118 protein-coding genes and 1 tRNA gene (2 of these 119 only partly in view) are annotated in these 112,243 nt (G+C 59.5%); 72 read left to right on the top strand and 47 right to left on the bottom strand.

Going from position 1 to position 112,243, the window contains the following annotated elements; genetic code table 11:
- The 5 genes from QA648_RS10070 to lgt all read right to left on the bottom strand — a co-directional run.
- Positions 1 to 652, bottom strand: partial view of a hypothetical protein gene (locus QA648_RS10070; RefSeq protein WP_283046627.1) — the 5' portion only. Its footprint begins 245 nt before the window's first position; only the first 652 of its 897 coding nucleotides appear in the window; it begins with the start codon at positions 650 to 652; its stop codon lies off the left edge, out of view.
- A gap of 55 nt (positions 653 to 707) precedes the next feature.
- Positions 708 to 1,859 carry a Xaa-Pro peptidase family protein gene (locus QA648_RS10065; protein WP_104823734.1) on the bottom strand — a complete coding sequence of 384 codons (1,152 nt, stop codon included), beginning with the start codon at positions 1,857 to 1,859 and terminating at the stop codon, positions 708 to 710.
- A gap of 1 nt (position 1,860) precedes the next feature.
- Positions 1,861 to 2,658, bottom strand: a complete 798-nt coding sequence (pgeF, locus tag QA648_RS10060; protein WP_283051291.1) for a peptidoglycan editing factor PgeF — start codon at positions 2,656 to 2,658, stop codon at positions 1,861 to 1,863.
- 110 nt (positions 2,659 to 2,768) lie between these two features.
- Positions 2,769 to 3,866: a class I SAM-dependent methyltransferase gene (locus QA648_RS10055; RefSeq protein ID WP_283046626.1), complete on the bottom strand. Its 1,098-nt coding sequence runs from the start codon at positions 3,864 to 3,866 to the stop codon at positions 2,769 to 2,771.
- 78 nt (positions 3,867 to 3,944) lie between these two features.
- Positions 3,945 to 4,832, bottom strand: coding sequence for a prolipoprotein diacylglyceryl transferase (gene lgt, locus QA648_RS10050; protein ID WP_104823732.1), 888 nt, complete (start codon positions 4,830 to 4,832; stop codon positions 3,945 to 3,947).
- A 264-nt stretch (positions 4,833 to 5,096) separates the two neighbouring features.
- Between lgt and QA648_RS10045 the strand changes: the two genes are divergently transcribed.
- The 4 genes from QA648_RS10045 (at position 5,097) to QA648_RS10030 (ending at position 7,452) form a co-directional block, all read left to right on the top strand.
- Complete coding sequence (locus tag QA648_RS10045; RefSeq protein WP_104825153.1) at positions 5,097 to 5,357, top strand: accessory factor UbiK family protein; 261 nt, start codon at positions 5,097 to 5,099, stop codon at positions 5,355 to 5,357.
- A gap of 391 nt (positions 5,358 to 5,748) precedes the next feature.
- Positions 5,749 to 6,249 (top strand): YbjN domain-containing protein, encoded by a 501-nt coding sequence (locus QA648_RS10040; RefSeq protein WP_104823731.1) that lies wholly within the window; start codon positions 5,749 to 5,751, stop codon positions 6,247 to 6,249.
- A gap of 1 nt (position 6,250) precedes the next feature.
- Complete coding sequence (gene proC, locus QA648_RS10035; protein ID WP_283046621.1) at positions 6,251 to 7,090, top strand: pyrroline-5-carboxylate reductase; 840 nt, start codon at positions 6,251 to 6,253, stop codon at positions 7,088 to 7,090.
- 20 nt (positions 7,091 to 7,110) lie between these two features.
- Positions 7,111 to 7,452, top strand: coding sequence for a tRNA-binding protein (locus tag QA648_RS10030; RefSeq protein ID WP_283046619.1), 342 nt, complete (start codon positions 7,111 to 7,113; stop codon positions 7,450 to 7,452).
- 35 nt (positions 7,453 to 7,487) lie between these two features.
- On the opposite strand, the gene QA648_RS10025 is transcribed toward QA648_RS10030, so the two are convergent.
- From QA648_RS10025 to QA648_RS10010, 4 genes are all read right to left on the bottom strand, one after another.
- On the bottom strand, positions 7,488 to 8,069 hold the full coding sequence (locus QA648_RS10025) for a DUF1349 domain-containing protein (RefSeq protein ID WP_283046618.1): 582 nt from the start codon (positions 8,067 to 8,069) through the stop codon (positions 7,488 to 7,490).
- Between the two features lie 21 nt (positions 8,070 to 8,090).
- Entirely contained in the window at positions 8,091 to 9,470 is a 1,380-nt protein-coding gene (locus QA648_RS10020; protein ID WP_283046617.1) for an ATP-binding protein, read from the bottom strand.
- 25 nt (positions 9,471 to 9,495) lie between these two features.
- Entirely contained in the window at positions 9,496 to 10,197 is a 702-nt protein-coding gene (locus QA648_RS10015) for a response regulator (protein WP_104823727.1), read from the bottom strand.
- Between the two features lie 89 nt (positions 10,198 to 10,286).
- On the bottom strand, positions 10,287 to 10,763 hold the full coding sequence (locus tag QA648_RS10010) for a MarR family transcriptional regulator (RefSeq protein ID WP_104823726.1): 477 nt from the start codon (positions 10,761 to 10,763) through the stop codon (positions 10,287 to 10,289).
- A 257-nt stretch (positions 10,764 to 11,020) separates the two neighbouring features.
- Here QA648_RS10010 and QA648_RS10005 point away from each other — a divergent pair, with 257 nt between their 5' ends.
- Entirely contained in the window at positions 11,021 to 11,911 is an 891-nt protein-coding gene (locus QA648_RS10005; protein ID WP_104823725.1) for a branched-chain amino acid aminotransferase, read from the top strand.
- 72 nt (positions 11,912 to 11,983) lie between these two features.
- Here the strand turns inward: QA648_RS10005 and QA648_RS10000 are convergent, their stop codons facing one another.
- Positions 11,984 to 12,244: a hypothetical protein gene (locus QA648_RS10000; RefSeq protein ID WP_104823724.1), complete on the bottom strand. Its 261-nt coding sequence runs from the start codon at positions 12,242 to 12,244 to the stop codon at positions 11,984 to 11,986.
- 247 nt (positions 12,245 to 12,491) lie between these two features.
- Positions 12,492 to 13,109, bottom strand: coding sequence for a DUF1236 domain-containing protein (locus QA648_RS09995; RefSeq protein WP_283046613.1), 618 nt, complete (start codon positions 13,107 to 13,109; stop codon positions 12,492 to 12,494).
- A 174-nt stretch (positions 13,110 to 13,283) separates the two neighbouring features.
- On the opposite strand from QA648_RS09995, the gene QA648_RS09990 reads away from it, so the two are divergent.
- Complete coding sequence (locus QA648_RS09990) at positions 13,284 to 13,922, top strand: MBL fold metallo-hydrolase (protein WP_104825152.1); 639 nt, start codon at positions 13,284 to 13,286, stop codon at positions 13,920 to 13,922.
- A gap of 63 nt (positions 13,923 to 13,985) precedes the next feature.
- Here the strand turns inward: QA648_RS09990 and QA648_RS09985 are convergent, their stop codons facing one another.
- From QA648_RS09985 to QA648_RS09960, 6 genes are all read right to left on the bottom strand, one after another.
- A complete protein-coding gene (locus tag QA648_RS09985) occupies positions 13,986 to 14,417 on the bottom strand; it encodes a BA14K family protein (protein WP_104823722.1) in 432 nt (143 codons plus the stop codon).
- Between the two features lie 146 nt (positions 14,418 to 14,563).
- On the bottom strand, positions 14,564 to 14,779 hold the full coding sequence (locus QA648_RS09980) for a cold-shock protein (protein ID WP_004116423.1): 216 nt from the start codon (positions 14,777 to 14,779) through the stop codon (positions 14,564 to 14,566).
- Positions 14,780 to 15,278: 499 nt separating this feature from the next.
- Entirely contained in the window at positions 15,279 to 16,169 is an 891-nt protein-coding gene (locus QA648_RS09975) for a DMT family transporter (RefSeq protein WP_283046582.1), read from the bottom strand.
- 94 nt (positions 16,170 to 16,263) lie between these two features.
- A complete protein-coding gene (locus QA648_RS09970) occupies positions 16,264 to 17,355 on the bottom strand; it encodes a PQQ-dependent sugar dehydrogenase (RefSeq protein WP_283051290.1) in 1,092 nt (363 codons plus the stop codon).
- Positions 17,356 to 17,478: 123 nt separating this feature from the next.
- On the bottom strand, positions 17,479 to 18,156 hold the full coding sequence (locus QA648_RS09965; RefSeq protein WP_283046580.1) for a class GN sortase: 678 nt from the start codon (positions 18,154 to 18,156) through the stop codon (positions 17,479 to 17,481).
- A gap of 1 nt (position 18,157) precedes the next feature.
- Positions 18,158 to 20,560 (bottom strand): marine proteobacterial sortase target protein, encoded by a 2,403-nt coding sequence (locus tag QA648_RS09960; RefSeq protein WP_283046578.1) that lies wholly within the window; start codon positions 20,558 to 20,560, stop codon positions 18,158 to 18,160.
- A 457-nt stretch (positions 20,561 to 21,017) separates the two neighbouring features.
- Between QA648_RS09960 and QA648_RS09955 the strand changes: the two genes are divergently transcribed.
- Entirely contained in the window at positions 21,018 to 22,220 is a 1,203-nt protein-coding gene (locus QA648_RS09955) for a pyridoxal phosphate-dependent aminotransferase (protein WP_283046576.1), read from the top strand.
- A 139-nt stretch (positions 22,221 to 22,359) separates the two neighbouring features.
- Here QA648_RS09955 and QA648_RS09950 read toward each other — a convergent pair whose 3' ends face one another.
- The gene (locus QA648_RS09950; RefSeq protein WP_283046574.1) at positions 22,360 to 23,457 is read right to left on the bottom strand and encodes a calcium:proton antiporter; all 1,098 of its coding nucleotides are present in this window, start codon (positions 23,455 to 23,457) and stop codon (positions 22,360 to 22,362) included.
- Between the two features lie 231 nt (positions 23,458 to 23,688).
- Here QA648_RS09950 and QA648_RS09945 point away from each other — a divergent pair, with 231 nt between their 5' ends.
- On the top strand, positions 23,689 to 23,970 hold the full coding sequence (locus tag QA648_RS09945) for a DUF2188 domain-containing protein (RefSeq protein WP_104823716.1): 282 nt from the start codon (positions 23,689 to 23,691) through the stop codon (positions 23,968 to 23,970).
- A gap of 71 nt (positions 23,971 to 24,041) precedes the next feature.
- On the opposite strand, the gene QA648_RS09940 is transcribed toward QA648_RS09945, so the two are convergent.
- Positions 24,042 to 24,953 (bottom strand): LysR family transcriptional regulator, encoded by a 912-nt coding sequence (locus QA648_RS09940; RefSeq protein WP_283046571.1) that lies wholly within the window; start codon positions 24,951 to 24,953, stop codon positions 24,042 to 24,044.
- Between the two features lie 91 nt (positions 24,954 to 25,044).
- On the opposite strand from QA648_RS09940, the gene QA648_RS09935 reads away from it, so the two are divergent.
- Positions 25,045 to 26,019: an NAD-dependent epimerase/dehydratase family protein gene (locus tag QA648_RS09935; RefSeq protein ID WP_283046569.1), complete on the top strand. Its 975-nt coding sequence runs from the start codon at positions 25,045 to 25,047 to the stop codon at positions 26,017 to 26,019.
- 9 nt (positions 26,020 to 26,028) lie between these two features.
- Here QA648_RS09935 and QA648_RS09930 read toward each other — a convergent pair whose 3' ends face one another.
- The 4 genes from QA648_RS09930 to QA648_RS09915 all read right to left on the bottom strand — a co-directional run bounded on the left by QA648_RS09930 (position 26,029) and on the right by QA648_RS09915 (position 29,530).
- The gene (locus QA648_RS09930; protein WP_283046567.1) at positions 26,029 to 26,829 is read right to left on the bottom strand and encodes an aminoglycoside phosphotransferase family protein; all 801 of its coding nucleotides are present in this window, start codon (positions 26,827 to 26,829) and stop codon (positions 26,029 to 26,031) included.
- Between the two features lie 80 nt (positions 26,830 to 26,909).
- A complete protein-coding gene (locus QA648_RS09925; RefSeq protein WP_283046565.1) occupies positions 26,910 to 28,022 on the bottom strand; it encodes an alkene reductase in 1,113 nt (370 codons plus the stop codon).
- 46 nt (positions 28,023 to 28,068) lie between these two features.
- Positions 28,069 to 29,235 (bottom strand): MFS transporter, encoded by a 1,167-nt coding sequence (locus QA648_RS09920; RefSeq protein ID WP_283046563.1) that lies wholly within the window; start codon positions 29,233 to 29,235, stop codon positions 28,069 to 28,071.
- Position 29,236: 1 nt separating this feature from the next.
- Positions 29,237 to 29,530 (bottom strand): metalloregulator ArsR/SmtB family transcription factor, encoded by a 294-nt coding sequence (locus tag QA648_RS09915; protein ID WP_104823710.1) that lies wholly within the window; start codon positions 29,528 to 29,530, stop codon positions 29,237 to 29,239.
- 63 nt (positions 29,531 to 29,593) lie between these two features.
- Between QA648_RS09915 and QA648_RS09910 the strand changes: the two genes are divergently transcribed.
- Entirely contained in the window at positions 29,594 to 29,893 is a 300-nt protein-coding gene (locus tag QA648_RS09910; RefSeq protein WP_283046560.1) for a hypothetical protein, read from the top strand.
- A gap of 200 nt (positions 29,894 to 30,093) precedes the next feature.
- Here the strand turns inward: QA648_RS09910 and QA648_RS09905 are convergent, their stop codons facing one another.
- Both QA648_RS09905 and trxB read right to left on the bottom strand, forming a co-directional pair.
- Positions 30,094 to 30,990, bottom strand: a complete 897-nt coding sequence (locus tag QA648_RS09905) for a LysR family transcriptional regulator VtlR (RefSeq protein ID WP_104823709.1) — start codon at positions 30,988 to 30,990, stop codon at positions 30,094 to 30,096.
- Positions 30,991 to 31,013: 23 nt separating this feature from the next.
- Positions 31,014 to 31,988: a thioredoxin-disulfide reductase gene (gene trxB / locus QA648_RS09900; RefSeq protein WP_283046558.1), complete on the bottom strand. Its 975-nt coding sequence runs from the start codon at positions 31,986 to 31,988 to the stop codon at positions 31,014 to 31,016.
- Between the two features lie 241 nt (positions 31,989 to 32,229).
- On the opposite strand from trxB, the gene QA648_RS09895 reads away from it, so the two are divergent.
- The 3 genes from QA648_RS09895 to QA648_RS09885 are packed head-to-tail and all read left to right on the top strand — an operon-like array spanning position 32,230 to position 34,542.
- The gene (locus tag QA648_RS09895) at positions 32,230 to 32,697 is read left to right on the top strand and encodes an Lrp/AsnC family transcriptional regulator (protein WP_104823707.1); all 468 of its coding nucleotides are present in this window, start codon (positions 32,230 to 32,232) and stop codon (positions 32,695 to 32,697) included.
- 3 nt (positions 32,698 to 32,700) lie between these two features.
- A complete protein-coding gene (locus QA648_RS09890; protein WP_283046555.1) occupies positions 32,701 to 33,609 on the top strand; it encodes a glycosyl transferase in 909 nt (302 codons plus the stop codon).
- A gap of 18 nt (positions 33,610 to 33,627) precedes the next feature.
- A complete protein-coding gene (locus QA648_RS09885; protein WP_283046553.1) occupies positions 33,628 to 34,542 on the top strand; it encodes a glycosyltransferase family 92 protein in 915 nt (304 codons plus the stop codon).
- Between the two features lie 9 nt (positions 34,543 to 34,551).
- Here QA648_RS09885 and QA648_RS09880 read toward each other — a convergent pair whose 3' ends face one another.
- From QA648_RS09880 to QA648_RS09860, 5 genes are all read right to left on the bottom strand, one after another.
- Positions 34,552 to 35,631 carry a glycosyltransferase family 4 protein gene (locus QA648_RS09880; RefSeq protein WP_283046551.1) on the bottom strand — a complete coding sequence of 360 codons (1,080 nt, stop codon included), beginning with the start codon at positions 35,629 to 35,631 and terminating at the stop codon, positions 34,552 to 34,554.
- 6 nt (positions 35,632 to 35,637) lie between these two features.
- Positions 35,638 to 36,114 (bottom strand): transcription elongation factor GreA, encoded by a 477-nt coding sequence (greA, locus tag QA648_RS09875; protein ID WP_028751624.1) that lies wholly within the window; start codon positions 36,112 to 36,114, stop codon positions 35,638 to 35,640.
- Positions 36,115 to 36,531: 417 nt separating this feature from the next.
- Complete coding sequence (gene carB, locus QA648_RS09870; protein ID WP_104823703.1) at positions 36,532 to 40,017, bottom strand: carbamoyl-phosphate synthase large subunit; 3,486 nt, start codon at positions 40,015 to 40,017, stop codon at positions 36,532 to 36,534.
- 234 nt (positions 40,018 to 40,251) lie between these two features.
- Positions 40,252 to 41,421, bottom strand: coding sequence for a glutathionylspermidine synthase family protein (locus QA648_RS09865; protein ID WP_283046547.1), 1,170 nt, complete (start codon positions 41,419 to 41,421; stop codon positions 40,252 to 40,254).
- Positions 41,422 to 41,433: 12 nt separating this feature from the next.
- Positions 41,434 to 42,024, bottom strand: a complete 591-nt coding sequence (locus QA648_RS09860) for a DUF1190 domain-containing protein (protein WP_283046545.1) — start codon at positions 42,022 to 42,024, stop codon at positions 41,434 to 41,436.
- A 346-nt stretch (positions 42,025 to 42,370) separates the two neighbouring features.
- Between QA648_RS09860 and QA648_RS09855 the strand changes: the two genes are divergently transcribed.
- Positions 42,371 to 43,291: a neutral zinc metallopeptidase gene (locus QA648_RS09855; protein ID WP_283046543.1), complete on the top strand. Its 921-nt coding sequence runs from the start codon at positions 42,371 to 42,373 to the stop codon at positions 43,289 to 43,291.
- A gap of 42 nt (positions 43,292 to 43,333) precedes the next feature.
- Here the strand turns inward: QA648_RS09855 and QA648_RS09850 are convergent, their stop codons facing one another.
- Positions 43,334 to 44,326 (bottom strand): aldo/keto reductase, encoded by a 993-nt coding sequence (locus QA648_RS09850; protein ID WP_283046541.1) that lies wholly within the window; start codon positions 44,324 to 44,326, stop codon positions 43,334 to 43,336.
- A 115-nt stretch (positions 44,327 to 44,441) separates the two neighbouring features.
- On the opposite strand from QA648_RS09850, the gene QA648_RS09845 reads away from it, so the two are divergent.
- The 4 genes from QA648_RS09845 (at position 44,442) to QA648_RS09830 (ending at position 48,986) form a co-directional block, all read left to right on the top strand.
- Complete coding sequence (locus QA648_RS09845; RefSeq protein WP_283046539.1) at positions 44,442 to 45,353, top strand: LysR family transcriptional regulator; 912 nt, start codon at positions 44,442 to 44,444, stop codon at positions 45,351 to 45,353.
- Between the two features lie 164 nt (positions 45,354 to 45,517).
- The gene (locus tag QA648_RS09840; RefSeq protein WP_283046538.1) at positions 45,518 to 46,774 is read left to right on the top strand and encodes a TCR/Tet family MFS transporter; all 1,257 of its coding nucleotides are present in this window, start codon (positions 45,518 to 45,520) and stop codon (positions 46,772 to 46,774) included.
- Positions 46,775 to 46,919: 145 nt separating this feature from the next.
- A complete protein-coding gene (locus QA648_RS09835) occupies positions 46,920 to 48,317 on the top strand; it encodes an MATE family efflux transporter (RefSeq protein ID WP_283046537.1) in 1,398 nt (465 codons plus the stop codon).
- Between the two features lie 96 nt (positions 48,318 to 48,413).
- Entirely contained in the window at positions 48,414 to 48,986 is a 573-nt protein-coding gene (locus QA648_RS09830) for an EVE domain-containing protein (RefSeq protein ID WP_104823695.1), read from the top strand.
- Between the two features lie 102 nt (positions 48,987 to 49,088).
- Here QA648_RS09830 and carA read toward each other — a convergent pair whose 3' ends face one another.
- Positions 49,089 to 50,297 (bottom strand): glutamine-hydrolyzing carbamoyl-phosphate synthase small subunit, encoded by a 1,209-nt coding sequence (carA, locus tag QA648_RS09825; RefSeq protein WP_283046535.1) that lies wholly within the window; start codon positions 50,295 to 50,297, stop codon positions 49,089 to 49,091.
- Between the two features lie 307 nt (positions 50,298 to 50,604).
- On the opposite strand from carA, the gene QA648_RS09820 reads away from it, so the two are divergent.
- Complete coding sequence (locus QA648_RS09820) at positions 50,605 to 51,057, top strand: GatB/YqeY domain-containing protein (RefSeq protein WP_283046533.1); 453 nt, start codon at positions 50,605 to 50,607, stop codon at positions 51,055 to 51,057.
- Here the strand turns inward: QA648_RS09820 and QA648_RS09815 are convergent.
- Both QA648_RS09815 and QA648_RS09810 read right to left on the bottom strand, forming a co-directional pair.
- On the bottom strand, positions 51,038 to 51,856 hold the full coding sequence (locus QA648_RS09815) for a hypothetical protein (protein WP_283046531.1): 819 nt from the start codon (positions 51,854 to 51,856) through the stop codon (positions 51,038 to 51,040). The genes QA648_RS09820 and QA648_RS09815 overlap by 20 nt on opposite strands.
- A gap of 347 nt (positions 51,857 to 52,203) precedes the next feature.
- On the bottom strand, positions 52,204 to 52,446 hold the full coding sequence (locus QA648_RS09810) for a hypothetical protein (RefSeq protein WP_283046530.1): 243 nt from the start codon (positions 52,444 to 52,446) through the stop codon (positions 52,204 to 52,206).
- A 572-nt stretch (positions 52,447 to 53,018) separates the two neighbouring features.
- On the opposite strand from QA648_RS09810, the gene dnaG reads away from it, so the two are divergent.
- Together dnaG and recQ are read left to right on the top strand one after the other, a co-directional pair.
- A complete protein-coding gene (gene dnaG / locus QA648_RS09805) occupies positions 53,019 to 55,010 on the top strand; it encodes a DNA primase (protein ID WP_283046528.1) in 1,992 nt (663 codons plus the stop codon).
- Between the two features lie 7 nt (positions 55,011 to 55,017).
- A complete protein-coding gene (recQ, locus tag QA648_RS09800) occupies positions 55,018 to 56,898 on the top strand; it encodes a DNA helicase RecQ (protein ID WP_283046527.1) in 1,881 nt (626 codons plus the stop codon).
- A gap of 20 nt (positions 56,899 to 56,918) precedes the next feature.
- Here the strand turns inward: recQ and QA648_RS09795 are convergent, their stop codons facing one another.
- Positions 56,919 to 57,689, bottom strand: a complete 771-nt coding sequence (locus QA648_RS09795) for an SDR family oxidoreductase (protein ID WP_283046525.1) — start codon at positions 57,687 to 57,689, stop codon at positions 56,919 to 56,921.
- Between the two features lie 221 nt (positions 57,690 to 57,910).
- Between QA648_RS09795 and QA648_RS09790 the strand changes: the two genes are divergently transcribed.
- From QA648_RS09790 to QA648_RS09740, 11 genes are all read left to right on the top strand, one after another.
- Positions 57,911 to 59,098, top strand: coding sequence for a glycine C-acetyltransferase (locus tag QA648_RS09790; RefSeq protein WP_283046523.1), 1,188 nt, complete (start codon positions 57,911 to 57,913; stop codon positions 59,096 to 59,098).
- Positions 59,099 to 59,119: 21 nt separating this feature from the next.
- Positions 59,120 to 60,157: an L-threonine 3-dehydrogenase gene (gene tdh, locus QA648_RS09785; RefSeq protein WP_283046521.1), complete on the top strand. Its 1,038-nt coding sequence runs from the start codon at positions 59,120 to 59,122 to the stop codon at positions 60,155 to 60,157.
- Positions 60,158 to 60,603: 446 nt separating this feature from the next.
- Positions 60,604 to 62,667 carry an RNA polymerase sigma factor RpoD gene (gene rpoD / locus QA648_RS09780; RefSeq protein WP_104823686.1) on the top strand — a complete coding sequence of 688 codons (2,064 nt, stop codon included), beginning with the start codon at positions 60,604 to 60,606 and terminating at the stop codon, positions 62,665 to 62,667.
- Between the two features lie 372 nt (positions 62,668 to 63,039).
- The gene (locus QA648_RS09775; protein WP_283046518.1) at positions 63,040 to 64,683 is read left to right on the top strand and encodes a DUF930 domain-containing protein; all 1,644 of its coding nucleotides are present in this window, start codon (positions 63,040 to 63,042) and stop codon (positions 64,681 to 64,683) included.
- Positions 64,684 to 64,806: 123 nt separating this feature from the next.
- Positions 64,807 to 65,790 (top strand): DMT family transporter, encoded by a 984-nt coding sequence (locus QA648_RS09770; protein WP_283051183.1) that lies wholly within the window; start codon positions 64,807 to 64,809, stop codon positions 65,788 to 65,790.
- 256 nt (positions 65,791 to 66,046) lie between these two features.
- Positions 66,047 to 66,340 (top strand): GYD domain-containing protein, encoded by a 294-nt coding sequence (locus QA648_RS09765; RefSeq protein WP_104823683.1) that lies wholly within the window; start codon positions 66,047 to 66,049, stop codon positions 66,338 to 66,340.
- A gap of 167 nt (positions 66,341 to 66,507) precedes the next feature.
- The gene (locus QA648_RS09760; protein WP_283051181.1) at positions 66,508 to 67,164 is read left to right on the top strand and encodes a glutathione S-transferase family protein; all 657 of its coding nucleotides are present in this window, start codon (positions 66,508 to 66,510) and stop codon (positions 67,162 to 67,164) included.
- Positions 67,161 to 67,970 (top strand): AraC family transcriptional regulator, encoded by an 810-nt coding sequence (locus tag QA648_RS09755; protein WP_283051179.1) that lies wholly within the window; start codon positions 67,161 to 67,163, stop codon positions 67,968 to 67,970. Before QA648_RS09760 ends, QA648_RS09755 begins: the two co-directional genes overlap by 4 nt.
- 84 nt (positions 67,971 to 68,054) lie before the next feature.
- Entirely contained in the window at positions 68,055 to 68,747 is a 693-nt protein-coding gene (locus tag QA648_RS09750) for a phenylalanine--tRNA ligase beta subunit-related protein (RefSeq protein ID WP_283051178.1), read from the top strand.
- A 144-nt stretch (positions 68,748 to 68,891) separates the two neighbouring features.
- Positions 68,892 to 70,121: an MFS transporter gene (locus QA648_RS09745; protein WP_283051177.1), complete on the top strand. Its 1,230-nt coding sequence runs from the start codon at positions 68,892 to 68,894 to the stop codon at positions 70,119 to 70,121.
- Between the two features lie 343 nt (positions 70,122 to 70,464).
- Entirely contained in the window at positions 70,465 to 71,391 is a 927-nt protein-coding gene (locus tag QA648_RS09740) for a LysR substrate-binding domain-containing protein (RefSeq protein ID WP_283051176.1), read from the top strand.
- A 12-nt stretch (positions 71,392 to 71,403) separates the two neighbouring features.
- Here QA648_RS09740 and QA648_RS09735 read toward each other — a convergent pair whose 3' ends face one another.
- The gene (locus QA648_RS09735; RefSeq protein ID WP_283051175.1) at positions 71,404 to 71,796 is read right to left on the bottom strand and encodes a GNAT family N-acetyltransferase; all 393 of its coding nucleotides are present in this window, start codon (positions 71,794 to 71,796) and stop codon (positions 71,404 to 71,406) included.
- A 180-nt stretch (positions 71,797 to 71,976) separates the two neighbouring features.
- On the opposite strand from QA648_RS09735, the gene QA648_RS09730 reads away from it, so the two are divergent.
- The 4 genes from QA648_RS09730 (at position 71,977) to QA648_RS09715 (ending at position 73,929) form a co-directional block, all read left to right on the top strand.
- A complete protein-coding gene (locus QA648_RS09730) occupies positions 71,977 to 72,330 on the top strand; it encodes a DUF1428 family protein (RefSeq protein WP_104823676.1) in 354 nt (117 codons plus the stop codon).
- Between the two features lie 87 nt (positions 72,331 to 72,417).
- Complete coding sequence (locus QA648_RS09725; protein WP_283051173.1) at positions 72,418 to 72,855, top strand: secondary thiamine-phosphate synthase enzyme YjbQ; 438 nt, start codon at positions 72,418 to 72,420, stop codon at positions 72,853 to 72,855.
- A 165-nt stretch (positions 72,856 to 73,020) separates the two neighbouring features.
- Positions 73,021 to 73,326, top strand: a complete 306-nt coding sequence (locus QA648_RS09720) for a hypothetical protein (RefSeq protein ID WP_283051172.1) — start codon at positions 73,021 to 73,023, stop codon at positions 73,324 to 73,326.
- 264 nt (positions 73,327 to 73,590) lie between these two features.
- On the top strand, positions 73,591 to 73,929 hold the full coding sequence (locus tag QA648_RS09715; RefSeq protein WP_283051171.1) for a hypothetical protein: 339 nt from the start codon (positions 73,591 to 73,593) through the stop codon (positions 73,927 to 73,929).
- 127 nt (positions 73,930 to 74,056) lie between these two features.
- Here QA648_RS09715 and QA648_RS09710 read toward each other — a convergent pair whose 3' ends face one another.
- Positions 74,057 to 74,797, bottom strand: coding sequence for an SIMPL domain-containing protein (locus QA648_RS09710; protein ID WP_283051170.1), 741 nt, complete (start codon positions 74,795 to 74,797; stop codon positions 74,057 to 74,059).
- A 165-nt stretch (positions 74,798 to 74,962) separates the two neighbouring features.
- On the opposite strand from QA648_RS09710, the gene QA648_RS09705 reads away from it, so the two are divergent.
- Positions 74,963 to 75,038: transfer RNA gene (locus QA648_RS09705), tRNA-Ile, on the top strand.
- 383 nt (positions 75,039 to 75,421) lie between these two features.
- Here the strand turns inward: QA648_RS09705 and QA648_RS09700 are convergent.
- The 3 genes from QA648_RS09700 to QA648_RS09690 all read right to left on the bottom strand — a co-directional run bounded on the left by QA648_RS09700 (position 75,422) and on the right by QA648_RS09690 (position 77,760).
- Positions 75,422 to 76,327 carry an MBL fold metallo-hydrolase gene (locus QA648_RS09700; RefSeq protein WP_283051169.1) on the bottom strand — a complete coding sequence of 302 codons (906 nt, stop codon included), beginning with the start codon at positions 76,325 to 76,327 and terminating at the stop codon, positions 75,422 to 75,424.
- A gap of 128 nt (positions 76,328 to 76,455) precedes the next feature.
- Complete coding sequence (locus tag QA648_RS09695; protein WP_283051167.1) at positions 76,456 to 77,064, bottom strand: NAD(P)-dependent oxidoreductase; 609 nt, start codon at positions 77,062 to 77,064, stop codon at positions 76,456 to 76,458.
- A gap of 27 nt (positions 77,065 to 77,091) precedes the next feature.
- Positions 77,092 to 77,760 carry a DsbA family protein gene (locus QA648_RS09690; RefSeq protein ID WP_283051165.1) on the bottom strand — a complete coding sequence of 223 codons (669 nt, stop codon included), beginning with the start codon at positions 77,758 to 77,760 and terminating at the stop codon, positions 77,092 to 77,094.
- A 94-nt stretch (positions 77,761 to 77,854) separates the two neighbouring features.
- Between QA648_RS09690 and QA648_RS09685 the strand changes: the two genes are divergently transcribed.
- From QA648_RS09685 to QA648_RS09660, 5 genes are all read left to right on the top strand, one after another.
- Complete coding sequence (locus QA648_RS09685) at positions 77,855 to 78,763, top strand: LysR family transcriptional regulator (RefSeq protein ID WP_283051162.1); 909 nt, start codon at positions 77,855 to 77,857, stop codon at positions 78,761 to 78,763.
- 851 nt (positions 78,764 to 79,614) lie between these two features.
- Positions 79,615 to 81,222 (top strand): alpha/beta hydrolase, encoded by a 1,608-nt coding sequence (locus QA648_RS09675; protein WP_283051160.1) that lies wholly within the window; start codon positions 79,615 to 79,617, stop codon positions 81,220 to 81,222.
- Between the two features lie 178 nt (positions 81,223 to 81,400).
- Positions 81,401 to 82,240 (top strand): alpha/beta hydrolase, encoded by an 840-nt coding sequence (locus QA648_RS09670; protein ID WP_283051159.1) that lies wholly within the window; start codon positions 81,401 to 81,403, stop codon positions 82,238 to 82,240.
- Positions 82,241 to 82,324: 84 nt separating this feature from the next.
- Complete coding sequence (locus QA648_RS09665) at positions 82,325 to 82,723, top strand: hypothetical protein (protein ID WP_104823664.1); 399 nt, start codon at positions 82,325 to 82,327, stop codon at positions 82,721 to 82,723.
- A 212-nt stretch (positions 82,724 to 82,935) separates the two neighbouring features.
- Complete coding sequence (locus QA648_RS09660; protein ID WP_283051157.1) at positions 82,936 to 83,406, top strand: MEKHLA domain-containing protein; 471 nt, start codon at positions 82,936 to 82,938, stop codon at positions 83,404 to 83,406.
- An 18-nt stretch (positions 83,407 to 83,424) separates the two neighbouring features.
- Here QA648_RS09660 and QA648_RS09655 read toward each other — a convergent pair whose 3' ends face one another.
- From QA648_RS09655 to QA648_RS09645, 3 genes are all read right to left on the bottom strand, one after another.
- A complete protein-coding gene (locus QA648_RS09655; protein WP_283051155.1) occupies positions 83,425 to 83,841 on the bottom strand; it encodes a hypothetical protein in 417 nt (138 codons plus the stop codon).
- Positions 83,841 to 84,173 (bottom strand): hypothetical protein, encoded by a 333-nt coding sequence (locus QA648_RS09650; RefSeq protein ID WP_245463856.1) that lies wholly within the window; start codon positions 84,171 to 84,173, stop codon positions 83,841 to 83,843. The genes QA648_RS09655 and QA648_RS09650 overlap by 1 nt, the downstream gene beginning before the upstream one ends.
- A gap of 290 nt (positions 84,174 to 84,463) precedes the next feature.
- The gene (locus QA648_RS09645; RefSeq protein WP_283051153.1) at positions 84,464 to 85,255 is read right to left on the bottom strand and encodes a LexA family transcriptional regulator; all 792 of its coding nucleotides are present in this window, start codon (positions 85,253 to 85,255) and stop codon (positions 84,464 to 84,466) included.
- 159 nt (positions 85,256 to 85,414) lie between these two features.
- On the opposite strand from QA648_RS09645, the gene QA648_RS37015 reads away from it, so the two are divergent.
- The 5 genes from QA648_RS37015 to QA648_RS09625 all read left to right on the top strand — a co-directional run bounded on the left by QA648_RS37015 (position 85,415) and on the right by QA648_RS09625 (position 87,360).
- Positions 85,415 to 85,621: a hypothetical protein gene (locus tag QA648_RS37015; RefSeq protein ID WP_104823659.1), complete on the top strand. Its 207-nt coding sequence runs from the start codon at positions 85,415 to 85,417 to the stop codon at positions 85,619 to 85,621.
- Positions 85,618 to 85,866: a hypothetical protein gene (locus QA648_RS09640; RefSeq protein ID WP_104823658.1), complete on the top strand. Its 249-nt coding sequence runs from the start codon at positions 85,618 to 85,620 to the stop codon at positions 85,864 to 85,866. The genes QA648_RS37015 and QA648_RS09640 overlap by 4 nt, the downstream gene beginning before the upstream one ends.
- Positions 85,867 to 85,954: 88 nt before the next feature.
- On the top strand, positions 85,955 to 86,245 hold the full coding sequence (locus tag QA648_RS09635; protein ID WP_104823657.1) for a hypothetical protein: 291 nt from the start codon (positions 85,955 to 85,957) through the stop codon (positions 86,243 to 86,245).
- A gap of 52 nt (positions 86,246 to 86,297) precedes the next feature.
- Positions 86,298 to 86,720 carry a hypothetical protein gene (locus QA648_RS09630; RefSeq protein WP_245463854.1) on the top strand — a complete coding sequence of 141 codons (423 nt, stop codon included), beginning with the start codon at positions 86,298 to 86,300 and terminating at the stop codon, positions 86,718 to 86,720.
- Positions 86,695 to 87,360, top strand: a complete 666-nt coding sequence (locus QA648_RS09625; RefSeq protein ID WP_283051151.1) for a DUF6362 family protein — start codon at positions 86,695 to 86,697, stop codon at positions 87,358 to 87,360. The genes QA648_RS09630 and QA648_RS09625 overlap by 26 nt, the downstream gene beginning before the upstream one ends.
- 54 nt (positions 87,361 to 87,414) lie before the next feature.
- Here the strand turns inward: QA648_RS09625 and QA648_RS09620 are convergent, their stop codons facing one another.
- Positions 87,415 to 88,104, bottom strand: a complete 690-nt coding sequence (locus QA648_RS09620; protein WP_283051289.1) for a 50S ribosomal protein L11 methyltransferase — start codon at positions 88,102 to 88,104, stop codon at positions 87,415 to 87,417.
- A gap of 150 nt (positions 88,105 to 88,254) precedes the next feature.
- Positions 88,255 to 88,455, bottom strand: coding sequence for a hypothetical protein (locus QA648_RS09615; protein WP_158704478.1), 201 nt, complete (start codon positions 88,453 to 88,455; stop codon positions 88,255 to 88,257).
- On the opposite strand from QA648_RS09615, the gene QA648_RS09610 reads away from it, so the two are divergent.
- From QA648_RS09610 to QA648_RS09545, 14 genes are all read left to right on the top strand, one after another.
- Positions 88,454 to 88,801 (top strand): hypothetical protein, encoded by a 348-nt coding sequence (locus tag QA648_RS09610; RefSeq protein WP_104823654.1) that lies wholly within the window; start codon positions 88,454 to 88,456, stop codon positions 88,799 to 88,801. The two genes, QA648_RS09615 and QA648_RS09610, sit on opposite strands and share 2 nt — an antisense overlap.
- Positions 88,758 to 90,242, top strand: coding sequence for a phage terminase large subunit (gene terL / locus QA648_RS09605; protein ID WP_199773477.1), 1,485 nt, complete (start codon positions 88,758 to 88,760; stop codon positions 90,240 to 90,242). The genes QA648_RS09610 and terL overlap by 44 nt, the downstream gene beginning before the upstream one ends.
- 50 nt (positions 90,243 to 90,292) lie before the next feature.
- Positions 90,293 to 91,699, top strand: coding sequence for a phage portal protein (locus QA648_RS09600; RefSeq protein WP_283051149.1), 1,407 nt, complete (start codon positions 90,293 to 90,295; stop codon positions 91,697 to 91,699).
- Between the two features lie 49 nt (positions 91,700 to 91,748).
- Positions 91,749 to 92,864 carry a DUF2213 domain-containing protein gene (locus QA648_RS09595; RefSeq protein WP_283051147.1) on the top strand — a complete coding sequence of 372 codons (1,116 nt, stop codon included), beginning with the start codon at positions 91,749 to 91,751 and terminating at the stop codon, positions 92,862 to 92,864.
- A 27-nt stretch (positions 92,865 to 92,891) separates the two neighbouring features.
- Positions 92,892 to 93,362 (top strand): DUF2190 family protein, encoded by a 471-nt coding sequence (locus tag QA648_RS09590; protein WP_104823651.1) that lies wholly within the window; start codon positions 92,892 to 92,894, stop codon positions 93,360 to 93,362.
- Between the two features lie 3 nt (positions 93,363 to 93,365).
- Positions 93,366 to 94,334 (top strand): DUF2184 domain-containing protein, encoded by a 969-nt coding sequence (locus QA648_RS09585; protein WP_283051145.1) that lies wholly within the window; start codon positions 93,366 to 93,368, stop codon positions 94,332 to 94,334.
- 71 nt (positions 94,335 to 94,405) lie between these two features.
- Entirely contained in the window at positions 94,406 to 94,903 is a 498-nt protein-coding gene (locus tag QA648_RS09580) for a DnaT-like ssDNA-binding protein (RefSeq protein WP_283051143.1), read from the top strand.
- On the top strand, positions 94,903 to 95,259 hold the full coding sequence (locus tag QA648_RS09575) for a hypothetical protein (protein WP_283051142.1): 357 nt from the start codon (positions 94,903 to 94,905) through the stop codon (positions 95,257 to 95,259). The genes QA648_RS09580 and QA648_RS09575 overlap by 1 nt, the downstream gene beginning before the upstream one ends.
- Positions 95,256 to 95,468 (top strand): hypothetical protein, encoded by a 213-nt coding sequence (locus tag QA648_RS09570; protein WP_104823647.1) that lies wholly within the window; start codon positions 95,256 to 95,258, stop codon positions 95,466 to 95,468. Before QA648_RS09575 ends, QA648_RS09570 begins: the two co-directional genes overlap by 4 nt.
- 39 nt (positions 95,469 to 95,507) lie before the next feature.
- Positions 95,508 to 95,918 (top strand): HK97 gp10 family phage protein, encoded by a 411-nt coding sequence (locus tag QA648_RS09565; RefSeq protein WP_283051139.1) that lies wholly within the window; start codon positions 95,508 to 95,510, stop codon positions 95,916 to 95,918.
- A 38-nt stretch (positions 95,919 to 95,956) separates the two neighbouring features.
- Complete coding sequence (locus tag QA648_RS09560) at positions 95,957 to 96,388, top strand: phage tail terminator-like protein (protein WP_283051138.1); 432 nt, start codon at positions 95,957 to 95,959, stop codon at positions 96,386 to 96,388.
- A gap of 3 nt (positions 96,389 to 96,391) precedes the next feature.
- Positions 96,392 to 96,877, top strand: a complete 486-nt coding sequence (locus QA648_RS09555) for a hypothetical protein (RefSeq protein WP_104823644.1) — start codon at positions 96,392 to 96,394, stop codon at positions 96,875 to 96,877.
- 83 nt (positions 96,878 to 96,960) lie between these two features.
- Positions 96,961 to 97,362 carry a hypothetical protein gene (locus QA648_RS09550; RefSeq protein WP_104823643.1) on the top strand — a complete coding sequence of 134 codons (402 nt, stop codon included), beginning with the start codon at positions 96,961 to 96,963 and terminating at the stop codon, positions 97,360 to 97,362.
- 23 nt (positions 97,363 to 97,385) lie between these two features.
- The gene (locus QA648_RS09545) at positions 97,386 to 97,691 is read left to right on the top strand and encodes a hypothetical protein (protein ID WP_104823642.1); all 306 of its coding nucleotides are present in this window, start codon (positions 97,386 to 97,388) and stop codon (positions 97,689 to 97,691) included.
- Between the two features lie 19 nt (positions 97,692 to 97,710).
- On the opposite strand, the gene QA648_RS09540 is transcribed toward QA648_RS09545, so the two are convergent.
- Both QA648_RS09540 and QA648_RS09535 read right to left on the bottom strand, forming a co-directional pair.
- Positions 97,711 to 98,517, bottom strand: coding sequence for a hypothetical protein (locus QA648_RS09540; protein WP_104823641.1), 807 nt, complete (start codon positions 98,515 to 98,517; stop codon positions 97,711 to 97,713).
- A gap of 154 nt (positions 98,518 to 98,671) precedes the next feature.
- The gene (locus tag QA648_RS09535; protein WP_158704477.1) at positions 98,672 to 99,088 is read right to left on the bottom strand and encodes a hypothetical protein; all 417 of its coding nucleotides are present in this window, start codon (positions 99,086 to 99,088) and stop codon (positions 98,672 to 98,674) included.
- Between the two features lie 84 nt (positions 99,089 to 99,172).
- Between QA648_RS09535 and QA648_RS09530 the strand changes: the two genes are divergently transcribed.
- The 11 genes from QA648_RS09530 to QA648_RS09480 form a co-directional block, all read left to right on the top strand.
- A complete protein-coding gene (locus QA648_RS09530; protein ID WP_283051135.1) occupies positions 99,173 to 101,818 on the top strand; it encodes a phage tail length tape measure family protein in 2,646 nt (881 codons plus the stop codon).
- Positions 101,818 to 102,462 carry a hypothetical protein gene (locus QA648_RS09525; protein WP_283051133.1) on the top strand — a complete coding sequence of 215 codons (645 nt, stop codon included), beginning with the start codon at positions 101,818 to 101,820 and terminating at the stop codon, positions 102,460 to 102,462. The genes QA648_RS09530 and QA648_RS09525 overlap by 1 nt, the downstream gene beginning before the upstream one ends.
- Before the next feature lie 3 nt (positions 102,463 to 102,465).
- Positions 102,466 to 103,089 (top strand): hypothetical protein, encoded by a 624-nt coding sequence (locus QA648_RS09520; protein WP_104823634.1) that lies wholly within the window; start codon positions 102,466 to 102,468, stop codon positions 103,087 to 103,089.
- Positions 103,086 to 103,511 (top strand): hypothetical protein, encoded by a 426-nt coding sequence (locus QA648_RS09515; RefSeq protein WP_283051132.1) that lies wholly within the window; start codon positions 103,086 to 103,088, stop codon positions 103,509 to 103,511. The genes QA648_RS09520 and QA648_RS09515 overlap by 4 nt, the downstream gene beginning before the upstream one ends.
- A gap of 106 nt (positions 103,512 to 103,617) precedes the next feature.
- Positions 103,618 to 109,641: a phage tail protein gene (locus tag QA648_RS09510; protein WP_283051131.1), complete on the top strand. Its 6,024-nt coding sequence runs from the start codon at positions 103,618 to 103,620 to the stop codon at positions 109,639 to 109,641.
- Between the two features lie 4 nt (positions 109,642 to 109,645).
- Positions 109,646 to 110,077: a hypothetical protein gene (locus QA648_RS09505; protein ID WP_283051130.1), complete on the top strand. Its 432-nt coding sequence runs from the start codon at positions 109,646 to 109,648 to the stop codon at positions 110,075 to 110,077.
- Entirely contained in the window at positions 110,067 to 110,486 is a 420-nt protein-coding gene (locus QA648_RS09500) for a hypothetical protein (protein ID WP_283051129.1), read from the top strand. Before QA648_RS09505 ends, QA648_RS09500 begins: the two co-directional genes overlap by 11 nt.
- Before the next feature lie 19 nt (positions 110,487 to 110,505).
- Positions 110,506 to 111,159, top strand: a complete 654-nt coding sequence (locus QA648_RS09495) for a DUF4376 domain-containing protein (RefSeq protein ID WP_283051128.1) — start codon at positions 110,506 to 110,508, stop codon at positions 111,157 to 111,159.
- A gap of 12 nt (positions 111,160 to 111,171) precedes the next feature.
- Entirely contained in the window at positions 111,172 to 111,387 is a 216-nt protein-coding gene (locus QA648_RS09490; RefSeq protein WP_283051126.1) for a hypothetical protein, read from the top strand.
- A gap of 156 nt (positions 111,388 to 111,543) precedes the next feature.
- Complete coding sequence (locus QA648_RS09485) at positions 111,544 to 112,176, top strand: hypothetical protein (protein ID WP_283051124.1); 633 nt, start codon at positions 111,544 to 111,546, stop codon at positions 112,174 to 112,176.
- Positions 112,177 to 112,237: 61 nt separating this feature from the next.
- Positions 112,238 to 112,243: the 5' end (the start) of a cell wall anchor protein gene (locus QA648_RS09480; protein ID WP_283051122.1), read on the top strand. It continues 312 nt past the right edge of the window; only the first 6 of its 318 coding nucleotides appear in the window; it begins with the start codon at positions 112,238 to 112,240; the stop codon falls past the right edge of the window.

Below are 112,243 nucleotides of genomic sequence, written 5' to 3'. Positions count from 1 at the left end.
AATCGCTGGAGCTCTTGATCGTCAGGCCGAGCGCGCGGGCCTCGGCCCCGAGCTGGCGCGACAGCGGTGTAACGGCCTGAACCGGCGCGCCAATGATCGGCAGGAAGCGGACGCTGTTTCTGTCCGTCGCCGCGGCCGGGGGAAGGGAGGCTTGCTGTTGTTGCTGTTGTTCAGGCTGCTGCTGATCATCCTGCGGGTCTTCAGCCGCTTGTTGCCGCTGCGGCTGCGGTTGTGGATCGTCGGAGAGGCGGCGATCGGCCTCGCGCTGCTCGTCGGCGTCCGAAGCCTGCGAATCCTGTGACTGGATGGAGGCGGTCCGCGAGCCGTCGAGCGGGCGGGAGGCATAGGGATTGCGACCGCCACTTCTTAGCGCGGCCGCCTGATCGTCGAGCGAGCCACCACCGCCATAGTTTTGCGACTGATATGCCTGCTGCTGATAGCCCTGCCGCTGGTAGCTATAGCTGTCCTGCGCGGTCTCATAATTCTGCTGGCGTTGCGGCGCGGCTGCCATGCGCTCGACGTCGCGTTGGGTGACGGGGCTGGAGCCGGCATCGCCGATGCTTTCGGGCGGGGTCAGGGCATCCGTCGTGTTGCAGGCGGCGAGCGCGAAGCAGAAGCCAACGGAAACAAACGTTGTCCTGACCAGTCCCATTTGCGCGATCCCTTCCTTAGACGGTCACCCCGTTCAGGATCGCTATTTTACGCCGCTAACGGTTAAGAAATTCGAGCTGGTGACGCGACAAAGATTTTGGAGCCTGAGAGGTCGTCAGATAGGTCTGGCCGAGCGTCATCGCGGTGCCGGTGTCGGAGTCCATGATGATCATGTGCACGAAGAGCGACATGCCTTCTTCGATCTCCTGCGGATTGCCGATATGAAACATCTGATGCTCCATCCAAGAGGGCGAGAAGCGGGCGCCGAGCGAGTAGCCGCAGGCGTTCAGCCGGTGTCGGGCAAGGCCGCGCTCGTCCATGATCTTGGCATGCATATCGAAGACGTCGCCGAAGGTGTGCCCGGGCTTCAGCACGGTTTCGATCGCCTGGATGGTCTCGAGGCACGCATTGTAGAGTTCGCGGTGGCGGTGAGTCGGATCGCCGATGACGACCGTACGCATCATGGCGGCGTGGTAATGCGCATAGGTGCCGGCCCATTCGAGGGTCAATTGGTCGTTGGCATCCAGCTTGCGGCGGCCAGCCTTGTAGCGGCAAAGCAGGGCCTCGGCGCCGGAGCCGATGATGAACTCATTGGCGGGATAATCGCCGCCGCCGGAAAAGATCGCGCCCTGCATGGCGGCAAGGATGTCAGCTTCGTCGGCACCGGGCTTGATCAGGGCAAGTGCTGCGTCCAGCGCATCGTCGGCAAGCGCAGCGGCGCGCTCGACATAGGCGATTTCCGTCGGACTTTTGACGAGGCGCAGACGACTGACGAGATAGGAAGCGTCGATGATCTGGCCGAAGGTGGCTATCTGGTTGTCGAGCAGGCGCGCGACGCGGCCGGTCATGCCATGGGTATCGTATTCCACGCCGATACGGGCGCCGAGGAGATCGAGCTCCACCAGCAATTCCTTGAGATCGAGAGTCGGATCGGCGTTCACGCGGTCGACCCAGATGCGGATGTCGGAGATGACCGATGTGAGCTGCGCCTGGCGAAGATCGGCCGAGCGGGTGAGCAGCACCATCGTACCATCAGCCTTGACCACCAGCGTCTGGAAGAAGCAGTAGCCGAAGGTGTCGTAACCCGTCAGCCAGAACATGCTCTCTTGCGCGAAGAGCAGCATGGCGTCGATCTTCTCTTCCTGCATTTTCGCGAGAAGGCGGGCACGGCGGGCGTCGAATTCACTGCGTTCGAAATGCAGGGCCATTTTAGAACGTCTCCTCGATGGCAATAGCGGAAATCTGTCGACCGTAATCCGATTCCTTCGCATGCGTGGTGCGGCGATAGGAGAAGAAGCGGTCGGGATCGGGATAGGTGCAGAGATTGAGGTTTTCGGCGGTCACGCCGGCCTTGCGCAGGCGGTCGATCGTCAGACCCGGCAGGTCGAACATCGCGTGACCGGCCTGCTCGGACGGAATGAAGTATTTGGCATAGCCCGGGTCGTAGGTAACGAAACGATCCACGAATTCCGGGCCGACTTCGTAGCTTGCCTGGCTGATCGAGGGGCCGAGGCAGGCGGTGATCAGCCCCCGCTTGGCGCCGAGCGCGACCATGGCTTCGATGGTGTTTTCCAGAACGCCGGTCAGTGCGCCCTTCCAGCCGGCATGGGCAGCTCCAATCACCCGGTTTTCAGGATCAGCGAAGAGGATTGGGCCGCAATCGGCGGCGAGCACGCCGAGCACGATCCCTGGCGTCGCCGTCACCATGGCATCGGCTTGCGGGCGCGTGCCGTCGTAGTTTGCGTCGACGGCGATCACGTCGGGCGAATGGATCTGATGAACGGTCGCGAGCCGTTCCAGCGGCAGGCCGAACCAGGCAGCGACGCGACGGCGATTTTCCTGGACATGCTCCCGATTGTCGTTGGAGCCGAGGCCGACATTCAATCCGCGATAAAGGCCCTCAGAAACGCCGCCGTCACGGGTGAAATAGCCGTGGCGGATGCCGGCGCTCTTGGCGGCGCTCAGCAGCGTGCTTTCGATCGGAGTCGGCAATGCGGCGTCCTTGATATGTTCTTTCGTGCTGGAAATAACGCTTCCGTGGCGAAGCGGTTCGATTTGAGCGGGATGTTGGCCCAGCGATGCGCGTTCTGTCAATCCGCAGAGATCACTAGCGTTGATCAGCGGACTGGACGAAAGGGCAAAAGATCGATCGCCGGACTGGAGACGGCCAGTACCTTGAAAAGCTCGCCCATCTTGCCTTCGCCGGCGCCGGCGAGCCGTTCCACGGCGGTACGGATATTGTCTTGCGTCGCGGCATCGTGGTCGCGGCCAAGCGCCGCAGCCCGCTCCAAAAGCCCAAGGCCGATGAGAAAATCACCCTGATGGCAGCATCCATTGATATGCAGGCCGGAAGCAAGAGCGGTTTCGGCCAGATGTTGGAAATCGACATGGCTGGTGAGGTCCGCTTCGCCGGGATGATCCAGCGGCGGGTCGTATTCATGCATGCGCACGGCCTGCAGCGTATCGCCAAAGCCTGTCGCCATATGGCCGTAATCGATGGCGAGCGCCGTACCGCCATGGGCAGCGAGCCGGTCGCAGATCGTCGTCATCACCGCTTGGCGGGCAGGGGCGATTTCGAAGATCGTGCCGACCGGCGGAAGCGGCCCGGTGGGAAGAAGCGCAGGGTCGAGGCTTGCGACGCCGGCGGTGAAAGTCAGCTCGTCATTAACGTCGAGCCCGACCGTGCGCTCACGAAAACCGTTGGCGGTGCGGATGAACTGGCGAATGGGGATGGCGTCGAACAGTTCGTTCGCGGCAAGAAGGGTGAAGCCGGCCGGCACCTCGTCGAAGTCCGAATGCCAGGAAACCTTGTCACCGTGAGTGTCGAGCGTCTGGCGCTGAAAACCCTGCAGCCGCTCGCTGGTTTCGACCAGATGCACGCTCATCGCATCGAAGAGCGGCGGCGCAAGCTTGGCGATGACGCGCAGCATGTCGGCCATCATCGTGCCGCGGCCAGGGCCAATTTCGACGAGGCGGACATTAGCCGGCGTGCCGTGGCGCTGCCAGGCGTGCACCATGAAGACGCCGATCATCTCGCCGAAGAGCTGGCTGACCTCGGGTGCCGTGACGAAATCGCCGATGCGGCCGAAGGGCTCGCGCGTCTTATAGTAGCCGTGCTGCGGGTCAGCGAGGCAAAGCGAGAAATAGTCGGTGATGCTGACCGGTCCGTTGGCACGGATAATGGCCTTGATTTTTTCCCCGAGCGCGGTCGTCATCGTTTGGTCTCGCAAAAGCATGGTCCCGAAAAATATGAAGCGGCTTTCGGGCGGATCATGCGACATTAAACCCAGAGTTCAAGCCGTCTGCCTGGCTGCAACGTGGCGGGCGCGGATAACGGCCCACAGGCCGATCGCGACCATTGGCAGGGAGAGCACCATGCCCATGGTCAGCCAGTTCGTGCCAAGCAGATAGCCGAGCTGCTCATCAGGCTGGCGGAAGAATTCGACGAAAATGCGCGAGAAGGCGTAACCGATGACGAAGACGCCGCTGACGGTGCCGGGCTTCTTCAGCGCCAACACCCAGCGCGTGAGGATGAAGAGGACGGTGAAGAGCACGATGCCCTCGATGCCGGCTTCATAGAGCTGGCTGGGGTGGCGCGGATCAGGGCCGGCAGGGCAGACGCCCTGGTGAGCGGCTATGATATGCGGGCTGCAGAAAACCATCGCCCAGGGCACATCGGTGGTCCGGCCCCAGAGCTCGCCGTTGATGAAATTGGCGATACGGCCGAAGAAAAGACCGATCGGGGCAACGGCGGCGACGATATCGAACAGGCTCCAAACCGGAATCTTGTTGCGATTGGCAAACAAAATCATGGCGATGGTCGTGCCAATCAATCCACCGTGGAAAGACATGCCGCCATTCCAGACCTCGATGGCGCGGATCGGATTGGCGAGCACCGGATCGAGGTCGTAGAACAGGATATAGCCGATGCGTCCGCCGAGCACGATGCCGAAGGCGACCCACAGGATGAAGTCGTCCAGATGCGCACGCGTCATCGGCGCTGTGTCGTTCAGCCAGAGCTTGCCATTGTCGACCAGTCGTCTCGCATAAAACCAGCCGAGCAGGATGCCAGCGACATAGGCGAGGCCGTACCAGTGGATCGACAGCGGCCCGAGCGAAAAGGCGATCGGATCGATATCCGGAAACGGCAGGATGGCGGCGAGGTAGGCGGATGTCAGCAAGATTGTCGGGTCCGTTAGAGCATGATTCCCAAAGCTATGACGCAGCTATTGGATAAGAGCATGCTAAATCCAATGTGCGCGGAACATGGCGTTCGCTACTGAAACGGTCAAGTCGATTATTCGTGTGTCCCGCACCACGGCACCGGTTGTCCCGCTCTATCTCAATTTGCTTGCATCGAACCCTCGGAAATCTTACCTCAGATCTATCTGGCCCCATCTATGATGCCGTCCATTTTCGGGGCCGACGGCCGTAAGGAGATCACTATGAGCACTGGACCGAACCGTATCTTGGATGAATTCGCCAAGCTGATGACCGATGCCGCCGGTGCTGCCCAGGGCGTGCGCCGCGAGATCGAAACGGCGTTCAATGCCCAGGCCGAGCGTTGGCTGAACAGCCTGGATATCGTCAAGCGCGAGGAGTTCGAAGCCGTTCGCGAAATGGCAATCAAGGCGCGCGACGAAAACGAAGCGCTGCTTGCAAGAATCGAAGCGCTGGAAGCGCGTCTTTCCTCCGAAGGCAAGTAATCGCAATTAATTTTGCGAGAAATCGGCGCGGCACGCGTCTGCCGCGCATTTTTCCTCTAAAATTTTCGACAGTTTTTCCACCTGTGGACACTGGCAAAAAAGCCAATCGTCAGAGTCAGTTATGACTCCCTTCTGAATAGACATCGGAAGAGCTGTCCACAGCGCCCTTCGCCAAAATCTCCGATGAGGGGCTGGCATGCCGGGCATGCCGTTATACACTGATTTTAAATGATGATTCGAAACGGACTTGGTAAGCTCCGGGCAGGGTGGATGCGTTAGTCTGGCGGCCGTTCAACATCATCCCGAGTATGTTTCCGGAGTAAAACTGTTTGCGTTTTTTCAGTGTTCGAGCACGGGGAAGCTGCATTCATTCCGGTCAAGAAGGTGCTGCATGAGCCTTATGGAAATGGAAGTCGAACGACAGTCGAATCCGGTCGATATGATCGAGTTCGTGGCCGCCAATAATGACTGGTCGTTCGAGCGGTCCGGCGAGGATGAAATTGCCATGACCGTCGAAGGCCGGTGGACCGATTATCATGTCTCCTTCTCCTGGATGGAGGAGTTCGAGGCGCTGCACATTGCCTGCGCTTTCGACATCAAAGTTCCCGATCCGCGCGTCAACGAGGTCATCAAGCTGCTGTCCTGCATCAACGGCCAGGTGCTGATGGGACATTTCGATCTCTGGCGGCAGGAGGATATCGTGATCTTCCGGCAGTCGCTGCTGCTTTCCGGCGGCGCCGAGCCGACCAACCGGCAGGTGGAAGTGTTGCTGTCCAATGCTCTTGACACCTGCGAAGCTTACTATCAGGCTTTCCAATTTGTAGTGTGGTCCGGCCTTGACGCAAACCGCGCCATGGAAGCCGTGCTTTTCGAAACCGTGGGCGAAGCCTGATATGGCAACTGAGGCATCATCGAGCGCTTTCGCATCCTCCGATCCGATCATCCTGATCGGGGCCGGCAACATGGGCGGCGCTCTGTTGACGGGTTGGCTGAAGAACGGCGTGCCGGGTTCCTCGGTGACCGTCGTGGATCCCAAGCCGTCCGAGGCGATGCTGAAGTTGATCGCCGATGCCGGTGCGAGCCATGTTACCAGCGTTCCCGCAGGTGTGACCGCCAGCGTTCTCTTCATCGCCGTCAAGCCGCAGGTCATGGAAGATGTATTGCCGCCGTTCAAGGCGTCGATCGGGCCGAATACGGTGGTAGTGTCGATTGCTGCCGGTAAGACATTGGCTTTTCTTGAAAATCATCTCGGTGAAGCGGCGATGGTGCGCGCAATGCCGAACACGCCGGCCATGGTCGGCCGCGGCGTTACCGGTGCGTTTGCCAATGCCAAAGTCGGCGAGCGCCAGCGCCAGTTGGTGCAAAATCTCTTGAAGGTGTCCGGTCCGGTCGAGTGGGTGCCAGCGGAGGCCGATATCGATTCGGTAACGGCCGTTTCCGGCAGCGGACCGGCTTATGTCTTTTATCTCGTCGAGTGCATGGCGGAGGCGGGCCGGAAGCTCGGCCTGCAGGCGGACCTCGCCATGCGTCTCGCACGGGAAACTGTCGCGGGGGCTGGTGAATTGTTGCATCAGTCCCCCGATGACGCTTCGCGACTGCGTCAGAACGTGACGTCTCCCGGCGGAACGACTGCCGCAGCCCTTGCCGTTCTGATGGCGGAAGATGGCATGCAGCCTCTGTTCGACGAGGCGCTCGAGGCCGCGCGTAAGCGCGCCCAGGAACTGGCCGGTTAAATTTTCCAGAGGGCGTGCCTATGGCGGAAGAGATCACCTATGGCGATTTCGAGCGGGTGGATATCCGTGTCGGGACGATCATCGAGGCGGAGCCTTTTCCAGAAGCACGCAAGCCGGCCTTCAAACTGAAGATCGATTTCGGACCGGAGATCGGCATCAAGCGCTCCTCGGCGCAGATCACCGTGCATTACACGCCGGAATCCCTCATCGGCCGCCAGGTCCTCGGCGTTGTCAACTTTCCGCCGCGCCAGATCGGTCCCGTCCGCTCCGAAGTGCTGACCCTTGGCTTTGAGGACGAAGCCGGCGCGATCGTGCTTGCGGCCGTGACCCAGCCGGTGCCGAATGGCAGGAAGATGATGTGATCTTACCTTCTCTCCGCTGGGGAGAAGGTCTTACGTTAATGAATATCCCGCGACACCGGCTCCGATACAATGAAATCCAGAAACTCGGCTTCGAAACCATCGCGTTGCGGTGAGCAGAAGACGGGGCCGATGGCGACGTCTTCCAGCGTAGGGTCGAACCAGGCGAGGCGGGCCATGCGCCACTCGTTCATCTTGTCGGTGCGGTATTGAACGAAAAGCGCGTCGCCGTTGCGCGTCACCCGCGCCGACATGGCACCGAACTCATGATCGAGCCGGAAGGCAGACCAATCGGAATTGCCGTCGGTGACCACAACGCTGAAATGCTTGGCGCCCTCGGTATATTCGATCCCGCATTTCATCCAGTGCATGTCGTCATGGCGGACCATGAGGCCGGCCTGGTCGTAGAGTTCGCGATAGTGGCCGATGAAAGTGATCTCGGCGGTGAAGTCGCCATGCCAATGTCGACCGAGGAAATGGCCGTCGTCGCGGTGGAAGCCGTAATAGGTTCCCTGCCAGAAATCGGTCTTATCGCCGGAGCGGACGATGAGCCGGCCGTTATTCATTTCCCAGGCCGGCGGCAGATTGAGCCAATGCATGTCGTTGATGTCGATCGGCATGCAATGTCCTTTCTTAGGTCCTCAAGCTGGAATGCGGATGGTGGCGCGCAGGCCACCCAACGGGCTGTCGCCGAGCGTGACATTGCCGCCGTGGCTGCGAGCGATATCGCGGGCAATGGCAAGGCCGAGGCCGGTGCCGGAATTGTCGAGATTGCGCGCCTCGTCCAGCCGGAAGAACGGCTTGAACACATCCTCTCGCGCATTGACGGGAATGCCGGGGCCGTCGTCGTCGAAATTAATCGTCAGCCATTTGGGGCTGTGCTTAGCTTCGATACGTAGCGTGTATGCATAGCGGCGCGCATTGGAGGCGAGGTTTGTCACCAGCCGTGTGAAGGCATTCGGACGGACGGAGATTTCATTGTCGCCATCGATGGAAAAGCTCATGGATTTGCCGTGCAGCGAGAAGTCCTGTTCGACCTTGTCGAGGATATCGCTGAGCCGCAGCTTGCCGACATCCTCTTCCGCCTCGCCCCGGGCGAAGGCCATATAGCCTTCCAGCATGCTCTGCATGTCCTCGACGTCCTCGCTGAGGCCGACAAGATCGGGATTGTCGCCGACAAGGGCGAGTTGCAGTTTGAAGCGCGTGAGCACGGTGCGCAGGTCATGGCTGACGCCGGACAGCATCGCCGTGCGCTGTTCGATCTGCCGTTCGATGCGCTCGCGCATCAGGATGAAGGCGAGACCGGCGCGGCGCACTTCGTCGGCGCCGCGCGGCGAATAGTTCTCCAGCCGCTGGCCCTTGCCGAAACTCTCGGCGGCCTGCGTCAGCGCCAGGATCGGCCGGATCTGGCCGCGCAGGAACAAGACGGCAATGCCGATCAGCACCAGCGATGTGCCGACCATCCAAAGAATGAAGATATGTGTATTCGAGGCGTAGGTCTGGCTCCGCTTGGCAAAGACGCGCAGCACCTTGTCCGGCAGTTTGATGCGGATTTCGACGAGGCTCGAATTGCCGACCGTGTCGACCCAGTAGGGGAGATTGATCTGGTCGCGGATTTCGTCGCTCAAGATGCCATCGAGAATCGAAAAGAACGGCTTCTCGCGCGGCGGCGGCAGTTCGCCGCCCGGCTCGATGGAGATGGCGAGGTCGAGCTTTTGCCGGGCCATCTGCGCGACCTGGGAATAGTCGGCATCCTGCGGATAGGTTTGGATGATGTCGATGACGGCGGCGATGTCGCGGGTGGTGGCCATCGACAGGCGTTGCGTCACCATCTGCCAGTGGCGCTCCATGAAGACGATGGTGACGACCGCCTGCAGGATGATCATGGGCAGGATGAAGATCAGCAGCGTACGCGCATAAAGGCCGGTCGGCAGTCGTCGCCGCCACCAGCGCGAAAGCCAGCGCATGCCATTGGAGGGCATGTGCTCCTGATCGCGTCTGATCGAGTCGAATGTCACCATCGCCGCTGATCCCAGGGAATTGAAATTAATCTATGCTCAGCCGATAGCCGATGCCGCGCACCGTCTGCAGCCAGATGGGGTTGGCCGGATCGTCCTCGATCTTGCGGCGCAGGCGGTTGATCTGCACATCTATGGTGCGCTCGCCGACTTCGGCGTCGCTGCCGATCAGTTCGTGGCGGGGAATCGTGTCGCCGGCGCGCTTGGCAAAAAGCAGCATGATTTCCTGCTCCCGATCGGTCAGGCGGATGAGCTCGGAGGCCTTCTTCAGCTCCTTGCGGGTCAGCGAGAAGGTATAGGGGCCGAACATTACCTGTTCGATCTTCGGCGCGTCCGCCGGCGCGTTGCGGCGCAGGATATTGTTGATGCGCAGCACGAGTTCGCGCGGATCGAAAGGCTTCGGCAGATAGTCGTCGGCGCCGGCTTCCAGTCCGGCGATCCGGGCTTCGGACTCGGCAAGGGCGGTGAGCATGATGATCGGAATGCTCTTGATGGCGCGCAGGCTTGCCGTCAGCGAGATTCCGGATTCGCCGGGCATCATCACGTCCATGATGATCAGGTCGAAATCGAGCCCTTCGAGCTTACGGCGGGCCTCTGCGCCATCGGCGGCGGCCGTCACCCGGAATCCCTTTTCCATGAGATAACGGTTGAGAAGGGCGCGGATACGCGTGTCGTCATCCACGACCAGGAGGTGCGCTGCATCGTCCGAAATTGCTGTTTTTGTTGTCATTCAATCCGTCTCGATTTTGTTCTATCCGTTTGATTGAGATGGTCTTGTCCAAAACCCCGCTTTGCGGCTCTTCGGTTCGAGACCATGACTCAGTCCTGCATTCCCCTCAGGAACCTTTTGACGCTTTCGCGCGTCGCATCGGACGCGCCTTCGAATGCCCGTTCAATACGGCGCGATTGCGGCTCGGCCAGCGCCAGTGCCAAATCGCGGCCGGCTTGTGTCGGATAGAGCTTGCGCTGCCGACGATCCTCAGGTCCGGCCACCTGATGAATATACCCTGAATCGATCAATTGTTTGAGAACCCGCGCCAAACTCTGTTTGGTGATCTTCAATGTTTCCAACAGGTCCGCAACCGTCATGCCGGGTTCGCGGTTAACGAAATGGACGACGCGGTGATGGGCGCGACCGAATCCGCTCTTGTCCAGAATCTGGTCGGGATCGGACACGAAGTCCCGATAGGCAAAGAAAAGCAGCTCGATAATCTCGAAATCGATGATCCCCGCATTCTCCATCGGCGTCGCCAGCAGCTCCGGTTTTACTGCTTTTGGGCTCGTCAGTCGTGGCACCTTGGCATTTCCTTTCCTATTTTGGGGCAATCGGGAAACTTACGCAAAAATATGTCAGCTTTATTGACGTATTTTTGCGCCGCTGCTAGTTTTCGCCGATCTTGCGCCGCCCGGACGGATATGGCCATATTTGGAAACTAAGCCCGGCTGCGCAAAACTCCAACACGTCTCATATTTTCCCCACTTCCATCGTGGATAATGCGTAATGGGGACAACAATCAACAGTCATGGCGTCCGGGCGCCGGAGGAGAAGCAAGATGGCATCGGTTCCTTTTGATCAACTGGATGGGGAGATCTGGTTCAACGGCGCATTCGTGCCCTGGAAGGACGCTAAGATTCATGTGCTGACCCATGGTCTGCATTATGCGAGCGCAGTTTTCGAAGGCGAGCGCGCCTATGGCGGCCGGGTCTTCAAGCTGACGGAGCACAATCAGCGTCTTCACAAGTCCGCCGACATTCTCGGTTTCAAAATTCCCTATAGCGTCGCCGAGCTGGATGCGGCGACAATCGAACTGTTGAAACGCCAGGGCTTTTCCGAGGCCTATGTGCGGCCGATCGCCTGGCGCGGCAGCGAGATGATGGGCGTGTCCGCCCAGAACAACCGCATCAATGTCGCGATCGCGATCTGGCAGTGGGGCAGCTATTTCAATCCGGCCGAAAAGCTGAAGGGTATCCGCCTCGACATCGCCGAGTATCGCCGCCCCGATCCGAAGACAGCACCTTGCGCTTCCAAGGCCGCCGGCCTCTACATGATCTGCACCATCTCCAAACATGCGGCCGAAGCCAAGGGTTATGCCGACGCGATGATGCTCGATTACCGCGGCCAAGTGGCGGAAGCGACGGGCGCCAATATCTTCTTCGTCAAGGACGGTGTAATCCATACGCCGACGCCGGATTGCTTCCTGAACGGCATTACGCGCCAGACGGTGATCGAACTTGCCAAACGTCGTGGATTGCAGGTTATCGAAAGGGCGATCATGCCGGAAGAATTGCCTGATTTCAGCGAATGTTTCCTGACAGGCTCGGCAGCGGAAGTGACGCCGGTCTCGGAAATCGGCCCCTATCGCTTCACGCCGGCATCGATCAGCGAAACGCTGATGAACGATTATATGAAGGAAGTGTATCCGACTGCGGCTGCCGCCGCATAAGACCTCAGAATAGCCCATAAAAGCCGGGCGGGGTTGGTCCCTCCCGGCTCTTATTCTATCCGACACCTCGTCTTATTTCCGGCCGAGAACCGCGCCGACGATCGCCGAGAGCACGCCACCGGCGATCAGCGCGGAGATGCCCTGCGCGATAATGCCCGTCAGCGCTTCGCTGCCGATCAGGTTGAGGATGAGGCCGCCGCCCAGACCGCCGACGGCGCCGGCAATCGTCCTAGCGACGAGATTGATCCCTTCTTGCTTCAGGGCGGCGCTGGCCGCGTTACCGCCGATTGCGCCGGCGATCAGTTGTGTGATGATTGGCCCCAGACTTTCCATGATTACCTTCTCCCCCTTGTCCCGGAAGCCCTTTCCGGAATGCCCTCTGCCACATCCCTGCTCATGCCCCGGGGAGTGGCGGTAATCCTAGTCGATATTAGGAATACATCATGTATCGGCCGGTGAAAACAGGAAGGCAACTCATACGGGAGAATTCTGCAATAATCGGTGGGAAAGTCCGCGCAAAAAGAGCGGCGGCCCTTTGGCCGCCGGCGATTTTGAGGAATTGTCGCTTAGCGGCCGCGAATCATTGATACACGTAGACGATGCGGCGGGTATTCGGATCGACCAGCACTGGCTGGCGGTTCACTTCCACGTAGCTGTATTGATAATCCGGGATACGGTGGATGACGACGCTTTGCGGCAAGGTGGCGCCGACCACGACGTTGCCGCGCAGGCGCACGGTGTTGACCCGGTTCTGGGTAATGTAGGTGCGGACTTCCGCCGGCGGGGCGACGGCATCGACCTCACTGACCGGGCCGATCAGCTCGTCGTCCGGTGAGGGGGAAACACTGCCCGTCGTCGCCTGATCAGTTTCGGTATAGGTAATCGTCGGTACGCCGAGCTGACTGTAGTGCTCCTCTACGACCACCGGATTGCCGTTCTGCTCAACGCTCAGGGCCTCGGCGTCCACCCAGCCGCGCATGCCATTGACATCGATGCGGCACCAGCTACTGCCTTGGATGCAGCCGTCGAGGGTCGCTTCAGAGCCGCGGGTTGCCATGCCGACACTCGGGTACTGCGGACCAGGGCCGGTGCGGACGTTGAGATCGGTCGCAGTTGTCGCCGACATCTGCGCTTGCGCGAACCAGGCACTGCCCAGGAGCACAAGGCCCGTCAGCAGCAAGTTTCTCTTTGCGAACATTGGTTTTCTCCTCTGCTTTGGCAGCCTACCTGTGCAAACGCTCGCAGGGGCGGAGGGTTCCGCTGCGCTGTTTTGCAGTCTCGGCATTTTCCGGGGAGGAGGGGCTGTTTTGCCCGGTGTTTGGGATTATATCGGCGGGATATGCATTCAACAGACGAGGCGCTTCCCATGGGCATGCTCCAGGCCGGCATCATTCCGGTGACACCCTTCGAACAGAACTGCACCATCTTGTTCGATCCGGAAACGAAGGAGGGAGTCGTGGTGGATCCCGGCGGTGACGTCGATGTTATCCTGCAGACGGTGCGCGAAAATGGCATCGTGCTGAAGGCGATCTGGCTGACGCATGGTCACATCGACCACGCCGGCGGCGCCGACGAACTTCGGGAAGCGCTGGGTCTGGAGGTCATCGGCCCGCATGAGGATGATCGCCCGCTGCTGCAGGATATCGAGGCGAAGAGCAAGATGTTCAACATCGAGGGCGTTCGCAACGTCGTGCCGGATCGTTTCCTGAAGGACGGTGACAAGGTTTCCTTCGGCGAACATGAGTTTGAGGTCTTCCATTGTCCCGGCCATGCCCCGGGCCATGTCATCTATTTCAACAGAACGCAGAAATTCGCCCATGTCGGCGACGTGCTGTTTCACGGCTCGATCGGCCGTACCGACTTGCCGGGCGGCAATCACCAGCAGCTCTTGGAGTCGATCCGCGACAAAGTGTTTCCGCTGGGTGACGATGTTGGCTTCATCTGCGGCCATGGCCCCGGCGGCCAGATCGGCGAAGAGCGGCGCACCAATCCCTTCCTGCGGGGGCTTTGACGCCAAAACAAAAGCGCCGCTCGATGGCGGCGCTTCCTTTCGAGACATCAGCTTGCACAGGGATTAATTGGCTGTGCAGAAATGGCGCATGCCGTCATAGCCGAGATAGGTACCGCTGCGGCCGTCGAAGCTGCTGTAGCGGTCGTAGCAATAACGCATCCATTGGGACGACCAGGGGCGCAGGCCGACGGGCTGCGGTGCGTAATAGCCGACATCACGCTCGACATAGACGCGGCGCGGTGGCGCGCGATAGTAATAGGGCGCGGGCGCCGCATAGTCGGGATCGACGTAGACCGGATCAGGTTCGACATAACGTGGTTGGCTGGCAATTGCGGAGCCGACGATGAGGCCGGTGGCGAGGCCTGCCGCGCCAATTGCCCAACCTTCCCCATTGTGGTGATGCCAACGGTCATCGGCCGAAGCGGTAGACATGGATGTCAGCGTCAGGGCCGCAGCCATGGCGGACATAAGGAGAGATTTGCCGAGCATGTTCATGAGTCTGTCCTCTAAGGGGAACCGGAAGACCGTAATTCCCAATCTTTATGGAGGACACACTAGACACGGCAAGCTGAATGCAGACTGAATGATAAAACCCGGCATCACTGCCGGGCTTCAACTCGAATGACAGCCGTAAGGCGCTCTCAGCCGGCAATCTGAAGATTGACAGCCTTCGGTCCCTTGCCGCGGCGATCCGGTTCCGTGTCGAAGCTTACCTTCTGGTTTTCTGACAGTCCTGCCAGACCAGAAGCCTGTACTGCGGAAATGTGCACAAAGATGTCCGCGCCACCCTTGTCCGGTTTAATGAAACCGAAGCCCTTATCGGTATTGAAAAACTTTACAGTGCCAGTCTCGGCCATGCCTCAGGTCCTTTTCTCTCTGCCCACCATCCACACGGGCAGCATTGCTGTATTGCCCTTGCGGGCGCTTGCAGGCAGTTCTCGCAATTTGAAGGAAAAGGTCCCCTATACCTCGGCGTGGTTTCGAAGCGAATTCGCGCATCGTTTCTCAACCAAGCTGACCGGAATAATTTAGCGTTTCCGGCGCGCAACTTTATTAAGGACTTCCCATGCTCTAAAAATGCCCGAACAGCGCTGAGAGTGCTGTGTTTATCGGGAATTGGCAAGCAAAAGTTTTTTAACGTGTTCCGGAGAGCACACTGCCGTAATGCAAGTGTGTTAGCGCGAATCGCAAATTTTCCCACGCCGACAACTAGTTTCTAAGGTTTTTGTATCGTTTGCGATATAATTTTGGCGAAATTTTCCCAAATGATATAGCCAAAATCCATCTTTCGGATCATTCGAAAAAAATTCATTAAGGCCGGCGTAGAACAGCCATAACGCGTATTTTCAACAATTTTCACGCTGCGATGCTACGCCGCCGGACGAGTTCCGGCACCAACTCCACCGCAAGCATGGCGATGAACATCAGGGTGCAGCCGGCATAGCCCAGGGGGCCCATGGTTTCACCGAGCAGCAGGCTGCCCAGCGAGGCGCCGAACAGAGCCTCGGAGGAGAGGAAGATCGCAGCCTGGGGCGCGGTTGTATAACGCTGGCCGATAACCTGAAGCACGAAGGCAAGACCGGACGAGAAGATGCCGACATAGAGGATTTCGCCCAGTGCTGCTTGGATGGCGGCGAAGCTGATCGGCTCGGCAATCACGGCGACCGCAAGGGCTGCGATCGCGGTAACCGCAAATTGCATGGCGGAGATTCCGAGCGGGCGGCCGGTTTCGCTGACGGAGGAGCCGGCGAGGGTGATCTGCGCTGCCCAGAAGAGGGCGCAGATGACGGTCAGGAAATCGCCGACCGTCAGCCGTGAAAAGGAGCCGCCGGACAACAGATATATCCCGCCGAGCGCTGTCAGCGCCGCCGGCCAGACGATCCAATGCGGCGGCCGGCGCAGGAAGACGACGGCGATCAGCGGCACGAAAACGACGTAGAGGCCGGTGATGAAGCTGGAATTGGTGACGGTCGTCGTCAAAAGCCCGATCTGCTGCGTTGCCGCTCCGCCGAAGAGCGCAACGCCGATGAGGAAGAAGGAAAGCCAGTTCCGGCGCGTCAGCGGTTTTTTGGCCTTGCGGTTTTCCATCCAGACAAAGGGCAGGACAACGATGGTGGCAACGGCGAAGCGCAGGCCGATGAACCAGAACGGCCCGATGGCTTTCATCGCCGTCGACTGCGCGACGAAGCCGCCGCCCCAGATGGCGGCAGCCAACAACAACACCAAATTCGCCTGTATGCGAGTCATCTGCATCCTACGGGAGGGGGAGGAAAGGGGAGACCGACCGTTAGCAGTTGCTTTTCCTCAGGGCAAGCGCGAAGGCCATTAGCGGCGGCCTGCATTATTCCGCGGCCCTGGAAACACGCAGCAACGCGCCATCGTCTTCGTCCGTCGTGAGCAACAGCGCTCCGTCCGGCGCGACCACGACATCGCGCAACCGACCGAATTCTCCATCGAACATGCGCTCGCGTTCGGTCACCTTGCCGCTATCGTTGCGATCGAGGCGCGATAACAGCTCGAATTTCAGCGCGGCGACGAGGAAATCGCCTTTCCATTCCGGGAACATTTTGCCGCGGTAAACGGCGATGGCGCCGGGCGCGATCGACGGGTCCCAATAGAAAAGCGGCTGTTCCATGCCTTTCTTTGCCGTACCGACGCCGATCTTGGTGCCGGTATAGTTGCGTCCATAGGAGATGACCGGCCAGCCATAATTCTTGCCCGCCTCCGGTGTGTTGATTTCATCGCCGCCTCTGGCGCCGTGTTCAGCCGTATAGAGCTTGCCGTCAGCAGCGTCGAAGGTAATGCCTTCGGGATTGCGATGCCCCTTGGACCAGATTTCCGGCAGGGCCTTTGCGCCATCCTTGAACGGATTGTCGGCGGGAATGCTGCCGTCAGTCCCGATATGGATGATCGAACCGGCATCGTCTTGGAAATCCTGGGCTCGGCCCTGTTCACCGCGGTCGCCGAGGCTGACGAACAGGCTGCCATCCTTAGCGACCGCAATACGCGAGCCATATTGGATGCTGCCGCGCGACATCTTGTTCATCACGAAAATGCGTTTCACGTCGGTCAGGCGCCGTTCGCCCGGCGATAAGACCGCGCGGAAGACTGCCGTGCCGCTGCCGCCACCGGCGGCGATGGAAGCGGTGAAATAGATGGTACGGTTGCCGGCGAATTTTGGATCGAGGGCGACGTCAAGCAAGCCGCCTTGGCCGCGGGCATAGACATCCGGCACGCCGGCGATCGGAGCCGACGTCTTGCCATCACGGATGACGCGCATCCGGCCCGGTCGCTCCGTCACGAGGTAGGCGCCATCCGGCAGCACTTCGACGGCCCAAGGATGGTCGAGGCCGCTCGCGATCGTCTCGATCTTGACCTTGACCTTCTGCGTGCCGATCGTCCTGACCGGATCGGCAAGGGCGGCGTTCGCCATCAGCAGCGCGGAAGCCGCAAGGACAGTGCAATATCCCGTTCTGTGAAGGCGCTTCAATCCGTCTCCTCCCTTCGATGAACTGTTTATGCAACGTGGGACGAGCGGATTGCTGTTCAAGGCGCGTTACGGCGAGGGTAACGTCTTTGTGTCCAGTAAAGCCGTTTGTTTGGCGGTGTCCACTAACTCGGCATCAAGGATATAACGCAGCGGCCCGCGCGTGACGGCGCCGAATGGCCAGCAGGTGGCGAGTGCCAGGTGACGACCGGGCGTGGCGGGATCGATGCCGTTCCGGTCCCATGGTGCGACACGGCCCTGACCGGCCCGGAAGGTGAGTACCCTACCGTCGCGGCGGGTGACTTCGATCAGATCGCCCGGTTTGATATCCTTCAGCCAGCGGAAATGTGTATCGCGATGGGCGGCAATGACGGCGGTGCCTTCTTCGCCCGGCTGTGGCGTATTCGTCAGCCAGCCAGGCCCGAAAGCTAGCGCTTGGCCGCTGGCGCCGGCAAGCACGATCGCTTCCGCCCCGATCCGGGGCGCGCGGACCTCGGCCTCGGTGGTGAAATCCGCCCAGGGCCACGGCTTTGCATCCTCGCCACGAAGCTCGGCGGCGAAGGCGCGTTTCAGCAGGATCTGCGCAAGCTCGGCCTTGGCTTTCATATAGAGGCCGTTGCCGAGGAAGGTCAGGCCTGTCACGGCAAGGGCGGCGATGCAGGCGAGGGCGAGCTTTTCGAGGCGTGTAAATGCCTTCTTCCCGAGGGGAGAAGAAGGGGAAAATGCAGTGCTTTCCCCTCCCATCATATCACCATCCAAAGACGCGGCGGCGCAGCAGCATCAGCCCCGCCGCGATCGCCGCGAAAACGAGCAAGGTCAGGCCGATCAGGATGTTCCGCTCGGCCGGTGTCGCGGTTTGCGGCAGGTTGACACTCGATGTGGCCTGGCGGGCGATCATGCCGGCGGTTGCGGGTGTCGGCGCGGCGGCAATCTGGCTTGCCAGCGCGGACTGTCGCCTTGCTGAGCCGTTCTTGGGAAGCATGGCGCCGTTAATATCGGCCTGATCTGCTTCAGCCTGTTCATCGGTCGTGCCGATCGGCTCGACCGAGGCCTTGCGTTCGCCGCTGGGCGCAGTGACCGGAGCTTCGCCTTCGCCGAAGACCTTGTCGAAATCCCAGCCGGCGGGCAAGTTGAGCGGCAGCTTGGCGGAACCAAGCGGCTGGTCGGTGGGGCGGGAGGGCGTGACGTCGACGGCGACCAAGCTGGTGACGCGTGAGACGAGGTGGTGGGCGAGTGCCACCGCTTCGACCTGCTTGTCCAGCGCTCCTTGATCCTGAATCTCATAGGCGCGAGCCTCGATATCGTCGATCTTGCGGCGCGCCCAAAGCTGCGAAATGCCTTTGCCTTCGGCGGCATTGGCGATGTCCATTTCGACGCGCCAGGGCTGGGCGCCGGTCTTGCCTGATATCTGCAGCTTGCCGTTCGGCTGTGCGTCGGAGAGCTCGGCTGTCAGCACCACCGGTTCACCGGTATAGAGGTCGGGCATCGGATTGGGTGTGATATCGTCAGCCTTGGCATTGTCGAAGCTGGCGGCAATGTCGGTCATCGCCGGATTTTCGAGCTTGGTGAACAATGCGCCCATGCGCTCGGCCACCTGATCCTGCGAACCGATTGCGGTATAGGTGCCGCGACCGACTTCGGCGGCCTTGGTCATGAAGTAGGTGTTCGGTGCGGAGCCGATGCCGACGGTGAAGACGCGGGCTTCGGCGCGGTTCTGGCTGATCTCCTGAAAGAGTTGCTGCTCGTTGCCGATCGCGCCGTCGGTCAGAAAGACGACCTGGCGGAGCGCGCCGCTGGCGATCGGTCCCTGATTGCGGAGTGCATCCGACAAGGCCGGGAGCATTTCCGTGCCACCAGCGGCAGTCAGTCCATTGACATAGGCGATCGCCTTTTCCCGGTTATCCGGTGTGGCGGCGACGAGACCGTGGAAATAGTCGGTCATCGTGTCGTCGAAGCGGATGACATTGAAGCGGTCGCCGGGTTGCAGCTTGGAGATCGCAAGCGCCAGGCTGGCGCGGGCTTGTTCGATCGACTGGCCGGACATGGAGCCGGAATTGTCGATGACGAAAACCACCTCGCGTTTCGGCTGCTCCGTCGTCGCATCCGGCGCCGTCGGGGGCGTGACGAAGGCGAGCAGATAGGTCTTGCCGTCCTTCATTTCCCGGAAGAGGCCGGCGCTCGGCGTCTTGCCTGGAGCCGCCTTCCAGCTCAGCTCGAAATCGCGATCGGCAGGCACGGAGTCGCCTTTCAGCGAAATCGCACGGTTCTGTTCGCCGTTCTCAGTGATATTGATCTCGTGGAAGGTGGACTTTACCTCGCCGAGCGGGAAGCCGGCCTTGAGGTTAACGGTCAGCGATACCGGATTGATCTTGGCATTTTCACGCGGATCGAGAACTGGAGCTTCGATCTTCTCTCTGTTCGGCACCGGGTCCTGCGGCACGGCAAAGCCGGTGCCATTGTTGAACTCGACGCTCTGAACGATCGGCTGCGGGTTATAGCGCGGCGCGACGACCATCGGGAAGCGCAGCGAGAATTCGCCGGACGACTGATGGACGCTCTGTTGGTACTCGATCTGCATGACGACGGTTTCGCCGGGGCCGATATTGGCAACCTGATTGGTGAAGATGTTCGGCCGCTGCTGTTCGAGCAGGGCCGTCTTCTTGCCCTGGGCTTTGGCATCCTCATAAATCTGCCGGGCCTCCTGGCGCGGCTTGATCTGGCCTTCGATGAAGCGGTCGCCGATCTGCATGCGCAGCGTGTCGACGGCTGCATTGTCCGGCAGTGGGAAAACATAGGTGCCTTCGACCCAGCCCTTGCTCGGGTTCTGGAACCGCTGCGTAACCTTGACGCGGGAAACCGGGCCGGTGACGTCGATTTCGACATCCGTCTTCAGGCGCGGTGCCTCGACATAATAGCCAGGCTCCTTGGATGGGAAGAGCAGCGAGCCGCTGTTGATGTCGTTCGGGCGAACGAGGCCGGCGAGTTGCCGGCCGGATTGGCCGGCCTGGTCGGCGATTTCGGCGCGTGCGGTGGTGATGAGACTCAGCATCACGACCGTCAATGCGGCCAATGTTGTTATTGCGATCGAGAAGGAAGAGATGAGATTGCGCGCCCTAAGGCGCTCGGTTGTGCATTCGTCACCCAGAAACATGGCTACCCCCTGCGTTACTGGTTCCGATTGCACGATAAAAGTGTGAGAGGTGGGCTCCTTCAGGACCGAATTGCGGCGCCGTAAAGCATTTGTTAAGGCTAATTTGTGGCAATCAAGATGTATGACGATCTGTATGATTTTCGTGAAGAATTTCCGATGACTTGAGAGCTTGAATCAACCGCTTCACAAAATGATTCAACCGCCGGGCAGAGCGTTCGCATCTGTCCGCCTTTCATTCGCTCCATTCAGCCGGAGCGTGTGGGTGAGCTTCGTTTCGGAAAATGGCGGGCGTATGGCAGCCCAACGATGACGTGTGGCGCGCCGTCTACGGCTTTCGAAATAACGTCACTGTGACGCCTTTGTGCTTGAAACAGCGGGCTACATTCGACATAGAGCTTAGCGCAGAAATCTGGTCCACAGGCTTTCTGCCCACTTCAACCGATTAGGACCGATCATCATGGCCTTTCTTGCCGACGCTCTTTCCCGTGTAAAGCCTTCTGCCACCATCGCCGTTTCCCAAAAAGCGCGCGAGCTGAAAGCAAAAGGCCGCGACGTGATCGGCCTCGGCGCCGGCGAGCCGGATTTTGATACGCCGGACAATATCAAGAAAGCCGCCATCGACGCGATCAACCGCGGCGAGACGAAGTACACGCCGGTCTCCGGCATCCCCGAGCTGCGCAAGGCGATCGCCGCCAAGTTCAAGCGCGAGAACAATCTCGACTATACCTGGGAGCAGACGATCGTCGGCACCGGCGGCAAGCAGATCCTGTTCAACGCCTTCATGGCGACGCTGAACGCCGGCGATGAGGTCATCATCCCGACGCCTTACTGGGTATCCTACCCGGAAATGGTGGCGCTTTGCGGCGGCACTCCGGTTTTCGTCGCAACGACGCAGGCGAACAACTTCAAGCTTCAGCCTGCCGACCTTGAGAAGGCGATCACGCCGAAGACCAAGTGGTTCATGTTCAACTCACCGTCCAACCCGTCGGGTGCTGCCTATACGCATGCCGAGCTGAAGGCGCTGACGGACGTGCTGGTCAAGCATCCGCATGTCTGGATTCTGACCGACGACATGTATGAGCACCTGACCTATGGCGAGTTCAAGTTCGCCACGCCGGTCGAGGTCGAACCCAGCCTCTACGACCGCACGCTGACGATGAACGGCGTCTCGAAGGCCTATGCGATGACCGGCTGGCGTATCGGCTATGCTGCAGGCCCGCTGCAGCTCATCAAGGCGATGGACATGATCCAGGGTCAGCAGACCTCGGGTGCGACCTCGATTGCGCAGTGGGCTGCCGTCGAAGCGCTGAACGGTCCGCAGGACTTCATTCCGCGCAACAAGAAGATCTTCGAAGGCCGCCGCGATCTCGTCGTGTCGATGCTGAACCAGGCGAAGGGCATTTCGTGCCCGGTTCCGGAAGGCGCCTTCTACGTCTATCCGTCCTGCGCCGGCCTGATCGGCAAGACCTCGCCGACCGGCAAGGTCATGGAAACCGATGAAGACTTCGTCTCGGAACTCCTGGAATCGGAAGGCGTAGCCGTCGTCCACGGTTCGGCCTTCGGCCTCGGCCCGAACTTCCGCATTTCCTACGCGACTTCGGAAGACCTTCTCGAAGAAGCTTGCCGCCGCATCCAGCGCTTCTGCGCGGCCTGCAAGTAAGCAGTCGAAGATAAGTCAAATGAAAGCCCGCCAAAGATGGCGGGCTTTTTACGTTCAGGCCGATGGCTCGGGTTCATCAACTGATTCAAGCGCTTCGCAATTTGAGTCCGCCCGTCGGTGCAAGTCATTGAAATCATAGTCAAAGCCCCAATCCCGTCAGCATGATGAAGGTGGCGAAGAGGATGAAGTGGGTCATCCCTTCAATGGCATTGGTCTCGCCGTCGTTGAGATTGATCGCGGCGGCAATCAAGGTGATCATGATCATCACGGTCTGTACCGGCGACATGGCCATGATGAAGGGCTGGCCGGTATAGAGCGCGATCGCCTCCATGACCGGCACGGTCAGGATGACAGTCGAGAGCGAGGCGCCCATGGCGATGTTGATAGTCGCCTGCATGCGGTTTCGTAGTGCCGCGCGCAGTGCGGTCAGGATTTCGGGGGCGGCGGAAATGGCGGCGACCACAATGGCGGCAATCGCCGGCGGCGCGCCACTATCCCTTAGACCGACATCCATGAAAGCTGACATGAACTCGGCAAGCCCGCCGATCAGCACGACGCCGATCAGGATCGTGACGATGGAGGTCGCGGTGGCATCTTCGCCATGATGATCCTCCTGCGCGCCATGTTTCTTCTCGGCGCGCGGATAGCTGTAGCTGAAGAAATAGCTGTGCTGACCGACCTGCATGCGCAGGAAGAGGCCGTAAAGCGCGATCATCGCCACGATGGTGAAGGCGGAGTAGTAGTGCCATTTCACATCGGGGATGAACTCCGGGACGATCATCGAAATGCCCATGGCCGTTAGGATCATGACACCGTAAGTCTTGCCGGAATCGTCGTTATAGGGCTGCTCGCCGTGCTTCAGGCCGCCGATCAGCGCCGCAAGGCCAAGGATGCCGTTGATGTCGAGCATGACGGCGGAATAGATCGTATCGCGCACCAGCGTCGGCGAGCTTTCGCCGCCCATCAGGATTGCCAGCATGATCACTTCGACGGCGACGGCCGACAGCGTCAGGATCATCGTGCCATAAGGATCGCCGACTTTCGTCGCCAGAATCTCGGCGTGGTGGGCAACGCGCATCGAGACAAGTACGATGGTTGCAATCAATGCGACGGCGGCCAACAGGGATGCGACCCGCCCCATTTCTAGCAACGTATGCTCACCGAGATAGGCGATTACAGCGATTGCAAACGCGATGATCAGGAACTTTTCCTGCTTCAGCCAGCTCGATATTGCCAAGTCCTCACCTTTCGCACGGATTCACTTTCTCAGTCTAAATCAATGATTTCGCACATCAAGCATGCGCGGAGATGACAAGATTTGCAGTCCGCGCCGTTTAATGGAATACTATCTCGATCGGTCTGCCCAACCCAATATCGCGGCATCCTTGCAAATCGTCTCAGATGGACCGCGGTCCTGCCGGGTAGTACTCGGATCCGAAGGTCTTGGCAGATGAGAAGGAGGCTGTGAATGGTCAAGGTCACTTACGAAATTGTGCCACATGATGGAGGATGGGCATATCGTTTCGGCGACGTCTATTCCGAGGCATTTCCGACTCATTCCGAAGCAGTGGAGGCGGCCAGGATCGTGGCGGCCGAGCAGCAGGTCGGCGGCGATTCGGCCGAGATCAGTTGGCAGGACGAGCGTGGAAAATGGCACGAAGAATATACCGATGGCGGCGACCGACCGGAAACAGAGGTTGTCGACGGTAAGGTCCGTTTCCCGCCTGTCGATACGGCTCCCGGCGCCTAAACGTTATGGCCTGCGTGAAGCTGCCGGCCAATCGGGATCACACAGCACGAGTTCAACCGGATTGCTCGTCGTCATGATCTTTTCTGCTCTGTGTCGGTTTTGATGTAGTCCAGCAATCCGCTCACCAGTGCATCGAACGTCACGCGGCAGCGCGGTGACGTCTTCAGATTCTCATGCATGGCGACCCAGGTGTCGAGCGGTAACTCGATTTCGGGCAGCAGCCGGACAAGATCCTCATCCCTTTTCGCAAGCGGCATTTGGTAGAAGCTGATGCCGATGCCAGCGCGCAACGCGTTGTGCAGAGCGATGCTGTTATCCGACTTGAAGGCAAAAGAGATGCCGTCCAGCATGGGATAGCGCTTCAACATCGTGCGGATGTAAGCGGTCTGTCGGTCGAAGCCGATCAGCTTGTGATGGCGCAACTCACCGATGCTTTTGGGCTCGCCGTATAGCTCCAGATAATTGCGATGGGCGAACAAGCCGAGGGAGATGGTGCCGATACGGCGGGCCAACAGGGCATCCTGCGTGGGCGCGACCATGCGCACCGCGATATCCGCTTCTCGCAGCAACAAGTCCTCCACCGCATCCGAGGCGGAGAGTTCGATGACAAGATCGGGATGCGCGGCCTGCAGCCCAGCCAGGATCGGCGGCAATACTTCCACGCCGATGACCTCGCTGGCACTGATGCGCACGGTGCCGCTGACCCTATCGTGTGCACCGGAGGCGACGCGGAGTAGGGCGGCGGTCGTGCTGGCCAACGTTTCCGCATAGGGTCGGAGGGCGAGGGCAGCGTCCGTCGGAAGAAGGCCTTGTTGCGAGCGCGTGAAAAGCTCGGCGCCGACGGTTTCTTCCAGCGCGTCGATATGACGGCCGATGGTCGGCTGGGTCAGACCGAGATCCCGGGCGGCAGCCGAAAGCGAGCCGTGGCGGAGTACGGCGAGGAAGGTGCGATAGAAATCCCAGCTTGGTTCCGATGTCGTCATATATTCTTGTATATCATATCCAGATTTTTCGGCAATTTCGTTTATCGAAGTTGCGCGGCATAGTCACACCATCAAATCGATGGAGATGACGATGACCGAGCAGATGAACAATGGAAAGACGGCTCTGATATTGGGTGCCACTGGCGGCATCGGCGGCGCCGTTGCCCGCGGCCTTGCCGCCCGCGGCTGGCGCATCCGGGCGCTGAACCGCGACGCAGCCGAGGCCGCGCGCCGCGAGCCCGGCTTCGATTGGGTGCAAGGCGATGCGATGCAGGCGAGCGATGTGTTGAAGGCGGCGACGGGTGTCGAGCTGATCGTGCATGCCGTCAACCCGCCCGGCTATCGCAATTGGGGGCAACTGGTCCTGCCGATGCTCGACAGCACGATCGCAGCGGCGAAGGCAGTCGGCGCGCGGATCGTCCTGCCGGGCACGGTCTACAATTTTGGGCCGGATGTCCTTCCCGATGTGACCGAGGACAGCCCGCAGCATCCGCAGACACGCAAGGGTGCGATCCGCGTCGAAATGGAGCGGCGGCTGAAGGTCGCGGCGGAGGCCGGCACGCCGGTCATCATTCTCCGCGCCGGGGATTTCTTCGGTGGGCATGGCACCAATAGCTGGTTCTCGCAGGGCATTGTCAAACCCGGCAAACCAGTGACATCGGTGACCAACCCGGGAAGGGCGGGCATCGGCCATCAATGGGCCTATCTGCCCGATGTCGCGGAAACGATGATCCGCCTGATCGAGAGAGGCGATGCGCTTCCGGCCTTCGCTGTCTATCACATGCGCGGCCATTGGGATGGTGACGGCCGGCAGATGATCGGCTCGGTCGAGCGGGCAGTCGGACATAAAGTGAAAGCGAAATCCTTTCCTTGGTGGATACTGCCGCTTGCCGCTCCTTTCGTGCCGCTGATGAAGGAGTTGCGTGAAATGCGCTATCTCTGGAAAGTGCCGCTGCAGATGAGGAATGACAGGCTGCTGGCTGTGCTCGGCGAGGAGCCGCATACTCCGATCGACGAGGCGGTGAAGACGAGCCTCATGGCACTCGGCTGTCTGCCGGCACGATGAAGAGTCCTGTCAGGTCTGGAGTTCGGCCAACGCTATCCTGGCGACGGTAAAATCCGACTCGGCATTCCTGCGATCGCCGTCGCTGAGGAACCAGGTGGCGGAGAGGCCGGCATAGGCGACGATCCATTGCAGCATCCGCTTCGGTTCCAGTCTTGCTTCGGTACAGACGATCGGCAATTGCCGCTGCAGGCGACCGGGAGCGGTGACGATGGGGAGTTCCGGATTGCAGAAGGTATTGGCGAAATCGTAACCGCGTTCGCCATGAACACGCTTCGGGTCGATGGCGAGCCAGCCGCGAGGACCGAAATCCATGATATTCTCGTGGTGGATGTCGCCGTGCAGCACGGTGAGATCGCGTTGATCGGCAAGCAGGTGACGGGCAATCTCGGCGCAGGTGGCAAGAAGACCGCCATGGGCACGGGCCGCCGGCTCCAACTCGCGGAACCAGAGATCCAGCGGCACCAGATCCGGCAACGGCGTCGCGCGTGGTGCGTGGAGCTTTGCCGCCGTGCGGCAGATGATCCGGCTTGCTTCGTCATCACCGCCTTCCATTGCCATCGTCAGCAGCGAGCCCGGTCCGGTCGACCGTTCCAAAAGCGCAGCGTCGCTGTCGTGTTCACAGACATGCGCGGCGCCGTCGCCGTCCCACCAGCGCAGGACCTGGCTGCCGAGCTTCTCGTCAATATCGAGGGCGACCTTCAGCATGGCGGGCAGGCCGCGCCAGAGGACCGGCAGGAGATTGCTGGAACGGGTGATGATCGCGTCGCCATCCGGCGTGAGCGACCAACGGTTGAGATAGGGATCAAACATACGGGTACTCTAACGGCTGTCGCCAAAAAGAAAATCCCGCCTCGCAGCGGGATTTTCCGTCATGATCGGAGCGGCGGAAGTTAAGCCACTTCGTCCAGCGTCGGGTAGTCGGCGTAGCCGTTTGCGCCGCCGCCATAGAGCGTTGCCTGGTTCAGCGCGGTGAGGGAGGCGTTTTCCTTCAGCCGGCGAACGAGGTCCGGGTTGGAGATGAACGGCTTGCCGAAGGCAACGACGTCGGCCTTGCCGCTTTCGACCGCTTCGATCGCCATGTCGCGATTGTAGCCGTTGTTGAGCATCCAGGCAGACTTGCCGCCTGCAGCCTTATAGGCAGCGTGCAGCGCGTCATAGTCGAAGGGCAGGAAGTCGCGCGCGCCGCCGGTCTGGCCTTCGACGATGTGGACATAGGCGAGACCATATTTCGCCAGACCTTCGACGACGTAGGTAAAGAGGGCCTGCGGGTGAGGATCGCTGGAATCGCCCGACGGCGTTACCGGCGAGACGCGGATCGCAGTGCGTCCGGCGCCGACTTCCTTGGTCACGGCATCCACGACTTCGAAGAGGAAACGGGCGCGGTTTTCGATCGAGCCGCCATACTGGTCGGTACGATCGTTCACATCGGCGCGCAGGAACTGGTCGATGAGATAGCCGTTGGCGCCGTGGATTTCGACACCGTCAAAACCGGCTTCGATCGCGGCGCGGGCGGCCTTGCGATAATCCTCGATGATTCCCGGAATTTCCGAGGTCTCAAGGGCGCGGGGTTCGGAGACATCGGTAAATCCGCCGCTACCGTCGCTGTTGACCAGATAGGTCTTGGCATTGTTGGCGCGCTTGGAGGTGGAGGAGACGGGCTTGCCGCCGTTCGGCTGCAGCGTGGTATGGGAGATACGGCCGACGTGCCACATCTGCACGACGATCTTGCCGCCGTTTGCATGCACGGCGTCGGTCACTTTCTTCCAGCCGTCGAGGGCTTCCCGGGTGTAGAGACCGGGCACGTCGGCATAACCCTGGCCCTGATGGGTGATGGCGGTCGCTTCGGTGATGATGAGGCCGGCCGTGGCGCGCTGGGCGTAGTATTTGACGTTCAAATCGTTCGGCACCGCATTCGGAGAACGATTGCGCGTCAGCGGCGCCATGACGATGCGGTTGGCGAGGGAGATATCGCCAAGCTTAGTCGGTTCAAAGAGTTTGGCCATGGGAGGTCCTTTCTTGTTGTCCGGGGTGAAGTGTTGAAAGAAAAGCTTAGGAGGAGGCGGGTGCGGCGCTCTTCGCTCTGACCGTCGCGAAGGTCAGCGCCACGGTGGCAAGGCCGAGGAGGGCCATGGCGGCACCGGCGAGCGGCACGTGCGACAGCGAGAAGCCGGTATCGATGACGACGCCACCGACCCAAGCCCCGAGTGCGTTGCCGGTATTGAAGGCGCCGATATTGATGGTCGACACCAGGTTCGGCGCATCCTTGCCGAAACCGACGACGTTGATCTGCAGCGCCGGCACTGCGGCGAAGTTTGCCGCAGCCCAGAGGAAGAGGGTGATCTCGGCTGGGACGAAGGAATGGCTGGTGATGCTGAATATGGCCGAGGTCAGCGCGATTGCCGCGAAGGTGCTGGCAAGCGTGGTGCCCAGACGCCAGTCCGCGAGCTTGCCGCCGATGAGATTGCCGATGGTCAGGCCGATGCCCATCCATAGCAGCGTCAAAGATACCCATCGCGGCGAAACGCCGGTGATTTGGCGCAGCAGCGGCGCAATATACGTGAACAGGGTGAACATGGCTGCGGCGAAAAACACCGTTGTCAGCAGCGACAGCCATAGGCCGAGACCGCGTAGCGCCAAGAGTTCGCGGGCAAGACTGTCCTGGCGGACTTCTTCTCCTTTTGGCAGGACAAGCACCAGGCCGATAAGCGAGGCGACGCCCAGCAGGGTGATTATCCAGAAGGGCGCATGCCAGCCGAAAGCGTGGCCTAACGCGGTACCGAGCGGCACACCGAGCACATTGGCAAGCGTCAGACCGGTGAACATCAATGCGAGGGCGCGAGCCTTGCGGTCCTCGGTGACGAGGCTTGCGGCAACAACCGAACCGATGCCGAAGAAGGCACCATGGCAAAGCGCGGTAACGATGCGGGCGATCATCAGGACCCAATAGCCGGGTGCGATGGCACAGAGCAGGTTGCCGAGGATGAAGAAGCCCATCAACATGATCAACGTTGAGCGGCGGCGCAGATGCGCCGTGGCGATGGCCATGATCGGCGCACCGATCGCCACCGCCAGCGCATAGCCGGTCACCAGCCAGCCGGCTTGCGGGATGCTGATGGATAGATCAGTGGAAACTTCGGGCAGCAGGCCCATGATGACGAATTCAGTCGTTCCGATGGCAAAGGAGCTCAACGCCAGGACAAGGAGGGCGAGCGGCATCTCAAAGTTCCTTCTGAAGAGTGGCAAGGAATTCGGCGATGGTTTCTTCGTTGCGCTTATAAAAAATCCACTGGCCGAGGCGCTTGGTGGTCACCAAGCCAGCGCGATGCAATGTGCCGAGATGGGCGGAAACGGTGGATTGCGATAGGCCGCAGCGCTCGAACTGGCTGGCGCAGACACCCAGCTCCAGCGGATGTTCCTGGGTCGGAAAATGGGCGTGCGGATCTTTGAGCTGATTGAGGATTTCGAGCCTGGCGGGATGGGCCAAGGCCTTTAGTATCTCAGTTCTATCCATGACGTCACCGGCTTAATATCGAAAATTAACGATTCATGTATCGTCGATTTTCGATATATCAAGATGCGGCGCAGCAAATTATTTTATGCAATGCGCTTCGTGGGCATGCTTAGAATTTGGGCAAAAAAAGAGGGCCACCGGAATAACCAGGGCCCTATAGGTGTGAAGGTCAAAAACCTCCAGAGGGGAACAGCTGCTGCGGTGGAACTGGGAGGAAAAGCCACCATGTGCATCAGCTATGTGCGGTATGATGCTAATTTGTGCAGTGCGCAATGCTTTTTTGTGCATGGCAGTTATGCGTTTGCGGCCTCTGCTGAAAAAGGGCAAAAAAAAGGGCCACCGGTAACAACCAGGGCCCTATAGGTATGAAGGTTAAAAACCTCCAGAGGGGAACAGCCAATGCGGTGGAACTGGGAGGAAAAGCCACCATATGCATCAGCTATGTGCGATATGGTAGTTAATTGGGCAGGCTTCAACTCTGTTTTGTGCATATCAGCCATGCGTCATACGCGTGACAGATATATTACGGCAAAAAACATTTGTAGCACAGAGTCTTAGCTCAACTAAAAGTTCCAGTTCCGTGCCTTGGCGACGATGAAATCCCGAAAAACCTTGAGCTTGGCGGCGTTTTTCATTTCGTCGGGATAGCAGAAATAGGTGTCGAAGGACGGTACGTCGGCATTGATCGCAAGCTGAATAAGGCCCGGATCGCGGCCGACGATGTAGTCCGGTAGTACGGCGATACCGATACCGAGCAGGCAGGCGCGCTTGATCGACGTCTGGCTGTTGATCTGCAGATGCGGAACACGCTTGTTGTCCGACGAGCGGCCGGCAATCTCCAGCCAGTTCACATCGAGAAGGTAGTTCGGCGCCGGTTCGCCGAAGCTGATGATGCGATGCTCGTCCAGAGCCTCCACCGACTGCGGTTCGCCATAGCGGTTGATGTAGGAGGGGGCGGCGTAGACATGCATATGGACGGTGAAGAGCTTGCGCTGGATCAAGTCCGATTGCTGCGGCTGGCGCAGTCGGATGGCGCAGTCCGCATGGCGCATGTTCACGTCCAGCTCCTCATTGTCGAGGATGAGCTGGATCGACATGTCGGGATAAAGCTGCAGGAATTCCTGGATCTTGTCGGTCAGCCAGCCCTGGCCGAGGCCGACGGTCGTCGTCACGCGCAGCTTGCCGCTCGGCTTATCGGTCGTCTCGGTCAATTGCATCTTGACCGTTTCGAGCTTCAAGAGAACGTCATGCGCGGTGCGATACAGCAATTCGCCCTGTTCGGTCAGGATCAGGCCGCGGGCGTGGCGGTGGAACAGCTTAATGCCGACGTCCTGCTCGAGCGCGCTGACCTGGCGGCTGATGGCGGATTGGGACAGATGCAATTTATCCGCCGCGTGCGTGAACGAGCCCGCTTCGGCAGCCGCGTGAAAGATACGCAGCTTGTCCCAATCCAATGGCATGCCGTTTCCCCTCATCGGCTGCATCACTCCGCAGCTACGGCGACGGGCATATGCCCGGTCAAGTAGCGTTCCGCCTCAAGCGCCGCCATGCAGCCCATCCCTGCTGCCGTGATCGCCTGTCGGAACGTATCGTCGGTCACATCACCGGCGGCATAGATGCCTTCGACGTTGGTCGCAGTCGAATCGGGTGCAGTCCAGAGATAGCCATTGTCCTTGAGCTTCAATTTGCCCTTGAAGAGTTCCGTTGCCGGTGCGTGGCCGATGGCGACAAACACGCCGTCGATCGTCACGTCGGTGACGACGCCCGTGCGGGTGTCGCGCAGGCGCGCGCCGGAAACCGACGGCGGCATCGGCGGCTTGGCCGGCGTGCCGGTGATTTCGGCAACCTCGGTATTCCAGAGGACCTTGACGTTCTCCTTGGCGAACAGGCGCTCCTGCAGGATCTTTTCGGCGCGGAACGAATCGCGGCGATGCACGACGGTGACCGACTTGGCGATATTGGAGAGATAGAGCGCTTCCTCGACGGCGCTGTTGCCGCCGCCGACCACGATCACATCCTTATTACGATAGAAGAAGCCGTCGCAGGTAGCGCAGGCGGAAACGCCAAAGCCCTGGAAATGCTGTTCGCTCTCGATGCCCAGCCATTTGGCCTTGGCGCCGGTCGCGATGATCAGCGTGTCGGCGGTCCAGACCTGACCGCTGTCGGTGCGCGCGACAAAGGGGCGCTTGGTGGTATCGACTTCGGTGACGAGATCGTTGACGATTTCCGCGCCGACATGCTGGGCCTGCAGCAGCATCTGCTCCATCAGCCACGGGCCCTGGATCGGATCGGCGAAGCCCGGATAGTTTTCGACATCCGTGGTGATCATAAGCTGGCCGCCCTGTTCGAGGCCAGCGATCAGAACCGGCTTCAGCATGGCGCGCGCGGCATAAACGGCGGCCGTATAGCCGGCGGGGCCGGAACCGATGATGAGCACCTTGGTATGGCGGGCAGGCATGTGTAGTCCTTTCAATCTAAGCGCTTCGGGAAGCCGCGGCTTCAAACGGGCAAAAGCAGGCGATTTCACGATCCGCCGCCTCATTTATGATTGTCGCATGCATTTATTCAAGGGCAGCCTTGCATTACTAACAGAGCAAATCTGCTTTGTGTAAGATTCGGTCACGCGCGGGAAACTTTCTTGCGTATTTTCGCGCTTTATATAGAAGCTGCCGGTTGGGAATTAAAGAAAGGCAAGAAAAGTGCTGCGGGCTGAACTCGACGCCATCGATATCAAGATCTTGCGGGAACTCCAGCGCGACGGGCGCATGACCAATGTCGAACTCGCCGATCGTGTCGGCATCTCCGCGCCGCCCTGTCTGCGCCGGGTGCGCAAGCTGGAGGAGGCCGGCGTCATCGAGGGCTACCATGCGATGCTGAACAGCCCGAAGCTCGGCTTCGATCTCGTCGCCTTCTGCATGGTCGGTCTCAAGCATCAGTCGGAGGCCAATCTCAAAGCTTTTGCGGCTGTGACAGCGGAGTGGCCGCTCGTACGCCAGGCATGGATGGTTTCCGGCGACAGCGATTTTCTGCTGCATTGCGTCGCCGAAAACCTCACCCGGTTCCAGGATTTCGTCATCGAGGTGCTGACGGCGAACGAGCATGTCGACACGGTACGCACCATGCTGACCATCCGGCAGGTGAAGAAACTCGGGCTGGTGGAGCTCTAGGACATGGCGGACCGCCCCTGGCACCGATCGTTGATTAAGACGGGTGCGCGCCTGTTGCTCGGCGGTTCGCGCGCCCATGCGCAGGACTGGTTTCCAGGGCTCAACATCGTGCGGGCAAACGGGGTAGGCGAGGTCTATTACCAACGTGCCAAGGTCGCGGCCCTTTCTCCCATCGACCGGCTGCGCGAACAGTCCGGCCAAATCATCCATATCGTCGGCTCCGGCCCATCGATCCGCGACTGCGATCTGGCCGGGCTTGAGAAGGGCAGCGCGATCCTGCTGAACGGCGCTATCGGGTTGATCGGCGAGCAGATTGCCGCGCCGCTTGCCATCGCCGTGGAGGACGAGCGCTTCGTCTGGCGGCATTCCGAGATGATGCGGCGCAGGATCAAGTCCGATACGATTTGCCTGTTTTCGGTCGCGGTGCTGCGGGCGATCTCGGAACTCGACAGCCGTTGGCTGGCGGATAAGACGGTCATCCTGATCGACGATATCCGCAAGCCTTACGGCGCCCGCCGCCGCTCCATCGATGACATCAGAAGGCTCGATTTCGTGCGCCTCAACGCAACGGGCTCCGCCGGCTTTTCCTTCGCGCCGGATCGCGGTGTTTTCCAGGGTGGCTCGGTCGCGGTATCGGCGCTGCAGTTCGCGCTTTATTGCTCGCCCAGAACGATCGGCTTTCTCGGTATCGATATTTCCAATGCCGGTGAGCCCCGGTTTTATGAGACCAGCGACGAGACTGCCTTTTCCGGCATTGCCCAGGCTGAAGACCGCATTCTTGAGCACTTTGTTCTGGCAAAGGAAATCGCGTCGGAGCGAGGCGTGACGTTTGTCAATTATTCGCCGGTTTCGGCGCTATTGAAGCATGGGTTTGGTTACGATGCGCGGTTTGCCGCGGTATCGACGATCTGAGTTGCGGGGAACGGACGCATGGGTTGGTTGAAGCCCAAGATATCGGATGCGAAGCGGCTTACAATCGATCCGCCGAAGCCGCAGGCGGGCCGACACGGCATCGCGATTGCCGTTTGCGTCAAGGATGAGGCGCGCTATATCGAGGAATGGATACGCTTCCACCAAGCTGTCGGCATTCGTCACTTCTATATCTATGACAATGGCTCGACGGACGAGACCCTCGCTATTCTACGTGGCCTCCTCGATGCCGACACGCTGACGATCATCCCTTGGATCGGACGTATGACCGATGCAACCACGGGGGCGCCCCTGAACGGTCAGGTCATCGTCTTCGCCCACGCCATCCTCAATTTCGGCGGCGCATATCGCTGGATGGCCTTCATCGATGTCGACGAATTCCTGTTGCCGAAGGAAGGGCGAACGGTCGAGGAGGCGCTAGCGGCAGTCGGCGATTTTCCAAATGTCTCGTTGCCATGGCATATGTTCGCGACGAGCGGTCACGAGAAGCGGCCCGACGGTCCGCTGGCGCTGAACTACACGATGCGCGGTGCCGATCCGATGACGAGCAAGGAAAATGTTAGTAATTTCAAATGCATCGTTGACCCCTGCGAGGTGACGGAAGTCACGGTGCATCAGTTTCAGACGCGATCATTCGGTGATCTGACGGCGAACGATGCCGGAAAACGTTTCACGCGCCGCGCACGGAAGTCGCCGGATTTCTATTCGAACCAGTTTCTACAACTCAATCACTACTACACCAAATCCCGTGAAGAGCTGATAGCCAAGCTGGCGCGCGGATGGACCTACGATGCCTCGCCGACCAAGTACCGGGACAAGGTCTTGTCGATCGTCAAAAGCATTGAGGAAGATCTGGTCGAGGACCGGGCGATGATCGATTTCGTCGAGCGCAACCGCATCGATCTCGGCCGATAGGCCCTCGTTTCAGCGGGCGCCGCCGAGCAGTTGCCGATAGATGTCGCCGATCGCTGTCGCTTCCTTTTCCAAGGCGAACTCGCTACGTACGTGACGCACTGCGTTTTCCCCTTGGCTGAGCGTTTCTTCGGGATTGGCGAGATAGAAGTCGATCGCTTTCGTCAGCGCTTCGCCATCGCCGGCGGGTACGATCGCGCCGGTTTCTCCGGGTACGATCAATTCGGCATAAGCGCCCGCGTCGGAGGCGACGACGGCGGTGCGTGAGGCCATGGCCTCAAGCGGCGTCAAGCCGAAGCCTTCATTGCGGGAAGGGGCGACATAGAGTGTCGCTCGGCGGTACCAGGGCCTGATATCGTCGACTTCACCGAGGAAGCGGATGCGATCGGTGAGGCCGGCCGCGGCCACCATCTTCACCAATTCGTCGCCGAAGCCTCGATGTTCCGCAGTTACCCGGCCACAGACAACGGCGGTCCAGTCCGGATAGCGCGGCAGAAGCTCGATCATCGCCTTGACGAAGAGATCCGTCCCCTTCTGGTGGCGAACGCGGCCGAAGCAGCCGATCAGATAGGTGCCGGGCAGGCCGGTGGAGGCCATGCGATCATGCGGCACTTCCGGCGGATGAAACATCTTCAGATCGATGCCGTGCTGGATGACCGTGTGCGGCACCTGCAGAAAACTGCCGGAGCGCGCGCTGGTGGCGATCACGGCGTCCATGCGGCGGATCAGCCAGCGCGTGTAGGCAGTGTGCCGGCGCTGAGCTGCCGAGGTGAAGACCAGCTTCAGCGGCATGCGCAGCACGGAGCGCAACAACAGCCCGACCAGCATCTCGTTGTTGCGACGGGCATGCCAGACACGAACACGGTGGCGGCGCGGCTTCATCCAGAGGCCGGGTATCCGCGCCCAGCCAAGCTTCGGCAGGTCTTCCGGCAGCCCTGGCCCGAGCGTGGCGATATGGCAGCCGAGTTCGAGCTGTTTCGGGATCAATTGCACGATCGTCGAGGTAACGCCGGAGAGCCGGCGTTTGAAGTTCGTCGCGATGACCTCGATTTCGCTGAGATCGCTTGAGTGCGATGCGTCGCGATCGCGCACGGGCGATCAACCCCAGGAGACGGAGAGGATTTCGTAGGCCTTGGCGCCGCCGGGAGCGTTGACCTCGATCGAATCGCCAACCTCCTTACCGATCAGCGCACGGGCGATCGGGGAGGAGATGGAGATGCGGCCGGCCTTCACATCGGCTTCCTGGTCGCCGACGATCTGGTAGATCTTTTCTTCTTCGGTGTCCTCGTCGACGAGCTTCACCTTGGCGCCGAACTTGATCTTCGAACCGGACATCTTGGTGAGGTCGATGACTTCGGCGCGCGCCGTCAGGTCTTCAAGCTCGGTGATGCGGCCCTCGTTGTGGCTTTGGGCCTCCTTGGCGGCATGGTACTCGGCATTTTCGGAGAGGTCGCCATGGGCGCGGGCTTCCGAAATTGCCTCGATGATTCGCGGGCGCTCTTCCTGCTGACGCCAGCGCAGTTCTTCCTGCAGCTTGACGAACCCGTTCTGCGTCATCGGTACCTTTTCAACCATTTTTCTTGTCCTTCACTCCCTGCGTTGCTCTGTCGCAGACACAAAAAGAAAACAGGTCCCGAAGCGGTACTTCGGAACCATACAGAGCCATTATTCTGTCATCTATAGCAGATTGCGAAGGCCGATTTCCAGAAAATTCGGTGACTTATGGCAAGGCTGGTCTTGGCCGATACTTGCGGAAGCCTGATTTCAGGCACCCATCGACCGGCAGTTTGGCGGCGACGGACGACGCCAACCGCAGCCGTGGATTTAGGTTGTACCGTTGGAAATAATAGGCGGTTGTCCCAACGCCTGGCTCGGCGCGGCAGTCTTTCTTGAAGCTAAAGCCATAGCGTGCGTCTCCTCACTGACGAGGGGAGCGTGCGTTAAACAAAGATGACGAAGCCGTTATTCTGGCTCCGTCATCCCGAGCAGTTCTCAGAAATAATTCTGCAGAGGCCGGACTTCGAGGTTGCCGGCCTTCAGTGCCTTGATCGCCATGGCGGCGGCTTCCGCACCGGCCATGGTGGTGTAATAGGGCACCTTCTGCATCAGCGTCGCGCGGCGAAGCGACTTCGAGTCCGAGATCGCCTTGTTGCTGTCGGTCGTGTTGATGACGAGCTGGACCTGGCGGTTGCGGATGGCATCCTCGATATGCGGACGGCCTTCCAGAACCTTGTTGATCTTCGTCGCCTCGATGCCGTTTTCGGCCAGGTAACGCTGCGTGCCGCCGGTTGCGAGCACCTTGAAGCCCAGCTCGGTCAACATGCGGATGGCTGGCAGGACACGCGGCTTGTCGTCGTCGCGGACGGAGACGAAAACCGTTCCGTCGCGCGGCAGTTCGACACCCGCGCCAAGCTGCGACTTAGCGAAAGCCAGCGCGAAATCCGTATCCAGGCCGATGACTTCGCCGGTCGAGCGCATTTCCGGGCCTAGCAGGGTGTCGACGCCCGGGAAGCGGGCGAAGGGGAAGACGGCTTCCTTGACGGCGATGTGCTTCAGCTTGCGCGGATCGGGCTTTTCGCCATAGGCGGCGAAGGTCGCATCCAGCTTTTCGCCGGCCATGACGCGGGCGGCGATCTTGGCGATCGGCGCGCCGATGGTCTTGGCGACGAAAGGCACGGTGCGCGAAGCGCGCGGGTTGACTTCGAGCACGTAGACCGTGTCGTCCTTGATGGCGAACTGCACGTTCATCAAGCCGCCGACGTTCAGCGCCTTGGCCATGGCTTTCGCCTGGCGCTCCAGCTCATCAATCATGGCAGGTGACAGCGTGCGCGGCGGCAGCGAGCAGGCCGAGTCGCCCGAGTGAATGCCGGCCTCTTCGATATGCTCCATGATCCCGGCAATGTAGGCGTCGGTGCCGTCGGACAGGCAGTCGACGTCGACTTCGATAGCGTTGGTGAGATAGCTGTCGAACAGCAGCGGGTTCTTGCCGAGCAGGGTGTTGATCTGGCCGGTCTTGTCGTTCGGATAGCGCGCCTTGATATCTTCCGGCACCAGTTCCGGCACGGTGTCGAGAAGGTAGGTCTGCAGCATGCTTTCGGAATGAATGATCTGCATGGCGCGGCCGCCGAGCACGTAGGACGGGCGCACAACGAGCGGGAAGCCGATTTCGCCGGCAACGAGGCGAGCCTGCTCGACGGAATAGGCGATGCCATTGTTCGGCTGGTTGAGGTCGAGCTTCATCAGCAGCTTCTGGAAGCGGTCGCGGTCTTCGGCAAGGTCGATCGCGTCCGGCGCGGTGCCGAGGATCGGGATGCCGTTCTTTTCCAGCGCTTCGGCGAGCTTCAGCGGCGTCTGGCCGCCGAACTGGACGATGACGCCGACCAGCTCGCCATTCTCCTGTTCCGCCTTGAGGATCTCGATCACGTCTTCGGCGGTCAGCGGCTCGAAATAGAGCCGGTCCGAAGTATCGTAGTCGGTCGAGACGGTTTCCGGGTTGCAATTGATCATGATCGCTTCATAGCCGGCATCCTTCAGGGCGAAGGCGGCGTGGCAGCAGCAATAGTCGAATTCGATCCCCTGGCCGATGCGGTTCGGACCGCCGCCGAGGATGACGACCTTCTTGCGATCGGAAACCTGCGCTTCCGTGCGGGCAGCACCGACGAAGGGCGTCTCATAGGTCGAATACATATAAGCGGTCGGCGAGGCGAACTCGGCGGCGCAGGTGTCGATGCGCTTGAAGACCGGACGGACGTTCAAGCCGTTGCGCAGTTCGGCAACTTCCTTCGGGCGTTTGCCTGTCAGCGTGGCGAGGCGCGCATCCGAGAAGCCCATGGCCTTCAGCATGCGCAGGTTGGCAGCATCTTCCGGCAAGCCATGTTCGCGAATGCGGGCTTCCATGTCGACGATCGCCTTGAATTGGGCGATGAACCACGGGTCGATCTTGCAGCCTTCATGCACCTCCTCGGGCGACATGCCGAGGCGCAGCGCCTGGGCGACCATGCGAAGGCGGTCGGGAGTGGGGGTGCCGATGGCGGCGCGGATGGCGTTCTGGCTGCCTTCGCCCTCTTCGGTGCCGGGAATTTCGATCTCATCGAGACCGGTGAGGCCTGTTTCCAGGCCGCGAAGCGCCTTCTGCAGCGATTCCGCGAAGGTGCGGCCGATCGCCATGACTTCGCCGACCGATTTCATCGCGGTGGTCAACACCGGCGAGGCACCGGGGAATTTCTCGAAGGCGAAGCGCGGAATTTTCGTGACGACGTAATCGATCGAGGGTTCGAAGGATGCCGGCGTCGCGCCGCCGGTGATGTCGTTTTCAAGTTCGTCCAGCGTATAGCCGATCGCCAGCTTGGCCGCGACCTTGGCGATCGGGAAACCGGTGGCTTTCGAGGCGAGGGCGGAGGAGCGCGACACGCGCGGGTTCATTTCGATGACGACGAGGCGGCCATCCTTCGGATTGACTGCGAACTGCACGTTCGAGCCGCCGGTCTCGACGCCGATCTCGCGCAGCACCGCGATCGAGGCGTTGCGCATGATCTGGTATTCTTTGTCCGTCAGCGTCAGTGCCGGAGCGACGGTGATCGAATCGCCGGTATGAACGCCCATCGGGTCGATGTTTTCGATCGAGCAGATGATGATGCAGTTGTCCGCCTTGTCGCGGACCACTTCCATCTCGAATTCTTTCCAGCCGAGCACCGATTCTTCGATCAGCACTTCCGTGGTCGGCGAAGCATCGAGACCACCGCCGACGATCTCGAAGAATTCCGAGCGGTTATAGGCGATGCCGCCGCCGGTGCCGCCGAGGGTGAAGGAAGGGCGGATGATGGCGGGCAGGCCGACATGATCAAGCGCCTGTGCGGCGACCGCCATGGCGTGGTTCATATAGCGCTGCTTGCGGTCGCTTTCGCCGAGGTTCCACTGGTTTTCCAGCTCGTCCAGCGCCTTGTCGAGCTCACCGCCGGAAAGCTGTGCCTTCAGCTTAGTGCGCTCGGCCTCATGCGTCTTGCGGTCGGCATCCTTGATATCGGTGGCATTCGCCAGCATCGAGCGCGGGGTTTCGAGGCCGATGCGGGCCATGGCTTCGCGGAAGAGGGCGCGGTCTTCGGCCATGTCGATCGCGGCCGGCTTGGCGCCGATCATCTCGACATTGTAACGGTCGAGCACGCCCATGCGCTTCAGCGAAAGCGCCGTATTGAGCGCCGTCTGGCCGCCCATGGTCGGCAGCAGCGCATCCGGGCGCTCCTTGGCGATGATCTTGGCAACCACTTCCGGCGTGATCGGCTCGACATAGGTCGCGTCCGCCAGGCCCGGATCGGTCATGATCGTTGCCGGGTTGGAGTTGACGAGGATGACGCGGTAGCCTTCCTCCCTAAGCGCCTTGCAGGCCTGTGTGCCGGAATAATCGAACTCACAAGCCTGGCCAATGACAATCGGTCCTGCACCGATAATGAGGATCGATTTGATATCTTGGCGCTTCGGCATGGGCTCACATCCGTTTTTTGTTGCGCGAAAAACCGGCCAGGGTGGGAGATCACCGGCCGGGGCGCATGGGCATGTCTTTTCAGGCTAGAAGCGGCTTATAGGCAAATGTATTTGTAAACGGAACCCCATAAATCGCGGAATCGACAGGAATCGCGAGGAGAGGGTCGTTGCAGCGTTTAGCGCTATCGATGCCGGTCTTGACCGCCGGAACTCCGTCGCCCTCGCGAATATCCATCAATCCAATATATAGTGTGGTACAAAGCGCGAGGTGTCGCGTGTGACCGGTGTGTCGTCTTCGCGGATGCCGATGCCGGCCGGTTGTCCGGCGATGATCCAGGAACCGATGACGGTCCAGTCGTCGCCGAAGCGGGGAAGGAGCCGCAGCGCCTGCCTGATATAGCCTTCCGCGCCATAGGGGCCGTCGACCCGATAATTGCCTCCGTCCGCTTGATGGTTGACCAGCGTCACATTCGCGCCCTCGCGGGAGAGCAGCGGCTTGCGGACATATGTCTCGCCAAGGGTTTCGGCGCGGGGATCGTCATCGAAATAGGCGGGAAGCAGATTTTCATGATTGGGGAACATGTCCCATAGAACCGGCAACAGTCCCTTGTTCGAAAGCGTCAATTTCCACAGGGGCTCGATCACCCTGGTCGGCGTCGCCGGCAGATGGCGACCAAAGGGCTCGCGCACCATGTCTTCCAGCGGATAAAGCTTGAACAGGCAATCGACGCGCCGATCCTGCAAGTCGGTCAGCCAATGTTTGGCATCGACGCCGATATCGGCCATGCCGAGCAGCGTCGTCTTGCACCCTGCTTGGGCGGCGCAGTCGACGAGGTAGTTCAGTGTCACCAGATCCTCTTCCGATTCCAGAACGCCAGCGAAATGCATTCGTCCGGATGGGCCGGCGAGAAACCGCAGGGCATCGATCAGTCGCTCGTGGATCGAGTTGAATTGGTCGGCGGTCCGCGGGATTTCTCCGCGCGCCTTCATGTCCTCCAGCCATTGCCACTGGAAGACGGCGCTTTCGAACAGGCTCGTGGGGGTATCGGCATTGAATTCCAAAAGTTTCGCTGGTCCGTCGCCGCCGTAAGCGAGGTCGAAGCGGCCATAGAGATCGTGCTCCCGGTTGCGCCACGACCGGGCGACTGCGTCGTGATATTCCGGCGGGATCGCCATGCGGGACATCAGACCGGCATCGGTAACGATCCGGTCGACCGCGCCGTAGCACATTTGCAAGAGCGTGGCGGACGGGTCCTCGAGCCTGGTTTCGATCTCGTCAAGAGTGAAGACGTAGGCATGGCGTTCGTCCCAATAGCGCTCGCCGTACATGGAGTGGATGGTAAAGCCACAGGCCTCGGCATCAGCCTGCCAATCTGATCTTTCGTTGACGACCACACGTTTCATTGACGGATTTCCTCAACTCGAAAGGTGAAAACCGCGGAAGCCCCAGCCGCCGCGTTCCGTCGTTGTCGTCGAACTGGCCGAACGTTCAGAAAACCAGCGCCCGGATCCACCGCTGCCGCCCCCGCCACCGCCGGATGACGAAGAATAGGAGGGCTGGGTGTCGTCATCCTTCTTTCTCGGCGCATAATCGCGATTTGTGATCGGCGTGCTGTTGGCGAGGCTTCGCCCGGCGGCGGTTCTGAAATCGCTGCTGCCGCGCGGTTGGTATAGTGCATTGGCATTGTAGGTCTGTGCGGTGTTGCCGACGACGTAGCCGGCCATGAAAGGAATAAAATGGCCCAAGCCGGCACGGTGAGCGTCTGTCGTAGGCTGGCAATCGTTGACGCCATAGTCCTTTTCACATGCGGCGGCCGTCTCGTAGGCCGGCGCATTCTGAACACGCTCTTTTTCCGCTGCGGCAAAATCGGATCGACACCTCTCCGCCGTAAAGATGTCGTCGGCGATGCAGGCATCGACGTCCTTGTAAATCTTGGCGGTGTTACTGTCCTTCTGGCCACAGCCCGTCAGCGCCGCCGTTCCCATCAGCAGCAGTGACACACTCATCGATCGTTTCATCAAACCCTCGGCGCATAGCGCATATGTTCACGCGCCTTTACACTTCAATTATGACGTGCATGTACTTACTCAACCGCAATGTACCGCGAAACGCGGAATTGCGGTTGTCCACATGGTTATAAAATGCAACGTAAAGAATATTGGCGCGTCCAAAGACGTAGGTGGGCGCCTGAGATATTTAAAGAATACCCGCCTAGTTTTTGTTGCTGTCTAAGGTCCGAAGGACACGATGGTGAAAATTTTCTTTCCGCTTTTCATAATTTAAAGTGGCACGATATATTTCAGAATGCGTTAGAGTCTTTTGTTAGGGACCTGCATCGCCGGGAGGTGCAATATGGATTGGAAGGGGCGTCGGCAATCCGACAATATCGAGGATGAGCGTGGCTCATCGCCGATGAGCGGCGGCACGGGTGGCGGCGGCTTCCGATTTCCCGGTGGAGGTATCGGCGGCGGCGGTTTGAGTTTCCGCACCATTATCGTGCTCGTCGTGATTTTCCTGATCCTGAGGGCGATGGGCGTCGACGTTATCGGCTTGCTGCAGCAAAGCGGCATGTTGGAAGGTGGCGGACCTGGTTACGAACAGAGCGATTCCCGTGGCGGCAATGCTCCGCCCGCCAATGACGAAATGAAGCAATTCGTCGCAACGGTGCTCGCCGATACAGAAGACACCTGGACCGGCATCTTCAAGTCGATGGGCCAGACCTATACGGATCCGAAGCTGGTGCTGTTCTCCGGCAGTTTCCCCTCGGCTTGCGGGCAAGCTTCGGCGGCCACCGGCCCCTTCTATTGCCCGAGCGATCAGAAGGTCTATCTCGACATGGCCTTCTTCAAGCAGATGAAGGACCAGTTCGGCGCAGCCGGCGATTTCGCCCAGGCCTATGTCATTGCGCATGAAGTCGGCCATCATGTTCAGGACCAGCTCGGCATTCTGCCGAAGTTCAATCAGGCCCGCCAAACCATGAGCGAGGCAGATGCCAACAAGTTGTCGGTGCGCATCGAGCTGCAAGCCGATTGCCTTGCCGGCATCTGGGGCAAGTTCACGCAGCAGAAAGGCATTCTGCAGGAAGGCGACCTAGAAGAGGCGCTGAATGCCGCGCAGCAGATCGGCGACGATACGCTGCAGAAGCGCAGCCAGGGTTATGTCGTTCCGGACAGTTTCAACCACGGCACCTCGGCCCAGCGTGTGAAATGGTTCAAGCAGGGCTTCGAATCCGGCAAGCTCAGCAACTGCGATACGCTGAACAATCCGGTTTAAACGGAAATACCTTCTCCCCCGGCGGGGAGAAGGTGACGTTTCCTACTTCTCGCTATCCATATGCGCCAACTGCCCTTCCGGATAACGACCGCCGGCGGCGGCGTCCTTCGGGACTGCGCGTTCGATCGCTGAGAAATCCGCTTCGGACAATTGGACGGATAACGAGCCGAGAGCCTCGGTCAGGCGATCGCGGCGGCGGGCACCGATGAGCGGGATGATGTCCGCGCCTTGGGCGTCGACCCAGGCGATGGCGATCTGGGCGACGCTAACGCCCTTGGCATCTGCGATCTGGCGCAGTGCTTCCACCAATTCCAGGTTCTTATCGACATTGCCCGCCTGGAAGCGCGGGCTCAAGGCGCGGAAGTCGCCTTTCTGCACCGCATCCTTCTGCCAGTGACCGCTGATCAGGCCGCGGGAGAGGACGCCGTAGGCGGTGATGCCGATGCCGAGTTCGCGGCAGGTGGGCAGGATCTGATCCTCGATGCCGCGCGAGATCAGCGAATATTCGATTTGCAGATCTGCGATCGGATGCACGGCCGCCGCACGGCGGATAGTGTCGGCGCCGACCTCGGAGAGGCCGATATGCCTGATATAACCGGCCTTGATCAGATCGGCCATGGCGCCGACCTGCTCTTCGATCGGGACGTTCGGATCGAGGCGGGCAGGGCGGTAGATATCGATATGGTCAACGCCGAGGCGCTGCAGCGTATAGGCGAGAAAGTTGCGGATTGCGGCCGGACGGGCATCATAACCCAACCAGGCACCGGCGGGATCGCGCAAGGCGCCGAACTTGACGCTGAGCAGGAAATTGTCGCGCTTCAGACCTTTGATCGCTTCGCCGATCAACATTTCATTGTGGCCCATCCCATAGAAATCGCCGGTATCGAGTAGGTTGATGCCGGCGTCGAGGGCGGCGTGGATGGTGGCAATGCTCTCGGCGCGATCGGATGGTCCGTACATGCCGGACATGCCCATGCAGCCGAGGCCGATGGCGGACACTTCGGGGCCGGTCTTACCCAATTGACGCATCTGCATTTCAGGTCTCCTTCATCAGCGGCGCTACAAGGGCGTCTTCGAGATTGGTTTTACTGCATTGGCTGTTGTGCGATAATCCGTTTAAATCGAAACAGGTTGTTTGGAATTTTGCATAATGAACGATTTGCCGCTTGCCGATCTCGATGCCTTTGCCGCTGTCGCGCGCGAACGCAGTTTTCGTGAGGCGGCGCGGAAACGCCGTGTCTCCGCATCATCATTGAGCGAGGCGCTGCGGCGGCTCGAGGAGCGGCTCGGCGTGCGTCTGCTCAACCGTACCACCCGCAGCGTCACACCAACAGAGGCCGGCGAACGGCTCATCGAGCGGCTGGGACCGGCGATGGGCGAGATCGCCACCGCGCTTGACGATATCAACACATTTCGTGACAGTCCTGGCGGCACTCTGCGGCTCAATGTGCCGACCGTGGCAGCCATGGTCATCATGCCGGGCATCATCAACCGTTTCCTGAAAGCCTATCCGGGTATCTCGGTAGAAATCGTCGCCGAGGACAGTTTTATCGACGTGCTGGCGGCGGGCTATGATGCCGGTATTCGTTACGATGAGCGGCTGGAGCGCGACATGATCGCCGTTCCGATCGGGCCACGGGAGCAATGCTATGTCACCGCCGCGTCGCCGGCCTACCTTGCGGCAAATGGTACGCCCCAGCACCCGCGCGACATTCTCGACCATCGCTGTATCCGCCACCGTTTCCTCGGCAGCTCTGCCTTTCCCTGGGAGTTTGAAAGGAAGGACGAGAGGATCGTCATTTCGCCGCCCATGGTTCTCGCCACCAATTCCGTCGATATCGAGCGCAACGCCGCCTTGGAGGGACTTGGTATCATCCGAACCTTCAGGGAGTTCGTCGCGCCGCAGATTGCAAGCGGTGACCTCATACCGATTCTCGAAGACTGGGATACTGCTTTTCCCGGGCCATTTCTGTATTATGCCAGCCGCCGCCATATGCCGGCACCGCTTCGAGCCTTCGTCGATTTTCTCAAATTGGAGCAGCGGCGGATGAACGAGGGGTAGGGCGTCATCCTCATGTCAAAGATCAAAAAAATCGGTCGGTGAATCAGGAAGATTGAAGCGTTCACGCATTGTTTCCGGCAAAATCTTTAGGTAAGGGGGACGCTGCGGTTTTTCGTTCACGTTCTGTCTCTTCATGGAGATGGGGCCACCAATAGGCAAACTCCATGATCGATCAAAAATTCGTCCGTCGCGGCCTTTTCCTCGTCTTCGTCACCCTCTTCCTCGACGTCATCGGCATCGCCATCATCATGCCGGTCATGCCGAAATATCTGGAGGAACTGACGGGCGCTTCGGTCAGCGAGGCGGCAACCGATGGCGGCTGGCTGTTGCTTGCCTATGCGGCCATGCAATTCCTGTTTTCGCCGCTGATCGGCAATTTGAGCGATCGTTTCGGCCGCCGCCCGATCCTGCTTGCCTCCGTGTTGACCTTCGCGATCGACAATTTCATCTGCGCCATTGCCGGCAGCTACTGGATATTGTTCGCCGGTCGCATCCTGGCCGGTGTCAGCGGAGCGAGTTTCTCGACATGCTCCGCCTATATCGCCGACATCAGCAACGACGAGAACCGGGCTAAGAATTTCGGCCTGATCGGCATGGCCTTCGGCGTGGGTTTTGTCCTTGGACCTGTGATCGGCGGTTTCCTTGGGGAATTCGGCCCGCGCGCGCCCTTTTACGGTGCAGCGGCGGTGGCCTTCATAAACTTTATCGGTGCCTATTTCCTCCTGCCGGAAACGCTGGAAGCGAGAAACCGCCGCCGTTTCGAATTTTGGCGCGCCAGTCCGCTCGGCGCGTTACGGCAAGTGGGCCGCTATCAGGGCCTTGGCTGGGTCTTCGTTGTCATGTTCTTCAACTGGTTGGCGCATGGCGTGTTTCCGGCGGTCTGGTCCTTCGTCAGCTCCTATCGTTATGAATGGACCTCGTTGGAAATCGGCCTTTCGCTCGGCACCTACGGCATCGGCATGGCGCTGGTGATGGGGCTGGCTCTGCCTCGCATCGTGCCGGTGCTCGGCGAATGGAAGACCGTGGTGTTCGGGCTTGTCTTTTCCGGCATCGGCTTGCTTGGATATGCTTTCGCCTGGCAGGGCTGGATGGTCTATGCCGTGATCGTCGTCACCGTAATCGAAAACGTCTCGGACGCGCCGCTGCGCTCCATCGCGGCAAGCAAGGTGCCGCCATCGGCGCAGGGCGAGCTGCAAGGCGCTCTCGGCAGCTTGACCAGCATCACCGCCATCATAGGGCCGGTGCTGTTTCCCTACCTGTTCCGTTATTTTACCGACCCGTCCGCGCCCGTCGTTTTCGCCGGCGCCCCGTTCATCATGTCGGCGATCCTGATTGCAGCTGCGGTGATCGTCTTTGTCGCCAGGGTGCAGAAGAGTGAACCGAAAGCCGCGGCAGAGCCGGCTGTTCAGGAAGTGGCCTAAATATTCATCAGATATTTTGATGATACGATGAATTCTTCAGCATCGAGGCCTTGCCGGCTGGCTTTTCACGCAAAGTTGCGCTAAGCCGACAATCTTGCGCACCCTTGGGTAGGTGGTCTGCGCGTTCTTAAACCGAGTTTTCGAGATGGATATGCCGGTAGCTGCGCGCCCCTTCGCGCACGACAACAATAATTCGTGGTTTGCGCATCTCCGCGCCACCCTGGCGCTCGGCATCCCGCTGATCGGCGCGCAACTGGCGCAGCTTGGCATCAATACGACCGATGTCATGATCATCGGCCGTCTCGGTGCCGAGCAACTGGCCGCCATGGTGCTTGCCGGCCAGTTCCTGTTTACGATTTTGCTTTTCGGTTCCGGTTTTGCCATTGCCGTCGTGCCGTTGGTGGCGCAGGCCTATGGTCAGGGTGATGTCACCTCGGTTCGGCGGGCGCTGCGCATGGGCCTCTGGGCCGTCACCATCTATTGGCTGATTGCGCAGCCGGCCTTTCTTTATTCTGAACAGATCCTATTGGCCGCCGGACAGAAGCCCGACGTGGCGAAGCTTGCGAGCGATTATATTGCCATCGGCCATTTCGCGGTGCTGCCGGGCTTGCTCTACAACGTTATCCGGGCCCTGGTCAGCGCCATGGGTCGGGCAGGCGTCATCCTTTATGTCACCCTCACCATGCTGGTGATGAATGCCGTGCTCGCCTATCCCCTGGTGCTTGGCCATTTCGGCATGCCGGCGCTCGGGCTGCGTGGTGCCGCCATGGTGTCGGTCGCGGTGCAGACGGCGGGCTTTCTGTTCATCGTCGGCTATGTGCAGAGCCGCCAGGACACACGACGCTATGAAATCTTCGTCCGTCTTTGGCGGCCGGATTGGCATGCGTTGTGGGAAGTGGTTCGCCTTGGTTTTCCAATCAGCATCACGGTTTTGGCTGAGGTCAGCCTGTTCACGGCCGCTTCGCTGCTGATGGGGCAAATCGGCACGATCGAGCTTGCCGCGCATGGTATCGCGCTGCAATGGGCATCGATCGCCTTCATGATCCCGCTCGGCCTCAGCCAGGCGGCGACCGTGCGGGTCGGTGTCGCGCATGGACAGGGCGATCACTTCGGGCTGAAGCGGGCAGCCATCGTGGTGCTCATCGTTTCGAGTTGTATTGCGTTCTGCGGCAGCATCCTGTTCGCGACAGCACCATCCTGGCTCGGAAGCTGGTTCCTTGACGTCAAGTCGGTCGACGCGCCGCAGGTGCTCGCCTATGCGGCGCCGCTGATCGTCGTGGCTGGCCTGTTCCAACTCGTCGACGGCCTGCAGGTGGTCGCCAGTGGTCTGCTGCGTGGCCTGAAGGATGCGCGCGTACCGATGATCATGGCGCTGATCGCCTATTGGCCGATCGGTTTCTTCCTGGCATGGCTGCTGGCCTTCCCGCTTGGCTTCGGCGGGATCGGCATCTGGATCGGCTTTTTGCTCGGCCTTGGCTCGGCCGCGACCATGCTCTGCGCGCGATTCTATATCCTGATGCGCTCCGAGAAATTGGCCGGCTGAAGCCCGGCCAATTTTGATATCTGGCGGCGAGACTGCTGACAAAAATTGACAGCATGTTCGTCTATAGTCATCTCATACCAACGACGGGAGATGACCATGACATTCAAAGCAAGCGATCATATTGATGCCGCGCTTTTCCCGCGGGAAGATTCCTCTGATCAGGGCAAGATGGTTCGCCTCTTCCCGCACGCCAACGCGTCCGGCCGGCGGCCCGAGCCGGTGCAGAAATCCTATTGGCTCGCCGTTGCCAGCGCGGAACATGTTCGCCATGGGAAAGAGCAGGGCTTCATGCAGGTTTGCCACGGCAAACCGGGGCCGCTGAAGCGCATCAAGCCCGGTGACGGTATCATCTATTATTCTCCATCGATAACGATGGGAGGCAAGGACGGTTTCCAGAGCTTCACAGCCATTGGCTATGTCCGTGAGGGCGAGCCGTATCCGGCGCAGATGGATTGTGGAAAGGCCTATCGCCGCGATGTCGACTGGCTCGATGCGCCCGAACAGCCGCTCCGTCCATTGCTGGGCTGGCTGGATTTTACCCAAGACAAGAACTGGGGCTACAAACTGAGGTTCGGGCTTGTCGCCTTTGGCGCGTCCGATTTTGAATTCCTGCAGGAGATCATGACGAGCGAGTTGGAAGTCGTGAAGCAGCGTCGCCTGCAGGCGTAAGCCGATGTGAAGACATATTCCTCCCAAGTCGACACACAAAAAAAGCCTCGGATTGTTTGCCAATCCGAGGCTTCTTTTTATGGATTCGGGCAGTCGGTGTGCTCAGGCGCGCTCGGCCAAAGCCGGTTCGCCCTTCTTCTCGCGCACGAGATTGACGAAGCGGCGGAAGAGGTAGTGGCTGTCCTGCGGGCCCGGGGAAGCTTCCGGGTGGTGCTGCACGGAGAAGACCGGCTTGCCGGCAACGCGCAGGCCGCAATTGCTGCCGTCGAAAAGAGAAATGTGAGTCTCTTCAACGCCTTCCGGAAGGCTGTTCGAGTCGACTGCGAAGCCGTGATTCATCGAGACGATCTCGACCTTGCCCGTGGTGTGATCCTTGACCGGGTGGTTGGCGCCATGATGGCCCTGATGCATCTTCGCCGTCTTGGCGCCGAGCGCGAGGCCGAGCATCTGGTGACCGAGGCAGATGCCGAACAACGGGATTTCCGTCTTCAGCAGGTCCTTGATGACAGGCACGGCATATTCGCCGGTTGCCGCGGGGTCGCCGGGACCGTTCGACAGGAAAATGCCGTCGGGCTTCAGCGCCAGCACGTCACCGGTGGATGCGGTTGCCGGCAATACGGTGACCTTGCAGTCGAGGCCGGAGAAGAGGCGCAGGATGTTGCGCTTGACGCCGTAGTCGAGGCAGACGACGTGATATTTGGCGTCGTCGGCATTGAGTGCGCCATAGCCTTCGTTCCAGATCCAGGGCGTCTGCGCCCATTGCGACGATTGGCCTGAAGTGGCGACCTTTGCGAGATCTAGGCCTTCCAAGCCGCTCCAAGCCTTCGCATCCGCCTTCAACTGCTCGATGTCGAAGACGCCGTTCGGGTCATGGGCGATGACGCCGTTCGGCATGCCGTTTTCGCGGATCCAGGCGGTCAGCGCGCGGGTGTCGATGCCGCACATGCCGATGATACCGCGAGCCTTCAGCCACTGGTCGAGATGCTTTGCGGCGCGATAGTTCGAAGGATCGGTGATATCGGCCTTGAAGATGACGCCGACGGCGCCGTGGCGGGCGGCAGGCGTCAAGTCTTCGATGTCTTCGTCGTTGGTGCCGACATTGCCGATGTGGGGGAAGGTGAAGGTAACGATCTGACCGAGATAGGAGGGATCGGTCAGGATTTCCTCGTAGCCGGTCAGCGCCGTGTTGAAGCAGACTTCGGCTTGGACCTTGCCGGTCGCGCCGATACCCTTGCCTTCGATTACGGTGCCGTCGGCGAGGACGAGCAGGGCACTCGGCTTTTCAGTTGTCCATGGGGCTGTCGCGGTCATTCTCATCCCGTTTCCGGCGTCGTGCGCGGCCTTGAAAAGACCGGGGGCTTCCGCCATGTTTGTGCAGATTGCAGCCGGCGACGCGCGTCGCGGCTTGAGACCTTCATATCGATCTAATGTGCAGGTGCTGGACATAGCCAAACAAGGCCTGTCGGTCAATGCGCCCCGTTCGTTTCCCACCAAGGAATTCGCGGGCTTTCGATCGGCCGGACGTAATTGCATTGATCGCCGCTCATGGTCTATGAGACTGGCAACATGAAATGAGAGGCTGGGCGATCGTCGCCGGCCTGCTTAGGGAGTTTAAGACATGATCCGCGAAACGCTTTCCACCGCCCAGAAGGATGCCATGAAGGCCAAGGACGCGGCGAGGCTTTCGACCGTGCGCCTCATCCTCGCCGCGATCAAGGACAAGGACATCGCCAATCGTGGTCTCGGCAAGGAACAGGCGAGTGACGACGAGATTTTGCAGTTGCTCGCCAAGATGATCAAGCAGCGCGAAGAGTCGGTGAAGATCTACATCGATGGTGGCCGCCCGGAACTGGCCGACAAGGAGCGCGAGGAAATCGCTGTTATCCAGGGCTTCATGCCCGAGCAGCTTTCCGACGAGAAGGTGCGCGAGATCTGCGTCGCTGTCGTCGCCGAGCTCGGTGCGCAAGGCCTGAAGGACATGGGCAAGTGCGTCGCTGTCCTGCGCGAGCGCTATGCCGGGCAGATGGATTTCGCCAAGGCTTCGGGGATTCTCAAAGAGCTGCTGAAGTAAGTATTGGTGGCTCCGTCGGCGCTGGCTCGGGCTGCGCGCCGAAGGCCTCTTCCCAGACGGCGCCGATGATGGCGAATTTTTCCGCCTGGTAATCCCAATATTCCTGAATGAAGCCGCGCGAGAGCCAGAAGTGGCTCTTGCCCGGACTACCGGTCCAGCCCACGCTTCCCATACTCGATGCCTTGCTCATCAGCCGCTTCACATGCGTTCTTGAGATTAGGAATCGGTCGCAGATTTCGGTGAACGAAATCGGGCCAATGACCATTCTTGCCGCTGTCGGATCGATCGTTGCGATGCGGGACATCAGGTAATCCATCACCACGCCGCCGGAATTTGCCCAAGTGAAGAGATCGAAGGTCTCGCCGGGATGACGCACCCGGTCGTTGGCAATGATTCTTGCTGCGATCAGATGGATATAAATCCATTTCGATAGATGTTCCACCGCCGATTCGGTCGGCTCTATTGGTCGCAGACGCTTGATTGGTGGATCGGCCAGATAACGCAAAAAGCGGTAGGTCAGCATTTCCTGGATGAAGCTCAGCGCCGTATTGTGGCTGGCGATCTCATGTTTGAGAACGTAATCGACAAAGCGGCGGGCATATAAGCCCGGCTGCTCTCCATCGATTCCGCCGTAATACAGTCCGAGGCCGGCTTGGGCCATCAGCCAGCGCTGCTGCGAAGCAAAAATTGAGCTTGCGCGTGGATTGTCAGCGTAGGCGGCAACCATCTCCCGCGCGCAGCCGAGAACAGCCGTGAAGAAACCAAGGTCAGAGGTAAGCTCTTCCGCAGCGAACGACATATAGTGATTTCCGATGAATTAGGGAATTCATTGGCATCGCAGTATCAATTGTCAATTGAATTTGGATGCTGTGGCGTAAAATTGAAAGTTTCTAATATACTTGCGGCGGCTACAGATTTGACGAGCTGACGGCGGCGGACGAAAGCGACACCAAGCTTTGCGCGTCTCTCATCAGCATTGACGGCAAATAAAGAAGGCAGGAGCTGGGGGAGCTCCTGCCTTCTTGCGCTTTGCAGCCGTTTGATAACGCAGGGTGGGGCCCAAAAATCAAACGTCTATTGCAAAGGCACCCAGGTGAGGCGGCGCCGGGGGTAGGGATGGTGCCTCACCTGGGTATGGGGTGAACTTTACCTGATAATCCTGACTTGCTGGGGCAAATCCATGCCTTGCGACTCCAGCCAGGATACTTGAATTTTGATGCCGGCCTTGAGAGCCGGAACTTTCATATCAACAGGTAGCTGGTAGCCGGTATCGGTATAAAGCACATTGCCAGTAGCCGCAGGAGCCACACCGTCCGTCATCGTAGCCGAGCCAGAGGTGGCCGTGGCGAAGAGGGCGGCGGCAGCAAAGGGTACGAGCAAAACGCGCATTTGAATTCTCCTAAACAGAAAACCTGTACCTTAGGTTTCCAGTCCAGCGGGACGTCTAGGCATGTCGCGTCGCGAAGCATTTTCTTCGCCGGCTTGTCTCGCCCCGTGAGAAGAACGCTATTGCGGCGCACACCAACAATCAAATTACAAAAAAATAATGTTTGGCTTACGAACTATGCCCCAAATGCGCCACCTGCGCGCAGGATCGCGCGCCTTTCGATCTTCGATAGTAGTTGCACCTGCGTCGCCGTACGCTCTTGGTTATTCACCCTGATAGTCAGTAACCTTTTGCTTTTTCGGTGTTTTTTGTGCGTCTAGGCTGTGTAGACGCGTTTCCGTGATGCAATATACAAGCTGCAAAAGCTTTCCTTGGGTCCTGCCTCAGACGATGCCAAAACCGCCATCCAAGCAAGCGCGCGAACATGAATTGAGCCGAGGTTTTCACGGAGTTGTGATCGGAAAGGTTGAATTCGACCGCCGCATGAAGAGGGCTGTGAATAGCGGGCGTGGCGGAGGGTTCTCGTGGCAATGCGCTCGGTTCCTGATTATATGGGGGCAGGCCAGAGGTAGTCATGCGATTTTCCAATACGTTTCTCGATGAGATTCGCGACCGCGTTCCCATTTCGGACGTGATCGGTCGACGTGTGACCTGGGACCGGCGCAAGACCAATGTGCCGCGGGGTGACTATTGGGCCTGCTGCCCGTTCCATGGCGAAAAATCACCGAGCTTCCACTGTGAAGACCGCAAGGGCCGTTACCATTGCTTCGGCTGCGGCGTCACGGGCGATCATTTCCGTTTCCTGACCGAACTCGAGGGGCTTAGTTTTCCCGAAGCGGTGCAGCAGATTGCCGACATGGCAGGCGTTGCCATGCCGGTCGCCGATCCCATGGAAGCAAAGCGCGAAAAGGAACGCACGTCGCTGCTCGACGTCATGGAAATGGCGACACAGTTCTTTCAGGATCAGCTCCAGACGGCAAACGGTGCCAGGGCACGCGCCTATCTGCGCGACCGCGGCCTGACCGGTCGCACCATTGAGACCTTCCGCCTTGGCTACTCGCCGGACAGCCGTAATGCACTCAAGGAGTTTTTAGCCGGCAAAGGCGTATTGAAAGAACAGATGGAAGCCTGTGGCTTGGTCGTGCATGAGAATGTGCCGGTCTCCTACGACCGTTTTCGCGATCGCATCATGTTCCCGATCCTGTCTTCGCGCGAAAAGGTGATCGCCTTCGGCGGCCGCGCCATGTCGCCGGATGCGCCGGCCAAATATCTCAATTCCAATGAGACGGAACTCTTTCACAAGGGCAATGTACTCTACAATTTCACGCGCGCGCGCCGTGCCGCCCAGGGGAATGACGGCGCGGGAACGATCATCGCCGTCGAAGGCTATATGGATGTCATCGCGCTGCATCAGGCCGGGATCGAGAATGCCGTCGCGCCGCTCGGCACGGCGCTGACGGAAAACCAGCTCGAACTTCTATGGAAAATGACGCCTCAGCCGGTGCTCTGCTTCGATGGCGACGGCGCCGGCATCCGCGCCGCCAATCGCGCTGCCGATCTGGCGCTGCCGCATATCAAGCCGGGCCGCACCGTCCGTTTCGCGCTTTTGCCGGATGGAAAGGACCCGGACGATCTCGTCCGCCATGACGGCCGCGCGCCTTTCGACAAGGTGATGGCACAGGCAAAGCCGCTGGCGGAAATGATCTGGACCCGCGAAGCGGGCAGTGGCACCTTTGACACGCCGGAGGCGCGCGCCGAACTTGAGGCGCGACTGAAACAGATGGTTTCGGTCATATCAGACGAGAACGTCCGCCGGCACTATCAGCAGGACATGCGCGATCGGCTGAACGGCCTGTTTCAGCCGCAGTTTCAGCGCGGCGGCAATCAGCAGGGACGCGGCTTTTCCCGCGACGGCAATGGCCGCGCTTTCGGCGGTCGCGGCGGGCCGGGCCGGGATCGGCAGCCGGCCGCCAATGTGACGGCGTCGGATCGTTTGACGCGTTCGGGCATGATCAAGGGTCATCAGGACATTCCAGGGCTGCGCGAGAGCGTATTGGCGTTGACCATCGTCAATCATCCGCTGCTGCTGCAGGACGAATATGATGAGATCGCCGCGATCGACTACGAAAGTCGCGAATTGCAGCGTCTGTGGTCCGCCTTGTTGGGTACGGCAGCAGCCATGGCCGGCCCGCAGCTCAATCGCGAACGGCTGCTCGAACAGTTGGAAGAGCAGGGTTTTGCGGCATTGCTGAAGAGCCTCGACCAGCAGGTGCGCAATGCTCGCCTCTGGACGGCGACTGAGGAAGCCGCGACGGAAGATGCGCGGGAGGGCTATCGTCAGGCGCTTGCGCTTCACAAGCGCTCGAAAGCATTGCGTTGGCACAAGATCGAGCTGCAAAGCGCAATCGCCGAGGCAACGGAAGACGGCGATGGCGACCTCATCGAACAGCTCATGCGCGCTTTGCAGGAAGTGCAGCTCGAAGCTTTGCGCCTGGAAAACCAGGAAGCGATCATCGATGGGTTTGGCGTGCTTTCCGGCCGCATCAAAGGGTCCGCGGGGAAATAGGGGATAGATGTCACAGCCAGATCGACAGGAGCCGCGATTTTCCGCCGACGATGCGCTGTTCGGTGACCGTAGCTCCGGCGCAACGCCGCTCGACATCCTCAAGCGGGTCTATGGCTATTCCGCCTTTCGCGGCAAGCAGCAGCAGGTGGTCGACCATGTGGTTTCCGGCGGCGACGCGGTCGTGCTGTTTCCGACTGGCGCCGGCAAATCGCTGTGTTTCCAGATTCCGGCCTTGTGCCGCCAAGGCGTCGGCATCGTCGTTTCGCCGTTGATCGCCCTGATGCGCGACCAGGTCGAGGCGATGAAGCAGCTCGGTATCCGCGCGGCGGCGCTGAACTCGTCCTTGTCGCGGGAAGAGGCAAGCGATGTCTATCGCGCCATCTCCAGCGGAACGCTCGATCTGCTCTACGTCACGCCGGAACGCATCCTGACGGATGGCTTCAGCCAGATGATCGCCAAGGCGAAGATTGCCTTGTTCGCGATCGACGAGGCGCATTGCGTCTCGCAATGGGGACATGATTTCCGGCCGGAATACCGTGATCTCGGCAGGCTTGCAGACCTCTTTCCTGATGTGCCGCGCATCGCCTTGACGGCGACGGCCGATCCGCATACGCGCGACGACATCATCGAGAGGCTGGCGCTTGATGATGCCAAGGTTTTCACCACCAGCTTCGACCGGCCGAACATCACCTATGAGATCGTCGAGCGCGATCAGCCGCGCCAACAATTGCTGCGTTTCCTCGATGGTCATCGCGGCGATAGCGGCATCGTCTATTGCCTGTCACGGGCCAAGGTCGAGGATATCGCGGAGTGGCTGAACGGGCAGGGCATTCGTGCGCTTGCCTATCACGCCGGCATGGATCGATCGGTCCGCGACGCCAACCAGGATGCCTTCCTGAAGGAAGAGGATCTTTGCCTGGTGGCGACGGTCGCCTTCGGCATGGGCATCGACAAGCCGAATGTCCGCTATGTCGCCCATCTCGATCTTCCCGGCTCCGTCGAGGCCTATTATCAGGAGACGGGACGCGCGGGACGCGACAGCTTACCGTCCGAAGTCTGGATGGCCTATGGCATGGCCGACGTGATCCAGCGGCGGCGGATGATCGACGAGGGCAATGCAGCGGAAGAGATCAAGCGCGTCGAGCGCGCGAAGCTGAACGCATTGCTTGCGATCTGCGAGACGGCCGGCTGCCGACGCCAAGCGATCCTTGCGCATTTCGGCGAACCTCACGCCGGCGGTTGCGGCAATTGTGATACCTGCCTGAAACCGGTCGAAACCTGGGACGGCACCGAGGCGGCGATCAAGGCGCTCGCTGCCGTCTACCGGACCGGCGAACGTTTCGGCACCGGCCATGTCATCGATGTGTTGATGGGGACGGTCAATGAGAAGACCGAGCGTTTCGGCCATGTGAACATGCCGGTCTTCGGGGCGGGTAAGGATATTCCCTCGCGCATCTGGCAGTCCGTCTTCCGACAACTGCTGGCGAGTGGCTTTGTCAGCATCGATCATACTGCTTTCGGCGCGATGAAGCTGGAGCCGGAGGCGCGGGCGGTCTTCAAACGCGAGCGTCAGGTTTTCTTCCGCAAGGATCGGCCGGAGACAGGCCGGCGCACCAAGAAGGCAGGGCGGATCGAGAAGCGGCAGTCAAGCCTGTCGAGCGAGGCGCAGCCATTGTTCGAAGCGTTGAGAAGCGAGCGCGCGAGCATCGCTAAGGCACTCGGCGTGCCGCCCTATGTCGTCTTCCCGGATACGACACTGATTGCTTTTGCCATGGAGCGACCGACGAGCCGCGATGCGCTCCTGGGCATTTCGGGCGTGGGGCAGGCGAAGTTGGAGCGCTATGGAGATGCGTTCTTGAAGGCGATAGAGAATTTCACCGATCGGTGACACCTTCTCGCCAGGCGCACTCACATCCTGACGGTCATGCCGCCGTCGACGGTCAGCACATGACCGTTGACAAAGGAGGCGGCGTCGCTGGCGAGAAATAGTGCCGCGCCGGCGATCTCGTCAGGACGGCCCCAGCGTTGAACGGGAATGCGCTGGCGCACGAAGGGCATAAGCTCTTCGTTTGCCGCCATCGCGGCGTTCGTTTCCGTCGCGAACCAACCCGGTGCGATGGCATTGCTTGTGATGCCGTGCGGGCCAAATTCCACGGCCATGCCGCGCATAAGGCCAGTGAGCCCCTGTTTGGCCGCAGGGTAGACGCAGTCTCCCGGCATGGCGACATGGCCGCTGATCGAGGTTACCGAGATCAACCGTCCATGACCATGACGTTTCATCAGGCGTGCAGCGTTGCGCGAGAGCGTGATCGAGGCAGCCAGATCCGTGTTGAGGAGGGCAAGGATCGCTTCGTCGTCGAAGTCGGCCAGCGGGCGTCTGTCACGGGCGCCGACATTGTTGATCAGTATGTCGAGCCGGCCGTGGTTCCTTTCGATATCCGCCATTGTCGCACGCTGCGCCTCGTGATCGGCGATGTCGAAAGCGGCGGCTTCGGCGCCGCCGCCTGCCGCACGAATGATTTCCACGGCGCTGTCTAGCGTCGCAGCCGTACGTCCATTGATGACGACATGCGCTCCCGCGCCGGCAAGCGCCTTCGCCATCTCCAGACCGAGACCGCGACCACTGCCGGTGACGAGCGCGACCCGACCCTTGAGCGAAAATCTATGGAATATGCTCATCACATCCTCACCATACGGGAACCGTATTATGTTTGCAGGCAGATAGTGGACTTAGTCAAATAATTTTTGCAATAGTTACGAGCAATACGGTGTCGTTCACTGCTATATCGTATGAGCGTCAATGCCTCGCGTATTTTTGCCGCTGCTGAATGCAGCAAGAAACCAAATCCTGTGCTATTTCTCGGGCCGTCTCCGCCCACGACCAACATCGGAATGCGACGATGACCTCTGAATTCATATCCCATTTGCGTACAGAACTCGCCGGTCTGAAAGATGCGGGCCTCTATAAATCCGAGCGCGTCATCACCTCCAAGCAGGCGGGCGAGATTGCCGTCGCGGGCGGCGAGCGGGTTCTGAATTTCTGCGCCAACAACTATCTCGGCCTCGCCGACAACGAGGAGCTGGCCGAATCGGCGAAGAAGGCGCTCGATCGCTATGGCTACGGCATGGCCTCGGTGCGTTTCATTTGCGGAACGCAGGAAGAGCACAAGCAGCTTGAGGCGCGGATATCGGCCTTTCTCGGCATGGAAGACACGATCCTTTATTCCTCCTGTTTCGATGCCAATGGCGGGTTGTTCGAGACGCTGCTGTCGGAGGAGGATGCGATCATCTCCGATGCGCTCAACCACGCCTCGATCATCGACGGTGTGCGCCTCTCCAAGGCGAAGCGCTTCCGCTACGCCAATAACGACATGGCGGCCCTAGAAGAGGAGCTGAAGAAGGCCGAGGGCAGCCGTTTCAAGCTGATTGCCACCGACGGCGTTTTCTCTATGGATGGCATCATCGCCAATCTCGAGGGCGTCTGCGATCTTGCCGAACAATATGGTGCGATGGTGATGGTCGATGACAGCCATGCCGTCGGTTTTGTCGGCGATCATGGCCGCGGCTCGCCGGAGCATTGCGGCGTCGAGGGCAGGGTCGACATCATCACCGGTACGCTTGGCAAGGCGCTCGGTGGGGCATCGGGCGGCTATACTTCGGCCAAAGCCGAGATCGTTGATTGGCTGCGGCAGCGCTCGCGCCCCTATCTCTTCTCAAACACGCTGGCTCCGGTCATCGCGGCTGCTTCGCTGAAAGTCTTTGATCTGATCGAAAACGGCAGCGATCTGCGCGACCAGCTCCGTGGCAATGCCGAGTTCTTCCGCAGCGAAATGACCAAGCTCGGTTTCACGCTGGCCGGCGCCGATCATCCGATCATCCCCGTCATGCTCGGCGATGCCAAGCTAGCGCAGGAGATGGCGGCGCTGATGCTGAAAAAGGGCGTCTACGTCATCGGCTTCTCCTTCCCGGTGGTGCCGAAGGGTCAGGCGCGCATCCGCACGCAAATGTCGGCGGCGCATTCGAAGGCCGATGTCGAGCGCGCGATTGCAGCTTTTGCCGAGGCGGGACGCGAACTCGGAATCATTTGAATCGGATGGAGACGGCAGCTCATGTCGAACATGATGAAGGCGTTGGTCAAATCGAAGCCGGAAGTCGGGCTGTGGATGGAGCAAGTTCCGGTTCCCGAGGTTGGGCCGAACGATGTGCTGATCCGGGTCAGGAAATCGGCGATCTGCGGCACGGATGTGCATATTTGGAACTGGGACCAGTGGGCGCAGAAGACCATTCCGGTGCCGATGGTCGTCGGTCACGAATTCTGCGGCGAGATCGCGGAGATCGGCTCGGCGGTCACCAAATATCATGTCGGCGAGCGTGTCTCCGGCGAAGGACATATCGTTTGCGGTAAGTGTCGCAACTGCCGGGCGGGCAGGGGACATCTTTGCCGCAATACGCTGGGCGTCGGCGTCAACCGCCCGGGCTCGTTCGGCGAATTCGTCTGCATTCCGGAAAGCAACGTTGTCCCGATCCCTGACGATATCCCGGATGAAGTGGCGGCGATCTTCGATCCCTTCGGCAATGCCGTGCACACCGCGCTTTCCTTCGATCTGGTGGGCGAGGATGTGCTGGTTACCGGCGCGGGGCCGATCGGCATCATGGGCGCCATGGTCGCCAAGCGTTCGGGCGCACGCAAGGTGGTCATCACCGATATCAATCCGAATCGGCTGGCGCTCGCCCGCAAGCTCGGTATCGAGCATGTCGTCGACGCCTCGAAGGAAAACTTGGCCGATGTAATGAAGTCTATCGGTATGACCGAAGGTTTCGATGTCGGTCTGGAAATGTCGGGTGCCGCGCCTGCTTTCCGCGACATGATCGACAAGATGAACAATGGCGGCAAGATCGCTATTCTCGGCATCGCGCCGGCCGGCTTCGAGATCGACTGGAACAAGGTGATTTTCAAGATGCTCAATCTGAAGGGCATCTATGGCCGCGAGATGTTCGAGACCTGGTACAAGATGATCGCCTTCGTTCAAGGCGGGCTCGACGTCTCGCCGGTCATTACCCATCGCATCCACATCGATGATTTCCGCGATGGCTTTGAAGCCATGCGTTCTGGTAATTCCGGCAAGGTGGTAATGGACTGGATTTGACCAAATTCGTGGCCCGGCCGCATCAGCATTGCCGCGAACTGCGGAAATGCGGGTGGTTTCATGGGCCTGCCCTTGTCAACGCGCGGGGACTTCCTAAATACGGGAAGCAATTGTTTCTGGGCGTGTTGGGCCTGTGGATAAGGCTTTTTCACGATTTTAACAGGCTTTTTTGCTGGAAAAGCTTGACGAGAGCAAAAATTGTAGGAATCACCGTTTGTCCTCGGAAAAACGGTGAAGTGGGTCAGGCGGATCACGTATACCATGGCCGGAATTCTAAACGCAATCCAGCTTTGCTGTTGGGAGCCGGTGATCGTGGTTAATCAGGCATTAAAGGTCATTCCGTTAGGTGTTTGTCGGTGATTCGGGGCTGGCGCGAGGCGTGCCGGGCCAGAGCGGTCAGTCACCGCGTGTAAGTTTCAAGCGTCAGGGAAAGCGACGATATAGAGATGGCAACCAAGGTCAAAGAGAACGAAGAAGCTGAAGTCGAACGCGACGGCGCCTCGGATGGCCCGCTTCTCGATCTTTCCGACGACGCGGTCAAGAAGATGATCAAGGCCGCGAAAAAACGCGGCTACGTGACGATGGACGAGCTCAACGCCGTTCTGCCGTCCGAAGAAGTGACGTCCGAGCAGATCGAAGATACGATGGCTATGCTCTCCGATATGGGCATCAACGTCATTGAAGACGAGGATGTCGAAGAGGCGGGCGCGGCAGCCAGTGGCGGCGACGACGACGATTCCAGCGGCGACGAGGATGGTGAAGGCGGCGAGCTTGCGCCTTCGGGCGGTTCGGCGCTTGCAACGACCAAGAAGAAAGAGCCTACCGATCGCACCGACGATCCGGTGCGCATGTATCTGCGCGAAATGGGCTCTGTCGAGCTGCTGTCGCGCGAAGGCGAAATCGCGATCGCCAAGCGCATCGAGGCCGGCCGCGAAACCATGATCGGTGGCCTCTGTGAGAGCCCGTTGACGTTCCAGGCGTTGATCATCTGGCGCGACGAACTCAACGAAGGCACCACGCTGCTGCGCGAAATCATCGATCTCGAAACGACCTATTCCGGTCCCGAGGCCAAGGCTGCGCCGCAGTTCCAGAGCCCGGAAAAGATCGAGGCCGACCGCAAGGCCGCCGAAGAGAAGGAAAAGGCCCGCGGCCGCCGTTCCTCCGGCGATGACGACATCACCGACGTCGGCGGCGAAGGCATGCCGATCGAGGAGGAGGAAGAGGACGAGGACGAATCCAGCCTCTCGCTCGCCGCGATGGAAGCAGAGCTTCGCCCGCAGGTCATGCTGACACTCGATACGATTGCGGAAACCTATAAGAAGCTCCGCAAGCTGCAGGACCAGCAGGTCGAGCAGCGCCTGTCGGCTTCGGGTACGCTGTCGTCCGCACAGGAGCGCCGCTACAAGGAGCTGAAGGACGAGCTGGTCAAGTCGGTCAAGTCGCTGTCGCTGAACCAGAACCGCATCGACGCTTTGGTCGAGCAGCTCTACGACATCAACAAGCGCCTCGTGCAGAACGAAGGCCGCCTGCTGCGCCTTGCCGAATCCTATGGCGTTAAGCGCGATAGCTTCCTGGAGCAGTATCAGGGCGCTGAACTCGATCCGAACTGGATGAAGTCGATCGGCAATCTTGCTGCCCGCGGCTGGAAGGAATTCGCCAAGAGCGAAAACACCACGATCCGCGACATCCGCCAGGAAATTCAGAACCTTGCGACCGAAACCGGCATTTCGATCTCGGAATTCCGCCGCATCGTTCATATGGTGCAGAAAGGCGAGCGCGAAGCGCGTATCGCCAAGAAGGAAATGGTCGAAGCGAACCTGCGCCTCGTCATCTCCATCGCCAAGAAATACACAAACCGCGGCCTACAGTTCCTCGACCTCATTCAGGAAGGCAATATCGGCCTGATGAAGGCGGTCGATAAGTTCGAATATCGTCGCGGTTACAAGTTCTCGACCTACGCTACATGGTGGATCCGTCAGGCGATCACCCGTTCGATCGCCGACCAGGCCCGCACCATCCGTATTCCGGTGCACATGATCGAAACGATCAACAAGATCGTTCGTACGTCGCGCCAGATGCTGCACGAAATCGGCCGTGAGCCGACGCCGGAAGAATTGGCCGAAAAGCTCGCCATGCCACTCGAAAAAGTGCGCAAGGTGCTGAAGATCGCCAAGGAGCCGATCTCGCTCGAAACCCCGGTCGGTGATGAAGAAGACAGCCATCTCGGCGATTTCATCGAGGACAAGAATGCGCTGCTGCCGATCGATGCCGCCATTCAGGCCAACCTGCGCGAGACGACGACCCGCGTGCTGGCTTCGCTGACGCCGCGCGAAGAGCGCGTGCTGCGCATGCGCTTCGGCATCGGCATGAACACCGACCACACGCTTGAAGAAGTCGGCCAGCAGTTCTCGGTTACCCGCGAACGTATCCGTCAGATCGAAGCTAAGGCATTGCGCAAGCTGAAGCATCCGAGCCGCTCCAGAAAGCTGCGCTCGTTCCTCGATAGCTGAGCGGCTTACGTAGTTACGAAATCAAAACCCGGTTCGTGGAAGCGAGCCGGGTTTTTCGTTTTGTCGGATATGCCTGTACTGCCCGCTTCCCGACAGGTTCTTCTAAAGGCGCAACGTTGTATGCTACGGTGTTGGCGAGGGTTTTCCGCCAGACTTTGCTTGGGATCACGCAGGTTTGTTTTCCGGGCACCGCGGAGCTGTGATCAGACTAACAGTCTGCAATTTTCCGGCTGCCTCTTTCTGGCCTTGATGTTTAACACCATATGTCGGGAATCTAGGCGTCGTCGGATGTCGTTTGTCGGTAAGGTTTGGATGAAATTGTTGAGCGCTTTTCCGTCTGTCCTGCGTCGTCAGCCTTGCGGCCGCTGACCGATGGAGCGCGTCGCCGAACAGCGGAAACCGGATGAGCGTCGATGGGGACTGATCCCTTCCATTCTGGTGCACATCCTGTTTTTCGCTGCGCTTTTCCTGCTGCCGGTGGTGGCCATGCCGATACCGCAGCCGGAAGACAGCATCAATGTCGAGATGGTGCCGCCGCCCAAGGAGGAGGCAAAGAACGCCGCAAAGCCGTCGGAGCGCGCCGGCCGCGTGCCGACGCCGACACCCAGGCCCGATGAAAAGCAGCCTTCGAAGGAACCGAAGGCGGCGTCCACCGACAAGACCGAAGGCGAGCAGACCGCCGACAAGCTGAGCGACGAGAGCAAGACGAAGGCAGAGAAGGGGCCCGACCCGAACGCTCAGGATCAGGATGCGAAATCGCAGGAACCCGCGCAGGCCGATAAGCCTGCCGATATGAAGGCCGATCAGCCATCGCCGGCCACCGAGCAGGCCGACGCGCAGCCGCAGCCGGGTGACGCGCCGTCGCCGACGCCGGCCGATGATCAAGCCAAGCCGCAAGATCAGACGCCGACGACCGACGATCCGGCACAAGCAAAGCAGGACCAGCCACCTAGTTCCGATCCGGCGACACAGCCGCAGCAGCAAACTGCGGATCAATCGACGCCATCTGCCGATAATCCACCACAACAGACATCCGCCCAGCAGGCTGCGGCAGAGGCCCACACGCAGCCGCAGGCGAACCCGACGCCGCCGGCAAGCGATGCCGCTGCGCAGCAGCAACAGGCGAAGGCGGAGGAGGCAGCGAAGACCGACGCGGAAGCCAAGGCCGCCAAGCCGGACGCCGCAGCGTCTGCAACCGATCCGAATTCCAGTGATCCCGCATCGACGCCGACGCCGGAAGAGCTGGCGACGGACCAGCCGTCTGACACCCAGATCGCCGAGCCGAACATGCCTGCTACCGATGCAGCAGGCACGCAGGCGGATCAAAAGGACGGAGCGGCGTCTGATCCCATAGCGGGACTAGCGAAGACTGCCGAAGGGCAGGTAGACCAGCAGCAGGCCGCGGCTGATCCAAAGGTTGCGCCGGATGTCGCAGTTCCGACGACCGGAGGAGCGCAGCCACAGCAGCAATCGCAGGATCAACCGGTCTCCGGCGACCCAAGTGACCCGACGGCCGGAACCACCTTCGTCCCCGCGCCTCAACCTCGGCCGCAGCAGCAGGCGTCAGCGGACAGCACGCAAGACGCATCGAAAACCGATCCGTCGCAGGCTCAGCAAAAGGTCGGTGGCCAGCAGGGCAAATTCATCCAGGCCAAGCGCTTCTACTCCGGTACAGAGATGGCGCGCATGTCGAAGGACGAATTGGACACTTGGAAAAAGCTGCCGCGGCGTGAACGTGTGCGGCAGCTTTGCAATAACGAGCAAAAGCTGCAGTACTGGCATGATTTAAATGCCTACGGTCTCAATTTCATCAATTCTGCGCTCTCACCTAATATGTACATCTACACCGGCATCTACGGCGATGGCGTTGCAGTTGAGACGCCCAAAGGATGGCAACAGGTCCAATTCAAATGCCAGGTTGATGACGATGCCTTGAAGGTTGTCGCTTTCTCCTATGCCGTCAAAGGTCGCATTCCCGCCAGTCGGCTAGAGAAACTGGGCGCCCCCAGCAATTGAGGGCACATCTCACCCTGAAACAATAGTTTATTCCCAACGCCGATAGAAAATCGGCCCATTTCATCATACGATTGCGTCTGACAACGTCTGATTCATTCCCTCCCTTCGCATCGCCCAATTCCAATGACATCGATCACAGCCCATTCCAATTCGATGGCCGCTGGCCATTCCACGCCTCGTGGCGTCCTCTTGGCATTCGCATCCTATGCCGTCTTCGCGTTCAGTGACGCGTCGATCAAGATATTGCATGGGACGCTGCCGTCCTATCAGGTGGCCTTCATCGGCTCGCTGTTCGGTTTTGCGGCGATCCCGTTTCTGAAGACGCGCGGAGATGGGTGGCTGGATATCGTCAGGACGACGAACCGGCCGCTGTGGATGCTGCGTTTCGCCTGTGGCGCGATCGGCGCCATCTGTTCGATCGTGGCTTTCACCGAGCTGACGATGGCAGAGGCTTTCGCGCTGCTCTTTCTGCTGCCATCCTTCGTCACCATTCTGTCCGTCGTGTTCCTCAAGGAGGACGTGCGCTGGCAGCGTTGGACGGCGGTGATCGTCGGTTTCGTCGGCGTGCTGGTCGTGCTGCGGCCGGGTTTTCGTGAGCTTTCGATCGGCCACCTCTGCGCAGCGATCGGGGGCTTAAGCGGGGCCGTCTCGATCGTTATCAATCGCGCGCTTGGCTCGAAGGAGAAGCGCATCTCGCTTTATGGGGCGGTGTTGTTCGGCACGCTGATCGTCAGCGGTTTGCTGATGCTGCCGGAGATGACATGGCCGACGGCTTGGCAATGGATGTTCCTCGCCAGCTACGGCCTTCTCGGCGCTGCCGGCACCGTCCTCTTGATGAGCGCAGCGAAGTTGGCGCCCGCCAATCTCGTCGCGCCGCCGCAATATAGCCAAATGATTTGGGCGATCGGTTTCGGCTATCTGCTGTTCAATGACAGCATAGATCTGCCGATGGCGCTCGGCATCGTCCTTATTGTCTTTTCCGGCCTGCTGACGCTGGCACGCGAGCGCAAACGCGGCACACCCTTGCCGGCGGCGGTTGTGGCTGCGGACATACGGGCATCGTTCGCGACAGCGCAGGAGTCGCAGGCCAAGACACCAAATCGGTGAAATGCTTCGCCGGCGATCCCTTTATCTCGTCACCCGAATGAATGGGGATTAGGTTTATTGTCGCCGCAAGGTGACAAGCCTATTGTGTTACTCGGGGCGAACCCATCTTCACGGGAAGGGACCCCAAGCACTGGATGGCGGCGCGTAGTTCCGAAAACCATGATGGTTTTCGAGGGGCTTACGCGTGGATCAACCGTTACTGCGTCATCTGCCTGCCCGTCTCAACGGGCGTGCGGCGCAGCGGAGGAGATGTGAGATGACCACTTATATCGTTCTGCTCAATTGGACCGACCAGGGTGTGCGTAGCGTAAAGGAATCTCCGCGGCGGCTGGATGTCGCCAAGAAGCAATTGGAAGAGATGGGCGGTTCGTTCAAGCAATTTTTCCTGACTATGGGCGAACACGACATGGTCGCTGTCTGCGAGGCACCCGATGATGCGGTGATGGCCCGCTTCGCCTTGGCGCTTGGTTCGAACGGCAACGTGCGCTCGCGCACGCTGAAGGCCTTCCCCGAGGCCGCTTATCGCGAGATCATCGCCTCCCTGGGATAATATTGGGGCGACCTTGCCACGTTGACTGTTGATTCCCCGGCCAGTGGCGCTTGGCCGGGAGATGGAACGCCATGATGTGGGCGCGGGAAGCTTAGACGATGCAGCCCACCATTGACCGCAACGGCCGACTTCGAAAAGATGTCGGATGAACGAAATGGCGTTGAGATATGGAACAGCCTTGCCTTTTTGGCGCGGACTATAGCGTCTACGTGCGAATTGCGCGCCTTGCGCTCATCGAGAAAGGCGTCGAGCACCAGAGGGTGCCGATCGACATTTTCGCTGAGGGCGGGCCGCCGGCATCCTATCTGGAGCGGCATCCATTCGGCCGGATTCCGGCTTTCGAACACGGCGATTTTCGGCTCTACGAGACGGCTGCGATCACGCGCTATGTCGACGAGGCATTCGAGGGGCCGCGCCTGCAGCCTGTGGCGCCTCGGCAGCGCGCGCGGATGAACCAGATCGTCAGCATTGCCGACGGATATCTCTATCCGCATCTGGTGTGGGGTATCTACGTGGAGCGGGTCTCAAAGCCGGCAGAGGGCATTGCCGCCGACGAGGAACGAATAGCCACGAGCCTTTCCAAGGCCGCAATCGGCCTTGCCGCTCTTTCAGATCTTATGGAAGATACGCAGTGGCTCTGCAGTCCGGACCTGACCCTGGCCGATCTCTACGTCGCGCCGATGTTTGACTACTTTCTCATGGCGCCGGAGGGGCGGGAGATGATCGAGCATCATCCCAAGCTTGCGTCGTGGTGGTCGCGTATTGCAGCCCGGCCAAGTGTCGAGATGACGGATTTCAGCAAACTGGAAGAGCCGGGCGCATGAAGCCAGGCCAGTTCAGGATGTTTCGCTCCTCCATTGCCGGCGTCGAAGCCGTGGCGGCGGAAACCGGATATAGCTTTCCCAAGCATACCCATGATCAGTTCGGCATCGGCGTCATCGAGCGCGGCGCGCAGGTGTCGCTGAGCGGGCGTGGCGTGGTGCGGGCTGAGACCGGCGACGTCATCACTCTCAATCCGAACGAAGTGCATGATGGTATGCCAATTGGGGAGAGCCGTGTTTGGTCGATGCTCTATTTCGATCCACGGCTGATGACGGATCTTCTGGGCGATATCGGTGAGGGCGGCGCCGGCGAGGGGGAACTTCCTTCTCCCGTCATTCGAAACGGACAGATCGCCGCGCGATTCAGAACACTGTTTTCGACGGTAACTCGTCAGGATGGTCAGGACGCTGCGCTGCGGCGAGACGGACTGTTGTTATCACTTGTTGCGGACGTGATGTGTGAGCAGGGGCAGGCGGATGAGGGCACCAATGCGCCCGCCGCGATCATGCGTGCTCGCGATCTCATCGATGATGATCCGGCAGCATCGGTGACGCTCGCCGATCTCGCCGGAGTGAGCGGGCTCAGCCGTTTCCAGCTCCTACGCGGTTTCGCCAAGGTGACCGGATTGACACCGCACGCCTATCTGCTTCAGCGTCGCATCCAGCGAGCGCGGCGGCTGATTGCCGGCGGCATGCCGCTGGCCGAGGCGGCTTTTGCCAGCGGCTTTGCCGATCAAAGCCATATGACTCGGATTTTCGTGCGCAATTTTGGTGTGTCGCCGCGCATCTATGCCGACACGACGCGCTGAGGCATCTGCAATTTCATTCAAGACCGGCTGCCTGCATCAAGGTTTTCTGCTGTTCCAAGTCAGAACCGCGCAGAAGGAAAAGCCATGTATTTCCGCCATTCGAATGAGATGTGGAGCGAATTCCCCGATCTGGTCCCCGGCGTCCTCTTCGTGGAAGGAATCACCGTCGATGTGGCCGTCAGCGATCGTCTCGCGAAGTTCCATGCAATCGCCGAGGAGCGGCTGGCGGGTAGTGCGGAAGGCGAGATGCCGGAGATCCAGGCCTGGCGGCGGACCTTTTCGAAAATGGGGCTGAAGCCGACGCAATATCGCTGCGCTTCCGAGGCTTTGCTCAGACGATTCCGCCAGGAAAAATCGCTGCCGCAACTGCATCCGCTCGTCGATCTGTGCAACGCCATCTCGATCGCCTTCGCCATTCCCGTCGCCGTCTTCGATCTTGCGAAGATTTCCGGCGATCTCGAAGTCAGGCACGCGACCGGCAGAGAGAGCTATCTCACCTTCGCTGGCGAAACGGAGCATCCGGAGCCGCGCGAAGTGATCTTTGCCGATAGTGCCGACCGGGCGCATGCGCGGCGCTGGACCAATCGTCAAAGCGGCCTTTCCGCCGTTCGCGAGGATACGCGATCGCTGCTGATCGTCGCCGAGGCCATGCATGAGGCGGCCGGAAATGATGTGCCGAGATTGATCGCAACCCTTGCCGCTGAACTTGCCGGCGTGTGGTCGGTCGACACAAAGACTGGGATGCTCAGTCGCTCTTCACCACGATTTGATCTCTAGGTTCGCGCTTTGGCGGCAATTTGCCGATCTATCCAAAAAACGCAGTTGACAAGTGCGGCGTTCGGGCAGAGCAGGGGACTTAGATAAATATTTCATATTGCTCATAAAGTTGTTCCGGGCACGACCGGAACAGAAGAAAGACATATGGACACCCTGCACAGTCACGATCGGGTCAGCGCGCTCGGTCATCCCGGATATCGTTCCTTCGCCGCCTCCCGCGTCTTTTCCTCCATCGGCTTCCAGTCGGTCACCGTTGCCATGGGCTGGATGATCTACGATCAGACCCATAGCGCCTTCTTCCTTGGCCTGGTCGGTTTCTGCCAGTTCCTGCCGATGGTGATCCTGACCTTCATTGTCGGTCATGTTGCCGACCGATTCGATCGCCGGCGCATCGGCCTGGTCTGCCAGTTGATCGAAGCCTTGACAGCGCTAGCCCTTGCCGTCGCAGTCTGGCAGCACTGGATCGGCCCGGCCGGCATCCTCGCCGCAGTCGCCGTCATGGGGGCGGCCACTGCCTTCGAGCGTCCTACCATGGCCGCGCTGTTACCGAATATCGTGCCGCCGTCGATGTTGCAGATAGCGATCGCTACCTCCACATCGATGATGCAGACCGCTTTCATCATCGGTCCGTCGCTCGGCGGCCTGCTCTATGGCGTCAGTCCGATTGCGCCTTTCGCGGTGTCTGCCGTGCTGTATGTCATCGCGAGCCTCAATGTCATTTCGATCCGCGTCGAGCGACAGCGGCCGTCGTCGCGGGAGCCGGTGACTCTGAGTTCGGTCTTTGCCGGCGTCTCCTTCATCAGGAGCAGACCGGTGATGATGGGGACGATCTCGCTCGATCTCTTTGCCGTGCTGCTCGGCGGCGCCACGGCGCTGCTGCCGATGTTCGCGCGCGATATCCTGCATGCCGGCCCTTGGGGCCTCGGACTGCTGCGCGCTGCGCCCGCAATCGGTGCTTTGGTCATGTCGATCTGGCTGGCGCGGCGGCCCCTGCAGACCGGCGTTGGCAAGAAGATGCTGCTTGCCGTTTTCGTGTTCGGCATTGCCACCGTCGTCTTCGCGCTCTCGAGCAATATCATCCTTTCCGTTGCGGCGCTGCTTGTCGTCGGGGCGTCGGATACGGTCAGCGTCGTCGTTCGCAGTTCGTTGGTGCAGCTCTTGACACCGGACAACATGCGCGGCCGCGTCAATGCAGTGAACTCGCTGTTCATAGGCACGTCCAACCAGCTCGGCGAATTCGAATCCGGCATGCTCGCCAGCGCGCTTGGCCCGGTTCTCACCGGTATCGTCGGCGGCGTCGGCACCATCGTCGTCGTGCTGCTTTGGATGCGGATCTTTCCGGATTTGACCAAGGTCAAGACGCTCAGGGGATAAGGTGGCCTGGGCCAGACCGGCAAACGATCCGGCAAACGGCTTCGCGCTCAGGTCTGTAGGCTCATGGATGGTGCGGAATATCGTCCAGCCCGGCATCTCGCCTAAGGTGGCCGTTGAGCGAGAGTATATTTTCGCGTCTCGCCTTTTTTTCGGCACGCTGTTTTTGGACGCAAGCAAACGCACGGAGCAGCCGGTTGATCCGCTTTTCGATGCTACGCCGCAGAATGAATCCATGAATGTTTCTCATCTGTCATAAGCCTGATGGTCTTATGACTTAGAGGAATGCGCCCGTATACTTCTCATGTATAATGAAGCTTTCATCGCCTATGCATGAAGGATTTTCATGGGGAAAAGACCGCTTCCACCACTGGCCGTTTTGCAAGCATTTTGCGCTATCGTCGAAACCGGCGGTTTTGGCCGTGCGGCTGAGAGGATGGGGCTGACGCAGACTGCCGTCAGTCATCAGCTTTCGCAGCTTGAAGGCTGGATCGGCGGCAGCCTTTTCGATCGCGGCCGGTCGGGCGCAAGATTGACGCCGCTCGGCGCGCGGCTCCACCCGGCGATTGTGGAGACGATTTCTCAATTGGAGACGGCGTTGTATCACGCGCGGGCGAGTGTGTCGGTTCGCACGCTGACGCTGTCGGTGACGCCGGAATTTTCCAGCCAATGGCTGGCGTCTCGACTTGGTGATTTCTGCCAGCGCCACCCCGACATCGAGCTGAAGATGATTGTCGGCTATCAGCGACCCGATTTCGGGCCTGAGGGTGTCGACCTCGCGATCTGGCTCGGGCGAGCCGAAGCCGGCCTCGTCCAGGAAGAGTTGCTGACGGACGAGGAATTTGTCGTCAGTTCACCGACGCTCTCCGCACGGTTGCCGAAGCGCAATGCCATAAAGGAAGCGCCGCTGCTGCGTTACACCGGCATGCGCCATACCGTACTGGATTGGCAGCGCTGGTACGAACAGGTGATTGGCCATGGCAATGACGGCGGAATGGCCGATTTCGATATTGGCCACGCGGCGGAGAACGGACCTCTGTTCGAATCCTTTGCCGACATGCTCGGAGCATGTCGGGACGGTCTCGGCTTTGCGCTGGTTCGCAGTTCCCTTGTTGCGAAAGATCTCGCGGAGGGGCAGTTGGTTCGTTGTTTCGTCGAAGTTCAGCCGGCAGCCGTCAGCTACAATCTGATCTATCCGTCGAATGCCTTGCAAAACCCATCGGCTGCGTTGTTCCGCACCTGGTTGATATCTCGGGTCAATGCCGTTGCTTGATCAGGCTCGCTGTCAATCGCCCAGCCTGATCAAGCCGGCCTCTGTCGCCGCAAAGCCCAGGTTCCGATAGAGGCCGGCGAGATGAGGTTCGAAATCGACATGCAGCCACTCTGCGCCGCGTTCGCGCGCAACGTTCGTTGCCATTTCGACAAGCTTGGTTGCTATTCCCTGTCGACGGAATTCGGGTGCGACGATGGTATCAAGGATAAAGGCATGTATGCCACCATCCCAGGCAATGTTGACGAATCCTATCAGGCGCACTCCATGGAAGGCGCCGATATGGGCGAGGCTTCTCGGCAGGATAGATGAGAAATCGCGTGGGGTACTCTCGTTCCAAGCCGTTGCCCACAGGGCGTTGAGTGCTTGGTTGTCAGGATAGGGATCGATCCTGAATTCGATCGTCATGACCATCATCTCGTCATTGATGAAACCGCAATGGCAAGCTTATCCGCAGGGAGAATGGATGCAACGGGCGCGTAGGGCAGGCCGATATCAAGGCGATTGGAATGGAAAAGTGCATCCCATCTCGGATCGCGCTATGATCGATCTTCCTTTGCGTGTGGAAACAGAACAGAGGAGGTTGTTATGGCCTATGTGGATGGTTTTGTTATTGCCGTTCCGAAAGACAAGCTGGAGATTTACAAGACGTTGGCGGGGAAGTCCGGCGATATCTGGAAAGAATATGGTGCGCTTAGCTACGTGGAGTCTGTTGGGGACGATGTGCCCTATGGCCAGTTGACGTCCTTTCCGCGCTCCGTTCAGGCGAAGGAAGACGAGGTGGTGATCTTTTCCTGGATCACTTACGAATCTCGCCAGCATCGCGATACCGTGATGGAAAAGGTCATGGCCGATCCGCGGCTGAAAGACGAGATGGCAAATATGCCTTTTGATGGCAAACGCATGATCTATGGCGGCTTCGAGATTTTCTTGCAGCTCTGATCGGCCTTGGCGGCAGCGGCTGGGCTTGACTTTCCGCCCGTTGCGACCGACCTCAAGCGGATCGCTGCGATCAATACCGGAGATGCCATGCCGCAGACCGTCATCACACTGTCGACCCATGGCCAAGGACTTTATGAGTTCACAGACCAGGCAGCGGAATTCGTCCGCGCAGGGACTTCGGCAGGCTCCACATCGAGCGACGGGCTGCTGACCGTCTTCGTCCGCCATACCTCCTGTTCGCTGCTGATCCAGGAGAACGCCGATCCTGACGTGCAGACGGATCTCAACGCCTTCTTCCGTCGGCTCGTGCCACCGTCTTCCGACCCTTCGATGCGCTGGATCGTCCATACGACCGAGGGGCCGGACGATATGCCGGCGCATATCAAGACAGCGCTCACGCAGGTGTCGATCGGAATCCCCGTGATGCGCGGACGCCTGACACTTGGCACATGGCAGGGCATCTATCTTTTCGAGCACCGCGACCGCCCGCACCGGCGCGAAATCGTGCTGCATCTTTCGGTCTGATTCAGGAAAATTCGCGTCAACCGATCGTCCATTGCGCTGAATACAATCTGAATGGGTAATTCGTCTTCTGTTCAGCCTGGCTGGCCTAATGTTGCTTCAATCCTGAGGCATTTGGCCAAATCAGGATTGCAACGATCCGTAGCAGGACTTGAAGGAGAAATACCCATGATCGGCATTTTCGCCAAGGCTGGCATTGCAGCTCTCATCACGCTCGGCGCCGCTTCCGCCACCGTTTCTGCCGCCTCGGCCAACGACCTTTCACCGAGCATTCATCAGGTGCGCCACGATCCCCATCGCGGCCGCATCTGCTCGCCGATAGCAGCCGTTCAGAAGGCTCGCGCCATGGGCCTGCGCCGCGCTCGAATCCAGAATATCACGCCGCGCCGTGTCGTCGTTGAAGGCCTTGGCCGGCACGGTCCGGATCGTGTCGTTTTCGCCAACGTGCCGGGTTGCCCGTTGATCCGCCGCTGATATCGCGTGGCCGTTTATGGCCATGATCGCGCTGCCGCAGCGATGTTTTAAGATGAGTGAAGTCGTCCTCATAAAGGAGGGCGGCTTTTATTTTCTGCTGTGCAGTGAGTCCGCCTCTGGTCTCGCTTTTGCTTTCATTGTACCTGAATGGCGTATGAACGGTTGATTCTGGACTTGTTCAGTATCGCGCCGTTACTCCCGAGGCATTCGCATCAGGAGATGCGGTAAGCACATGAGAGAAGCCTTTCGCTCCATGGAGGACAGATGAGAGAATTACTGGCAAAGTTGGGGATCGCAGCCGCGATCACCGTTACTGCGCTGTCGGGCACCGCGGAATATGCTTCCGCCCAGGGCGTCGACATTTATATTGGCCCGGGCCGGCATCGGCCGCCACCGCCGGATTACGATATCCCGCCGCCGCGCTACGAACGTCGTGGCTGTGATCCGCGCGAAGCCATGGATGTTGCTCGCGGCTACGGCCTGCACCGCGCTCGCGTGGTCGACGTGACGCCGCGCCGCGTTATCGTCGATGGTTTCGGCCGCCGTGGTCCGGATACGATGATGTTTGCCAATGTTCGCGGTTGCCCGTTGATCGGCCGCTAATATCATCTGCGGACGCGCATTGCGTCCGATGGCCACAGCTTGACGCTTTCGCTTTATGGCGGGGGCCACGAAACCGCCCTTTGCTCGGTCCTTTGAGACTTGAGCGAAGGGCGGTTTTGTTTTGTGGCTATTGCTGAATTGCGTAGGTGATGCTGACCGAGGCGTTATAGGTGTTTTCGCCGCTCGCCACCGGCACCGCCTTGTCGGCAGCCATGGCCATGGATTGACGCATATATGGCTGCGGCGGCGTGACGATGGCGCCCTCGTTGATCGAAATCACATGGCCAAGCTTGACCCCCGCCGCATCGGTCAAGGTTTTTGCTTTCGCAGCAGCATCGGCCACGGCGTTCTTTCGGGCCTCTTCCAGCGCTGCGTCCGGCTTGTCGTTGGTAAACTGAATATCGCCACCCTGGTTGATGCCGAGATTGACCGCCTGATCGAGGAGGACGCCGAGCTTGGAGAGATCCCGCACGCGCACCGTCAGCCCGTTGGTCACCTGATAACCGGTCAGCGTCGGCGGCACCGGATGGCCATCTTTGTCGTTCTGATAGTCATATTGCGGCTGGATAGAGAAGCCGGACGTCTGAAGATCGCGCTCCGCAATGCCTCTGTCCTTTAGCGTCGCCAGCACCGCGCCCATCGCCTTATTGTTCTGATCGAGCGCGTCCTGGGCGGCTTTTGCCTGCTTGACGACCGAGAGCGTGACAACCGCCATATCCGGCGCGATTGCGGAATGTCCCTCTCCAGTGACCGTGATGATCGCCTCGCGCGGTTTTGCATCCTCGGCGAAACTATGGGTGGCGGGCACGAGGAGAGTCGCGCCGAGAAGAGCAGCAAAAACAAAATCTCTGGTTTTCATCTGTGGCATGGCTCATTCCTTGGTTGGTGTTTCCTTGGGATTCGCTTTTGCGGATTGATTGTGAAGGTATTGCGGCAGTCCCTTGTGGGAAAAGACGAATTGGGCTAGAGCCAAATCGGCTCCCGGGGAACCATTGCCCCGGCGCTGCGTGCACGCTGATTTTTTAGTCGTGCCGGGCCTGTAGCTCAATGGTTAGAGCCGGCGGCTCATAACCGCTTGGTTGGGGGTTCGAGTCCCTCCGGGCCCACCACTCTCTTCAAGCGATCATTGAAAAGATTGACTTATTTCGCGATAATTGGCCCACTTTTTTCCGACCATCGAATGCGGTGGGACAATTTTGCCCCGTTTCTGTTCCAGAACGAGGTGCTTCATACCTGCCTCCACGGGGCGCCTACCATTCGCTCTCGCCGTATAGACTGTGCTGATGAGCCGTAAGCGGTGTCCTGGTGGCACTTTGACCAAGATCCTTCATGCAGTTTCGAAGGCTGCCGTCATGACGGGGACGGCAGCCTTCGCGCCATTAGTGGTCGTTCGGGTGATCAGTGAATCTCGATAACGCGATGAAAGACCTTGTCCGCTTGCATTTATCTATACGCATGGAAGGGCGCGGCGAATACGCCGCGCTCAGCCTCTTCAGTTTCCCCAGGTCATTTCGCCCTTTGCGACCTTCGCTCCAATTTCCAGCGAAATCGGCATCGCATCGTTCGGATAGAGCTTCTTCATCGCCTCGATGAGTGCCTTGGAATCCTTGGCCTCAGCGGCTTCGGCCTCGAACGCGACGAGGTAGTCGCGAGTATAGGTCACGCTGGAAGCATCAGTCGGCCACGCTTGAGTGGTGTGACCAGGCACGACGATCTTGGGGTGGCGGGCGAGGATGCCTTCAAGCGCGGCCTTCCATGCCGTGCGTTCTTCGGCAGTCGGCATGTCCGCGACCCAGGGGTACATGCCCCCGAACACCGCCACGCCCCCGAACACGGCGCTCAGCGAGGGAACCCAGATGTAGCGGCCGCGGTCCTTGACGCCCGGCGCAGTGACGATTTCCAGCTTTTCGCCGTCGACCGACAGGGAGGTGATGTCGCTGACTTCAGGGAAGATGAGGTCCGCAACGGCCTTAGGACCATTATCACCCAGAACCGGCGACCATGCCTTAATCTTGCCTTCAGCCTTCTTGCGCATCAAGGCGACGGTATCAGCGGCAGCAAGAATGCGGGCGTCCGGAAACGCCTGGTGAACAGGTGCGAGGCCGAAGTAGTAGTCGGGATCGTTGGTCGTGATGTAGATCGTGGTCAGGCGCTTGCCGCTAGCCTTGATGGCATCCGCAACGGCCTTGCCGTCCGAGAAGCTGAAGCTCGAGTCGATAAGAACCGCTTCGCTCTTTCCGGTGATGAGAACCGGAGCGCGCAGAAAGCCGGCTTCGGTGGTCTTGAAAGCCTTCCACGACAGAGCAGGCTGCTCCTGCGCGGTTGCGAACGAGGCGATAGCGATCATTACAGCGGCGGCGGCCGCGATCGACTTGAGGGTATTGCGACGGTTGGGCATTGATTTAGTTCCTGATGGAGGTGGAAGAGAGGTCCGGAGCCTACCAAGGAGGCAAGCGGATCCGGGCGCAGCCGCCACCCCATTGATGAGCGGCTGCGCCAAAGGCGAATGGTGTTGAAAACTGGCGGTTAGTAGCCGACGGTGAAGCGCTGCTTCACGTGCGTTGGCGCTTCGATTTCGTTGACGAGCGCGACGGCGAAGTCTTCAAACGAAATGCTGCTGCCGTTTTCGTTGGCCAGGAGCCGGTCCTTGCCGAGGCGGAAGTTACCCGTACGCTCGCCCGGCACGAAGGCAGCGGAGGGCGACAGGAAGGTCCAGTCTAGGCCGTCCTCGGCCTTGAGCTGTTTGAGATAGTCAACGCCACCCTGGGCTTCGGCCTTGTACATTACCGGGAATTCGGGTGTGTTGACGAGAAGGACGCCCGGCGCGACTTCAAGGCTGCCGGCGCCGCCGACCACATAGTAGCGGCGAACGCCTGAGGCCTTGACGGCGCCGATCAGCTTGTCGGGATTGGCGGCGGAAAAATGGACCGAGCTGATGACGGCGTCATGTCCGGCCAGGACGTTTGCTAGAGCGTCCGGAACGTCAATGTCACCCGCCGCGGCGGTGACGTTCGGCAGGGTGCCGACCTTAGAGGGGTCGCGGGCGATGGCGGTAACGATATGGCCGCGTGAGGACAGTTCGGCGAGAATGCGAGAACCGGCTTGGCCGGAAGCGCCGATGAGTGCGATTTTCATGATGATCTTCCTTTTGGGTTGTGGTTTTCAAGGAGCTGCTGGCAGCCTGGAAAGTGCTGCGACGAGATGCTGCGGGCCGCGGTAGAGGGCTTCGCCGCTCAGAACGTGCGACGTCCCGTTGACGACTGCGACGAGCTGCGGAACGCCGCGAATGCCGAGGGTGTTCATCCGAATTTGTGTTTCTTCCATTCGCTCCATAGTCCGCTCACGCAGATCCGCATCATTCCTGAGTCGGTCGACGAAAGTCTCGACCGCCAATTCGGAGCCATGGTCGGCGGCCACCCGGACGGCAACCTCGGTCACCTCGTCGATGCTGGATGTGTCGCGCCCCTCGACATACCGGGCGATCTGCACGGCATGCAGGAAATGGGGTTCAAGGCGAGCATCCTGCTCGCCAAGAGCGGTCAGGGTCAGCGTTGCCGACCGGGAATCGAAAACGCCGCTCGGCGCCAGCAGGACGTTTTGGCGGTAGGCTTCCGAAAACGGCTGGCCCGTCAGGCTCTGGATACGCTGGTCGTTGCGCCAGGCATGGTCAGCGATGGACGAGATCGGCCGTCCGCCTACGAAAAGGCCGGAGGGCAGCATCTTGAGCTTGTCGCCGTATTTGTCGGCCAAGCCCGCCAGCGCCGGCGCACTTGCATAGCACCAGCCGCAGAGTGGGTCGAAGAAGTATTGAAGTTCGATGTTGTCGGTCATGTCGATCTCCTTTGTTGGGAGACAATGTAGTGTTGCAAAAATCAAGGATATACAGCACTATGCGATACAGAATGTTGCATGGATCGAGAAAATCATGGATCGCATCACCGCGGCGGTAGTCCTGTTGAAAACAGTCGAACGTGGCAGTGCGTCGGCTGCCGCTGAGGAACTCCGGATGTCGCGTGCGATGGCCTCGCGGTATATTGCGTCGATCGAGGAATGGTCGGGAACAAGGCTTCTTCATCGCACGACACGGCGGCTCAGTCTGACTTCAGCCGGCGAGCGCGTTCTGGAGCTGTGTAGGGAGATGGTTCGCGTCGCCGACGCCGTGACCGAGGTGGCGGTTCATTCCGATACTCCACATGGTCTTCTGAGAGTAACCGCCCCAAGTATCCTGGCCGAGGCGCAGCTCATACCTCACTTCTCGGAATTCGCGACAAAATATCCCAGGATCAAGATCGATCTGCAGATCTCGGACAGATCTGTCGACCTCGTTCAGGACCGTATCGATATTGCAATCCGTATCGCGAACCATCTCGATCCATCCCTGACGGCGAAACGTCTGGGGCATTGCCCATCGCGCCTGTATGCCTCCAAGGACTACCTGGCAGCGTGCGGCGAACCTGCTTCACCGGAAAACCTAATAGCCCATCGGTGCCTGACCTATGCACATCTGGGTGGCTCAGAATGGGTGCTGAACAAGGACGAGGGTGAGGTTACAGTAGCTGTGTCAGGAGGGTTTCAGACGAACGACGCTCTGGCTTTGCAACGTGCCGCTCTTTCAGGTCTCGGCATCGCCATGCTGCCGTGCTTCGCGGCGGATGAAGAAGTCCGCGCCGGGAAACTCGCGGTCGTCCTGCCGGACTGGAAGCCGCGGTCTCTCGGCATTCATGCTCTCTACGTTTCCCGGAAGCATCTCCCGACGGCTGCGCGGGCTTTGATCGACTTCCTTTCCGAAAAGCTCGGCAGTTCCCCCCGTCTGGGATCGGCAATCACCTCGTAAGGTCCGGGGCGTCCGCCGCCTTCACACCAATAAAGGAATTGAGCAAACGTCGAACCAACCTTTTGCGCTTCATCAGGCCAAAGTCCGGATTTGATCGGGACTTAGGTCCGTGTTCAGAAGCAGCGCTCATGACGTATTAACATCCCAGTTGTGAGACACAGCCTTGCAAATGAGGGTGTGCAAATCGGGATGGGAAGAACACATGAAAATGATCGCAATCGCAGCACTGGCGTTTGCAACGGCGTTACCAGCGTCGCCGGCATTCTCTCAGATCTACTTTGAGTACGGGACCGGTCCTCGCTACTACGATGATCGGCCACCACCGCGATACTATCACCGGCCACGCTATGCATACGATGGCTACTATGACGGCCCGAGATATGATTATGGTCGCCGGTGTTGGACAGAAAAATACTACAGGTACAGCTATCACCATCGGGTGAAGCTATACAGGACCGTTTGCGACTAGCGCTCGACACCCCCGGGCGTACTGCATCACCGTGGGTGGGCAAATTTGCCTATCCACAGTGATCGACGATCATTGCGGCATATCACCTTGTCCTCCGGATGGCTTGCCTCATTGTGCAGTATCCTAAAGGCCCCCTACATGGGAACGGCAAAAGCCAAAATCCGAAGTAACAGGCGTAGTAGACGTTAAAAACGGGCCATATACTCCCTCATCATTTCGCCATTCATCCACCTTCTTGCATCGGTCAACGCAACGAAGGGTCGTTAGCTAAGCGAATGGGCCGATCACCCAAGGGGTTAGCCTCACGGTAACCGCAGCCGATTTCATCTTGGGCTACATTGCTTTAAGCTGTCGGCTCAGCACTTCTGCGAGTCAGTGTGTCATGGTCGGCCAGCTAACCATCAAGCTATTGGGCGAACTCGAGGTCAAGCAGCAGGGAATACTTCTGTCTCTGCCGCAGTCGAAGAAAACCCGCGCTCTTCTTGCCTATTTGGCCGTCATTGGAAGACCCCAGCGTCGCGATCATCTTTGCAAGATGTTCTGGGAAGTTCCAGACGACCCTCGGGCTTCGTTGAGGTGGAGCCTCCATAAACTCAGGCCGATCGTGAATACTGACGGTCATGTGCGTTTGCATGCTGACCACAATTCCGTTCTCCTCAGCCCGCAGACGATCGACGTGGATTTCAAGCGCATGTCGTCTCTCCGACCTGCTGACGTCGACGCCTTGGATACGGAGACATTGGAGTTGCTTGCCACAACGTTTCGCGGCGAATTTCTTGAAGACCTCTGCCTGCCGCACTGCCCAAACTTTGAAGCGTGGCGGCTATGTCACCGGGATATGGCGCTTCGGTTGCATATGGCAATTCTGCGCGCCCTCCTTCGACGCCTTCAAGACAGTCCTGAACGAGTAAACGTTTATTCTCTGGTGCTTGACCGTCTTACCAAGGAGATTGCCACTGTCGATCTCCCCGAGCGGTGGTCGGAGCTTTCAGTCTCCGGGGCTGGGCTGGGCAAGGGGGCTCGCGATGCCCTCAACCAATCACCGCGACTTTCACGGCCTGGATCAGGTCTCGTCTCCCGGACTTTTGAAACAGATGTTCCGTCGCCAGCGCTGACACCTATTAAGAGATCGCAGGACATTCGCTTCTGCAAAACCGCAGACGGGGTAACAATTGCTTACGCGGTGTGTGGGCAGGGATCGCCGATCGTGCGAGCCGCACATTGGATGTCGCATCTCCAGTATGATTGGGAAAGTCCGGTGTGGAGGCATTGGATCGATGCCCTTTCGGAGAAGGCGAAGCTGATACGCTATGACGAACGCGGCAATGGCCTTTCGGACTGGATTGCCGAGGATATTTCGTTTGCGGCGATGATTGCGGACCTGGAGAGTGTGGTCGACGCGGCAAGCCTCGACCGGTTCACGCTTCTGGGTGTATCGCAAAGCTGCGCCGTCTCCGTTGCTTATGCCGTCCGACACCCTGAACGGGTTTCGGGGCTCATCCTATATGGCGGATTTGTAAAAGGCTGGCGCAAGCGAAGTGACAGCCATGAGGTCGCCACGCATGAGGCGATGACCGCATTGATCCGGGAGGGGTGGGGTCAGAACAATCCGGTATTTCGGCATCTGTTCACTGCGATGTTCATTCCAGGGGCAGACCAGGTGCAGATGGATTGGTTTGACGAACTGCAGCGCATTTCTGTGTCGCCCAGCAACGCAGGTCGCCTGCACGAAGCATTCGGAGAGATCGACGTTTCGGATGTCCTGTCGCAGGTGACGATTCCGACCCTCGTCCTGCACGCAAGAAAAGATGCAGTCGTTCCCTTTCAGTCCGGTAGGGAGTTTGCAGCCGGCATCCCTGGAGCTCGATTTGTCGATCTCGACAGCGCCAATCACATTCTCCTTGCCAACGAACCCGCCTTTGAGCAGTTTGTTCGTGAAGTAACGCGCTTCGTCGCCGAAACAACGCAGCCTCGAGTTATCGCGCCTTGACGCGGACCTGACCGCCTTAGAGAAGCCATCAACTGAGCGGGATGTGCTCGCGCCTCAACTGCGGCGGCAATTTTCAACGATTGGCCCGGCACTTTCAACGGTTTCTCCTACATTCTTTCTCATGCGCCCGGAATAGAATGCTTGCTGCAGTTTTGGAGGATGACAAGGAGGCACGGCGATGAAGGTTCACACCGTAACTGGCGGCGCGGGATTGCGATTGCATGTTCGCGAGTGGGGAAGAGAAGACGCGCCGTCGATCCTCTTCATCCATGGGTGGTCACAGAACCATCTCTGCTGGAAAAACCAGTATGAAAGCACGCTTGCGGAGGATTTTCGTCTTGTGGCCCTGGACCTGCGCGGTCACGGCATGTCGGACGCTCCCCTTGAAGCGGAGTATTACAATGAACCGCAGCTTTGGGCAGACGATATCGCCGCCGTAATAGATCAACTGAACCTCGGCAAGCCGGTTCTTGTGGGCTGGTCCTATGCCGGCTTCATTATTTGCGACTATCTGCGCGCCCATGGAACTGCCCATGTTGCGGGCATCAACTTTGTGGGCGCGGCGACCACGCTAAACAAGGCGGCGCTCGGCACCTTGATTGGCCCGGGCTTCCTCGACCATGTCATTGGCGCCACGAGCGACGATTTGCCCGGGAACATCGCAGCGATCCGCAATTTCGTGCGCGCTTGCACTTATTCGCAGCTACCTTCCGAGATATTCGAAACGGCCATTTGCTGGAATATGGCCGTGCCAGCGAAGGTCCGGGCTGTCTTGCTGGCCCGTGAGATCGATTCCGACGACGTACTGACAGCACTTGCTGTGCCTGTCCTTGTAACCCACGGCCAAGAGGACACTGTGGTCCTGCCGGCGATGGGGCGGCATCTTCTAGCATTGTGCCCGGGAGCGACCGCATCGTGGTATGCCGCAACAGGGCACGCACCTTTTCTGGAGAACCCTGGTCGGTTCAACAATGAGCTATACCGCTTTGCACATCACGGTGATCTTCGGAGTATCTAGCTATGTGAGCTCAAATTTTCGTACATCCTGGCAACCATCCTCAAGTTCGCGTGTTCTTTACACAGTCTCGAGGAGGACCAGGGAATGAAAACGATTCTATCTATCGCCGCGCTGACCCTATCGCTTTCTGCTGGCGTCAGTTTCGCCCAGCAAGCTCCGAATACAACGGCGCCGACGCCGCCGGCCCAACAGCCCACCCAGACAGAAACAGCGCCGCCGGCAAACTCGCCGCAACCACCAGCAATGGGCCTGCACCGACCTGATGACGATGCAATGCGAGGCGGTTGGCATAGGGGTTCAATGAACCGTCGTCCGTTCTTTTCCAAGGCGGCTCGTTTCCGCATCGAGAACGGCGATGTCAAAATAGACATCAAATGTGCCGAAGACGAACCCATGAAGGCATGTGCGGACGAGCTAAACCAAATTCTGGACAGGCTTGAGGGGCGACGGTCCTCGTCGCGTTACGACGATGATGATCAATAGCCGAATGGGCGATCGGGATTGATTGTGGAAGGTTTTCCGATCCCGCTTTGGTCTAAATCATTGATTTTTGGTGGCTATGGCTTGCCCTCCCGGCACGCCACCTTTGAATTTATGCGCAGGACCAATTACAAGTGCCAGCGAGATGTTCTATTCGGTTTCCGGCATTTCCGGCCTTAAAGAAAAAACCGGACATGCTCGCGAGAAAGATATCCATGGCCATTAGTTCAGAACGCAACAGCTCCGATTTGTCGGTTGATCGCGAGTTTTTCGATCTGCTCACCGGAAGTTATGCCCGTATCGTCGGGATGTCTCTCCTCGACGAAGGGCTGGGACCGAGTTGGCTTTATAACGATGCTCCGTTCGTGGTCGTCGCGCATAATACAGACGCCGATCCGCGCTTTATTTATGCCAACAAGGCTGGCCAGGCTTGTTTCGAATATCCCTGGGACGAATTCATCACTTTGCCGTCGCGTCTCTCGGCGGAGCTTCCGAACCGTGCCGAACGTCAGCAATTGTTGGATGCGGTTACACGCGACGGCTTTATCTCGGGTTATCGCGGGTTGCGGATCACGAAGTCGGGACGGCGCTTCTGGATGGAAGACGGCATCGTCTGGCAACTCATCGACCGCGACGGAAATCGGCGTGGGCAGGCGGCGACTTTTTCGAAGTGGAAAGACGTGTAGATCGGATCGGCCATAGCCTCAGTCTGTCGCAATCTGATGCTGGAGGATAATCACGCCACCGGCCCCCAATATCGTTTCCCGTTCGATTTCGCGAAATAAGTCGTAATCGGTCTCCTTAGACTGTTCATACTCGATGGCGAACAGCTCGGCGGCGTGGCGGCCGGCCGACGTCCTGTCGTTTTCGATCACGGCGGCAATGCGGCGGAACAGTTCGGCCTCAAAGCTGCCTATGCTGCTGATCGTGTTCGGCCGTACCAATCGCGATCCCCCATCCAGTTTGATCGCCGAGACGTAAAATTCGCCGTCATAACCATCTCCTGCCGATGTCAGTTCGGCGCGGCCGTAGAGCAGCAGGCCCGTTTCCCAACGGTCGCAGAGGCTTATGGCGAGTTCATCGAAGGAATATTCGCAGGAGAAAACTTCGCTGGGCATCATCACGCGGCCATTTGTGCAACCGACACGAGCGATGTGGTTGACAGGTGATGGATCTCTTCCATCAACATTGCCCGATCCCTGGCAATCGACATTCCGAATGGCCGGGCATCGATGCGCAGCAATTCCAGTCTCAGATTTGCAATTCGCTCGGCGCGGCTCTGGTCTTCGGTTTTGGTCGCATCGGTTGCTTGCTGGCGTGCCCATGTCCAAGCCGTCGAGAGTGCACGGGCGAACCATTGGCGCCTGGCGGCCGCGGTCGAAGGCCGGCGCAGCCGCGTGTCACGGCGATAAAGCGTCCAAGCGGTGGTCATGACTTCGGATCTTGCATGCATGGATGGCGTTTTCCCTTCTGCATCCGGCGGGCTGCATTCAGCCGATTGCCGATCCGGTTTCGCTGGCTTCACGCAAGATCTCTGGACTTGCGCGGGCTCATTCCGTCTCGGCCTACCGGCTCGTGAAAGGCAAACTTTCATATGGCACGATATGTGTCAACATATTTTGTGTCTATTGATTGTAAAAAACACGATAGATGTTTATGGCTTATCTAGGAATAAGCGTCCGGCTCCGCTTCTAGTTAGTCGGAAGCAGATGACTGATGGGGCAGGGGGGAATCGGTTACGACCTACTTCCTGGCAATATGTCCGCAGATGCGCCCGATGATCGTCAGCCGCGCCAATTCCACCGTAAAGGTTTCCAGTGCGGGATTGTCGGAGATGATCTTCACCTGGCTTGGCTGGGTGAAAGGAACGCGCTGGAGGCGTTTGATCTGCGGTTCGGAATAGCCGTCGCTGATGGCATAGACCGTATCGGTTGCCATCTGATTCTGCGAGAGATCAACGACGACGCGGTCGCCGGGCATGTAGGTGGGCTGCATGGAATCGCCGATCACTTCCATGATGATGGTGTGGTTCGGCGATGCCTTTGCCTCGTTGCGCAAATAGCCTGAGGGAATCAGCCATTCCGCCACGATCTTATGGCCGGCAACATTGCCTGCGCCGACCGGCAGATTGATAACCTCGCCGACAATGCCGCTGCCGGCGCCGAGTTTGACGTCCACCTCCGGCGTCGCGCCTTCGATCTTCGGCTGCCAATGTTCCCGACTGTAGCTGAGGTCATCGCCGCCTTCGGCAAATCCTTCATTGTATTGCTCATCGGGATCGAAGGAGGTGACCACCATGCGTGGCCCTGGCCGCTCCACCTTCCTTGGCCCTTCGCCCGTTAAAAGATAGCCGGCGGTGGTGCCGAACTTCTTGGCGTAGCGATCGGCGATCTCGGGGCCGAATTCGTTCTGGCCGTTTTCATGCGCTCGATAGGTCGAGAGGCCAATGCCAAGTGCCTCCGCCGCCTTCGTCGCCGAGGGATAGTTTGCGGCTTCGCGCGCCGCCTTTAGTCGTTCGCCCATGGATTTTTGCATGATCCAACACTCGCAAAATAATTAACATAAATCATGTTGACATCGACATTAATATCAACATATTTTGTGTCCATCAAGATGCCGGCGGTTAAATTCGCTGCAGGCCGAAGTGCTGAGGCGAACGGCGCCTAGCGGAGGATGGTTTTGGGGAGTGATCGGATGATCTCAATTAGGAGGGACACAAAGGTGGGTTCGAGCTCACGCTATTTCGACTTCTTCTGGGGTTGCCCCGGCTGTGGCCGGGCATTGTCGATCGCGGAGGTGATCGAGCGGCACTGTGAAACTTGCGACGAGCATGTCGAGCCAACGGAAATGTCTGATCCCGGTTCGGTCGGGAGCGAGCCGGCTACGGAGAAAGCGATATGAGCGAGATCATTCAGGGTTTTCTCGCCTGCGTCGGCGCTGCTCTTTTCTTCCTTTGTGTTCTTGCCGCTCTGGAGCCGATTGTTTCGTCTTCGAGGTCTGCTGGTCAGGATGATGCCAGCGGCGCGCCGGAGGGAGATCTGGTCCATTTTCGCATGATTGATGATGAGTTTCAGTCAGAGGCCAATCGAAGCGAGCTTCGAGGGCTTTGGTCACTCTGGTGGCGCTCCAGAATCCGCCCCCGATGACATGGCGCTGACAGCCTGCCGCTCGGCATTTGAACCACTTTCAAAACTTAATTCGAAGACCTGGTCTAGGCGACCAGAGGAGGTTTCCATGAATGAATTTCAAATCGGAACTGAAGCTGTTGCCGGCGGTCATCTCGGCTGGATCCGCAAGGTCCACCGCGCCACGAACGAGGTCCTCAAGGACAAGCGCGGCGAGCCCATAGTCTTCTCGACCGAGGATGCGGCAAAGGCGGCCGCTGGTGAGGCGATGGTTGCCTATCTCAACACGCCGATGCTGCGTGATGGCGCAAGGGTAGAGGCGATCTCAAAGGCGGAAGCCCTGTTCAAGCCGAAGCATCCTTTTGCCGACGCCGGAGCTGGAAACGGGAAGGTGGCATGACCGAGAGGTTGCCGTTGATTGCATTCATTTTTTCTTCCGGAAGGGAGGCGATATGCCCATGAGCAAAGGCAGGCTTGATATTCTTCTTGACGGCCTCGGCATCAAGCTCGTGCCCGTCCATCGCCGTCGCGCGCCGGCGCAAAGCCATGCGCGTGGCACCATGCAGGAAATTCGGGGGCAGCATGGCGATGGGCATCTGGTCTTCGTATTGCGCTGTATTCGCCAGACCGGCAACAACCGCGATGAATTATGGTCGGACACGATCGGAGCCGTCTCCGACATCCTCGTTCAGCGCCAGGATTGGGCGTTGCAACGGCCTGGCGATCTGCTGGCCGCCTTCGATGATATCGCGCTTGGCACTTTGCGCGCTGACGCCGTGGCGCGACGGCCGTGGCCGGTGCGCGCCACGCTTCGGATTTTGATCTATCGGGAATTGGAGAAGCGACTTGATGCACCACAACGCCTTGCAGTTTGACGATCTTTCCGACCGCGCCGCCGAGCTCGCCGATCTGAGCCTCATCGTTCGTGCCCGTTTCGTCGAGGCTGCCGACACGATGATCCATCTCGACGTGCGCGGTGTTCGCCCGGATCGGATGCGCACGCTTTGGCCGGAGGTTCTTCCTGAGCCCACTGACCACGCCGATATCCGCGTTCGCTATCGTCCAAATGCAGCGGCTATCAGCCGTGCCGAAGAAGTGCTGCAGGACTGGTTGCTGACCCATGTCAGAGGCGAGGAGCGTCGCATCCTGCTTTCGCGATGGTCGGTCTGCCTTGCTGCGCCCCACATTGTCGGCTCCTTCCGTGATTTCTGTGGGAGGACCGGCCGGGTGAGGCGAACAGCGGAACGGCGCATCCAGAGCGAATTTCAAAACGTCGCCAATGCGCTGCTTGCGATTTCGCCGTCATTGCAGGAGCCCGATTGGTCACGCATATCGCCGATGATGCCCAATTCGGCTGGCGGTATCGAGCGGGTGAAGACCCCGCCTGTAAAGCATGAGACGCATTGGCTGCCGGAAGATTCAAAGCCGGTATTCGATGCGGCGAGCCCGGAATTGGCGGCATTGGCGAAACGGCTGGAACGAGAGAATCGACGGCGTGCGAAAATGAGAGCTTAAATTCGCACTATCGGCCCTGGTCCAAACCCAAGGCTTTTGTCTAAGGATTACTGTTCAGCGCCCCGGCTTTGCTGGGGCGTTTTGTATTTCAAACGCAAAGACCCCGCTCGGCTTTGAGCCTGCACCGGTGGCACCAAAATCCGATACAACGTATTCAGCCAGCAATCGCAGCCGCGAATGCGGCAGATGGGCGCGCCAGGGATCGCCGATCAGCACTTCGATGCCTCGCGCCAGGCAACGGTCAAGAAATGCAGTGACGCGCTCGGCAAGCGCGGCCTCGTAGAAGAGATCGCCGACGCAGACAATGTCAGCCGCGGGAGGTTCTCCTTTCGTCAGATCGGTGAGAACAGTTAGAATTGTCACCCCATTGATGGTGGCATTCAGCCCTATCGCGGCGACGGCATAGGGGTCCACGTCGGCTGCGATCACCTCTGCCGCGCCCGCCTTTGCCGCTGCGATGCCGACGATGCCGGAGCCCGCGCCGAGATCGAGTACGCGCCGGCCCGCGACGGCGTCAGGCCGATCGAGAAGATACCGCGCCAGCACCAAGCCTCCACCCCAGTAATGTGCCCAATAAGGTGAACCAAACTCCTGATCCTGCTCGGCAAGCCGCCATAGGCCGCTTTGCGGGCCGGCCTTATGCAGGCTGATCTCTGGGATCGAAGGAACAGGCAAGATGGGGAGATTGGCAGAGATGAAATTCCGCGCCACGCCGATCTTCGAATCCAATTCGCTCATAGGCATCGTGTGGGTCTGCGAGAGATTTTGATCGGGCAGATGTCGATCTTGTTCGTTGGTCATTCGCTTTATCTGGCGCTGAAGCCATTTGAAGGGAAAATGGGAGCAGTCCTGCTCTGATCGTCGGACGACAGAGTGCGATATTTTAATGTGATTTCAAATGATTATCTGCGGCACCGTCAAAGATTTCGCAATCCTTGCCGCCGTTTCGTCGATCAAGGGTGTCGCCAACTGCGCCGAATTGGGGTATTGATTTTGGCATGATGAGAACAGTTGCAGCGACGCACTGTTGACCGCAAGCGGCTCATTATCAGCCGCTTGTTTCCTTTCAACGTTCCATCGGAAATTCCAAAGCATGTCCACTGCCGACAAGCCTGTCGTGCCGCGCAAGCCGCGTACACGCCGGCGAAAAACCGCGTCCGCCGGCGATACGCCGCTCGACTATATGCTGAAAGTCATGCGCGACGACGGGGCGGATCAGAAAAGGCGGGATGAAATGGCGAAGATCGCCGCATCCTATGTTCACCAGAAACCAAGTGAACGCCAGAGTGGCGGGGCCAAGGGCGGCCAGAGTTTTACGATCGACTTAACCAATGCCACGGATGAGCAGCTTGCGACACTCGAGTCCCTCTTCGGTCCGCTTGCCGGATCCGGCGGCGATGATGGCCGCGATCCGCGAGGAGAGGACGAGACGGAAGGCTGAGGCGGAGCGGGCGGAAATCGCCCGGCAGATTGCTGCAGATGCGGAGGATATTCGGGCACGGTGTCAGTCGCTTGTCGGTTTCGTCCGTGAGGCCTGGCATGCGGTCGAGCCTTCCGTTGATTACGTTCACGGTTGGCATATCGACGCCATCTGCCGGCATCTCGAGGCGGTGACATCAGGCGAGATCACACGGCTGCTGATCAACGTGCCGCCTGGGACGATGAAGTCGCTGCTCTGCGGCGTCTTTTGGCCCGCCTGGGAATGGGGGCCGAAGAACATGCCGGAGATGCGCTATCTCGGCTCGTCCTACTCGGAACACTACGCCAAACGCGACAACAGGCGTATGCGCGATCTCGTCGCCTCGGAATGGTATCGGACCCTCTGGGGTGACCGGGTGAAGCTGACGCGAACGGGCGAGATGGCCTTTGCCAATACGCGCACCGGTTTTCGCCAGGGTGTGCCGTTTTCAAGGCTGACCGGTGGACGCGGCGACCGGGTGATCATCGACGATCCGCATTCGGTCGATGGCGCGGAATCCGAAGCGGAACGATTGTCGACAATCCGTACGTTCCGCGAATCCGTGCCGACGCGGCTCAACGATCCGCAGCGCTCGGCGATTGTCGTGATCATGCAGCGACTGCACGAGGCGGATGTCTCGGGCACGATCCTGGCGCTCGGGCTTGGTTACGAGCATCTGATGCTGCCTATGGAGTTCGAGCCGGAGCGTCGCTGCCAAACATCGATCGGTTTCGAAGATCCGCGAACGGAGGAGGGCGAGTTGCTCTTTCCCGAGCGGTTTCCGCGTGCGGTGGTCGAACGGGACAAGGTGCCGCTCGGCTCCTATGCTGTTGCCGGCCAGTTTCAGCAGCGGCCGTCGCCGCGCTCGGGCGGCTTGTTCCAGCGTGGCGATTTCGAAATCGTCGATGCGGTGCCGGCGGGTGCGAAGCGCTGCCGCGCCTGGGATTTTGCCGCCTCGAAGGACCGCCCCGGTCGCCAGCCGGATTGGACTGTCGGCCTACGCATGGCGCTAGCCAATGGCATTTTCTATGTCGAGGCTGTTGCACGGGGCCGCTGGTCGCCGGCGGAGGTCGAGCGCAACCTGAAGAACATGGCGACCCAGGATGGGCCGACGGTGACGATCCGCATGCCGCAGGATCCTGGTGCTGCCGGCAAAGCCGACGCGGAGACCAAGATCAAGCTGCTGGCCGGCTTTCCGATAAAAGTCTTGTCTATAACTGGTGACAAGGCGACGCGCGCCAAGCCGGCTTCCGCGCAGGCGGAGGCTGGAAATGTCAAATTGCTGCGCGGCGATTGGAATGAGGCTTTTCTCGATGAGGTCTGCGCATTTCCGAATGCGCAGTTCGACGATCAGGTGGATGCTTTTGCCGATGCGCTGAACGAGCTGGCATTGGGCTCTTCCTTCAGCTTCAAGAACTTCTAAGCCCTTCGGAACAAGGGCCTCTCCCTCACACAGATGCCAAAGGATAATCCATGGGACACGTACTCTCGATGGTTCGCGATGGGCTGATGAGCCTTGCGTCTCGCATGGGGACGGAGCGGGACAAGGCGGCGTCGGTCTTCTATGCCCAGCCGATCCTGACCGACGAACAGATCATTGCCGCCTATCGCGGCTCTTGGCTGCCGCGCAAGATCGTCGATATCCCGGCCCTGGATAGTTGCCGCAAATGGCGCAACTGGCAGGCCGAGAGCAATCAGATCGGGGCGATCGAGGCCGAAGAGCGCCGGCTGAACCTGCGCGGCAAAGTGCTGGAAGCGTCTAAGAAGGGGCGGCTCTTCGGCGGTGCGGCTCTGTTCATCGGCACTGGTGATGCCGATCCTTCTCGGCCGCTCGATTTCGAGCGTATCGGCAAAGGCGGGCTGAAACATCTGACCGTGTTGACGCGTCGTCAACTTGCCGCGGGCGAGATCGATCGCGACCCGGCGTCGGAATGGTATGGCAGGCCGAAACTCTACACGCTGACCGGCACAAACGGAGCGCAAGTCGTCATCCATCCGTCGCGGCTAGTGATCTTCAACGGCGCGATGGCGCCGGACGAGGATTTTGGCGGGACGCTGGGGCAGGCCGGTCACGGCTGGGGCGAAAGTGTGCTCACGGCGACCTTCGATGCCATCAAGAATGCCGACAGCACGGCGGCCAATATCGCCAGCCTCGTTTTCGAGGCGAAGATCGACATTATCAAGGTGCCGCAATTCTCCGCCAATATCGGCAATCAAGCCTACGAGGATGCTGTGCTGCGCCGCTATACGCTGGCCAACACCATCAAAGGCGTCAACGGAACGCTGATCCTCGACAGTGAGGAAGAATACGATAGCAAGAGTGCGCCGCTGTCGGGACTGACGGACATTCTCATGGCCTTCATGCAGATCGTCTCCGGGGCCGCCGATATTCCGGTCACCCGATTGCTCGGCCAATCTCCCGCCGGCCTCAACGCCACCGGCGACAGTGACATGAGGAACTATCACGATCGCATCCAGGCAATTCAGGAACTCGACTTCACACCCGCCATGTCCCGGCTGGACGAATGCCTCATTCGCTCTGCCACCGGCGCCCGCGATCCCGACGTCTATGCCACCTGGGCGCCGCTGGAGCAGATGAGCGAGAAGGAGAAGGCCGATATTTTCAAGACCAAGGCCGATGCGGCCCGGGCCTTGGTTGGCTCGTCTTCCGGCCAAGAAATCATCCCGCGGCAGGCCTTGTCGGAGGCACTGGTGAACACCTTCGTCGAAGACGGTTCATTGCCGGGGTTGGAAGCGGCGATCGAGGCATTTGGTGGCGTAGATCAAATCGGCCTGCACGAGGGTGTCCCCGAGGAAACCACTCGCCAGAGCGAAAGCCCGGCATTTGTCGCATCTGCAGCGAATACCGCCTCGTCATAGCGGCGGCACCATCTGCTAAAGTCGACTTCCGACCAAGGAACATCCAATCATGAATTTTACAGACATTGTCACCGTCGCGGGAACGCGACGGACAGCAGACGGCTATCTTGTGGCCGACGCCCGGATCGCTCGTACGGGCATTCAGAACTATCTCGGCGCGGAGATCGGCAGGCCGGATATGCGCACCGTGCGGGTCTATCGGCCGGGGGCGGAAGTCTTTTCCGAGGATACGCTGAAGAGTGCCGCTCACCGGCCGGTGACAAATGAACATCCGCCGGAAATGGTCACGTCGGCAAACTGGAAGACGTATTCCGTCGGCCAGACCGGCGATGAGATCGCCGGTGAGGGCATCTTCATTCGGGTGCCGCTGATGGTCAGCGACGAGGCGGCCATTCAGGACATCGAGAGCGGCAAGCAGGAGCTATCCGCCGGCTATGTCTGCGATCTCGATTTCACCGCGGGCGTGACGCCTGCCGGCGAAGCCTATGACGCCGTCCAGAAGAATATTCGCATCAATCATATCGCCATTGTGCGCCGTGGCCGTGCGGGACCGAAAGTCCGCATCGGCGATGTTGCAGCACCGTGGGGCTGCGCTCCTCTCGCAGCCCCACGCTCCATTTCCGATGACCATCAAAATAAGGAAGGAACGATGCTCACGAAGACAGTTACCGTCGATGGGGTCGGGATCGAAGTCAGCGACCAGGCTGCCGAAATTATCGCGACATTGCAGCAACGGCTCGCTGACGCAGATGTTGCCTATCAAAAGGCCATCGCCGTTCGCGATGCCGAGCTGGATGCCATCAAGGCGAGCCTCTTGTCAGATGTCGAGATCGAGCGGCGAGCCGAGGCCCGCGCTGACCTCATCGGGCTCGCCAAGGCGATCACGGGCAGTGTGAAAACCGCAGGTCTTACCGATGCCGCGATCCGCAAAGCGGTCGTCATCGCAAAGGTCGGCGAAGGGGCGGTTGAGGGTCGGTCGGAGGCCTATATCGACGCGCGCTTCGACATGCTGGCCGAGGCCGTCAGCGAGACGCCGGATCTTTTTGCCGCCGCGGTCAAGGACGGCATTAACACAGAGCAGACGTCGATGGCTTCGGCGTTCACTGCCTATGCCGCCATGGTGCGCGACCTGCAGTCCGCCCACCTGCCGGCCAATCCCATCTAACCAGGTCAACGAAAAGGAGACGCTTCAATGGCGACTTATCAGACCACCTATGGAAACGCTCCTCAGAAGGGCCTACACGGGCAGATCGCTTCGGAGGAAAAATCCAACAAGATCAGCCGCACGGTGGAAAATGCCGCCGGTATCAAGTTCGGCCAGCCTGCCCAACGCGGTCTCGCCGATCACGGCGTTACGCCCTATGCCGCCGGCGGCAAGTTTCTCGGCATCGCCGCGCTGACGCCGACCGTGCTGCCCAGCGCCACGCAGGTGGACGGTTATGCGCAGTTCATCACCGGCGCCTTTCTGACCTCGGGCCAGATGTATGTGCGGGCAGGCGGCACGGTCGCCGACGGCGACGCCGTCTACTACAACCCGGCCGCCAACGCCTATGTCAACGCGGCCGGAACCGGCATCGTCGGCCCCATTCCCGATTGTTTCTTCGATACGAGCGGCGGCAACGGCGATATCGTCGAAATCTCGCTCAAGCACAGGAGCGCCTAATCCATGAACCAATTCGTTCGACAGCATTTCGCCGACGCCCAGGCAGCTTATTCCTTCGTCATTGCGCAGGGCCGCAACATCGAGACGCGCATCTATCAGCGCCGCTATCCGACTTTCAATTACGGCCTGCATGTGCCTGTCGTCACCGAAGGCAACGAATGGGCAGCCGGTACGACTTTCTTCACGGTCGACAGCGCGGGCGAGGCGAAATTCCTCTCCGGCGCCGCCACGGATATGCCTTTCAACCAATCGACGCGCGACAGCGCCAGCCACGATTTCGCGATGATCGGTTCCGGCTGGGAATGGAATCTGGAGGAGGTCAATCAGGCGGCGCTCTACAATCTCGATCTCAACGCCTCCAACGCCATCTTCGCCGCCGACAAGATCGAGCGTCTGCTGAATTCCGTCGCCATGATCGGCTCGGCGGAAAAGGGCTGGACCGGCTTCGTCAACGATCCCAATGTCTCGCGCGTCGATGTCGCCGCGGATGGCACGGGCTCATCGACCTTCTGGTCCGCCAAGACCGCCGATCAGATCCTGCGCGATGTCAACGATCTCATCGGCGGCGTGCGCGAACGCACGGGCGAAGTCGAGTGGGTGGACAGTCTGCGCCTGCCGCCGGAAGCCTTCCGGCTGATTGCCACCAAGCGGCTTGCCGATGGCGACGGCTACATCACCGTGTTGGAATTCCTGCGCCAGGGCAACGTTTATACCGCCGAAACCGGCCAGCCGCTGGATATCCAGCCGCTGCGCGAGCTTGCGACCGCATCCCAGGATGGCGGCGGCCGCATGGTCGTCTATCGCCGCGATCCGGAAGTGCTGCGCTTCCACCTGCCGATGCCGCGGCGCGTGCTGCAGCCGCGTCAGAAATCGATCATGAGCTTCGAAACGGGGATCATCGCCCGCACCGGCGGCACGGAAGTCCGCCTGCCGGCCGCCATGGCCTATGGCGACGAGATCACGGCAGCCTGAGCCTGACTTCCCTCTCTCCGCCTTGGCGGGGAGAGGGCCCCGCGCCATCTTCCTTCACTGCCGGAGTTCTCATGTCCGCAGCTTTTTACGGCACGCTCGATGCTGCCAATACCTATTTTGCCGATCGGGGCAATGCGGCCTGGGCCGCAGCCGGCGAAGATGATCGCGCGGCGGCGCTGGTGCGCGGGTCGCAGGTCGTCGACGGCCTTTACGAGCCGCGTTTTCCCGGGCTTCGTGCCGGGGGCTATGACCAGGCTCTATCCTGGCCGCGCAAGGCGGCGGCGACGGCAAATGGCGAGGCCATTCCCGAGGACGTCGTACCGTTACCAATCACTTACGCGGCCTATGAGGCTGCGGGAGCGGAACTCGCCACACCCGGGAGCTTGAGCCCCATCGTCACCGCTGCGCAGATTGTTAAACGCGAAAAGGTGGGGCCGTTGGAGACGGAATATGTCGCCGCCGGTTCCCTTGACGACACCATTGCCGCTGCAAGGCCGGTGCTGACGATATTGGACGGTCTGCTTTATCCACTTCTGCGCCCGGTTCTTCCGGGCATTCTGGTGGTGTGATGACAGGTTTTGACTATGCCAAAACTCGTGCCACGGCCGAGCGGCTGATTGCCAAGTTCGGCCAGCGTGCTCAGCTTCGGCGTATCACCAGCACCGGCCCCGATTACGACCCGGTGCAGACGAGCCAAGACTTTGCCTGCATGCTGGTCGATCTCGACCATACGCAGGCGCATATCGGCGATACGCTGATCCAGCGTGGCGACCGGATGGTCTATCTCTCGACGGCGGGCCTTTCGATCGCGCCGACGCTTGCCGACAGGCTGGTGATTGCCGGCGTCGAGCATGCGATCGTCGATATCGCGCCTTTGTCGCCGGGTGGGACCACCGTGCTCTGGCAGTTGCAGGTGCGGCAATGAGCGCCTTTGCCCGCTTCGGGGCCGCGTTGGCTCTATGGCTGTTGGTGCGGTTGTTGTTGATTCTGGATCGGCTGTCGCTGCCGCAAAAGGTCGAGCCGTCATCGACGGCGAGGGCGGACGATACGCGCGGCATGTCCAGGGTTCGCGCACGCTACGGGACTTCGACCTTGCTGAACTTCGAGCGGTCGGCTCGCGGAGCGGACTCCTGACAGCGGCGGCCTTGCAATCATGTCAAAAGGTTCCTTGAAATGGCTTCTTCCGATTTCTCCGCCACCATCGCCGCCTGGGCTGAAAAGACCAAGCAGCGCATGGAGGATGTCGTCGAAACCTCCGTCCGGCTGCTGGCGGAGGCTGTTGTGGAGAGGACGCCGGATACCGGCGGGGCGCTGGTGAATTCATTCCAGGTTTCCGGTTCGGCGATGCCGGTCATGCATGCCGGAGTATCTGCCGCCGATGCGTCTGATGGTTCCAATGCCGAGCCGGTCAATCTGGCTGCCCTCAGCGTACCGCTGGGCGGCAAGATCTATATGGGCTTCACCGCACCCTATGCGGCCGAGATCGAATATGGCCGTGACGGCAAGGCAGGCGCCGGCATGGTGCGGCTTGCGGCGCAGGAATGGCAAGACATTGTCGAGCGCGCCGTTCGCGAGACGGACTGATCCTTTCGAAATTTCAACATCATAGAGACGGGTGACTGATGGCGACTGGAACGGACGCACTCATTCTGGCTGCGCTGCTGGACCATCTGGCGGTGCTGAGCTTCAGCCCGCCGCTGCCGGTGGCGCAGCCGGGCATTGCCTTTCCGCCGGCGGGGCAAGCTAAGCCGGATAATTATTTGGCCGTCAGCTTTCTGCCCAACCGCCCCCGGCAGGTGACGCTTGGCGACGATCCGCAGCAGAAGCTCGGGCTTTTGCAGGTTTCCGTCTATTGGAAGGCCGGCGGCGGGCTGATCAAGCCACTCGATGCTGCCGGCCAAGTCATCGACCATTTCAACAACAAGACGCTGTTCGCCTCTGGCGTGAAGATCACGATTAGCGGCGAGCCGTGGGCCGCAGGCCCGATCCAAGAGGATGACCGGGTGCAGATACCGGTCACCATTCCCTACACCGCCTTTGAACCGGAGACATGATCCATGGCGAACAAAAGCACGAAGAAGGGCTCGAAAGTCTACGTATGCGAGACGCCCCAGAATACCGATCTCACGGCCACCGCCTATGCCGCGCTGACCTGGGTGCAGGTGGGCAAGGTCGGCAAGGTCGGCGATTTCGGCTCGGAATCCACCATCAACAACTACAATACGCTGGATGAGCCGGTGCAGCAGAAACAGAAGGGCGTTTCCAACGCCGGCGATCCGGAGCTCGAAGTCGCCTCCATCGCCGACGATCCGGGTCAGGACATCCTTCGCACTTTCGGCGACCCGCTGAATGTCAACAACATGGCGATCAAGGTCGAGCGTAACGACGCGCCGCAGGGCAAGACCAACACGGTGTTCTATTCGCGCGGCGTCGTTTCCGGCCCGCTCTATCCCGGCGGCGGCTCCGACGATTTCGATCTGGAGAAGTTCAAGGTCGGCCTCAACCAGTTGCCGATCCGCGTCGATCCCGTCACCACGCCGTAAGCGCGATCTTACGGAACCTTGCGCGCGTCGTTCTCCTGCGGCGCGCGGCCACTTTCAAATGTCCCAACCGATAAGGTGTTTCCTTGGATATCTCCAGTCTCGTCAATTCCGAAGATCTCTTCGAGCTGCAGCTCCTGCATCCGGCAACCGAGGAGCCGCTCGGCATCTCCTTCATGATCCGCTCGGCCGAGAGCAACGAGGTGAAGAAGATCGTTCGCCAGCATAGCGACCGCTTCCTCGCCAGCCGCAAGAAGAAGCTGACCACCAGCAAGGTCGAGGCCGAATATCTCGACAAGGCAGCCGCCGCCATCGCCTCCTGGAGCTGGGGCGAGCAGCAGTGGAAGGGCGAGCAGCCGATACTCTCCTTCGAGAGGGCCCGTGAAGTCGTCGAGGAAGCCGGCTGGATCTACGATCAGGTGGCCGGCGCCTCGGAGGACCGCGCAAATTTTATGAAGAGCTTGCCGAAGGGCTTTCAGAAGCCGTAAGGGTCGTTGCACGCTATGATTGCGTGCGCGATACAAACGGTGAGACCCGGCGCGAGCGCAACGAGGCCTTCGAGCTTTTAAGCCCGGAGGCCGAGGTGCCGGAGGCCGGCCATGCGCTCTGGGACTGGTTCTGGGACCTGCGCTCGGCGCGGGCCCCCGGCTTTTCCGGCCCGGCGCCGCTCTCCCACCAGGAAATGCTCGCCTGGCTGCATCTGACCGGCAACCTCCTGCGCCGCGAGGACATCGCCGTGCTGAAGGCGATGGACGGGCGCTATTGCCAGGCGGTGGAGGAGGAGACGGAGGCGATCAGGGCGCGGGAGGCGGGGTAGAGGGTCTCGCTATAGAATTTCAGTAGGTGAGTCTCACATTGTCTACAGCAGCGCCGGCGTCAGTACCTTGTATGCCGACGTAGCTGCAGGCCGCTTCAATCCGCTGATATCGGCTTTGGACGATGGCGTTTGTGCTCAAGTAGACATAAAATTCTACCGGCTTCAGAACGCCTTGATCGAATTGCTTCAGCTTCTCTTCCCGCATCGAAATGCTGTCGTCGGTCTTTTCAAGGTAGCTTGCGAACGCACTGCGACCCATTGGAAATTGGGCTTTGGAATGGTCAACTTGCGTATAGGTAGCTGATGAACCGAGGCGGAATTTCAGTGCAGCTTCGCAGGTTGCCACCATTGTCAGCGCCGCCGCAGGTTTTGATGGTGTGGCCGCTTTCCACTCACTCGTGTTTTGAGGGAGAGGCCTCTTTTCTGGCTCAGTATAGCCAAACTCTTGGTTGCACGCGTCAACCTCTTTGACCGCTGCAGAGGTCATTTTGTCGAAGAAGTCGGTAGTTTCTCCTGCATTGAATAGCTTCACGTCTTTCCAGAGACGAAAGCAGAACGAGGCTCGAATATCAGGAAACTCCGCTCGGCAATCATCCGCTTCGGCAACCATGAGAGCTAATGAACCATATGTCTTTTCTCCTGCTTTCGCACGGACTTCTTCTCTTAGTGCATCGGTGCATTTGAATTTTCGTTCGGCAAGCTTGGCAGCCTTCTCCTCCTGCCATGCCTGGTAGTATTGCCAACCAGCAATACCGCCGACAATCGCGGCGCTCGCGATTACCACTGCGCATGCGGTTGCGATCAAAGCCTTTAGCCAAACGTCCATAAGTGTCTCTCAGAAATTTTAAGGAGTACAAGTGCGTATGCCGTGACTTCAGCTGAACAGCCGCCTGAATGTGTCGCGAATCCATCCCGTATAAGGAAGCGCACGCGGAGAATGCAGCCAGAAGTAGTTGAAGCCTCATAGTCGCCCGCTTTTCTTAGCGTTGCGTCTCTAACCAGTCCGCGTTCGTTTTGCCGTCGACCATTACGTAGAGACGGTCCGCTCTGGAGGTGTCTTCATTGTCAGTTGGATATTGACATCTGGAGGTGCCGCGAATTGGTGTGCCATAAGCGTTAGGAGCATCGTAAGTTATAAGAACCTCAAACATCAGAGGTTTTACCCGGCCTTGGTCAAAATCCTTCATCCTGGCTCCCTGGATGAGCGGCCCATATTCGTCTCCCGCCAAATAGCGTTTGTAGTCGGCGCGGTTGAGAGGCTCGTTGGATTCTTTGATTTCGACCCGCTTGTATCCTGCCGGTGCTAAAAGTCTCAATTTCAAAACTTCTTCGCACACGGTCACCAATTTCGAATCAGAAGAGCTACAGCCGCCAATGGCTGGCAGCAAAAAAGCCACGCTGACTAATCTCCACAATCTAATCACGAAATCCCCCATTCAAAGCGCAGGGTTGTATTTCGCATGTTTTGAAAAGGTATGCCAGTGACAGATATTGCAACTTTGGGCGTGAAATTCACAATCGTTGGTGCCGATCAGGTCGCCACGGGGATGAATCGTATTGCCGTTGCGGCAAACAAAGTGGAGTCGGAAGTTGGGGCTGCGGCGCGCGCGATTGGTACGCTAGGCGGCAAGGCGGCCGCAAGTACAGGAGCCATCGGCAAGGCGACAGCCAGCATGATAGAATGCAAGAACAGCTGTTCTTCTACAGCTGGAGCCGTCGACAAGGTTGTAGGCTCGCTCACTGGAATGAATGCGCAAAGCCAGAGCAACCAGAATTCAATCGAAGCCGTAAGCATAAAGGCGAAAGACTTGAAGGATGTCCTCATTGAAATGGGCACCCGAATGGCAAGTGGCGACTCCCCATTTATGATTGCCCTTCAACAAGGCGGAAAATTGGGCGAAATGTTCAGCGGAGCAGGGGGGCTTACTGGGATTGTGAAGGGCCTAGGCAATGCATTTCTAACAATGCTTAATCCCATAGGCTTAGTAACGCAGGCGCTCACCTTTGCAGGAGCTGCGGCAGTACAATATTTTTTAAACGCTGGCCGAGACGTTAAGAGCGTTGACGAGATACTGAAGCGACATGCAGAGCATATTGCAGAGCTCGGGCCGACTTATCAGAAAATGAACGAGCAAAAAGAAGAGGCTTTAACGCTAGGCCCCACTATTACAAACGCCAATTTGAAAGACGATTACAAAAACGCCCAGAAGACGCTCAAAGCTGAGGGTGAAAAGGCGTCTCGTTCAATTCTTGCGGATATGCTTGGGCAGCAAGCGCCTTACGCCGACCAGATAGTATATATACCGCCAACTACTTTTGATCCGGCGATAGAAGCCATCGACAGGTTCAATAAATCGATTGATTCTGGGAAGATAAAGGCGATAGAATTCCAGAATGAGATAATTGAGCTTCAGAATTCTGGTAAAATAACAGACGAAGTTGCGGGAAAACTGCGAGAATATTCGAACAATGCAGTTGCAGCTCAAAGTAAACTATCGGTCTTGCGTGATAAAATCGACCCTGTTGCACAGGCATTTGCCGAGATGCAGGATAAGGTTAATAAAATAAATCCCTTTGGTGCCAGTAAACTGCAGGAACCGCAACGGGTGCTTGAGGATTTGCTTCGAAATTTGCAAGCAAATCAAAGCAGTGCAGAAGAACTGAATCAGAAAATCCGCGAGCTTAGCAATGCTCATCCTGATCTCTCTCAGGCTTTGGAGGAAATTCGGCAATTTGGTTTGATCGCCCTACAAGCAATGAAGAATGTTCAAGGTTTGGATAACGCGGTGCGTACCACACCCCATTCCAGCCGATACTCTCAAGAGGAAACAGTTAGGCGCGTAAAAAACTTCGATGATCGATTTGGTCCAGATGTCGGTGCTCCCATCAAATACAGCGATATACGCGAACGTCTGAACGCACAAAAAAAGGCACTTGAGCCGCCAAAAACTATCGACGGTGGAGCAGGGCTCGGCTCAAGCCGTGATCTGATTCGCCCAGCCCAAGAGGCTACGAGCGCATATGACACCCTCCAAAAGTCCGTCGAGTCGCGTATCGAGCAAATGCAGACGGAGGCTCAGGCTATCGGGCTTAACAGCATTGCTGTCGAAACCTTGAAAATGAATTTGGAGCTTTTACGCGCGACAGAAGGCAAGTCTCATGCGGCGGCCCCCAGCCAAATACAAGATATTAAGAATAAAATTGCACAGTACAATGCCTTGGCGACGGCGACTGCGAACGCCAAGCTCGCGGGCGATATCCAGTTCCAGCAGGAGCAGATGGGCCGCTCGACCGTCGACCAGACGGTTGCCTCGACACAGAAGCAATATGGCCTGCCGGTCGACATGAATTCGGCCTCCGCCAATATCATTCGCTATAACGAACAGCTGAAATATGCCCGCGAGCTTGCCGGCGATTTCGCCTCGACGCTGGTCAGCGGTTTGCGCAATGGCGAGGGTTTCTGGAAGTCTATGGGGAAGGCCGCGATTTCCGTGCTCACCAAGATTTCCGACAGGTTGCTGAACGATGTGCTCAACAGCCTGTTCAAGGTCAACAGCGCTGCGGCTGGCGGCGGTCTGTTTGGCGGCGGTGGGCTCTTCGGCGGCGGCGGTGGGCTGGATCTCGGCATTCTTGCGCAATCGCCACAGGCGGCGAGCGCCATTGCCAGCGGCCTGGGCGGGTTGTTCGCAGACGGCGGCTATACCGGTCCCGGCGGCGTCAATGACCCTGCCGGTGTGGTGCATGCCGGCGAAATCGTCTGGAGCCAGAAGGATATTGCCCGAGCCGGCGGCATTGGTGTCGTCGAGGCGATGCGCCTCGGGCGGCGCGGCTATGCCGATGGCGGTTTGGTTGCGGATGGCGGGCCACGGTTTGCGAGGGCGCAGCCGGATGCTTCTGTTCCCAATCGCCGCTTCAAGGCAGTCAACCAGAACAGCGCTTCGGGTGCCAATTCCGGCGTTCATGTCACGGTCGGGGTTTCCGTCGATGAGAACGGCAATCTGAAGGCCTATGTGAAGAATGTCGCCCAGAGCGAAGCGCAGACTTCGACGCGGCAGGGGCTGAATGATTTCAATCAGCAGCTTCCCGATCGCGTCGCGCAGATCAACCGCAATCCCCGGAGGCGTTGATGGCTATTTCCTACCCCTACAGCCTGCCGGATTTCGCCGATCTCCTGAAGATCTCCAGCGTCGTCTGGGACATCCAGCGCAATGACGAGCTTTCCGGCTCCGGCGATGGCCGGGTCTGGCAGGCGGAGCTGGCGCCGCCGCTCTGGATCGGAACGGTGACGCTGGCCGACATGTACAATGCGGAGGCGAAACAGATCGCCGCCCGCATCCGCAAACTTCACGGCGCCCAGGAGGCGCTTTTTCTTTATGATCCGCTGTCGAAATATCCGCAGGCCGACCCCGACGGGACGAAACTCGGCGCCGCGAGCGTTAGCGTGGCGGCACTCGGCGCCGACAATGCGTCGGTCAGTCTCAACGGTCTGCCGGGAGGCTATCGGCTGACTGTCGGCGACAAGATGCAGGTTGCCTATGGCGACCGCTATGCCTTTCTCGAAGTGTCGGAGACGGTGACGGCGAATGGCGCGGGCGCAACCCCCGTCTTCGGCGTCTTCCCGCATCTGCCGGCGGGCTTTGCCGCCGGTCTCGGTGTGGCGCTGCTGCGCCCGGCCTGCAAATGCCTGATCGCGCCCGGTAGCCATAATCCCGGCACCGCGAGCGGCCCGATCACCTCCGGCGCCACCTTCAAGGTCATTCAGAAGAAATAGACGATGAAGAACATCACCTCCGCCTTCTTCGCGGCGCTGACCGGCGCGCGCGACAAGGGGCTTGTGCCCCGTCGTTTCGTATGGATCACCGGCAAGGACCTCGCCAGCGGCGCACCCGCTTCGATCGGTCTTTGGACCGGCGACGACGACATCAACATCACCGTCACCTCCGGCGTCACCGGTCTGCCGGAGGCGCGGACCTATTATGGCGGCCTCAATCTCACGGTCAGCCCGATCCCGCGCACGGCGGATCTGACGATCCAGACCGTGACCATCACCATCGGCCAGATCGCGCCCGCCGTGCAGCAGCTCGTGCGCGGCTACGATCTGCGGCTGGCGCCGATCGAAATCCACGACATGTCGTTCGATACCGGCACGCGCCTGCCGAGCGCGGCGCCGGAGATAGCCTTTCTCGGCATTGCCGATGGCGCGCCGATGAAGACGCCGGCGGTCGGTCAGGACGGCGATATCGAGATTTCCGCCATCTCCGCCGCCATCGCCATGCTGGAGCGGACCAATCCGGCCAAATCCTCCTATGAAGGCCAGAAGCGCCGCAGCGGCGATGAATTTGGTCTCTATTCCAGCACCGTCGCCAACTGGCAGATTCCCTGGGGGCAGAAGTCATGACCGAGCTTGTGAGGGTCAAGAACTGGCGCGCGCGTTTCGTCGCCGAGATCGATAGGTTGAAGCGCACGCCCTTTGTCTGGGGCAGCCATGATTGCGGGCCGAGCCTTGCCGGCAATCTGGTGCTGGCGATCACCGGCGTCGATTGCGCCGCGCAGTTTCGCGGCGAGTATTCCACTGCGGCCGGCGCGCTGAAGACCATGAAGGCGGCCGGCTTCGACAATCTCGCCGATCTCGTCGCCACCATGCTGCCGGAGATCCATCCGAGCCAGGCCCATATCGGCGATATCGCCGCCATTCCGCATGAAGGTCCCTTTGGCTACGCCCTCGGTGTCGTCAATGGCGAGCGCATCTTCGTGCTGCGCGAGACCGGGCTTGGCACGGTCGATCTGCTCGACGCTACACGGGCCTTCAAGGTCGGCTGAGCCGGCCAGGACATCCCGTTTTTGTTATCACCTGTCGGTGACTTGTTGCTGCCGCTCCAGTCGGCGGCGCACCTTTTTCCATGCGCCATTCGAGGTCGCCAGATCCATGAAAATTCTGATTTTGCTCCTGAACGTTGTCGGCTTCTGGCTGATGGCGGATGCCGCGCATGCCGATCCGATCACTGCGGCGATCGCCGCGATTTCCCAATTCATCGGCTCGATCGGCGTCATCGGCAAGCTGGTGCTGACCGTTGCCATCAATGTCGGCCTGTCGCTGGTCGAAAAGGCGCTGGCGAAGAAGGAGCAGCCGCAACAGGCCGGCGCCAAGCTGGAAATCAGCATGGGGGACGACCACCCCATGTCGTTCATCATCGGCAGCTACGCCACTGCGGGCCGGCGCAAATATGCCGGCTCCTGGGGCGAAGACGGCAAGACGCCAAATGCCTATTTCACCGATGTCATCGAAGTCGGCAGCCTGCCCAACCATGCCGGCGAGCGCGGCCTCACCAGCGTCTGGATCGACGACCAGCAGGTCGGCGTGCTCTGGGAAGAGCCGCATCCTGATGGGCGCGGCTTCCCGGTGCTGCAATATCGTGTGAAAGGCAAGGATTATCTCTGGATAAAATTTCTCGACGGCACCCAGTCGGGCACCGACGCATTCCTGTCCGCGAAATTCGGCGCCAATCCTGATCGCCCTTGGAAGACGACGATGATCGGCCTTGGCTGTCAGGTCGTCATTTTGACGGCACGCTACAATACCGATCTGTTCTCCGGCATCCCCGCCGGCCTCTACCAGCCGCATCCGGTGCCTCTTTACGATATCCGCAAGGATTCGTCCGTTGGCGGCAATGGCGCCCATCGCTGGGACAATCCCGCCACCTGGGAGCCGACGAGCAACCCGGCCACGATGATCTACAATCTGGCGCGTGGCGTCTACCGTGGGTCGGAATGGGTCTATGGCGGCCAGAATATCGCTGCTTTCTGCCTACCCGCCGCAAACTGGATGGCGGCGGCAAACGCTTGCGACGCCGCTGTTGCGCTCGATGGCGGCGGCAGCGAACCAGCCTTCCGCGCCGGCTACGAAGTGCAGTGCGATCAACAACCGCTCGACGTGGTCTCCGAGCTCTTGAAGGGCTGCAACGGCCGAATGGCCGAAGTTGGCGGCATCTTCAAGGTGCTGATCAGCACGCCCGGCGGCGCTGTCTATTCCTTCTCCGACGACGATATCGTCGTTACGGAGGAACAGGATTTCCAGCCGTTTCCCTCGCTTTCCGACACCTACAACGCCATTGAAGCGACCTATCCAGAACCCAGCGAGAAGTGGGCGACGAAGGATGCGCCGGGCCGCTACAATGCCGATCTGGAAGCTCAGGACGGCAATCGCCGCCTGCCGGCGCAGATCCAGTTGCCGGCCGTTCCCTTTGCCAATCAGGTGCAGCGTGTCGGCCTGGCGATGATCCAGGACTACCGGCGTTTCCGCGTGCACCAGATATCGCTACCGCCCGACGCCTATCCGCTGGAGCCGAACGATGTCGTTTCCTGGACCTCGGCACGCAACGGCTATGACGAAAAGAAATTCCTTGTCGTCAAGGTCGAGCCGCAGCCGAATTTCCTGATCGTCGTCACGCTGAAGGAAGTCGATCCTGCCGACTACGATTGGCACAGCGGTTTGCAATTGCCCTCCGCCACCGGCTGGATCGGCCCGATTACACCGCCGTCCCAGCCAATGGTCGGCTGGACCGTCGAGCCGGCAACTGTGAAAGACGCCGGCGGCATCGATCGTCGGCCGGCGATCAAGATCAGTTGCGCGGCGGACATGGACGATGTTGAGCGCGTGTGGGTGCAAGTCCGGCTAAAGGACACCGGCGATATCGTCTTCGACAGCGACAGCACTCGCTATGCTTCGCCATTCTCCTGGGTGATCTCGGGCCAGTGGATGCTGTCGAACACCGACTACGAGGCGAGGGGCCGTTATATTCCCAAATCCAACCGCGCCACGGATTGGTCGGCCTGGCTGAGCGTGAAGACGCCGAATGTCCTGATTCAAGCGGGCGACGTTCTCGATGGCGCGATCATCGCCTCCAAGATCGCCGATGCGGCTGTGACCGCCGCCAAGATCATGGACGAGGCGGTTACCAATCTGAAGCTCGCCGACGACGCGGTTTCGACGGCGAAGCTGCAGGTGGCTGCTGTTACGGCCGACGTGTTGGCGAGCGGCGCGGTGATCTCCGCCAAGCTCGCAGACGGTGCCGTGACCGCTGCAAAGCTTGCGCAGAGTGCGGTTGATGCGACCAGCCTCGCGAGTAGCATCAAGGCTGTTGAGGTCGTCTCTTCCCTTCCAACCACCGACAATGTCGAAGGCCGGCAGGTTTTTCTGACGACAGATGGGAAGCTTTATCGCTACTACGGCGGCACATGGACGGCCGCCGTCGCGGCTGGCGATGTCAACGGGACGCTGAACGCTGCACAAATCGCGGATGGCGCGATCACGAATAATAAGCTGGCGGCTCTGGCGGTCGATGCGAGTAAACTTGCCGATGGTTCTGTGAGTGCCGCAAAGCTTGCGGCAAATGCGGTCGATACGACCAAGTTCGCTTCCGATATTCGGCCGGTGGAAATTGTTTCGAGCTTACCGACGACGGGCAATGTCGAGGGCCGAACAGTCTATCTGACGACGGATGACAAGCTCTACCGGCATACCGGCAGTGCCTGGACGGCAGCGACAGCGGCTGCTGACATCGCTGGTCAGATCGTCGGAACACAGATTTCCGACGGCGCTGTCTCCACGCCGAAGCTCGCGGCCGGTTCGGTCACGGCCAATGCGCTCGCCGCCGGCGCCGTCACTGCCGACAAGATCGCCGCCAACGGCATCACGGCCGGACAGATTGCTGCCGGCGCGATCGGGGCGATGCAACTCGCCGCAAGCGCGGTGACGGCCAAGTCGGTCGCAATCGGTGACTTCGCCAACATGATCACCAACCCGTTCTTTGACCAGGGAGCGGCGGGCACGGACGGTTGGCTGCTGGGCGGCACGATCGCACCCAGCCGGATTGTGGGAGCATCCGGAGATCCCGCGCCAAATTATATCCGCATTCCGGACGCGAATGGCGGGATCGACTACGCCATCTTCGACCCTGGGGCCGCTACAACGGGCTCAATGCCCTGCTCGGCCGGGGACAGTTACTATGTCGAGTTCTATATCCGGAAAAACGGTGCACCCACAGCGTCATTCGGCTCGTACCTGTCGGTCTCTGATCGCACGAGCGCGAACACTGTATGGCCACAGGTGTATTTTGCTCTCGCTGCCAACGTTCCCACGGTTTGGACGAAGGTGCAGGCGCTGGTGAACATCCCCGCCACCGTGGCGAACAATGGTATCCCGGCAAGGTTCAACCTTCAGCTCACCGCGCGCCCCGGCACGGCCGACAACAGTGGGTCCTACGACATCGCTAAGCCGGTTTTGCGCAAGGCCACCGGCGCGGTCATGATCGAAGATGGCGCGGTGACGGCCTCTAAGGTTGCCGCCAACGCCATCACGACCGACAAGATCGCGGCGAATGCAATCACAGCGCGCAGTCTCGTTCTACAGGATTGGGAAAACCTCATTCCTGATAACCAGATGCAAAGTTCCGATTCTTGGTTCTCCAGACCTGCCAATGCGGTCATCAACCCGGTGGCGACACAGCCATTCAACAGCAAGGGTTCGCTTGATTACACCTATGTTGCGGGTCCCGGCTACCAACTAATCGTCCAGTCGGATGCGTTTCCGATCGTCGCGGGGCAGCAGTATCTTGTGTCGTGCCAAGCGATCCGAACGTCCGGTACGAAGATGGGAGTGTGGGCGCGCGTTCACTGGACAGACGCCACAGGTCAGCTCCTGAACCCTGATGTTTATCTCGCCATTTTCGACACCTCGGGAGGCACGACAGTTTCCGGGCTTCAGGCCTATACGGTTACGATGACCCCACCCGTGAACGCCTTTGGAGCTATATTCCGTATCTACGTTCAGCGGGATTTCACAGACGGCAACATCTCGTTCGGGGGTGTTAGCTTCTTGCGCAAGGCGTCGGCTAATCTGCTGGTCGACGGCTCTGTGGTTGCCGGCAAGATCGCCGCTGGGGCAGTGACGGCCGGGACCATTGCCGCGAATGCGGTCACGGCGGGCACGATCGCGACCGGCGCAGTCTCGGCCTCGCAAATCGCAGCCGATGCGGTGACCGCAGACAAGATCGCTTCCAATGCCGTCACCACGGATGCGCTTGCGGTTGGCTCCGGCAAGAACCTGCTTCAGAATGCAAGTTTCTCGATGGGTATGGATTGCTGGACCTATTTGCCGAATGGCACGATCCCCAATCAAACCTTCCGCATCCGTGCTGTCACCGAATCATGGGCTGGGCCGAACTGCCCGACTTTGATGTCGTGGCAGAACGGCGCTAATACCGGAAACAACTACTGGAGTGACATTCGTTGGGGGCGGCCTGACGCGCCGACACTGCCGAACAACCTCAAATATGGCGTGCCCTGCGCTCCCGGTGACTGGTTCGAGGTATCAGCCTATGTCTCTGCCCATCGCTGCTTGGTTGAGCTGCGGATACAGTGGATTGGTTCAGATGGCGTAGCTGTTGGCTATACTACGACCGATCAGAACAACGGTATCGCGGGAAGTTCGACCAATCCGGACCTCTGGACACGTCTCAGGTGTGTTGGTGCGGCTCCCGCCAATGCGGTCGCGGTATCAATTTATATCCGCAAATATGAAACGAACGCCGGCCAAACCGACAGCTATATGTTCCTCAACAAGCCGATGCTGTGCCGCTGTCCGCCGAACGCAGCAGAGTTTACGCCTTGGAGCGATGGCGGCGTGGTGATGATCATGAACGGCGGTATCGTCGCGAGCGCCGTGACAGCTGACAAGATCGCCACCAATGCCGTAACCGCAGACGCGATCGCAGCCAATGCGGTCACAGCCGGCAAGATCGCGGCCGGTGCAGTCACTGCCACGACGATCGCTGCCAGCACGATCACCGGCGACAGGCTTGCCGCGAACACGATCGGCGCATCTCAGATCGCGGCTGGCGCGATCACCGCCAAGCAACTCGTGCTGACCGACTTCTCCAACATGGCGGACAACGGCTGGCAGGCGGGCAGCATCGCCGGCTGGACGACGCAGAACCTGCAGAATTTTTATAATGACGGCAGTGGTGGGGACGCGGCCGGTTATTTCCTCCAGTCGCTCGGCCGAGACTGCGCCTATTCCAACTTTGTCGCCGTCTCGTCCGGCGAGACCTACGCGTTCGACGTTTGGGTCAACAACACTGATGCGAATCAGGCCAATATATATGCCTTCCCGCGCGCGCCTTCGGGGACGATCTCGCCTGTAGTGATCACCGGCACGAGCACAAAGAATGCATGGGTTCGTCTGCAAGGAAAATACACTGTTCCTTCCGGAATAAGCGCTCTTGCCATGGATTTGCAGGTGAACAGGACGGCCGGCACCGGCAGCTCCTGCTTCTGGTCCAAGCCCGTTATGCGGCGTGCCATGTCGGCCGAACTGATCGTGGATGGCGCCGTTACCGCCAACAAAATCTCGGTCAACAGCCTGGATGCGCTGACCGCCAATCTCGGTGCGGTCAATATCAGCTCGGCCGTTATCGGCACGCTGCAGGTCGGAACATCCAACATCTCCGGGGGTGCGGTCACCGGAGTGGGTGTAGGGCGTGTCGCCGGCACCCAGAACATCGCGGCTAACGCCACGGTCAATCTGGTGAGCTGCGTCGTCAATGTTGCCGGCGACGGTCGCGTCGTGATCGACGCCATGACGCTCGGTCAGTACAACCAGAATGGCGGCAGCCAGAACTCTCAGCCGATCGGCGTCAACATCTTCCGTGACGGGACAGCGATCTTTAGCCAGACCTATTATCTCGGCGTGGTTCAGACCGTCGTCTCCGGCACAGGCGGCAGCAACGGCAGCACCACACAGACCACATATACGGCCGGCCTCGTGGCCGTCTCGGGCCTCTATGACGCCCCCGGCGCTGGCAACCACACCTACATCCTGCAGATCTATTGCCCCGGCAACACCATCGGCTGGAACGAAAGCAACATCACCGCAACAGCTCTCAAGAGGTAGCTCCGTGACTGCGTTAGAAGATAGAACGCTCCACTACATCGTCTACGGCCCTGATGGAGCCATTCGGCAGAGCGGCGACTGTGCCTTGAGCCTGCTGCCGCACTATGCGGCGATCTATGGCCAGGGCTTCAAGGCGATCGAGGTGCCGGCCGACCAATACCGCCGTGATATCGATGCGCACTGCTATGTGCTGGATGGCGTCATCACTTCCAAGGGCACCGCGCTCGATGTCACCGAATACACCGTCAAGGCTGATGGCGTGGACCTGGTGCGCTTTGCCGTGCCGGCTGGCACTTCGGTTCTTCATGCCGGCGATATTGTCGCGATTGAGGACGATGTTTTCGAATTCACCACCGACGTTCTTGGCGACCATAGATTTTCCTTTATCGCACCCGCCGCCTTCCATCACTTCGAGGTGACGATTCATGCTGTTTAACGTGGCCGCCGATCTCACTTCGGAGCGCGTCCAGGCGCAGGCTTTCATTGACAAACAGATCGGCCATGCGCGCGCTCTGTTCATCACGCTTACACCCGGTCAGGAGGCCGTCTATGCGCTGAAGCTTCGCGAGGCGCAGTTGATTGCCGCCGATCGCCAGCAAGGTGCAAATGTTGCCGAAAGCGAGACGCCGCATATCTCGGCCGAAGCTGCCGAACATGGCGTTAGCCGCTTTGAGAAGGCGGTCGAAATCCTAACGCGAGATCAGCATTGGAAGGTCGGCTCGCAGATGATCGAAGCCGTCCGCCGATCGGCAAACGCCGCTCTTGCCGCCGCCAAAACGGCTCCCGAAATCCGCACCGCCTACGAGATCGATTGGCAGGCCGTGCGCGCCTATGCCCAAGCTTGAACCGCAGGAAAGGACTGCCATGTACCGCATAGACAGCATGTATGAACCGATGGTCGAGGCGCTGCTTGCCGCTCGATCGGAAAACAAGGCCGATCGCTGGATGGCTTGCGTTGCCTTCTGGCTCGGCCGGCAGCAGATCTACAACGTGCCCGATTATTGGCTTGCGCTCGCTGCCAAGATCATGTCCGGACTGGATGCTACCGACAAGAATGCGATCCTCGATCAACTGAGCAACAAGGAAGCCAACTTGGTCAGCTCTGCCGGCGATTGGCCGGAAATGCCGGAAGGCCTCGCGGCAGTCGTCGCCGGCTGGTCTCCGGAGCCAGCTCCGGTCGATCTTTACGTCTATGCTGCGACCAAGCGGTATGCCATCGAAACGGGCGGCATCGTCTTTAACGGCACGAAGATTGCTACGGATCGGCAGAGCCAGGCACTCATCACCGGAGCCTATGCTTATGTGCAGGCTAACCCCACGGTCACCGTAAATTTCAAGACTGCAAATGGCTTTGTCATTCTGACCGTCGAGCAGGTGACGGCGATCGCCAATGCAGTCGGTGCTCACGTGCAGGCCAGCTTTGCGGCTGAGGACGCGGTAGCTCAGGCCATCGCTGCAGGCACGATTAAGACAACGGCGGATGTCGACGCCTTCGCTTGGCCGGCAATAGCGGCGTAAAAGGAGGACTTGATGTCTACCTTCGTGAACTCTCTCAAGAAGCAGAATGAGTTTCTACAAGGTGAGGTGGAGCGTTTTGCCAGCGCCGTAGACGATCTCGCCGGACAGCTCGCACAGGCGCGAGCGCAGTTGGAAGCAAAACAGCGAGTTGGAGTTGCGTCTGAAAGGTCAGAAATGGAACTTGCCGATGACACGACGATGATCTCGTCGCCCGAGGAAACCGCATAGGAAGAACTTTGCCGCTCGCAGAGAGAGGCCCTTGCGAGCGTAAGAGTTTCTGGTCCGCTATGAAGAAAAATGGGCGGCTAAATTGGCCGCCTGGAAGCAAATTCTAGCGATCTTCAAGGTTCGACGCCAAATTTAATATTAGTCAAAGGATCATTCATGGATCGTGCGAAATTCTTCGCGGCGGTGCGCACATCGCTGTTCGGCGGGCGGCTGTCACAAAATCAGGTGAACGGCACGGAGGCCATCCTCGATGCCTGGGAGATGAGCCCGCTCGATGTACGCTGGCTCTCCTACATGCTAGCGACGGCTTATCACGAAAGTGACAATACGATGTGCGCCATTGTGGAAAACCTCAATTACTCGGCCGCGGGTCTCAAGGCTACATTTCCGAAATACTTTACGGCAGCGCAAGCGGCGATCTATGCCCGACAGCCACAATGTATCGCCAATCGCGCATATGCGAGCCGCATGGGCAATGGCGACGAGGCGAGTGGTGACGGATGGCGCTATCGTGGACGGGGTTTGGTACAGATTACCGGTTACGACAATTATGTGAAATACAGTATTTCTGATGAGCCCGACAAGGCACTCGATCCTGCCAAGGCGGTCGAAATCTTGTTCGACGGCATGATCAACGGCAGGTTTACAGGCAAGAAGCTGGCCGATTACTTCAGCGTCGAGGTTACCGACTGGATCGGTGCCCGCGGGATTATCAACGGCACCGATCGAGCCGCAGGCATTGCGGATTATGCGAAGTCCTTCGCGGCGGCAGTCGAAGCGGCGCGGTAGTCTGCGTCACAAGACTGCGGCGGCTCAACACAATCATTTTTCCCTAGAAAAGGATTATTACATGCGT

It is taken from the genome of Rhizobium sp. CB3171, assembly GCF_029714265.1.
Classification (GTDB): domain Bacteria; phylum Pseudomonadota; class Alphaproteobacteria; order Rhizobiales; family Rhizobiaceae; genus Rhizobium.
This window is presented reverse-complemented; position numbering and strand designations above follow the sequence as displayed.

Coding starts and splice junctions, on each gene's coding strand:
- QA648_RS10065 (WP_104823734.1), bottom strand. CDS start 1,859: ATGGCCCTGCATTTCGAACGCAGTGAATTCGACGCCCGCCGTGCCCGC.
- QA648_RS10055 (WP_283046626.1), bottom strand. CDS start 3,866: ATGACGACCGCGCTCGGGGAAAAAATCAAGGCCATTATCCGTGCCAAC.
- QA648_RS10045 (WP_104825153.1), top strand. CDS start 5,097: ATGAGCACTGGACCGAACCGTATCTTGGATGAATTCGCCAAGCTGATG.
- QA648_RS10040 (WP_104823731.1), top strand. CDS start 5,749: ATGAGCCTTATGGAAATGGAAGTCGAACGACAGTCGAATCCGGTCGAT.
- proC (WP_283046621.1), top strand. CDS start 6,251: ATGGCAACTGAGGCATCATCGAGCGCTTTCGCATCCTCCGATCCGATC.
- QA648_RS10030 (WP_283046619.1), top strand. CDS start 7,111: ATGGCGGAAGAGATCACCTATGGCGATTTCGAGCGGGTGGATATCCGT.
- QA648_RS10025 (WP_283046618.1), bottom strand. CDS start 8,069: ATGCCGATCGACATCAACGACATGCATTGGCTCAATCTGCCGCCGGCC.
- QA648_RS10020 (WP_283046617.1), bottom strand. CDS start 9,470: ATGGTGACATTCGACTCGATCAGACGCGATCAGGAGCACATGCCCTCC.
- QA648_RS10015 (WP_104823727.1), bottom strand. CDS start 10,197: ATGACAACAAAAACAGCAATTTCGGACGATGCAGCGCACCTCCTGGTC.
- QA648_RS10005 (WP_104823725.1), top strand. CDS start 11,021: ATGGCATCGGTTCCTTTTGATCAACTGGATGGGGAGATCTGGTTCAAC.
- QA648_RS10000 (WP_104823724.1), bottom strand. CDS start 12,244: ATGGAAAGTCTGGGGCCAATCATCACACAACTGATCGCCGGCGCAATC.
- QA648_RS09995 (WP_283046613.1), bottom strand. CDS start 13,109: ATGTTCGCAAAGAGAAACTTGCTGCTGACGGGCCTTGTGCTCCTGGGC.
- QA648_RS09990 (WP_104825152.1), top strand. CDS start 13,284: ATGCTCCAGGCCGGCATCATTCCGGTGACACCCTTCGAACAGAACTGC.
- QA648_RS09985 (WP_104823722.1), bottom strand. CDS start 14,417: ATGAACATGCTCGGCAAATCTCTCCTTATGTCCGCCATGGCTGCGGCC.
- QA648_RS09980 (WP_004116423.1), bottom strand. CDS start 14,779: ATGGCCGAGACTGGCACTGTAAAGTTTTTCAATACCGATAAGGGCTTC.
- QA648_RS09975 (WP_283046582.1), bottom strand. CDS start 16,169: ATGACTCGCATACAGGCGAATTTGGTGTTGTTGTTGGCTGCCGCCATC.
- QA648_RS09970 (WP_283051290.1), bottom strand. CDS start 17,355: ATGGCGAACGCCGCCCTTGCCGATCCGGTCAGGACGATCGGCACGCAG.
- QA648_RS09965 (WP_283046580.1), bottom strand. CDS start 18,156: ATGATGGGAGGGGAAAGCACTGCATTTTCCCCTTCTTCTCCCCTCGGG.
- QA648_RS09960 (WP_283046578.1), bottom strand. CDS start 20,560: ATGTTTCTGGGTGACGAATGCACAACCGAGCGCCTTAGGGCGCGCAAT.
- QA648_RS09955 (WP_283046576.1), top strand. CDS start 21,018: ATGGCCTTTCTTGCCGACGCTCTTTCCCGTGTAAAGCCTTCTGCCACC.
- QA648_RS09945 (WP_104823716.1), top strand. CDS start 23,689: ATGGTCAAGGTCACTTACGAAATTGTGCCACATGATGGAGGATGGGCA.
- QA648_RS09940 (WP_283046571.1), bottom strand. CDS start 24,953: ATGACGACATCGGAACCAAGCTGGGATTTCTATCGCACCTTCCTCGCC.
- QA648_RS09935 (WP_283046569.1), top strand. CDS start 25,045: ATGACCGAGCAGATGAACAATGGAAAGACGGCTCTGATATTGGGTGCC.
- QA648_RS09930 (WP_283046567.1), bottom strand. CDS start 26,829: ATGTTTGATCCCTATCTCAACCGTTGGTCGCTCACGCCGGATGGCGAC.
- QA648_RS09925 (WP_283046565.1), bottom strand. CDS start 28,022: ATGGCCAAACTCTTTGAACCGACTAAGCTTGGCGATATCTCCCTCGCC.
- QA648_RS09920 (WP_283046563.1), bottom strand. CDS start 29,235: ATGCCGCTCGCCCTCCTTGTCCTGGCGTTGAGCTCCTTTGCCATCGGA.
- QA648_RS09915 (WP_104823710.1), bottom strand. CDS start 29,530: ATGGATAGAACTGAGATACTAAAGGCCTTGGCCCATCCCGCCAGGCTC.
- QA648_RS09910 (WP_283046560.1), top strand. CDS start 29,594: ATGCGGCGCAGCAAATTATTTTATGCAATGCGCTTCGTGGGCATGCTT.
- QA648_RS09905 (WP_104823709.1), bottom strand. CDS start 30,990: ATGCCATTGGATTGGGACAAGCTGCGTATCTTTCACGCGGCTGCCGAA.
- trxB (WP_283046558.1), bottom strand. CDS start 31,988: ATGCCTGCCCGCCATACCAAGGTGCTCATCATCGGTTCCGGCCCCGCC.
- QA648_RS09890 (WP_283046555.1), top strand. CDS start 32,701: ATGGCGGACCGCCCCTGGCACCGATCGTTGATTAAGACGGGTGCGCGC.
- QA648_RS09885 (WP_283046553.1), top strand. CDS start 33,628: ATGGGTTGGTTGAAGCCCAAGATATCGGATGCGAAGCGGCTTACAATC.
- greA (WP_028751624.1), bottom strand. CDS start 36,114: ATGGTTGAAAAGGTACCGATGACGCAGAACGGGTTCGTCAAGCTGCAG.
- carB (WP_104823703.1), bottom strand. CDS start 40,017: ATGCCGAAGCGCCAAGATATCAAATCGATCCTCATTATCGGTGCAGGA.
- QA648_RS09865 (WP_283046547.1), bottom strand. CDS start 41,421: ATGAAACGTGTGGTCGTCAACGAAAGATCAGATTGGCAGGCTGATGCC.
- QA648_RS09860 (WP_283046545.1), bottom strand. CDS start 42,024: ATGAGTGTGTCACTGCTGCTGATGGGAACGGCGGCGCTGACGGGCTGT.
- QA648_RS09855 (WP_283046543.1), top strand. CDS start 42,371: ATGGATTGGAAGGGGCGTCGGCAATCCGACAATATCGAGGATGAGCGT.
- QA648_RS09850 (WP_283046541.1), bottom strand. CDS start 44,326: ATGCAGATGCGTCAATTGGGTAAGACCGGCCCCGAAGTGTCCGCCATC.
- QA648_RS09845 (WP_283046539.1), top strand. CDS start 44,442: ATGAACGATTTGCCGCTTGCCGATCTCGATGCCTTTGCCGCTGTCGCG.
- QA648_RS09840 (WP_283046538.1), top strand. CDS start 45,518: ATGATCGATCAAAAATTCGTCCGTCGCGGCCTTTTCCTCGTCTTCGTC.
- QA648_RS09835 (WP_283046537.1), top strand. CDS start 46,920: ATGGATATGCCGGTAGCTGCGCGCCCCTTCGCGCACGACAACAATAAT.
- QA648_RS09830 (WP_104823695.1), top strand. CDS start 48,414: ATGACATTCAAAGCAAGCGATCATATTGATGCCGCGCTTTTCCCGCGG.
- carA (WP_283046535.1), bottom strand. CDS start 50,297: ATGACCGCGACAGCCCCATGGACAACTGAAAAGCCGAGTGCCCTGCTC.
- QA648_RS09820 (WP_283046533.1), top strand. CDS start 50,605: ATGATCCGCGAAACGCTTTCCACCGCCCAGAAGGATGCCATGAAGGCC.
- QA648_RS09815 (WP_283046531.1), bottom strand. CDS start 51,856: ATGTCGTTCGCTGCGGAAGAGCTTACCTCTGACCTTGGTTTCTTCACG.
- QA648_RS09810 (WP_283046530.1), bottom strand. CDS start 52,446: ATGCGCGTTTTGCTCGTACCCTTTGCTGCCGCCGCCCTCTTCGCCACG.
- dnaG (WP_283046528.1), top strand. CDS start 53,019: ATGCGATTTTCCAATACGTTTCTCGATGAGATTCGCGACCGCGTTCCC.
- recQ (WP_283046527.1), top strand. CDS start 55,018: ATGTCACAGCCAGATCGACAGGAGCCGCGATTTTCCGCCGACGATGCG.
- QA648_RS09795 (WP_283046525.1), bottom strand. CDS start 57,689: ATGAGCATATTCCATAGATTTTCGCTCAAGGGTCGGGTCGCGCTCGTC.
- QA648_RS09790 (WP_283046523.1), top strand. CDS start 57,911: ATGACCTCTGAATTCATATCCCATTTGCGTACAGAACTCGCCGGTCTG.
- tdh (WP_283046521.1), top strand. CDS start 59,120: ATGTCGAACATGATGAAGGCGTTGGTCAAATCGAAGCCGGAAGTCGGG.
- rpoD (WP_104823686.1), top strand. CDS start 60,604: ATGGCAACCAAGGTCAAAGAGAACGAAGAAGCTGAAGTCGAACGCGAC.
- QA648_RS09775 (WP_283046518.1), top strand. CDS start 63,040: ATGGAGCGCGTCGCCGAACAGCGGAAACCGGATGAGCGTCGATGGGGA.
- QA648_RS09770 (WP_283051183.1), top strand. CDS start 64,807: ATGACATCGATCACAGCCCATTCCAATTCGATGGCCGCTGGCCATTCC.
- QA648_RS09765 (WP_104823683.1), top strand. CDS start 66,047: ATGACCACTTATATCGTTCTGCTCAATTGGACCGACCAGGGTGTGCGT.
- QA648_RS09760 (WP_283051181.1), top strand. CDS start 66,508: ATGGAACAGCCTTGCCTTTTTGGCGCGGACTATAGCGTCTACGTGCGA.
- QA648_RS09755 (WP_283051179.1), top strand. CDS start 67,161: ATGAAGCCAGGCCAGTTCAGGATGTTTCGCTCCTCCATTGCCGGCGTC.
- QA648_RS09750 (WP_283051178.1), top strand. CDS start 68,055: ATGTATTTCCGCCATTCGAATGAGATGTGGAGCGAATTCCCCGATCTG.
- QA648_RS09745 (WP_283051177.1), top strand. CDS start 68,892: ATGGACACCCTGCACAGTCACGATCGGGTCAGCGCGCTCGGTCATCCC.
- QA648_RS09740 (WP_283051176.1), top strand. CDS start 70,465: ATGGGGAAAAGACCGCTTCCACCACTGGCCGTTTTGCAAGCATTTTGC.
- QA648_RS09735 (WP_283051175.1), bottom strand. CDS start 71,796: ATGACGATCGAATTCAGGATCGATCCCTATCCTGACAACCAAGCACTC.
- QA648_RS09730 (WP_104823676.1), top strand. CDS start 71,977: ATGGCCTATGTGGATGGTTTTGTTATTGCCGTTCCGAAAGACAAGCTG.
- QA648_RS09725 (WP_283051173.1), top strand. CDS start 72,418: ATGCCGCAGACCGTCATCACACTGTCGACCCATGGCCAAGGACTTTAT.
- QA648_RS09720 (WP_283051172.1), top strand. CDS start 73,021: ATGATCGGCATTTTCGCCAAGGCTGGCATTGCAGCTCTCATCACGCTC.
- QA648_RS09715 (WP_283051171.1), top strand. CDS start 73,591: ATGAGAGAATTACTGGCAAAGTTGGGGATCGCAGCCGCGATCACCGTT.
- QA648_RS09710 (WP_283051170.1), bottom strand. CDS start 74,797: ATGCCACAGATGAAAACCAGAGATTTTGTTTTTGCTGCTCTTCTCGGC.
- QA648_RS09700 (WP_283051169.1), bottom strand. CDS start 76,327: ATGCCCAACCGTCGCAATACCCTCAAGTCGATCGCGGCCGCCGCCGCT.
- QA648_RS09695 (WP_283051167.1), bottom strand. CDS start 77,064: ATGAAAATCGCACTCATCGGCGCTTCCGGCCAAGCCGGTTCTCGCATT.
- QA648_RS09690 (WP_283051165.1), bottom strand. CDS start 77,760: ATGACCGACAACATCGAACTTCAATACTTCTTCGACCCACTCTGCGGC.
- QA648_RS09685 (WP_283051162.1), top strand. CDS start 77,855: ATGGATCGCATCACCGCGGCGGTAGTCCTGTTGAAAACAGTCGAACGT.
- QA648_RS09675 (WP_283051160.1), top strand. CDS start 79,615: ATGGTCGGCCAGCTAACCATCAAGCTATTGGGCGAACTCGAGGTCAAG.
- QA648_RS09670 (WP_283051159.1), top strand. CDS start 81,401: ATGAAGGTTCACACCGTAACTGGCGGCGCGGGATTGCGATTGCATGTT.
- QA648_RS09665 (WP_104823664.1), top strand. CDS start 82,325: ATGAAAACGATTCTATCTATCGCCGCGCTGACCCTATCGCTTTCTGCT.
- QA648_RS09660 (WP_283051157.1), top strand. CDS start 82,936: ATGGCCATTAGTTCAGAACGCAACAGCTCCGATTTGTCGGTTGATCGC.
- QA648_RS09655 (WP_283051155.1), bottom strand. CDS start 83,841: ATGATGCCCAGCGAAGTTTTCTCCTGCGAATATTCCTTCGATGAACTC.
- QA648_RS09650 (WP_245463856.1), bottom strand. CDS start 84,173: ATGCATGCAAGATCCGAAGTCATGACCACCGCTTGGACGCTTTATCGC.
- QA648_RS09645 (WP_283051153.1), bottom strand. CDS start 85,255: ATGCAAAAATCCATGGGCGAACGACTAAAGGCGGCGCGCGAAGCCGCA.
- QA648_RS37015 (WP_104823659.1), top strand. CDS start 85,415: ATGATCTCAATTAGGAGGGACACAAAGGTGGGTTCGAGCTCACGCTAT.
- QA648_RS09640 (WP_104823658.1), top strand. CDS start 85,618: ATGAGCGAGATCATTCAGGGTTTTCTCGCCTGCGTCGGCGCTGCTCTT.
- QA648_RS09635 (WP_104823657.1), top strand. CDS start 85,955: ATGAATGAATTTCAAATCGGAACTGAAGCTGTTGCCGGCGGTCATCTC.
- QA648_RS09630 (WP_245463854.1), top strand. CDS start 86,298: ATGCCCATGAGCAAAGGCAGGCTTGATATTCTTCTTGACGGCCTCGGC.
- QA648_RS09625 (WP_283051151.1), top strand. CDS start 86,695: ATGCACCACAACGCCTTGCAGTTTGACGATCTTTCCGACCGCGCCGCC.
- QA648_RS09620 (WP_283051289.1), bottom strand. CDS start 88,104: ATGCCTATGAGCGAATTGGATTCGAAGATCGGCGTGGCGCGGAATTTC.
- QA648_RS09610 (WP_104823654.1), top strand. CDS start 88,454: ATGTCCACTGCCGACAAGCCTGTCGTGCCGCGCAAGCCGCGTACACGC.
- QA648_RS09615 (WP_158704478.1), bottom strand. CDS start 88,455: ATGCTTTGGAATTTCCGATGGAACGTTGAAAGGAAACAAGCGGCTGAT.
- terL (WP_199773477.1), top strand. CDS start 88,758: ATGATGGCCGCGATCCGCGAGGAGAGGACGAGACGGAAGGCTGAGGCG.
- QA648_RS09600 (WP_283051149.1), top strand. CDS start 90,293: ATGGGACACGTACTCTCGATGGTTCGCGATGGGCTGATGAGCCTTGCG.
- QA648_RS09595 (WP_283051147.1), top strand. CDS start 91,749: ATGAATTTTACAGACATTGTCACCGTCGCGGGAACGCGACGGACAGCA.
- QA648_RS09590 (WP_104823651.1), top strand. CDS start 92,892: ATGGCGACTTATCAGACCACCTATGGAAACGCTCCTCAGAAGGGCCTA.
- QA648_RS09585 (WP_283051145.1), top strand. CDS start 93,366: ATGAACCAATTCGTTCGACAGCATTTCGCCGACGCCCAGGCAGCTTAT.
- QA648_RS09580 (WP_283051143.1), top strand. CDS start 94,406: ATGTCCGCAGCTTTTTACGGCACGCTCGATGCTGCCAATACCTATTTT.
- QA648_RS09575 (WP_283051142.1), top strand. CDS start 94,903: ATGACAGGTTTTGACTATGCCAAAACTCGTGCCACGGCCGAGCGGCTG.
- QA648_RS09570 (WP_104823647.1), top strand. CDS start 95,256: ATGAGCGCCTTTGCCCGCTTCGGGGCCGCGTTGGCTCTATGGCTGTTG.
- QA648_RS09565 (WP_283051139.1), top strand. CDS start 95,508: ATGGCTTCTTCCGATTTCTCCGCCACCATCGCCGCCTGGGCTGAAAAG.
- QA648_RS09560 (WP_283051138.1), top strand. CDS start 95,957: ATGGCGACTGGAACGGACGCACTCATTCTGGCTGCGCTGCTGGACCAT.
- QA648_RS09555 (WP_104823644.1), top strand. CDS start 96,392: ATGGCGAACAAAAGCACGAAGAAGGGCTCGAAAGTCTACGTATGCGAG.
- QA648_RS09540 (WP_104823641.1), bottom strand. CDS start 98,517: ATGGACGTTTGGCTAAAGGCTTTGATCGCAACCGCATGCGCAGTGGTA.
- QA648_RS09525 (WP_283051133.1), top strand. CDS start 101,818: ATGGCTATTTCCTACCCCTACAGCCTGCCGGATTTCGCCGATCTCCTG.
- QA648_RS09520 (WP_104823634.1), top strand. CDS start 102,466: ATGAAGAACATCACCTCCGCCTTCTTCGCGGCGCTGACCGGCGCGCGC.
- QA648_RS09515 (WP_283051132.1), top strand. CDS start 103,086: ATGACCGAGCTTGTGAGGGTCAAGAACTGGCGCGCGCGTTTCGTCGCC.
- QA648_RS09510 (WP_283051131.1), top strand. CDS start 103,618: ATGAAAATTCTGATTTTGCTCCTGAACGTTGTCGGCTTCTGGCTGATG.
- QA648_RS09500 (WP_283051129.1), top strand. CDS start 110,067: ATGCTGTTTAACGTGGCCGCCGATCTCACTTCGGAGCGCGTCCAGGCG.
- QA648_RS09495 (WP_283051128.1), top strand. CDS start 110,506: ATGTACCGCATAGACAGCATGTATGAACCGATGGTCGAGGCGCTGCTT.
- QA648_RS09490 (WP_283051126.1), top strand. CDS start 111,172: ATGTCTACCTTCGTGAACTCTCTCAAGAAGCAGAATGAGTTTCTACAA.
- QA648_RS09485 (WP_283051124.1), top strand. CDS start 111,544: ATGGATCGTGCGAAATTCTTCGCGGCGGTGCGCACATCGCTGTTCGGC.